The organism is Arthrobacter sp. AOP29-A2-19 (genome assembly GCF_058138025.1).
Genome location: NZ_CM176894.1, coordinates 3,165,865 through 3,277,843, shown reverse-complemented (window position 1 = coordinate 3,277,843; position 111,979 = coordinate 3,165,865). Strand labels below are relative to the sequence as shown.

Annotated in this window: 105 protein-coding genes, 3 tRNA genes and 5 riboswitches (1 of these 113 cut by a window edge); of the genes, 62 read left to right on the top strand and 46 right to left on the bottom strand. The window is 69.4% G+C overall.

Annotated features, from left to right (window positions below; all coding sequences use genetic code 11):
• The 6 genes from AC3ZJJ_RS15105 to AC3ZJJ_RS15080 form a co-directional block, all read right to left on the bottom strand.
• On the bottom strand, positions 1-467 hold the 5' end (the start) of the coding sequence (locus tag AC3ZJJ_RS15105) for an ABC transporter permease (protein WP_489892639.1). Its footprint begins 499 nt before the window's first position; only the first 467 of its 966 coding nucleotides appear in the window; its start codon is at positions 465-467; the stop codon falls past the left edge of the window.
• The gene (locus AC3ZJJ_RS15100) at positions 464-1,468 is read right to left on the bottom strand and encodes an ABC transporter permease (protein ID WP_489892638.1); all 1,005 of its coding nucleotides are present in this window, start codon (positions 1,466-1,468) and stop codon (positions 464-466) included. The genes AC3ZJJ_RS15105 and AC3ZJJ_RS15100 overlap by 4 nt, the downstream gene beginning before the upstream one ends.
• A 71-nt stretch (positions 1,469-1,539) precedes the next feature.
• Positions 1,540-3,231 carry an ABC transporter substrate-binding protein gene (locus AC3ZJJ_RS15095; protein ID WP_489892637.1) on the bottom strand — a complete coding sequence of 564 codons (1,692 nt, stop codon included), beginning with the start codon at positions 3,229-3,231 and terminating at the stop codon, positions 1,540-1,542.
• Between the two features lie 207 nt (positions 3,232-3,438).
• A complete protein-coding gene (locus AC3ZJJ_RS15090; RefSeq protein WP_489892636.1) occupies positions 3,439-3,750 on the bottom strand; it encodes an AzlD domain-containing protein in 312 nt (103 codons plus the stop codon).
• Positions 3,747-4,481, bottom strand: a complete 735-nt coding sequence (locus AC3ZJJ_RS15085) for an AzlC family ABC transporter permease (RefSeq protein ID WP_489892635.1) — start codon at positions 4,479-4,481, stop codon at positions 3,747-3,749. Before AC3ZJJ_RS15085 ends, AC3ZJJ_RS15090 begins: the two co-directional genes overlap by 4 nt.
• Before the next feature lie 9 nt (positions 4,482-4,490).
• Complete coding sequence (locus AC3ZJJ_RS15080) at positions 4,491-5,372, bottom strand: glycerophosphodiester phosphodiesterase (RefSeq protein WP_489892634.1); 882 nt, start codon at positions 5,370-5,372, stop codon at positions 4,491-4,493.
• 107 nt (positions 5,373-5,479) lie between these two features.
• On the opposite strand from AC3ZJJ_RS15080, the gene AC3ZJJ_RS15075 reads away from it, so the two are divergent.
• Positions 5,480-6,736: a DUF445 domain-containing protein gene (locus AC3ZJJ_RS15075; protein ID WP_489892633.1), complete on the top strand. Its 1,257-nt coding sequence runs from the start codon at positions 5,480-5,482 to the stop codon at positions 6,734-6,736.
• A 16-nt stretch (positions 6,737-6,752) separates the two neighbouring features.
• Here AC3ZJJ_RS15075 and AC3ZJJ_RS15070 read toward each other — a convergent pair whose 3' ends face one another.
• Entirely contained in the window at positions 6,753-7,433 is a 681-nt protein-coding gene (locus tag AC3ZJJ_RS15070) for an AfsR/SARP family transcriptional regulator (protein WP_489892632.1), read from the bottom strand.
• Between the two features lie 424 nt (positions 7,434-7,857).
• Between AC3ZJJ_RS15070 and sbnA the strand changes: the two genes are divergently transcribed.
• The 6 genes from sbnA to AC3ZJJ_RS15040 are packed head-to-tail and all read left to right on the top strand — an operon-like array spanning position 7,858 to position 17,639.
• Positions 7,858-8,925, top strand: coding sequence for a 2,3-diaminopropionate biosynthesis protein SbnA (sbnA, locus tag AC3ZJJ_RS15065; RefSeq protein WP_489892631.1), 1,068 nt, complete (start codon positions 7,858-7,860; stop codon positions 8,923-8,925).
• A complete protein-coding gene (locus tag AC3ZJJ_RS15060; protein ID WP_489892630.1) occupies positions 8,922-11,768 on the top strand; it encodes a Pls/PosA family non-ribosomal peptide synthetase in 2,847 nt (948 codons plus the stop codon). Before sbnA ends, AC3ZJJ_RS15060 begins: the two co-directional genes overlap by 4 nt.
• On the top strand, positions 11,765-14,254 hold the full coding sequence (locus AC3ZJJ_RS15055) for a non-ribosomal peptide synthetase (RefSeq protein WP_489892629.1): 2,490 nt from the start codon (positions 11,765-11,767) through the stop codon (positions 14,252-14,254). Before AC3ZJJ_RS15060 ends, AC3ZJJ_RS15055 begins: the two co-directional genes overlap by 4 nt.
• A gap of 41 nt (positions 14,255-14,295) precedes the next feature.
• Positions 14,296-15,300: a TauD/TfdA family dioxygenase gene (locus tag AC3ZJJ_RS15050; protein ID WP_489892628.1), complete on the top strand. Its 1,005-nt coding sequence runs from the start codon at positions 14,296-14,298 to the stop codon at positions 15,298-15,300.
• Entirely contained in the window at positions 15,297-16,370 is a 1,074-nt protein-coding gene (sbnB, locus tag AC3ZJJ_RS15045) for a 2,3-diaminopropionate biosynthesis protein SbnB (protein WP_489892627.1), read from the top strand. The genes AC3ZJJ_RS15050 and sbnB overlap by 4 nt, the downstream gene beginning before the upstream one ends.
• 30 nt (positions 16,371-16,400) lie before the next feature.
• Positions 16,401-17,639, top strand: coding sequence for a LuxE/PaaK family acyltransferase (locus AC3ZJJ_RS15040; protein WP_489892626.1), 1,239 nt, complete (start codon positions 16,401-16,403; stop codon positions 17,637-17,639).
• Positions 17,640-17,653: 14 nt separating this feature from the next.
• Here AC3ZJJ_RS15040 and AC3ZJJ_RS15035 read toward each other — a convergent pair whose 3' ends face one another.
• A complete protein-coding gene (locus AC3ZJJ_RS15035; protein ID WP_489892625.1) occupies positions 17,654-19,069 on the bottom strand; it encodes an amino acid permease in 1,416 nt (471 codons plus the stop codon).
• 131 nt (positions 19,070-19,200) lie between these two features.
• On the opposite strand from AC3ZJJ_RS15035, the gene AC3ZJJ_RS15030 reads away from it, so the two are divergent.
• Genes AC3ZJJ_RS15030 through AC3ZJJ_RS15015 form a run of 4 tightly spaced genes read left to right on the top strand, consistent with a single transcriptional unit; the run spans position 19,201 to position 21,637 of the window.
• A complete protein-coding gene (locus AC3ZJJ_RS15030; protein WP_489892624.1) occupies positions 19,201-19,524 on the top strand; it encodes a thiamine-binding protein in 324 nt (107 codons plus the stop codon).
• A 1-nt stretch (position 19,525) separates the two neighbouring features.
• Entirely contained in the window at positions 19,526-20,227 is a 702-nt protein-coding gene (locus tag AC3ZJJ_RS15025) for an O-methyltransferase (RefSeq protein WP_489895861.1), read from the top strand.
• Positions 20,228-20,274: 47 nt separating this feature from the next.
• Positions 20,275-20,784, top strand: a complete 510-nt coding sequence (locus tag AC3ZJJ_RS15020) for a GNAT family N-acetyltransferase (RefSeq protein WP_489892623.1) — start codon at positions 20,275-20,277, stop codon at positions 20,782-20,784.
• The gene (locus AC3ZJJ_RS15015; RefSeq protein WP_489892622.1) at positions 20,777-21,637 is read left to right on the top strand and encodes a spermidine synthase; all 861 of its coding nucleotides are present in this window, start codon (positions 20,777-20,779) and stop codon (positions 21,635-21,637) included. The genes AC3ZJJ_RS15020 and AC3ZJJ_RS15015 overlap by 8 nt, the downstream gene beginning before the upstream one ends.
• A gap of 10 nt (positions 21,638-21,647) precedes the next feature.
• On the opposite strand, the gene AC3ZJJ_RS15010 is transcribed toward AC3ZJJ_RS15015, so the two are convergent.
• Entirely contained in the window at positions 21,648-22,577 is a 930-nt protein-coding gene (locus AC3ZJJ_RS15010) for a LysR family transcriptional regulator (protein WP_489892621.1), read from the bottom strand.
• Between the two features lie 149 nt (positions 22,578-22,726).
• Here AC3ZJJ_RS15010 and AC3ZJJ_RS15005 point away from each other — a divergent pair, with 149 nt between their 5' ends.
• Positions 22,727-24,088, top strand: a complete 1,362-nt coding sequence (locus AC3ZJJ_RS15005) for an MFS transporter (protein WP_489892620.1) — start codon at positions 22,727-22,729, stop codon at positions 24,086-24,088.
• A 64-nt stretch (positions 24,089-24,152) separates the two neighbouring features.
• Here the strand turns inward: AC3ZJJ_RS15005 and AC3ZJJ_RS15000 are convergent, their stop codons facing one another.
• Positions 24,153-25,586 carry an NCS2 family permease gene (locus tag AC3ZJJ_RS15000; RefSeq protein ID WP_489892619.1) on the bottom strand — a complete coding sequence of 478 codons (1,434 nt, stop codon included), beginning with the start codon at positions 25,584-25,586 and terminating at the stop codon, positions 24,153-24,155.
• A 102-nt stretch (positions 25,587-25,688) separates the two neighbouring features.
• On the opposite strand from AC3ZJJ_RS15000, the gene AC3ZJJ_RS14995 reads away from it, so the two are divergent.
• Positions 25,689-26,654: a universal stress protein gene (locus AC3ZJJ_RS14995; RefSeq protein ID WP_489892618.1), complete on the top strand. Its 966-nt coding sequence runs from the start codon at positions 25,689-25,691 to the stop codon at positions 26,652-26,654.
• On the opposite strand, the gene AC3ZJJ_RS14990 is transcribed toward AC3ZJJ_RS14995, so the two are convergent.
• From AC3ZJJ_RS14990 to AC3ZJJ_RS14980, 3 genes are all read right to left on the bottom strand, one after another.
• The gene (locus AC3ZJJ_RS14990; protein ID WP_489892617.1) at positions 26,655-28,208 is read right to left on the bottom strand and encodes a C40 family peptidase; all 1,554 of its coding nucleotides are present in this window, start codon (positions 28,206-28,208) and stop codon (positions 26,655-26,657) included.
• 181 nt (positions 28,209-28,389) lie between these two features.
• Positions 28,390-29,349 (bottom strand): cation diffusion facilitator family transporter, encoded by a 960-nt coding sequence (locus AC3ZJJ_RS14985; RefSeq protein WP_489892616.1) that lies wholly within the window; start codon positions 29,347-29,349, stop codon positions 28,390-28,392.
• On the bottom strand, positions 29,349-29,720 hold the full coding sequence (locus AC3ZJJ_RS14980; RefSeq protein ID WP_489892615.1) for a metallopeptidase family protein: 372 nt from the start codon (positions 29,718-29,720) through the stop codon (positions 29,349-29,351). The genes AC3ZJJ_RS14985 and AC3ZJJ_RS14980 overlap by 1 nt, the downstream gene beginning before the upstream one ends.
• Positions 29,721-29,840: 120 nt before the next feature.
• Here AC3ZJJ_RS14980 and AC3ZJJ_RS14975 point away from each other — a divergent pair.
• From AC3ZJJ_RS14975 to AC3ZJJ_RS14940, 8 genes are all read left to right on the top strand, one after another.
• A tRNA-Glu gene (locus tag AC3ZJJ_RS14975) sits at positions 29,841-29,913 on the top strand.
• A 103-nt stretch (positions 29,914-30,016) separates the two neighbouring features.
• Positions 30,017-30,090: transfer RNA gene (locus AC3ZJJ_RS14970), tRNA-Asp, on the top strand.
• A gap of 52 nt (positions 30,091-30,142) precedes the next feature.
• Positions 30,143-30,218 (top strand) — tRNA-Phe (locus tag AC3ZJJ_RS14965).
• Positions 30,219-30,337: 119 nt separating this feature from the next.
• Positions 30,338-30,811: an Asp23/Gls24 family envelope stress response protein gene (locus AC3ZJJ_RS14960; protein WP_489892614.1), complete on the top strand. Its 474-nt coding sequence runs from the start codon at positions 30,338-30,340 to the stop codon at positions 30,809-30,811.
• Positions 30,808-30,999: a hypothetical protein gene (locus AC3ZJJ_RS14955; protein ID WP_489892613.1), complete on the top strand. Its 192-nt coding sequence runs from the start codon at positions 30,808-30,810 to the stop codon at positions 30,997-30,999. The genes AC3ZJJ_RS14960 and AC3ZJJ_RS14955 overlap by 4 nt, the downstream gene beginning before the upstream one ends.
• Entirely contained in the window at positions 30,996-31,370 is a 375-nt protein-coding gene (locus AC3ZJJ_RS14950) for a hypothetical protein (protein ID WP_489892612.1), read from the top strand. The genes AC3ZJJ_RS14955 and AC3ZJJ_RS14950 overlap by 4 nt, the downstream gene beginning before the upstream one ends.
• Entirely contained in the window at positions 31,367-31,945 is a 579-nt protein-coding gene (locus AC3ZJJ_RS14945; protein WP_489892611.1) for a hypothetical protein, read from the top strand. The genes AC3ZJJ_RS14950 and AC3ZJJ_RS14945 overlap by 4 nt, the downstream gene beginning before the upstream one ends.
• A complete protein-coding gene (locus AC3ZJJ_RS14940) occupies positions 31,942-32,553 on the top strand; it encodes a hypothetical protein (RefSeq protein ID WP_489892610.1) in 612 nt (203 codons plus the stop codon). The genes AC3ZJJ_RS14945 and AC3ZJJ_RS14940 overlap by 4 nt, the downstream gene beginning before the upstream one ends.
• Positions 32,554-32,563: 10 nt before the next feature.
• Here AC3ZJJ_RS14940 and AC3ZJJ_RS14935 read toward each other — a convergent pair whose 3' ends face one another.
• From AC3ZJJ_RS14935 to AC3ZJJ_RS14925, 3 genes are all read right to left on the bottom strand, one after another.
• Positions 32,564-34,321, bottom strand: a complete 1,758-nt coding sequence (locus AC3ZJJ_RS14935) for a glycoside hydrolase family 13 protein (RefSeq protein WP_489892609.1) — start codon at positions 34,319-34,321, stop codon at positions 32,564-32,566.
• Positions 34,322-34,406: 85 nt separating this feature from the next.
• Entirely contained in the window at positions 34,407-35,261 is an 855-nt protein-coding gene (locus tag AC3ZJJ_RS14930) for a DUF8083 family protein (RefSeq protein ID WP_489892608.1), read from the bottom strand.
• Positions 35,262-35,263: 2 nt separating this feature from the next.
• Positions 35,264-36,067, bottom strand: a complete 804-nt coding sequence (locus tag AC3ZJJ_RS14925) for an exodeoxyribonuclease III (RefSeq protein ID WP_489892607.1) — start codon at positions 36,065-36,067, stop codon at positions 35,264-35,266.
• 141 nt (positions 36,068-36,208) lie between these two features.
• Between AC3ZJJ_RS14925 and AC3ZJJ_RS14920 the strand changes: the two genes are divergently transcribed.
• The 3 genes from AC3ZJJ_RS14920 to mmsB are packed head-to-tail and all read left to right on the top strand — an operon-like array spanning position 36,209 to position 39,713.
• Entirely contained in the window at positions 36,209-37,708 is a 1,500-nt protein-coding gene (locus tag AC3ZJJ_RS14920) for a CoA-acylating methylmalonate-semialdehyde dehydrogenase (protein ID WP_489892606.1), read from the top strand.
• The gene (locus tag AC3ZJJ_RS14915; protein ID WP_489892605.1) at positions 37,708-38,796 is read left to right on the top strand and encodes an enoyl-CoA hydratase/isomerase family protein; all 1,089 of its coding nucleotides are present in this window, start codon (positions 37,708-37,710) and stop codon (positions 38,794-38,796) included. The genes AC3ZJJ_RS14920 and AC3ZJJ_RS14915 overlap by 1 nt, the downstream gene beginning before the upstream one ends.
• The gene (gene mmsB / locus AC3ZJJ_RS14910) at positions 38,793-39,713 is read left to right on the top strand and encodes a 3-hydroxyisobutyrate dehydrogenase (protein WP_489892604.1); all 921 of its coding nucleotides are present in this window, start codon (positions 38,793-38,795) and stop codon (positions 39,711-39,713) included. The genes AC3ZJJ_RS14915 and mmsB overlap by 4 nt, the downstream gene beginning before the upstream one ends.
• Positions 39,714-39,715: 2 nt before the next feature.
• On the opposite strand, the gene nadE is transcribed toward mmsB, so the two are convergent.
• The gene (gene nadE, locus AC3ZJJ_RS14905; RefSeq protein WP_489892603.1) at positions 39,716-40,537 is read right to left on the bottom strand and encodes an NAD(+) synthase; all 822 of its coding nucleotides are present in this window, start codon (positions 40,535-40,537) and stop codon (positions 39,716-39,718) included.
• A 198-nt stretch (positions 40,538-40,735) separates the two neighbouring features.
• On the opposite strand from nadE, the gene AC3ZJJ_RS14900 reads away from it, so the two are divergent.
• Complete coding sequence (locus AC3ZJJ_RS14900) at positions 40,736-41,716, top strand: phosphodiesterase (protein ID WP_489892602.1); 981 nt, start codon at positions 40,736-40,738, stop codon at positions 41,714-41,716.
• Positions 41,717-41,743: 27 nt separating this feature from the next.
• Here the strand turns inward: AC3ZJJ_RS14900 and AC3ZJJ_RS14895 are convergent, their stop codons facing one another.
• Entirely contained in the window at positions 41,744-43,378 is a 1,635-nt protein-coding gene (locus AC3ZJJ_RS14895) for a stealth family protein (protein ID WP_489892601.1), read from the bottom strand.
• The gene (locus AC3ZJJ_RS14890) at positions 43,379-43,828 is read right to left on the bottom strand and encodes a MarR family winged helix-turn-helix transcriptional regulator (RefSeq protein ID WP_489892600.1); all 450 of its coding nucleotides are present in this window, start codon (positions 43,826-43,828) and stop codon (positions 43,379-43,381) included.
• Between the two features lie 368 nt (positions 43,829-44,196).
• Between AC3ZJJ_RS14890 and AC3ZJJ_RS14885 the strand changes: the two genes are divergently transcribed.
• The 3 genes from AC3ZJJ_RS14885 to AC3ZJJ_RS14875 are packed head-to-tail and all read left to right on the top strand — an operon-like array spanning position 44,197 to position 46,680.
• The gene (locus AC3ZJJ_RS14885) at positions 44,197-45,744 is read left to right on the top strand and encodes an HNH endonuclease (protein ID WP_489892599.1); all 1,548 of its coding nucleotides are present in this window, start codon (positions 44,197-44,199) and stop codon (positions 45,742-45,744) included.
• A gap of 43 nt (positions 45,745-45,787) precedes the next feature.
• Positions 45,788-46,354 carry an orotate phosphoribosyltransferase gene (gene pyrE, locus AC3ZJJ_RS14880; RefSeq protein WP_489892598.1) on the top strand — a complete coding sequence of 189 codons (567 nt, stop codon included), beginning with the start codon at positions 45,788-45,790 and terminating at the stop codon, positions 46,352-46,354.
• A gap of 17 nt (positions 46,355-46,371) precedes the next feature.
• Positions 46,372-46,680 (top strand): LacI family DNA-binding transcriptional regulator, encoded by a 309-nt coding sequence (locus AC3ZJJ_RS14875; protein WP_489892597.1) that lies wholly within the window; start codon positions 46,372-46,374, stop codon positions 46,678-46,680.
• Here AC3ZJJ_RS14875 and AC3ZJJ_RS14870 read toward each other — a convergent pair.
• The 3 genes from AC3ZJJ_RS14870 to AC3ZJJ_RS14860 all read right to left on the bottom strand — a co-directional run bounded on the left by AC3ZJJ_RS14870 (position 46,644) and on the right by AC3ZJJ_RS14860 (position 49,268).
• Positions 46,644-47,384, bottom strand: coding sequence for an HAD-IIA family hydrolase (locus tag AC3ZJJ_RS14870; RefSeq protein ID WP_489895859.1), 741 nt, complete (start codon positions 47,382-47,384; stop codon positions 46,644-46,646). The two genes, AC3ZJJ_RS14875 and AC3ZJJ_RS14870, sit on opposite strands and share 37 nt — an antisense overlap.
• A gap of 100 nt (positions 47,385-47,484) precedes the next feature.
• Positions 47,485-48,222, bottom strand: a complete 738-nt coding sequence (locus tag AC3ZJJ_RS14865; RefSeq protein WP_489892596.1) for a tyrosine-protein phosphatase — start codon at positions 48,220-48,222, stop codon at positions 47,485-47,487.
• The gene (locus AC3ZJJ_RS14860) at positions 48,219-49,268 is read right to left on the bottom strand and encodes a magnesium and cobalt transport protein CorA (protein WP_489892595.1); all 1,050 of its coding nucleotides are present in this window, start codon (positions 49,266-49,268) and stop codon (positions 48,219-48,221) included. The genes AC3ZJJ_RS14865 and AC3ZJJ_RS14860 overlap by 4 nt, the downstream gene beginning before the upstream one ends.
• Positions 49,269-49,326: 58 nt before the next feature.
• On the opposite strand from AC3ZJJ_RS14860, the gene AC3ZJJ_RS14855 reads away from it, so the two are divergent.
• A complete protein-coding gene (locus AC3ZJJ_RS14855; RefSeq protein WP_489892594.1) occupies positions 49,327-50,004 on the top strand; it encodes a TrmH family RNA methyltransferase in 678 nt (225 codons plus the stop codon).
• 10 nt (positions 50,005-50,014) lie between these two features.
• Here the strand turns inward: AC3ZJJ_RS14855 and AC3ZJJ_RS14850 are convergent, their stop codons facing one another.
• Positions 50,015-51,208, bottom strand: a complete 1,194-nt coding sequence (locus AC3ZJJ_RS14850; RefSeq protein WP_489892593.1) for a TerC family protein — start codon at positions 51,206-51,208, stop codon at positions 50,015-50,017.
• Positions 51,209-51,476: 268 nt separating this feature from the next.
• Between AC3ZJJ_RS14850 and fbaA the strand changes: the two genes are divergently transcribed.
• Both fbaA and AC3ZJJ_RS14840 read left to right on the top strand, forming a co-directional pair.
• Positions 51,477-52,499 (top strand): class II fructose-bisphosphate aldolase, encoded by a 1,023-nt coding sequence (fbaA, locus tag AC3ZJJ_RS14845; RefSeq protein WP_489892592.1) that lies wholly within the window; start codon positions 51,477-51,479, stop codon positions 52,497-52,499.
• Between the two features lie 5 nt (positions 52,500-52,504).
• Entirely contained in the window at positions 52,505-52,933 is a 429-nt protein-coding gene (locus AC3ZJJ_RS14840) for a DUF3151 domain-containing protein (RefSeq protein WP_489892591.1), read from the top strand.
• Here the strand turns inward: AC3ZJJ_RS14840 and AC3ZJJ_RS14835 are convergent, their stop codons facing one another.
• A complete protein-coding gene (locus tag AC3ZJJ_RS14835; RefSeq protein ID WP_489892590.1) occupies positions 52,934-53,560 on the bottom strand; it encodes a hypothetical protein in 627 nt (208 codons plus the stop codon).
• A gap of 131 nt (positions 53,561-53,691) precedes the next feature.
• Between AC3ZJJ_RS14835 and AC3ZJJ_RS14830 the strand changes: the two genes are divergently transcribed.
• From AC3ZJJ_RS14830 to AC3ZJJ_RS14805, 6 genes are all read left to right on the top strand, one after another.
• A complete protein-coding gene (locus AC3ZJJ_RS14830; RefSeq protein WP_489892589.1) occupies positions 53,692-54,045 on the top strand; it encodes a DUF6507 family protein in 354 nt (117 codons plus the stop codon).
• Positions 54,045-55,430 carry a hypothetical protein gene (locus AC3ZJJ_RS14825; protein WP_489892588.1) on the top strand — a complete coding sequence of 462 codons (1,386 nt, stop codon included), beginning with the start codon at positions 54,045-54,047 and terminating at the stop codon, positions 55,428-55,430. The genes AC3ZJJ_RS14830 and AC3ZJJ_RS14825 overlap by 1 nt, the downstream gene beginning before the upstream one ends.
• A gap of 22 nt (positions 55,431-55,452) precedes the next feature.
• The gene (locus AC3ZJJ_RS14820) at positions 55,453-55,881 is read left to right on the top strand and encodes a hypothetical protein (RefSeq protein ID WP_489892587.1); all 429 of its coding nucleotides are present in this window, start codon (positions 55,453-55,455) and stop codon (positions 55,879-55,881) included.
• Positions 55,878-57,293, top strand: a complete 1,416-nt coding sequence (locus tag AC3ZJJ_RS14815) for a hypothetical protein (RefSeq protein WP_489892586.1) — start codon at positions 55,878-55,880, stop codon at positions 57,291-57,293. Before AC3ZJJ_RS14820 ends, AC3ZJJ_RS14815 begins: the two co-directional genes overlap by 4 nt.
• A gap of 79 nt (positions 57,294-57,372) precedes the next feature.
• The gene (locus tag AC3ZJJ_RS14810) at positions 57,373-57,999 is read left to right on the top strand and encodes a thymidine kinase (RefSeq protein ID WP_489892585.1); all 627 of its coding nucleotides are present in this window, start codon (positions 57,373-57,375) and stop codon (positions 57,997-57,999) included.
• A 64-nt stretch (positions 58,000-58,063) separates the two neighbouring features.
• Positions 58,064-58,492, top strand: a complete 429-nt coding sequence (locus tag AC3ZJJ_RS14805) for an SRPBCC family protein (RefSeq protein ID WP_489892584.1) — start codon at positions 58,064-58,066, stop codon at positions 58,490-58,492.
• Here the strand turns inward: AC3ZJJ_RS14805 and AC3ZJJ_RS14800 are convergent.
• A complete protein-coding gene (locus AC3ZJJ_RS14800; RefSeq protein WP_489892583.1) occupies positions 58,471-59,049 on the bottom strand; it encodes a TetR/AcrR family transcriptional regulator in 579 nt (192 codons plus the stop codon). The genes AC3ZJJ_RS14805 and AC3ZJJ_RS14800 overlap by 22 nt on opposite strands.
• Before the next feature lie 25 nt (positions 59,050-59,074).
• On the bottom strand, positions 59,075-59,920 hold the full coding sequence (locus AC3ZJJ_RS14795) for a DUF72 domain-containing protein (protein WP_489892582.1): 846 nt from the start codon (positions 59,918-59,920) through the stop codon (positions 59,075-59,077).
• A gap of 232 nt (positions 59,921-60,152) precedes the next feature.
• On the opposite strand from AC3ZJJ_RS14795, the gene AC3ZJJ_RS14790 reads away from it, so the two are divergent.
• Together AC3ZJJ_RS14790 and AC3ZJJ_RS14785 are read left to right on the top strand one after the other, a co-directional pair.
• A complete protein-coding gene (locus tag AC3ZJJ_RS14790; RefSeq protein WP_489892581.1) occupies positions 60,153-61,442 on the top strand; it encodes an adenylosuccinate synthase in 1,290 nt (429 codons plus the stop codon).
• 26 nt (positions 61,443-61,468) lie between these two features.
• A complete protein-coding gene (locus tag AC3ZJJ_RS14785; protein WP_489892580.1) occupies positions 61,469-63,973 on the top strand; it encodes an excinuclease ABC subunit UvrA in 2,505 nt (834 codons plus the stop codon).
• Here the strand turns inward: AC3ZJJ_RS14785 and AC3ZJJ_RS14780 are convergent.
• Positions 63,970-65,559, bottom strand: a complete 1,590-nt coding sequence (locus AC3ZJJ_RS14780; protein ID WP_489892579.1) for an FAD-dependent monooxygenase — start codon at positions 65,557-65,559, stop codon at positions 63,970-63,972. The genes AC3ZJJ_RS14785 and AC3ZJJ_RS14780 overlap by 4 nt on opposite strands.
• 70 nt (positions 65,560-65,629) lie before the next feature.
• Here AC3ZJJ_RS14780 and AC3ZJJ_RS14775 point away from each other — a divergent pair, with 70 nt between their 5' ends.
• From AC3ZJJ_RS14775 to AC3ZJJ_RS14765, 3 genes are all read left to right on the top strand, one after another.
• On the top strand, positions 65,630-66,415 hold the full coding sequence (locus AC3ZJJ_RS14775; RefSeq protein WP_489892578.1) for a carbon-nitrogen hydrolase family protein: 786 nt from the start codon (positions 65,630-65,632) through the stop codon (positions 66,413-66,415).
• Positions 66,416-66,626: 211 nt separating this feature from the next.
• Entirely contained in the window at positions 66,627-67,178 is a 552-nt protein-coding gene (locus AC3ZJJ_RS14770; RefSeq protein ID WP_489892577.1) for an RNA polymerase sigma factor, read from the top strand.
• Positions 67,171-68,034, top strand: a complete 864-nt coding sequence (locus tag AC3ZJJ_RS14765) for a hypothetical protein (RefSeq protein WP_489892576.1) — start codon at positions 67,171-67,173, stop codon at positions 68,032-68,034. The genes AC3ZJJ_RS14770 and AC3ZJJ_RS14765 overlap by 8 nt, the downstream gene beginning before the upstream one ends.
• Positions 68,035-68,071: 37 nt before the next feature.
• Here the strand turns inward: AC3ZJJ_RS14765 and AC3ZJJ_RS14760 are convergent, their stop codons facing one another.
• The gene (locus AC3ZJJ_RS14760) at positions 68,072-69,418 is read right to left on the bottom strand and encodes an MFS transporter (RefSeq protein ID WP_489892575.1); all 1,347 of its coding nucleotides are present in this window, start codon (positions 69,416-69,418) and stop codon (positions 68,072-68,074) included.
• 76 nt (positions 69,419-69,494) lie between these two features.
• Between AC3ZJJ_RS14760 and AC3ZJJ_RS14755 the strand changes: the two genes are divergently transcribed.
• A complete protein-coding gene (locus AC3ZJJ_RS14755; RefSeq protein ID WP_489892574.1) occupies positions 69,495-70,097 on the top strand; it encodes an ArsR/SmtB family transcription factor in 603 nt (200 codons plus the stop codon).
• Here AC3ZJJ_RS14755 and AC3ZJJ_RS14750 read toward each other — a convergent pair.
• From AC3ZJJ_RS14750 to sfnG, 3 genes are read right to left on the bottom strand one after another with little or no spacing between them, the layout of a single operon-like run.
• Positions 70,094-70,594, bottom strand: coding sequence for a CoA-binding protein (locus AC3ZJJ_RS14750; protein WP_489892573.1), 501 nt, complete (start codon positions 70,592-70,594; stop codon positions 70,094-70,096). The genes AC3ZJJ_RS14755 and AC3ZJJ_RS14750 overlap by 4 nt on opposite strands.
• Positions 70,591-71,964, bottom strand: coding sequence for an O-acetylhomoserine aminocarboxypropyltransferase/cysteine synthase family protein (locus tag AC3ZJJ_RS14745; RefSeq protein ID WP_489892572.1), 1,374 nt, complete (start codon positions 71,962-71,964; stop codon positions 70,591-70,593). The genes AC3ZJJ_RS14750 and AC3ZJJ_RS14745 overlap by 4 nt, the downstream gene beginning before the upstream one ends.
• A complete protein-coding gene (sfnG, locus tag AC3ZJJ_RS14740; protein WP_489892571.1) occupies positions 71,964-73,160 on the bottom strand; it encodes a dimethylsulfone monooxygenase SfnG in 1,197 nt (398 codons plus the stop codon). The genes AC3ZJJ_RS14745 and sfnG overlap by 1 nt, the downstream gene beginning before the upstream one ends.
• 69 nt (positions 73,161-73,229) lie before the next feature.
• Positions 73,230-73,322, bottom strand: a riboswitch (SAM riboswitch).
• 113 nt (positions 73,323-73,435) lie between these two features.
• Here sfnG and AC3ZJJ_RS14735 point away from each other — a divergent pair.
• A complete protein-coding gene (locus AC3ZJJ_RS14735; protein ID WP_489892570.1) occupies positions 73,436-73,984 on the top strand; it encodes a histidine phosphatase family protein in 549 nt (182 codons plus the stop codon).
• Here AC3ZJJ_RS14735 and AC3ZJJ_RS14730 read toward each other — a convergent pair.
• Both AC3ZJJ_RS14730 and AC3ZJJ_RS14725 read right to left on the bottom strand, forming a co-directional pair.
• Entirely contained in the window at positions 73,981-74,436 is a 456-nt protein-coding gene (locus AC3ZJJ_RS14730; RefSeq protein ID WP_489892569.1) for a lipopolysaccharide assembly protein LapA domain-containing protein, read from the bottom strand. The two genes, AC3ZJJ_RS14735 and AC3ZJJ_RS14730, sit on opposite strands and share 4 nt — an antisense overlap.
• Before the next feature lie 75 nt (positions 74,437-74,511).
• A complete protein-coding gene (locus AC3ZJJ_RS14725; RefSeq protein ID WP_489892568.1) occupies positions 74,512-75,582 on the bottom strand; it encodes a YihY/virulence factor BrkB family protein in 1,071 nt (356 codons plus the stop codon).
• A 129-nt stretch (positions 75,583-75,711) separates the two neighbouring features.
• Between AC3ZJJ_RS14725 and opgC the strand changes: the two genes are divergently transcribed.
• A complete protein-coding gene (gene opgC, locus AC3ZJJ_RS14720) occupies positions 75,712-78,204 on the top strand; it encodes an OpgC domain-containing protein (protein ID WP_489895857.1) in 2,493 nt (830 codons plus the stop codon).
• Here the strand turns inward: opgC and AC3ZJJ_RS14715 are convergent.
• On the bottom strand, positions 78,201-79,463 hold the full coding sequence (locus tag AC3ZJJ_RS14715; protein WP_489892567.1) for a glycoside hydrolase family 26 protein: 1,263 nt from the start codon (positions 79,461-79,463) through the stop codon (positions 78,201-78,203). The genes opgC and AC3ZJJ_RS14715 overlap by 4 nt on opposite strands.
• A 69-nt stretch (positions 79,464-79,532) precedes the next feature.
• Complete coding sequence (locus AC3ZJJ_RS14710; RefSeq protein ID WP_489892566.1) at positions 79,533-80,522, bottom strand: ArsR/SmtB family transcription factor; 990 nt, start codon at positions 80,520-80,522, stop codon at positions 79,533-79,535.
• Positions 80,523-80,731: 209 nt separating this feature from the next.
• On the opposite strand from AC3ZJJ_RS14710, the gene AC3ZJJ_RS14705 reads away from it, so the two are divergent.
• Positions 80,732-80,953, top strand: a complete 222-nt coding sequence (locus AC3ZJJ_RS14705; RefSeq protein WP_489892565.1) for a hypothetical protein — start codon at positions 80,732-80,734, stop codon at positions 80,951-80,953.
• A gap of 8 nt (positions 80,954-80,961) precedes the next feature.
• On the opposite strand, the gene acs is transcribed toward AC3ZJJ_RS14705, so the two are convergent.
• The 7 genes from acs to AC3ZJJ_RS14670 all read right to left on the bottom strand — a co-directional run bounded on the left by acs (position 80,962) and on the right by AC3ZJJ_RS14670 (position 88,556).
• Positions 80,962-82,983 (bottom strand): acetate--CoA ligase, encoded by a 2,022-nt coding sequence (gene acs / locus AC3ZJJ_RS14700; RefSeq protein WP_489892564.1) that lies wholly within the window; start codon positions 82,981-82,983, stop codon positions 80,962-80,964.
• Positions 82,984-82,988: 5 nt separating this feature from the next.
• Positions 82,989-83,090, bottom strand: a riboswitch (SAM riboswitch).
• Positions 83,091-83,173: 83 nt separating this feature from the next.
• The gene (locus tag AC3ZJJ_RS14695) at positions 83,174-84,028 is read right to left on the bottom strand and encodes an ABC transporter permease (RefSeq protein ID WP_489892563.1); all 855 of its coding nucleotides are present in this window, start codon (positions 84,026-84,028) and stop codon (positions 83,174-83,176) included.
• Positions 84,025-85,065 (bottom strand): aliphatic sulfonate ABC transporter substrate-binding protein, encoded by a 1,041-nt coding sequence (locus AC3ZJJ_RS14690; protein WP_489892562.1) that lies wholly within the window; start codon positions 85,063-85,065, stop codon positions 84,025-84,027. The genes AC3ZJJ_RS14695 and AC3ZJJ_RS14690 overlap by 4 nt, the downstream gene beginning before the upstream one ends.
• A gap of 76 nt (positions 85,066-85,141) precedes the next feature.
• Positions 85,142-85,972 (bottom strand): ABC transporter ATP-binding protein, encoded by an 831-nt coding sequence (locus AC3ZJJ_RS14685; RefSeq protein WP_489892561.1) that lies wholly within the window; start codon positions 85,970-85,972, stop codon positions 85,142-85,144.
• Positions 85,973-85,977: 5 nt separating this feature from the next.
• A riboswitch (SAM riboswitch) is annotated at positions 85,978-86,067 on the bottom strand.
• A 209-nt stretch (positions 86,068-86,276) separates the two neighbouring features.
• Complete coding sequence (fmdA, locus tag AC3ZJJ_RS14680; RefSeq protein WP_489892560.1) at positions 86,277-87,533, bottom strand: formamidase; 1,257 nt, start codon at positions 87,531-87,533, stop codon at positions 86,277-86,279.
• Between the two features lie 78 nt (positions 87,534-87,611).
• Positions 87,612-87,899: an FmdB family zinc ribbon protein gene (locus AC3ZJJ_RS14675; protein ID WP_489892559.1), complete on the bottom strand. Its 288-nt coding sequence runs from the start codon at positions 87,897-87,899 to the stop codon at positions 87,612-87,614.
• Between the two features lie 33 nt (positions 87,900-87,932).
• On the bottom strand, positions 87,933-88,556 hold the full coding sequence (locus AC3ZJJ_RS14670; protein ID WP_489892558.1) for an AmiS/UreI family transporter: 624 nt from the start codon (positions 88,554-88,556) through the stop codon (positions 87,933-87,935).
• A gap of 195 nt (positions 88,557-88,751) precedes the next feature.
• A riboswitch (SAM riboswitch) is annotated at positions 88,752-88,849 on the top strand.
• A gap of 7 nt (positions 88,850-88,856) precedes the next feature.
• On the opposite strand from AC3ZJJ_RS14670, the gene AC3ZJJ_RS14665 reads away from it, so the two are divergent.
• From AC3ZJJ_RS14665 to AC3ZJJ_RS14620, 10 genes are all read left to right on the top strand, one after another.
• Positions 88,857-90,113, top strand: coding sequence for an acyl-CoA dehydrogenase family protein (locus AC3ZJJ_RS14665; RefSeq protein ID WP_489892557.1), 1,257 nt, complete (start codon positions 88,857-88,859; stop codon positions 90,111-90,113).
• 44 nt (positions 90,114-90,157) lie between these two features.
• The gene (locus AC3ZJJ_RS14660; protein ID WP_489892556.1) at positions 90,158-91,564 is read left to right on the top strand and encodes an LLM class flavin-dependent oxidoreductase; all 1,407 of its coding nucleotides are present in this window, start codon (positions 90,158-90,160) and stop codon (positions 91,562-91,564) included.
• A 273-nt stretch (positions 91,565-91,837) separates the two neighbouring features.
• A riboswitch (SAM riboswitch) is annotated at positions 91,838-91,928 on the top strand.
• A 94-nt stretch (positions 91,929-92,022) separates the two neighbouring features.
• On the top strand, positions 92,023-93,678 hold the full coding sequence (locus tag AC3ZJJ_RS14655; protein ID WP_489892555.1) for an ABC transporter substrate-binding protein: 1,656 nt from the start codon (positions 92,023-92,025) through the stop codon (positions 93,676-93,678).
• A gap of 6 nt (positions 93,679-93,684) precedes the next feature.
• Positions 93,685-94,644 carry an ABC transporter permease gene (locus AC3ZJJ_RS14650; protein ID WP_489892554.1) on the top strand — a complete coding sequence of 320 codons (960 nt, stop codon included), beginning with the start codon at positions 93,685-93,687 and terminating at the stop codon, positions 94,642-94,644.
• 32 nt (positions 94,645-94,676) lie between these two features.
• On the top strand, positions 94,677-95,588 hold the full coding sequence (locus AC3ZJJ_RS14645; protein WP_489892553.1) for an ABC transporter permease: 912 nt from the start codon (positions 94,677-94,679) through the stop codon (positions 95,586-95,588).
• Positions 95,589-95,603: 15 nt separating this feature from the next.
• Positions 95,604-97,238 carry a nickel ABC transporter ATP-binding protein NikE gene (gene nikE, locus AC3ZJJ_RS14640; protein ID WP_489892552.1) on the top strand — a complete coding sequence of 545 codons (1,635 nt, stop codon included), beginning with the start codon at positions 95,604-95,606 and terminating at the stop codon, positions 97,236-97,238.
• Between the two features lie 28 nt (positions 97,239-97,266).
• Positions 97,267-98,508: an acyl-CoA dehydrogenase family protein gene (locus AC3ZJJ_RS14635; protein ID WP_489892551.1), complete on the top strand. Its 1,242-nt coding sequence runs from the start codon at positions 97,267-97,269 to the stop codon at positions 98,506-98,508.
• 2 nt (positions 98,509-98,510) lie between these two features.
• Entirely contained in the window at positions 98,511-99,944 is a 1,434-nt protein-coding gene (locus AC3ZJJ_RS14630; RefSeq protein WP_489892550.1) for an NtaA/DmoA family FMN-dependent monooxygenase, read from the top strand.
• Between the two features lie 100 nt (positions 99,945-100,044).
• Entirely contained in the window at positions 100,045-101,529 is a 1,485-nt protein-coding gene (locus AC3ZJJ_RS14625) for a mannitol dehydrogenase family protein (protein WP_489892549.1), read from the top strand.
• Between the two features lie 61 nt (positions 101,530-101,590).
• Complete coding sequence (locus AC3ZJJ_RS14620; RefSeq protein ID WP_489892548.1) at positions 101,591-102,904, top strand: MFS transporter; 1,314 nt, start codon at positions 101,591-101,593, stop codon at positions 102,902-102,904.
• Here the strand turns inward: AC3ZJJ_RS14620 and xylB are convergent.
• Together xylB and AC3ZJJ_RS14610 are read right to left on the bottom strand one after the other, a co-directional pair.
• The gene (gene xylB, locus AC3ZJJ_RS14615; RefSeq protein WP_489892547.1) at positions 102,901-104,304 is read right to left on the bottom strand and encodes a xylulokinase; all 1,404 of its coding nucleotides are present in this window, start codon (positions 104,302-104,304) and stop codon (positions 102,901-102,903) included. The two genes, AC3ZJJ_RS14620 and xylB, sit on opposite strands and share 4 nt — an antisense overlap.
• Positions 104,301-105,248 (bottom strand): sugar-binding transcriptional regulator, encoded by a 948-nt coding sequence (locus AC3ZJJ_RS14610; protein ID WP_489892546.1) that lies wholly within the window; start codon positions 105,246-105,248, stop codon positions 104,301-104,303. Before AC3ZJJ_RS14610 ends, xylB begins: the two co-directional genes overlap by 4 nt.
• A 148-nt stretch (positions 105,249-105,396) precedes the next feature.
• Here AC3ZJJ_RS14610 and AC3ZJJ_RS14605 point away from each other — a divergent pair, with 148 nt between their 5' ends.
• The 4 genes from AC3ZJJ_RS14605 to AC3ZJJ_RS14590 all read left to right on the top strand — a co-directional run bounded on the left by AC3ZJJ_RS14605 (position 105,397) and on the right by AC3ZJJ_RS14590 (position 109,259).
• Positions 105,397-106,767, top strand: coding sequence for an ABC transporter substrate-binding protein (locus tag AC3ZJJ_RS14605; RefSeq protein ID WP_489892545.1), 1,371 nt, complete (start codon positions 105,397-105,399; stop codon positions 106,765-106,767).
• Positions 106,764-107,705, top strand: coding sequence for a carbohydrate ABC transporter permease (locus AC3ZJJ_RS14600; protein ID WP_489892544.1), 942 nt, complete (start codon positions 106,764-106,766; stop codon positions 107,703-107,705). Before AC3ZJJ_RS14605 ends, AC3ZJJ_RS14600 begins: the two co-directional genes overlap by 4 nt.
• Positions 107,706-107,707: 2 nt before the next feature.
• On the top strand, positions 107,708-108,595 hold the full coding sequence (locus AC3ZJJ_RS14595; RefSeq protein ID WP_489892543.1) for a carbohydrate ABC transporter permease: 888 nt from the start codon (positions 107,708-107,710) through the stop codon (positions 108,593-108,595).
• Between the two features lie 232 nt (positions 108,596-108,827).
• Positions 108,828-109,259, top strand: coding sequence for a CoA-binding protein (locus AC3ZJJ_RS14590; protein ID WP_489892542.1), 432 nt, complete (start codon positions 108,828-108,830; stop codon positions 109,257-109,259).
• A 22-nt stretch (positions 109,260-109,281) separates the two neighbouring features.
• Here AC3ZJJ_RS14590 and AC3ZJJ_RS14585 read toward each other — a convergent pair whose 3' ends face one another.
• Positions 109,282-110,085, bottom strand: coding sequence for a DUF1206 domain-containing protein (locus tag AC3ZJJ_RS14585; protein WP_489892541.1), 804 nt, complete (start codon positions 110,083-110,085; stop codon positions 109,282-109,284).
• A 23-nt stretch (positions 110,086-110,108) separates the two neighbouring features.
• Between AC3ZJJ_RS14585 and AC3ZJJ_RS14580 the strand changes: the two genes are divergently transcribed.
• Both AC3ZJJ_RS14580 and AC3ZJJ_RS14575 read left to right on the top strand, forming a co-directional pair.
• Complete coding sequence (locus AC3ZJJ_RS14580; RefSeq protein WP_489892540.1) at positions 110,109-110,501, top strand: MmcQ/YjbR family DNA-binding protein; 393 nt, start codon at positions 110,109-110,111, stop codon at positions 110,499-110,501.
• A gap of 42 nt (positions 110,502-110,543) precedes the next feature.
• The gene (locus AC3ZJJ_RS14575) at positions 110,544-110,876 is read left to right on the top strand and encodes a putative quinol monooxygenase (protein ID WP_489892539.1); all 333 of its coding nucleotides are present in this window, start codon (positions 110,544-110,546) and stop codon (positions 110,874-110,876) included.
• Between the two features lie 3 nt (positions 110,877-110,879).
• Here AC3ZJJ_RS14575 and AC3ZJJ_RS14570 read toward each other — a convergent pair whose 3' ends face one another.
• The gene (locus tag AC3ZJJ_RS14570; protein ID WP_489892538.1) at positions 110,880-111,932 is read right to left on the bottom strand and encodes a hypothetical protein; all 1,053 of its coding nucleotides are present in this window, start codon (positions 111,930-111,932) and stop codon (positions 110,880-110,882) included.
• Positions 111,933-111,979: the final 47 nt, after the last annotated feature.

Below are 111,979 nucleotides of genomic sequence, written 5' to 3'. Positions count from 1 at the left end.
AAGCGCATGATGACGTTGTCGACCCACCCCCCGAAGCCGCCGGCCAGCAGCCCAAGGATCATGCCGCCCACAAGACCCATGGCCGTGGACACAAGACCGATGGTCAGGGACGCCTGCGCGCCCCAGATGAGCTTCGAGAAGACGTCGCCGCCGAAGCGGTCCAGGCCCAGAATGAACCCGTCGATCTCCCCGGGCCCCGGGATGTGCGTCGGTGTGATCTCCGTGCGCCCGGGCAGGTCGTTGCCGCCGTAGGGCGCCAGGACCGGGGCCAACAGCGCCACCAGCAGGAACAGGAACACGATCACGGCGCCGGCGATGGCCGCCGGGTTGCGGCGCATGCGGATGAAGGCGTCGCGCCAGATGCTGGTGCCCTTGGACTGCGGGGCGCCGGGCGCCGGCGGCACCACGGGCTCGCCGGCCGGGGACAGTTCGGGCCCGCCGGGTGCGGGAGGAAGAGTCATGCTCATTGCACACGCACCCTCGGGTCGATGAGGCCGTAGGAAACGTCCACCAGCAGGTTGATCAGCGAGTAGATGATCGCGATGAAGATGATGAACCCCTGCAGCACGGGATAGTCGAGCGTAAAGATGGCATCGCGCAGGAATCTGCCGATGCCGTTGAAGGCGAACACCGTCTCCGTCAGCACGGCGCCCGAGATCAGCAGCCCCAGCTGGAGGCCGATCGTGGTGGTCACCGGCAGCATGGCGTTGCGCAGGATAAAGCGCTTCCTGATGAGGCTCCGCGTGAGGCCCTTCGCCCGCGCGGTGCGCACGTAGTCGGCGTTCATGACCTCAAGGACCGAGGCCCGGGTGATGCGCACGATGATCGCGAGCGGGATGGTTCCCAGGGCGATCCCCGGCAGGACCAGGTGCATAAACGCGTCCCAGGCGGCGTCCCACTCCTGCGTCATCAACCCGTCCAGGACGTAGAAGTCCGTGATGTGCGTCGCGTCGATGCGGGCGCTCTGCCTGCCGTCGGTCGGGAACCACGGAAGCTTGATGGCGAAGACCCACTTCAGGATGAACGCGAGAAAGAACACGGGGACCACGATGCCGAGCAGCGACAGCACCACGGACGAGTGGTCCTGCCACCTGCCGACGTTCCGCGCGGCCCAGTAGCCCATGGGGATGCCGATGCCGATCGCGAAGATCAGGGCCACGACCGTGAGCTCCAGCGTGGCGGGGAAGCGTGTGGCGAACTCCTCCAGCACGGGGCGCTGCGTCTGCAGGCTGGACCCGAAGTCGCCGGTCAGCAGCTTGCCCATGTACTGGAAGTACTGCTCGATGAGCGGACGGTCGAAGCCGTACGCGGCGTTGACGCGGGCGACGGCCTCGGGTGTGGCCTTGTCGCCGAGCAGTGCGGTTGCGGGGCCGCCGGGGAGATTGCGGACCCACAGGAACAGCAGGATGGAAAGTCCGATAAGGGTGGGGATCAGCAGCGAAATGCGCTTGCCGATGACTCTGAGCACGGTGGCCTCTCGAGAGTGGTGGAAAAGGGTACGACGGCGGGTCGGAACCCGCCGTCGTACCCTACGCGGCCTTACTTGTTCAGCTTGATGTCGTTGAAGACCTCGTCGTTGACCGGGCTGGTCGGGAACGAGTCGACCCGCTCGTTGAAGGCCAGGGACGGCGCCGGGTGGGCCAGCGGGACGGCCGGCACGAACTCGGCGATGTCCGCGTTGATCTCCTCGTAGAGCGGCGTCTGCTCCTCGAGGACCGGGACGCCGCGGGCGTCGGCGATCTTCTTGAACAGCTCCGGGTTGTCGAAGCCGTACTCGGGCTTCTCGCTGCCGAAGAACACGCCCACGAAGTTGTCGGTGTCGTTGTAGTCGCCGGTCCAACCCAGCAGGTGGATGCCGTGGTCCTCGCCGCCCTGGATCCGGTCAAGGTAGTCCGGGCTCCACTTGTTGGGCTGCGGGTCGACCTTGATGCCGACCTCCTCGAGTTGCGCGGAGATGTTCGTGAAGATCTGCTCCGGGGTCGGCATGTACGGCCGGGAGACGCCGGTCGGGTAGTTGAACTGCAGGGTAAAGCCGTCCTCGTAGCCGGCTTCCTTCAGCAGTTCCTTGGCCTTCTCCGGGTCGTAGTCGTAGGCCTCGACGTCCGGGTTGTAGCCGTTGACCGAGTCCGGGATGAACTCGATGGCCTTTTTGGTACCCTCGGGCAGGGTCTGCTTGATCAAGGCGTCCTTGTCGATCGCGTAGGAGATCGCCTGGCGGACCTTGACGTCCTTGAGTTCCTCGACGCTCTGGTTCAGGCCGAGGTACAGGATGGTGAAGGGGTCGCGGGCCATGATCTTGTAGCCGGCGGTCTCGAGGGCGGCGGTGTCCGCGGGGGCCACAAGGTCGTAGCCGTCGATCTCGCCGGCCTCGAGGGACTGGCGGCGGGCCACGGGATCGTCGATGACGCGGAAGATGATCTTGTCGATCTGTCCCTTCTCGCCCCAGTAGTCCTCGTTGTAGGAGAGCTCGACCTGCTGGCCGGTCTCCCACTTGTCGAACTTGAAGGGGCCCGTTCCCACGGGGTTGCCGGTCGCGTACTCGGAGAGGACGGGCGCCTCCTCCGAGCCGCTGATCTCGTCGGCCTTGAACTTCTCCAGGGCCTCGGGCGACTGCATGGCGAAGGCGGGCAGCGAGAGCGCGGCGACGAACCCTGCGAACGGCTTGGCCAGGGTGATCTTCGCCTCCGTCGCGGACACCGCCTCGCAGGACTCGTAGACGGCGTTCTCTGGTTTGTCGGCGAAGCCCTTGAAGAGGTTGCCGTAGTAGTACGCCACGGTCTCTGCCTGCTGGATGCCCTTGAAGTTGTACCAGCGGTCGAAGTTGAAGCAGACGGCTTCCGCGTTGAACTCGGTGCCGTCGTGGAACTTGACGCCCTCTTTAAGCTTGAAGTCGTAGGTGAGCCCGTCCTCGGAGTTCTCCCACGATTCGGCCAGCAGTGGCGCCGGATTGGCGGTGCCCGGCTCCGTGCCCACGAGGCCCTCGAAGACCTGGCGGCTGACCCGGAAGGACTCGCCGTCGGAGGCGTAGGCGGGATCGAGGGACTTGGGGTCCGAGGAGGCGGCGAAGATGAAGGTCGAGTTGACCTCGCCCTCGGCTCCCTCGCTGGCGTCCCCGCCGTCGCGCTGGCTCTGGGCGCATCCGCTCAGGACGAGCGCCCCGATCGCGAACGACGTGGTGATGGCGGCGAAGCGGCGGCGTGCCGCCCGCTTCGGCTGGCCATTGTGGTTCATGGCTTCTCCTGGGTTCGAGTCCTTGCGCCGGCAGCCGCGGGAATCGCCTCCCCCATGGCCTCCGGGTTCGGAGCACCGGCACATGGTGTGAGCCTAGTCTCATTCAAGGCTCGTTTCACGCATTTGCCCGGAGGGATCACATTCGCCGCCGGTCACGATTCGGTCACGACGCCGTTCGCCGGCCCAGTCCGCTCGGAGGCGCCGTGGCTAGGGGAAGCCCGCGAGCCGCAGCAACGCGGCGGCCGCCGCGCCGGCGAGCACCACCACCAGAAACGGGGCGCGGAGCCAGAGCGCGACGGCGGCCGCGGCCAGCGCACCGACCCGGGCGTCGAGCGCCAGCGCCTGCCCCGATGCGACGGCGTTCACCGCGGTGAGGGAGGCAAGCAGGCCGATCGTCAGGGCGCCGGCGACGCGCGTCACGTGCGGGTTGTCCAGCACCCTGGCGGGCACCAGGTAGCCCAGCAGCTTGGTGGCGTAGGCCACCGCGCAGGCCACCAGGACCCACCCCCAGAGGCTCACGGCGCGGCCCCGCCGGCCGCGCGCCCGCCGCCGTAGGGTTCGACGTCCGGTTCCATGCCCTCGCCGGACGGCCCGCGGCCGAACCAGCCCCAGACCCCGGCGACGAGGGCGGCAACGAGGATCGGCAGGCCGGGCGGCGCCACGGGCACCGCCAAGACCGTCACCAGGGCGGCCACGACCGCGAGCGCCACCGGCTGGCGGGAGCGCAGCCGGGGCCAGAGCAGGGCCAGGAATGCGGCCACCGCGGCGCCGTCCAGACCCCAGGCCTTGGGATCCCCCAGGGCGTCGCCGAGCAGCGCGCCGGCCACGGTAAAGAGGTTCCACAGGAGGAACACCCCCAGGCCGGCAACCCAGAAGCCCCGCCGTCGCTCGGTCGGGTCGGTCTGCCCGGACGCCGTCGCGGCGGACTCGTCGATGGTCACGTGCGCCGCGACGGCCTTGAGCCACCCGGCGGGCCTCACGATCGCATTCATCTGCATGCCGTAGACCACGTTGCGCACGCCCAGCAGCGCGGCCGCTCCGAAGGCGGCGGAACCTCCGCCTCCGCCTGCCACCACACCGATGAACGCGAACTGCGAGCCGCCCGTGAACATCAGCGCGCTGAGGGCGATGGTCTGCCAGAGGCTGAGCCCCGAGGCGATGGAGAGGGCCCCGAAGGAGACGCCGTACAGCCCCGTCGCCACGGCGATGGCTGCCCCGACCTTGACGGCGGGCGACTGGGCGAATTTCACCGGCCCAGTCTAGTGGTGGGATGTGGCGCGGGGCTCCGCTTTCCGCGTGGCCGCAAGGTAGCGCTTCACGTATGCGGGCCGGTTGCTGGTCAGTTCCCGCACGCCGAGCGCGGTCAGGAAATCGATGTCGGCGTCGTCGTCGACCGTCCACACCCGAAGGGTCAGGCCCGCCTCGATCCACCGCCGCACCAGCCCGGGGTTGTCCCGGGCGAACGCCACGCCGGGACCCGCGATTCCCACGGCCCCGGCGTTGAGCCGTCCGATGCCGCCCACAAGCGTCCGGCGGATGACCTGCTCGACGGCGGCCCGGCCGAACAAACCGAAGTCGTCCACGAAGTCCTCGTCGATGCCCGTCACCAGCTGGCAGAGGTACTGCCCGGACACGCTCTGCAGGAGATAGTCGATGGACCCCGGGTCGAAGCTCATCAACGTCACCGCCACATTGCCGATCCGCGACGTTTCCGGGTCCCAGCCGGCCCGCATCAGTTCCGCCAGCACCCGCTCCTCCAGCCGACGCCCGAAGGGACTGGGCTGCTTCAGTTCGATCGCCAGGCCCATGTCCCGGCCGGAAAGCCGCATCATGTCCAGCAACTGGGGCAGCGTCACCAGCTGCTCCGACCGGGCGCCAAAGGCCTCGGGGATGCGCACGCCCTTCCAGGAGGAGAAGTCCAGCCGTCGCAGCTCGGACAGCGTGTACGCGCCGACCGACCCCGTCCCGTCCGAGGTCCTGTCCACGGTTGGATCGTGGTGGCACACCACCCGAAGGTCCTGGGTCAGGTGGACGTCGCACTCGACGCCGTCGGCGCCCTCGTCGATCGCCTGCTGGTAGGCGGCACGCGTGTTCTCCGCGTAGGCCAGACTGGACCCTCGATGCGCATAGACGGTGTGCATGCATTAAAGCTACGTGACGGCGGGGTCCCGCCGCCGCCGTCCGAGCGCAGCGGCGGGTGAACTATCGTGGAAGCCTTGGCACGCCGCCTGATCCGGAGGAGCCGACGATGACCACCACTACGCTGACCGACGCCGACCGCGGAGCGGCCCTGCTCCGCATGAAACGGATCGCGACCGGGCTGCTTGTGGCGCTCGCAGTTGTGTTCGCCGTGTCCTTTGCGCTGCAGGAGCGGTACCCGTGGCTGGAGTACGTCCGGGCCGCGGCGGAGGGAGGGATGGTTGGTGCGCTGGCCGACTGGTTCGCCGTGACGGCGCTGTTCCGGCGCCCCCTCGGCCTCAATATCCCGCACACGGCAATCATTCCGCGCAAGAAGGACCAGATCGGCGAGAGTCTTGGCGGGTTTGTGCAGGAGAACTTCCTGTCCGACGAGGTCGTGTCACAGAAGCTGGACAACCTGCGCTTCGCCGCCACCGCCGGAGCGTGGCTGGCCCGTCCCGAGGGCGCCGAACGCGTCGCCAAGGAGGGATCGACGGCGATCCGCGGCCTGCTGGGCGTGCTCGACGACGAGGACGTGTTGCGCTTGCTCGAGGCGCTGGCGCGCAAGCACATGCTCGCCCCCGAGTGGTCCTCGACCCTGGGGCGCATCCTCGAGAGCGTCCTGCGCGACGGCCACCACCGCCAGCTGGTGGACCTCCTGGCCGAGCGCGCCGCCGCATGGGTGAAGGCGAACAGGACAACCGTCGTCGGCCTGGTCTCCGAGCGCTCCCCCTCGTGGCTCCCCGATGTCCTGGACCAGCTCGTCGGCGAGAAGATGCACCGCGAGCTGGTGAAGTTCATCGACGCGGTGCGCGCCGATCCGAACCACAGCCTGCGCCGCAGCGTCGACGCCTGGCTGGCGGACTTCGCCGCGGACATGCAGTCCAATCCGGAGACCGTGGCCAAGGTGGAGCGCCTGAAGCACTCCGTGCTGGGCGATCCCCAGTTGCGCGAGCTGGCGGCCACGGGATGGTCGAGCGTCAAGGCGGCGCTGATGGACGCGGTGGAGAACCCCGAGTCCGAGCTGCGTCGCTCGTTCGTGAGGGCCGTCGGCGACTTCGGGCAGCGACTGACCGAGGACGCGCGGCTGGCCGGCAAGGTCGACGCGTGGATCGCCGGGGCCGCCGGCTACGTCGTGCGCACCTACCGCGGTCAGATCGCCGACGTCATCCGCGAGACAGTGGCTCGCTGGGACGGCGAGGAGACCAGCCGGAAGATCGAGCTCCAGGTGGGCAGGGACCTCCAGTTCATCCGCATCAACGGAACCGTGGTCGGCTCGTTGGCGGGGCTGGGGATCTTCGTCGTGGCGGACCTGCTGCTCCGCTAGGACACGCGGGAGGCCGTCAGGAGACCACGGGCAGCGAGCCGGTGGAGCGGCCGCCGCCGTACCGCCCCGCGGTCAGGAGGCCGGTCACCAGCGACGTGATGCGGTCCGACGGAGCGACACCGAATTCCCCCCGCAGCCGGTCGGCGAACGACTCGTAGAGCTGCAGTGTCCGCGCGTAGTCGCCTTCCGCCAGGTGGGCGTCCAGGAGCAGCGCAATGGAACTCTCGCGCCACGGATCGATGTCCACGGCGCACTGGGCCGCATCGGTCGCGTAGGCGGTTTCCCCGTTCTTGAGGAACTCTTGCGCGATGCGCTCCAGAACCGTCAGGCGCAGTCGCGTCCATCGGTCCTGCTCCGTCAACACCCAATCCTCGTACCACCCGGGCAACAGGTCGGCGTGCCGCATCTTCTGCAGAAGCTCAACCCGTTGCCGGGCGCGCCGGCCCGGCTCGGCGGCCGCCACACGCTTGCGCACCTCGTCCAGGTCGATCACCACCGTGTCGGCCAACGAGAGGGTTTGCCCGTCGGATTCGAGCAGCCCCGGCAGCTGGTGGTTGACCGTCCAGATGCTCTCGCGGAGGCTGCCCGTGGCCTGCCTCTCCGAGCTCTCCGGCCATAGCGTGCCGGCCAGCAGCGCGCGCGGCTGCGTCCCCTTGAGCGCCAAGATGGCGATCAACCGCTGCTGTCGCAACGTCACTCTGACTTGCTGTCCGCCATCGCGCAGGCGCCAAGCCCCCAACAGATCCAGTTGCCACAAGTGCTTTTCAATCATGATCGCCCCAAACAGACCATTTCGTTAGCCGGAGGGGTTTCTGTGCACCGATGGCTTTCGGCGACGGGACCGTTCTCCGACTCTGATGTTGTTCCCACATTCAGAATGGCCGGACGGCTGTCGAAGTCAACCCGTAGAGCGCGTGGATTCCCGGCTGACGTGACCCAATAACGGGCGAATAACGGCGTTGTAACAGAGTGCCCTATTTACTCAATGAACACATGACTTGGCCGTTTCGTCATCCTAGGAGCAATCCATGCCGTACGTTCCATCGGCTAACACCCAGTCAACAAATTTAATCCGAAAGGCCCCCAAGGGCCGAGATGATGGCGAGAGAACGAGGGAGACCATGCCCATTATCAAAGATCCGCACCTGTTCAACGAGCAGAGCCTGTTCGTGGATCTGGAGGGCGTGCTGGGTCGCCGCCTGTACCTGAAGATCGAGGGCTTCAACTTCGCCGGCTCGATCAAGCTCAAGCCGGCCAGGGAAATGGTCGAGCGCGCCGAGCGGGAGGGCCTGATCGGCCCCGGCTCCGTGCTTGTGGAATCCTCCTCCGGGAACCTCGGCGTCGCGCTGAGCATGATCGCCGCCAGCAAGGGCTACCGCTTCGTGTGCGTGATCGACCCCCGCTGCAACCCCGCGACCCGCCAACTGATGGAGTCCCTCGGCGCGCAGGTGGACCTGGTCACCGAGCCGGACCCCGTCGACGGTTTCCTCGGCGCCCGGCTCAACCACGTCCGGGACCTGTGCGGGTCCGACAAGCGGTACGTCTGGCTCAACCAGTACGCCAACCCCGGCAACTGGGGTGCGCACTACCGCTGGACCGCCCCGGAGATCGCCAACCAGTTCCCGGACCTGGACGTGCTGTTCGTGGGCGCCGGGACCACGGGCACCCTCATGGGGTGCGCCCGGTACTTCCGCGAGCACCGGCCCGGCGTCCGGATCGTCGCCGTCGACGCCGCCGGCTCGGTCACGTTCGGCGGGCAGCCCGGCACCCGCCTGATCCCGGGCCTGGGCATGGGCATGCGCCCGCCCCAGCTCGACGAGTCCTTCATCGACGACGTCGTGATGGTCGAGGAGCTGGACACGGTGCGCGCCTGCCACCGCCTGGCCGCGCGCGGATTCCTGTTCGGCGGCTCCACCGGGACCGTGGTCCACGGCGCCATGACCTGGCTCGCGGACCACCACGCGCAGGACCTCACCGCGGTGGCCATCTCTCCGGACCTGGGCCGCCCGTACCTGGACACCATCTACCAGCCCGACTGGGTGCTCGACAACTTCGGGGCCGACGCGCTCGCCAGCGACGACGCGCCCACCGCACCCGGCCGAGCAACCAACCAGGTCTCGGAGCCAAGCCACCCCGCCGCCGCTCCGGTTACGGAATCCGCTGCCTCAGTAGGGAGTTTCTCGCAGTGAAAAAGCTCGTCGACACCCTGCCGACGCCTCCAGAATCCACGATCTCCACGAGGAGGGAACTCCCAGCAGTACCGGCAACCGGGGGCGCCGGAGCGGACATCCCACTTGAGCGCCGGCTGGCGGACATTCTCGCCGCGGTGGTGAAGAAGGACGACGTCCCGGTGGACGCCCACTTCTTCCATGAACTGGGTGCGGACTCGTTGGTGATGGCGCAGTTCTGCGCGCGCGTGCGCAAGCAGCCGGACCTGCCGACCATCTCGATCAAGGACATCTACCAGCACCCGACGATCGCGGCCCTGTCCGCGGCCCTGGCGCCCGCTGAACCGGTGTCCCTTCAGGCCCGGCTGACCGAGGTGCTGGCCGGCTTGCTGGGCGTCGAGCAGGTTCCGGCGGACGCGGATTTCTTCCATGAGCTGGGTGCGGACTCGTTGGTGATGGCGCAGTTCTGCGCGCGGGTGCGCAAGCAGCCGGACCTGCCGACCGTGTCCATGAAGGACATCTACGGCAACCCGAATGTCTTCGCGCTCGCCGCGGCCCTGCACGAGCGCTCGCAACAAGACCGTCCGGAGGAGTCCTCGCCGATACTGGCCTCCGTGCCGGAAACGCCGGCTCCCATGGATGCGCGGACGTGGGAGTACGTTCTCTGCGGCGCCCTGCAGGTCCTCGTCTACGTCGGCTACTGCCTGCTCGCCGGTGCGCTCGCGGTTCTGGGCTACTACTGGATGTTCCCCGAGGCGGGCCCGGACAACCACCACTGGCTGGCCCACGGGACGAGCTTCGCCGTGATCTACCTGCGTTCGATCGCCTTCGCCGCGGCCACGTTCGTGCTGATGTGCATCCTTCCGGTGGCCGGGAAGTGGATCATCATCGGGCGCTTCCGGCCCCGGGAGATCCGCATCTGGAGCCTGGACTACTTCCGGTTCTGGCTGGTCAAGACCCTGATGCGGACTTCGCCCCTCTCGCTGATGACGGGGTCCCCGCTGACGACCTTCTACCTGCGCGCCATGGGCGCGACGGTGGGCCGCAACGTGACGATCCTGACCAACCGCCTCCCGGTCTGCACCGACCTGCTCACCATCGGGGAGGGGACTGTCATCCGCAAGGACGTGGTGGTCAACGGCTACCGCGCCCACGGCGGCGTCCTGCAACTCGGGCCCGTGACGCTGGGCCGGGACGTGATCATCGGCGAGGGCAGCGTCCTAGACATCAACACGGAGATGGGTGACGGCTCGCAGTTGGCCCACCGATCCACGCTCTACACGGGACAGGCCGTCCCCGGGGGCGAGCGCTGGCACGGCTCGCCGGGCCGGCGCACGGAGTCGGACTTCGGCACGATCGACCCCATGCCGTACCGGCCGATGCGCCGCGGATGGTTCGCCACCTCCCAGCTGGTGGGCACGCTGGGCCTGGGCCGCACCATGGTGGGGCTGGTGATCACGCTGGTCGTCCTGGCCTACCCGCCCGTGGCGGCCCTCCTGGAGGCGCAGCCGTTGGCGTTCGCGAACTGGACGTTCTACGCCGACGCCGTCGCGTTCGCCGGGCTGGGCGTCATCGGGGGAACGGTGGTGGCGCTGGTCTTCATCACGACCGTGCCGCGGGTGTTCCAACTCGCCGTAAAGCCCGACACGGTGTATCCGATGTTCGGGCTGCGGGACGCGGCGGCGCGGACGGTGGCGAGGATGACCAACAGCCCCATGCTCGGTACGTTGTTCGGGGACAGCTCGTACGTGGTGAACTACGTGCGGTCGATCGGCTACAAGCAGCCGCAGCTCCAGCAGACAGGCTCGAACTTCGGCACGGGGTTCAAGCACGACAACCCGTACCTGTCGACGGTGGGCACCGGCACGATGATCGCCGACGGGGTGTCGTTTATGAACACCGACTACTCGGCGACGTCGTTCAAGGTCAGCCCGGTGGAGATCGGGGCGCGCAACTTCCTGGGCAACCACGTTCTCTACCCGGCCGGAGCCAGGACCGGGGACAACTGCCTGCTCGCGACCAAGGTGATGGTCCCCGTCGACGGGCCGGTGCGCCACAACGTCGGCCTGCTCGGATCGCCGGCATTCGAGATTCCGCGCTCGGTCCTGCGGGACGCGCTTCCCGAGGAGCATACGAGCCGTTCCCGCCTCCGCCGGGACCTCGCGGCCAAGAACCGGCACAACCTGCGCACCATGGTTCTGTTGATGCTTGCGCGCTGGTTCAACGCGTCGCTGGCCATGCTGGTCATGTTCGCCGCGCTCGAGCTCTCCGACCAATTCGGCTTCCTGGCACTCAGCGCCTCGTTCGTCGTCATGCTGGTCCTCGGCGTGCTGGTGCCGGTCGGCATCCAGCATCTCGCGACGGGGTTCCGGCGGCTGCAACCCCAGCTGTGCTCCATCTACAACCCGTACTTCTGGTGGCACGAGCGGTACTGGAAGCTGCAGGCCCAGAGTCGATACGTCGCCCTCTTCAACGGGACGCCGTTCAAGCCGATGATCTGGCGCCTGCTGGGCGTGCGGATGGGGACCCGGGTCTTCGACGACGGTCTGGGGATCGTCGAGCGGAGCCTTGTCACAATCGGGTCGCGCTGCACCTTCAACGCAGGCACCACTATCCAATCCCATTCCCAAGAGGACGGGATGTTCAAGTCCGACCGCGACACCGTGGGGGACGACGTCACGCTCGGCGTCGCCGCCTTCATCCACTACGGCGTCACCATCGAAGACGGCGTCGTCGTCGCCGCAGACTCCTTCGTGATGAAGGGGACAACCCTCACCCGGGGATCCCTGTGGGGCGGCAACCCGGCCAACGAATCCCGCGCCGCCACCACTTCCCCCGCAGCCCTGGAAAGGTCCGTGTCATGACGATCACCCAAGCGCTCACCTGCCGGACCGCCGCCGACAACACGGCCGCCCCGTCCGGCAACCTGCCCTCCCGTCCGGAGGTCGCGCCGCTGATTCCCCGGTGGACACAGGACCGCCGGGCGGGCCAGGACCTGGTCGAGGCGCCGGTGCCGGAGGACCTTCGCGCGGAGGTGGGGGCGCTGGCCCGCGCCATGGACGTGACGCCCGGCTCGATCTGGCTGGCGGCCCACGCGAGGGTGCTTCAGGCCCTGTCCGGCGAGGCGGAGGTCTCCACCGGCCGCCTGGACACGGCGGGTACCTGGCAGTGCAACCTCGATCTGGACCGCCGGTCCTGGCGTGCACTGGTCCAAGAGTCGCGCGACCGCGAAGCCCTTCACGAGGCTGGCCCCGGCGGGTACGAGGTGGTGTTCGGAGCGGGGCGGGAGGAGTCCGAGCTGCCCGAGGGCATCGTTCTCGGTGTTTTCCTCCTGGGAACATCCGGGGGCGAGGTGCTCCGCCTGCGTTACCGACGGGACGTCCTCGACGCCGGGGCCGCCCACAGGATCGCCGGTTACCACCTGACGGCGCTGCGCCATCTGATCGCAGACCCCGAGGCCGAGCCCATCGAGGCCGACCTGGTCGAGGCCGACGAGCGGCGCCTCCAGCTCGAGCAGCTGGCCGGACCCGAGCGCGCCCGTCCCCAGCGACGCTTCCACGAGCTATTCGAGGAGCGGGTTCGGGAGCATCCCGAGCGCATCGCGGCCATCCAGGACACGCGCGAGTGGACGTACGCGGAACTGAACGCCCGCGCCAACCGGCTCGCCCGGGCCCTGCTCCAGCGCGGACTGAAGGCCGAGGAGATCGTGGCGGTCGTCGCCGAGCGTGACCTGGAGTGGATGGCCGCCGTCATCGGCGTCCTCAAGGCCGGAGGCGCGTACCTCCCGATAGAACCGCATTTCCCCGCCGACCGGATCGCCAGGACCCTGACCCGGGCGGGCGCCCGGATGGCGCTGTCGGAGGAGGGCAGCACCACGACCCTCGACGAAGCACTCGCCGGGATGCCCGCGGTGACGAAGATCCTCTTCGGGGACGTCGAGGCCGAGGGGCACGCAGCCCACGACCTTGGGGTCGAGGTGCGCCCGGACCAGCTCGCGTACGTCTATTTCACCTCCGGCTCGACGGGCGAGCCGAAGGGCGCGATGTGCGAGCACGACGGGATGGTGAACCATCTGTTCGCCAAGATCGAAGACCTGGGCATCGGCCCAGGCGACGTCGTCGCGCAGAGCGCGCCGCAGTGCTTCGACATCTCGCTGTGGCAGCTGGTGTCGGCCCTACTCGTCGGCGGCAGCACGCTCATCGTCGCCCAGGACCGGATCCTCGACGTCGAGCGGTTCGTCGACACGGTGGAACAGGGCGGGGTGGCGGTCTTCCAGGTCGTCCCGTCGTACCTTGACGCGGTGGTGGCCTACCTGGACGGCAAACCCCGCGCCCTGCCGCGACTTCGGTGCGTCTCGGCGACCGGAGAAGCCCTGAAGCGGGAGCTGGTCCGCCGCTGGTTCGAGGTGATGCCCGACGTCAAGCTGGTCAACGCCTACGGACTGACGGAGACGTCGGACGACACCAACCACGAGGTGATGAGCGAGGCGCCAGCAAGCGACCACGTGCCACTGGGCCGGGCGATTCCGAATGTCAGGATCCACATCCTCGACGAGCGGCAGCGTCTCGTCCCGCTCGGAGCGCCGGGCGAGATCGCCTTCTCCGGGGTGTGCGTGGGGCGTGGGTACATCAACGATCCCGAGCGCACGGCGCAGGCATACTCCACAGACCCGTATGTGGACGGCGCACGCCTCTACCGAGCCGGCGACTTCGGGCGCTGGTCTGCGGACGGCAAGCTGGAGTACCTCGGCCGGCACGACAACCAGGTCAAGATCTCCGGGTTCCGCATCGAGATCGGCGACATCGAGAACGCCCTGTTGCGGGTCGACGGCGTCCGCGACGGCGCGGTCGTGGTCGGCGAGGGCGCCGGGCAGTCCAAGTTCCTCGTGGCGTTCTACTCCGGCGACCGGCCGCTCGAGGTCGACGACATCCGCAACCAGATGTCGTCGCGGGTCCCGGGCTACATGGTCCCGTCGACGTACCGGTGGCAGGAGAGCCTGCCCCTGACCGGCAACGGCAAGATCGATCGGAAGGCCCTGGGCCGCATGGCGCGCGAGGTCGTTCCCGAGACCGACGCCGCGACGGAGGCGCTGACGGGGACCGAGCAGCGACTTGCCGAGGCGTGGGCATCGGTCCTCGGCCTCCCTGCGGGGCGGATCGGCAGGCAGGACTCGTTCTTCGCGCTGGGCGGCACCTCGCTGTCGGCCGTCAAACTGGCCGTCCTGCTCAAGCGCGCGGTGTCGATCAAGGACATCATGCAGACGCCCGTCCTCGCGGACTTGGCGATCCTGCTCGACCCGTCGCCCGCCGGCGGCGCCACCCCGCCGGACACCGGCGGGAAGACCAGTTGACCCTCCAACCCAGCACCTGTTCAGAAACGAAAGGACCCGTAATGTCGTCGCCTTCACCCAGGACCCAGCTCGACGTGGAACGCCAGGCCGGCCGGTTGCCGATGCTCGCCGTCGAGGACGGCCACGACCCCGTGCAGTGGGCCGAGCAGCACGGTGAGGCCCTGCGTGTGGCCGTGGCCGAGCATGGCGCGGTCCTGGTCCGCGGGCTCGGCCTCCGCGACCCGGCCGAGGTGGCCAACGTGTTCGGACGGCTCGTTCCGGACGGCCTGATGCCGGACCGGGAGGCCTTTGCCGCCAGGCAGCCCTACTTCGACGGCGTGTATTCGTCCCTGAAGTGGCCCGCGAACCAGCCCATGTGCATGCACCACGAGCTGAGCTACGCGCTCGAGTTTCCCGGCCTGATGCTCTTCGCCTGCCTTCAGGCGCCAAGCGTCGGCGGGCTGACCGGAGTGGCGGACGCCCGCACGATGCTCGACGCCTTGCCCGCGGACATCGTCCGGCGGTTCGAAAGCGAGGGGTGGTTGCTCACCCGCAGCTACAACGAGGACATCGGTGCCACCTACGAGGAGGCGTTCGGCGTCTCCGACCGCGCCGCCGTCGAGGATTACTGCCGATCGCACGCGATCGAGTTCGAGTGGCAGCCCGACGGGGAACTGCGCACCCGGCAGCGCCGCCCGGCCGTTGTCCGGCACCCGGTGACCGGTCAGCGCTGTTGGTTCAACCAGGTCGCGTTCCTCAGCGAGTGGACGATCGCGCCCGAGATTCGGGAGTACCTGGTGGACGTCTACGGCCCCGACGGGCTGCCGTTCAACACCCGCTTCGGCAACGGCGAGCCGATCGGCGAGGACATCGTGGCACTCCTGAACGAGGTCTACGAGGCAAACACCCTTCGAACGCCGTGGGAGACCGGGGACCTCATGCTCGTGGACAACGTGCGCATGGCCCACAGCCGCGAGGCGTACGAGGGGCCACGCGAAGTACTGGTCGGCATGGCCGAGCCGCTGAATGTTTTTGATCTCGCTACCAATCAGGACGGTGTCCGATGACTGATTTCGCCACTTCGCCAGCCCCCGCCGACGCGGAGCCGAAGACGGTTCCACCGTTCGCGGTCATTCCCGGGGCCCAGGTGCAGCAGGTGCTTCAGGGACGGGAGAAGCAGGTCGTCGAGCTGGTCGAGCAGACCTACCGCGTGCACGCGGCCGGCGACTCCGTGAACCCCCCGTCCTACTTCCTGCGCTTCCCGGACCGGCCCACCTCGCGGATCATCGCCCTGCCCGCATCGGTCGGGGGAGACGTGGGAGTCGACGGCATCAAGTGGGTATCCAGCTTCCCGGACAACGTCGCGTCGGGCATACCGCGCGCCTCCGCGGTTCTCATCCTCAACGACCGGGCGACGGGGTACCCCTTCGCCTGCATGGAGAGCTCCATCATCAGCGCCTCCAGGACGGCGGCCTCGGCGGCCGCCGCCGCGGACTGGCTCAGCCGGGGACGGAGCAGCGGACGTCCCAGGCGCATCGGATTCTTCGGAGTGGGCCTCATCGCCCGGTACATCCACACCTTCCTCGACGCGACCGATTGGTCCTTCGACGAGATCGGGGTGTTCGATCTGTCGGTCGAGAGCGCCGAGGGATTCAAGGGCTATCTGGAGCGGAGCGGCACCGGCGCGCGGGTTACCGTGCACGATGGCCCGGAGCAGCTGATCCGCAACAGCGACCTGGTGGTGTTCGCCACCATCGCGTCCCAGCCCCATGTGCACGACGTGGCGTGGTTCGACCACAACCCGCTGGTGCTCCACGTGTCCCTGCGCGACCTGGCCCCCGAGATCCTGATGGCTTCGACCAACATCCTGGACGACGTCGAGCACTGCCTGAAGGCCGGAACGTCCGCGCACCTCGTGGAGCAGACGCTCGGCCACCGGGACTTCGTCGACGGCACCCTGGCTGACGTTATGGAGGGCAGGGTCTCGTTGCCGGAGGACCGGCCGGTGGTGTTCTCGCCGTTCGGGCTGGGAGTGCTCGACCTGGCGGTGGGCAAGTACGTGTACGACGAGGTGGCCGGCAGCGGCCAGCTCGGGGTCATCGACGACTTCTTCTCGGAGCTGCGGCGGTATGGCTGACCGGGCTGCATGGAGGAAAGAGACAGAGAGATGAAAAGCAGTCTTATGCCGGCAACCGGCCAGACCAGCTACTACCACGCCGATAGCGCGCCCCTGCTGCCTGTCCAGTCCGAACAGTTCGTGCCGATCCGCGCGACGGCCGGGGAGCCGGTGCCCGACCCGGGACTCTCCCTGGCGCAGATGCTGGGAGACGTGTCGAAGGCGCACGCCCAATCGCCGGACGATTGGGCGCGGTCGGTCACGAACGTCCTGCGGGACGCCGCAACGGACCACAGGGCCAGGAACGGCTTCTACGCGGCGCAATGTGATGCGTTGGGGGTCGACCCCGGCGCGATCCACGGCGTGGGCGCCCTCCAAAAACTGCCCTTGTTGCCGATTGCCATGTTCAAGCGTCCCGACGCCCAAGTCCTGCTTACCTGCTCCCTGTCCGCCGTCGAGACCGAGACCAGCTCCAGCGGGACCAGCGGCGTTCCCTCCCTGGCCCGCCGCAACACCGAGACGGTAACCCGCGCGCTGGTTGGCCTGACCGGGACCTACCGGGAGTTCTTCAGCCTGTCCGGCGGCGCGGGGCTTTTCCTGAACCCGTCGGACGCCGGAGCCTCGGAAATGGGGCTGCTCAAGGACTTCAACATCCTGAACAGCGTCTTCGACCACCACACGTTCCTCGACGGCGACCAGACGTTCGACCCCCGGGAGGCGTTGGCGGAGCTGCAGAAATGGAAGGGCCGCATGACCCGGCACATCGTCGGGCCCCCGTTCCTCATCCGCCGGTTCCTGAAGTTCCTGGAGCACGAGAAAATCAACCTGCGCCTGGACCCGTACAGCATGGTCATCACCCTGGGCGGCTGGAAGAAGTACGCGGCCGAGGCCATCCCTGCCCAAGACTTCCGCGAACGATGCCGCGACCTGCTCGCGGTCCGCCCGGCGAACGTGCGCGACATGTACGGGATGGTCGAGTCCAACATGCTCGCGGTCGAATGCCACCTGCACCGCAAGCACGTCCCCCCGTGGAGCTACGTGTCCATCCGGGACTCCGGCGACGTCGGCAGGGAACTCGCCCCGGGGAACGCCGGCACCATCGCGATACTGGACGCACTCAACACCAGCTACCCCGGCTTCCTCCTCACCGACGATGTGGGCGACGTCGAGACCGGCACATGCGGCTGCGGGAGAACCGGCCAGGTCCTCAATTTCCACCGTCGCGGCAAGGGCGGCGGCTTCGGCCACTGCCCCGTCGACGTCGAGAGTTACCGGGGGCGGGACGCCTAGTCCCGCACGTCGAGCTAGTCCCGCACCTCGAGCACCGTGCGGTGGCGACCCTCGCTGCCCACCAGGAAGTGGTAGGCCACCAGGAGCAGCGCGATCCAGACGAAGCCGACAACCAGGGCCGTGCGTCCCGCCGGGGTGAAGGCGAGGATGACCACCACAAGCGCCATAAAGGCGATCGCCACGTAGGTCAGCCCCGGCCAGCCGGGCAGCGAGAAGGCGCCGCGCTCGTGGCCGTCCCGCCGCATCTCCCGCCGCATGCGGTGGTGCGACAACAGGATCGAACTCCATGTGAAGACCGTCGCGAAGGTAGCGATCGAGGCGACGAGCAGGAACAGCTGGTCCGGGATCCAGAAGTAGAGGGCCAGCCCCACCAGCAGGCAGGCGCAGATGATGGCGACCGGCCAGATGGGGATGCCGTTGCGCGAGACATGGGTGAAGGACTTCGGCGCGTGGCCCTGTTCCGCCAGCCCGTACATGGTGCGGGTGGCGGCATAGAAGATGGAGTTCATCGCGGAGAGGGCGGCCGTGAGCACCACGGCGTTGATGATGTGCTCGGCGGCCGGGATGCCCAGACCGGCGAAGACCTGCACGAACGGGCTGCCCTCGGAGCCGATCTCGTTCCACGGGAAGAGGCACAGCATCACGCCGATGGACAGGACGTAGAAGACCAGGATGCGCACGGGAACGGTGTTCACGGCCTTGGGGATGGCCACGTGGGGGTTGTCCGATTCCCCGGCCGTCATGCCCAGCGTCTCGATCCCGCCGAAGGAGAACACCACTATGCCCAGGCTCATAACGATGCCCCACACGCCGAACGGGGCGAACCCGCCGTGGTCGAACAGGTTGTGGAATCCGGGCTGGTAGCCGCCGACGCTGACGTTGAAGAGGATCAGGTAGAGCCCGCCGCCGATCATGGCGATGATCGTGGCGATCTTGATCAGCGTGAACCAGAACTCGAGCTCCCCGAACACGCTCACGCGCAGCAGGTTCAGCCCGCCGATCAACAGCATCGCGGCCAACATCCAGATCCATCCCGGGGCGTCCGGATACCACATGCCCATGTACTGGCCGACGGCGGTCATGTCCGCAATGGCGACGATGATCATCTCGAACGCGAACGTCCACCCGGTCAGGAACCCCGTGCGAGGGCCGATGTAGCGGTCCGCGTACTGGGCGAAGGACCCGGCCACGGGGTGCCGGACGGCCATCTCGCCAAGCGCCCGCATCACCACGAAGACCGCGCAGCCGGCCACGATGTAGGCGATCAGCACGGCCGGTCCTGCGGCCTGGATGGTCTCCGAAGACCCGTAGAACAGCCCGGTTCCGATGGCGGAGCCCAAGGCGATGAACCGGATGTGGCGCAGGGAGAGCTTCCGGTTCAGCGTGGTCCGGGAGCCCGGCGCCTGGGCGTTGTCGGTGGTGGTGTGCATGGTCCTGCCTGGATCGTGGCGTGGGAAACCGCGTCCGATCGGGCGGCGGCCGCATCAAGTTTTCCATAGATCGTGGCGTGGGACACCATGGGCGCCGTGACATGGGCGGGAGTCGGTGGCACGCTGGAACCATGATCGTTGCCTTCTCCGTAGCCCCGTCCACGTCCAGCGAGGACGGCTCCGTGCACGACGCCGTGGCGGCCGCCGTCCGCGTCGTCCGGGAGTCCGGGCTGCCCAACCGCACCTCGTCCATGTTCACGGAGCTGGAGGGCGACTGGGACGAAGTGATGGACGTCGTCAAGCGCGCCACGGAGGCCGTCGCGGCCCACGGTTCGCGCGTCTCCCTGGTGCTCAAGGCGGACATCCGCCCCGGGCGGACGGGCGAACTGGACGGTAAGGTCGAGCGCCTGGAGTCGGCCTTGGGCCGCCTGGGGCGGGGCGGCCACGGTGGCTGACCTGGATGCTCCCGGGGCCGACGGCGGCAACGCGGCCACCCCGGGGAAGGTCGACGCCTTCCTGTCCGCCACGGTGGTGGGCGAGGATCCGGTGCTCCTGCGGGGCAAGGCCAGGGCCGAGGCTGCAGGCCTGCCCGCCATCGAGGTCACCGCAGGCGCCGGCAAGCTCCTGGCCCTCCTCGTCCGACTGACCGGAGCGCGGCGGGTGCTGGAGGTCGGCACCTTGGGCGGCTACAGCACCACATGGATGGCGCGCGCCCTGCCCGACGACGGGAGTGTCACCACCTGCGAGTACGAGCGGCTTCATGCGGAGGTGGCGCGGGCAAACCTGGACGACGCCGGCGTCGGCCACAAGGTCGAGATCCGCGTGGGAGCGGCGCTGGACACGCTGTCCGGGCTGGAGGCCGACGGCGTGGAACCGTTCGACCTGGTCTTCATCGACGCCGACAAGGAGAACAACCCAAACTACCTCGACCGCGCCCTGCGCCTGACGAGGCCCGGCTCGGTGATTGTGCTGGACAACGTGGTCCGCGGCGGCAGCGTGCTCGATCCCGGCGACCCGGACACCGTGGAGGGCCGGGCCACCCTGGGCACCAGGGCCGCGCTGGAGCTTCTCGGACAGGACCCGCGCGTGGACGCCACGGCCATCCAAACCACGGGGGCCAAGGGCTGGGACGGCTTCGCGCTCGCCGTCGTCCTCTAGCGTCCAACCGCCGCCACGGGCCCGGCGCCCCGACTAACCTTGTCAGCATGACTGTCTCCGAATACACCGTCCGCCGTGCCACCGCGGCCGATGTCCCCGCCGTCCTCGACATGAAGCTGGCCGCGTGGCGCGAGGCCTACTCCACCCAGCGGCCCGAGTCTTTCTTCGCGGAGACGGCCGCGGCCCGCGAGGGGCAGATCGACTGGTGGACACGCGGGCTGGCTGCCGGCGCGGAGCTGTGGATGGCCGAAGACAACGACGGGCGGGTCGTCGGCTGCTCGGGCGGCGCCCCCGTCCTGGACGACGACGCCGACGCGGGCGTCGGCGTCGAACTGCAGCTCCTCTATGTTCTCGCCGAGGCCTACGGCACGGGGCTCGGCCTCAGCCTGATGCGCGCGGCCATCGGAGACCTGCCGGCGGCGCTCTGGGTCCTGGAGCACAACCCTCGCGCCCAGGCCTTCTACCGGAAGCACGGGTTCGAGGCCGACGGCCGCAGCGAGGCCCTCGAGGGCCGGTGGGAGGGCCTCAGCGAGATCCGCATGGTCCGTCGTGGCTAGGGGCAAGGCCAAGGCCGCCGCCAAGGCCACCGCCGAGGAGGCACCCTCCGGCCCCGCACCCGGCGACTATCCGATCGACACCGGCACCGCCACCCTGGAGCGCGACGCCTACAGCGACACCGGGTGGATCCTGAAGGTCAACGGCGTGCCGTCCTCCCACGTCGACCTGGCCGATCCGGCGCGCCTGGACTTCGAGTACATGCGCTGGATCGCAGCGCTGGTCCGCGCCCGCTTCGCTCCGGCCGAGTACGACGGCGGCGAGCACGACGGCGCGGCGCGGCGCCTGCGCGCCCTCCACCTCGGGGGTGGCGCCTGCTCCATGGCCCGCTGGGTTTCGTCCGAGTACAGCGACGCGCGGCAAGTGGTCGTCGAGCTGGACGGGAAGCTCGCCGCGCTGGTCCGCCTGTGGTTCGACCTCCCGCGCGCGCCCCTGCTCCGCCTGCGTGTGGGCGAGGCCGGCGCCGTCCTCGCCTCGCTGACCTCCGCCACCCGCGAGCTGGTCATCCGGGACGTTTTCGCCGGGGACAAGACGCCGGCCGCCCTGACGACGCCGGCCTTCACCCGCGAGGCCCAGCGGGTGCTCGACGCGGGCGGCCTCTACGTCGTGAACTGCGGCGACACCCCCGGCCTGGACAACGCCCGCTCCGAGGCGGCGGTCATAGCCGGGGTGTTCGAACACACCGCGATCGTCGCGGATCCGGCGATGCTCAAGGGGCGGCGGCACGGGAACATGATTATCGCGGGATCGGACAGCCCCATACCGGCGACGCCGGCCATGCTGCGCGAGCTGCTCGGCGGCGGTGTTCCCGCCCACCACTGGGACGACGCCAAGGTGCGGGCCTTCGCCCGCTGACCGGGTCCGCCTAGGGCCTCGGAGGCGCCGGGTCCTCGCCAAGCAGGAACCCCCGGGCCTCACCGACCGCGCCGCGCACCGCGGCGACCACCGCGGCGACCGCCGGCTGGCGAAGTGACTCCTCGCGGGAGACCAGCCAGTAGGACAACTGCTCGGCAACCTGGGGCAGGATCCTGACCAGGTCGGCGTGTTGCGCCGCCATAAAGCAGGGCAGGAGGCCGATCCCACCGCCGGCGCGCGTGGCGTGCACGTGGACGAAGACGTTGGTGGAGGTGATCGAGTCCCGCATGCCCGGGAGCAGCCGTCGCGGGGTGTCCAGATCGTCCACCTGCAGCATCGAGTCGATGAAGTAGACCAGCGGGTGGCGCACCACGTCCTCGAGGCTTCCGGGGGTGCCGTGCTCGTCGAGCCAACCGCGGGACGCGTACAGCCCCAGGCGGTAGTCGCCCAGGTGGAACATCCGGGCGCGGTGCGCCTGCGGCTTCCCGACCACCACCTCCACGTCCATGCCCGAGCGGATCTGCGAGGCCCTGCGCGTTGCCGCGACGATCTCCACCCGGAGCTCCGGGTTGGCCCGCCGGAGCCGCGCAACGGCGGGGGCGATCACATAGGCGCTGATTCCGTCCGTGGCGCTGAGGCGCACAACGCCGGAGATTCCGGACGCCGCCTCGGGAACCTGGGCGACCGCCGCCAGGGCGGCGGCCACGGAGTCGCCCGCCGCCACGGCCCGCCGGCCGATCTCGGTCACGTCCCACCCGCCCGCCACGCGCACCAGCACCTTGGCGCCCAGAGCGGCCTCGAGCATGGCGATCCGCCGGGAGACCGTGGTGTGGTTCAGCCCCAACTCCTCCGCTGCCGTGGTGAAGCGGCCGGTGCGGGCCACGGAGCGCAGCACCAGGAGGTCGTCCGCGCTGGGCGGGGCCGGCTCGGCTTGTGGCAACGCCCATCCTCCTGGTGTGCGACGGCGAGATGTCTGCGGAAATGCAGGTTGCTCCTGCAGTCTTCGTCATTGACCTGCATTTTTCAGTAGACCATACTCGAGGGGATTCCATGTGACGAGCGTCACCCCACCTCCCCGAGGAGAACCCCATGAGCGCACGCGACACCGCGCCAACCTCTCAGGCCAACGGCGGCCTCAAGAAGATCGTCAGCGCGTCGATGGCCGGCACGGTCGTCGAGTGGTACGACTTTTTCCTGTTCGCCTCCGCGGCTGCGCTGGTGTTCGGCACCCAGTTCTTCCCCAAGACCGGCAACCCGCTCGACGGCGTCATCGCCGCGTTCCTGACCTACGCGGTCGGCTTTATCGCCCGCCCGCTCGGCGGAATCGTGTTCGGCCACCTGGGCGACAAGCTGGGCCGCAAGTACACGCTGCAGCTGACCATCATCCTGATCGGCATCGCGACGGTATTGATGGGCTGCCTGCCGACGTTCGGCCAAATCGGCTACTGGGCCCCCGCGCTGCTGGTCCTGCTCCGCTTCGTGCAGGGCCTGGCCCTCGGCGGCGAGTGGGGCGGTGCCGTCCTGCTGGTCGCCGAGCACTCGCCCAACGAATCGCGCGGCTTCTGGGCCTCGTGGCCGCAGGCGGCCGTGCCGATCGGCAACCTGCTGGCGACCGTTGTGCTTCTGGTGATGTCCACCGTCCTCAGCGACGACGCCTTCCTCTCCTGGGGCTGGCGCGTGGCGTTCTGGCTGTCCGCCGTCGTTGTGGTGGTCGGCTACTTCATCCGGACCCGCATCTCCGAGGCCCCCATCTTCGAGGAGGCCAAGCGCGAGGTCGAGGAGACCAAGGCCGTCTCCTACGGGCTCGGCGAGGTTGTGCGCAAGTACCCCAAGGGCATCCTGACCGCCATGGGCCTGCGCGTCGCCGAGAACATCCTCTACTACATCGTGGTGAGCTTCTCGATCGTCTACTTGGGCAGCCTCAAGGTGGAGACCGCCTCGATCCTCGGGCTGCTGGCGATCGCGCACGTCGCCCACTTCATCTTCGTGCCGCTGGCGGGCCGCCTCACGGACAGGGTCGGTCGCCGCCCGGTCTATCTGGCCGGTGCCATCCTCGGCGCCACCTGGGGCTTCTTCGCGTTCCCGATGTTCGGCACCAAGGACAACTTCATCATCGTGCTGGCGATCGTGATCGGCCTGGGCTTCCACGCGCTGATGTACGCGGGCCAACCGGCCATCATGGCCGAGATGTTCCCGACGCGCATGCGCTACTCGGGCGTCTCCCTCGGCTACCAGGTGACGTCGATCTTCGCCGGATCCCTGGCCCCGATCATCGCCACGGCGATCCTTCGGGAAACGGGCGGATACATGGGCGTCAACCTGTACCTGCTGGCGGCCAGCCTCATCACGATCGTCGCGGCCTTGGCCATGCGCGAGACGCGCGGCGTCAGCCTGCACGACATCGACGAGGCGGACCGCGTCCGCCGCGGAACCTCGAAGGCCACCGTCTAGCGGGGACCGCAACACGTAAAAGGCGGCCGCACCCAATCGGGTGCGGCCGCCTGTCCGTGGGTCGCTACATGCCCACGGCCTGCTCGATCACTCCGATCCCGAAGTAGAGCACAAACGCCGCGGCGACGGCCCACATCAGCGGGTGGACGTCTCGCGCCCGCCCCTGGACCGCGCGGATGAAGACGAAGGAAACGAACCCGGCCCCGATGCCGTTGGCGATCGAGTACGTGAACGGCATCAGCGTAAAGGTCAGGAACGCGGGCAGGGCCACGCCGACGTCGGTCCAGTCGATCTTGGTGACCTGGGAGATCATCAGGTAGCCGACGGCGACAAGCGCGGGCGCCACGGCCTCGAACGGCACCAGGCTGACCAGTGGGGTCAGGAACATCGCGGCAATCAGCAGCGCGCCGGTGACCACGGACGCCAGGCCGGTCCGCGCGCCCTCCCCGATGCCCGCCCCGGACTCGACGAAGATCTGGTTCGAGGAGACGGACGCCCCACCGCCCGCGACGGCGCCGAGCGAGTCGACCAGCAGGACCTTGTCCACGTCCTCGATGTTGCCCTTCTTGTCGATGGTCCCGGCCTCGGTGGCGAGCCCCACCATGGTGCCCATGGCGTCGAAGAAGATGGACAGCAGGATGGCGAACGTAAGCAGCAGCGCCGCCGTGGCGCCGATGCTGCCGAACGCGCCGAAGACGTCTGCCGAGCCGATCAGGCCGAGGTCGGGCGCGTTCCACTCGGAGATGCCGGGAACCACCAGCGACCAGCCCTGCGGGTTGTCCGCCGAGGACTGGCCCACGTGGAAGACGGATTCCAGGATGTTGGCGAAGATCGCGGCGACCAGTATTCCGATCAGGATGGCGCCTTTCACGCGCCGCACCATGAGGGCAATGGTCAGCAGCAGGCCCACCACGAAAACGAGCGTCGGCCAGCCGAGGAGTTCGCCGTCGACGCCGAGCCCCACGGGAACGGTGGTGTGCGCCGCGTCGGGCACGCGCCGCACGAAGCCAGCGTTCACCAGACCGATCAGCGCTATGAACATGCCGATGCCAACGACGATCGCCGTCTTCAGGCTGGCCGGGACCGCGTTGAAGACGGCCGTCCGGAAGCCGGTCAGCACCAGGACGAACATGGTCAGGCCGGCCAGCACCACCAGGCCCATCATGTCCGCCCATTCGAGGCCCGGATTGGTGGCCACGGTGACCGCCGCGAACGCGTTCACGCCGAGTCCGGTGGCGATGGCGAACGGCTGCCGGGCCCAGAAGCCCATCAGGATGGTCATCACGCCGGCCACCAGCGCCGTGGCCGCCGCGACCCGTTCTATCCCCAGAGACGTTCCGCCCGAGTCCGCCCCCGACAGGATCAGCGGGTTCAACACCACGATGTAGCTCATGGCGAAGAAGGTGGCGAAGCCACCCCTGATCTCACGGGAATAGTTGGAACCACGCTCCGAGATCCGGAAGTAGCGGTCGATGACGGACGAGGCCTGTTTTTGCATGTGAAAATCCTATGTGCTTCCTTCCGCTGACGTGGACGGTTGTCTGGGTAGGGTGAACAATGGTGGCAAAGGTGCCCCGCGAATCACCAAGGAGCGAAGACCATGAGTGAACAAACTCACGATGGATCGACCGTCCCGGTCCAGGGAATCGTCGTTGGCGTGGACGGCTCCGATCCCGCGCTCTGCGCCCTGGAGTGGTCCGCGGCCGAGGCCAAGCGCCGCGGCGTCCCCCTGAACATCGTCACGGCCTACACCATCCCCGTCTTTGCGGCCTCCAGCATGGATGCCGGCTACGCCACGCTGGACGACCAGGTCATCCGCGACGGCGCCGAGGAGGTCCTCCGGCAGGCCCGTGCCACCGTGACCGACCCCGACGTCGAGGTGCGCACGCGCGTGGAGTCCGGGGACCCCGCCGGAGTGTTGCTGGACCTCAGCGCGCAGGCGGACCTTGTGGTCGTCGGCACGCGCGGCCGGGGTGGTTTTGTGGGCCGCCTCTTGGGATCGGTGAGCAGCGCGCTGCCCGCCCATGCCAAGTGCCCCACGGTGGTGGTTCCACTGTGCGTTTCCGAGCGCGCCGAGGGCGTCTCGGGCATGCGCGACATTGTGGTGGTCGGCGTCGACGGTTCCGAACGCGCGCGCCTTGCAGTGCTGGTCGCCGCGGAGCAGGCCGTGAACCGCGGCGTGCCGTTGCGGATCGTGTGCGCGCTGCCGCCGATCAGCGGATCGCTCGCGTGGATGCCGGCGACGGTAGACCAGGAGGCGCTCACCCTGGACGTGCGGCGCCAACTGCGGGCCGGAACGCGGTGGCTCAAGAGCCACTTCCCCGACCTGACGGTCGAGTCGGACGTGATCGAGGGCCCGCCGATCGAGGTCCTGATCCACGAGTCCTCCGTCGCGACCCTGTTGGTCACGGGTTCCAGGGGACGCGGCGGTTTCGCCGGAATGCTGCTGGGGTCCACAAGCCAGGGCGTCCTGCACCACTCCCGCGGCCCCGTGATGGTGGTTCCCGACCGCGAGGACCCGCGGCTGGCGGACCGCCCCAAGTTCGACGATCCGCTCGACGTCTAGCTAGTAGCGCCCGCCGTAGGCGTAGAGGTTGTTGACGTAGCTCAGCGGGGTGACGGAGATGCCCATGCTCGGGTTCCGCGCGTGGACCACCTGGCCGTTTCCGAGGTAGATCGCCACGTGGTAGAACGACGCCCCGCCGTTGCTTGTGGAGAACACCAGGTCTCCGCGCTTGAGCTGGCTCAGCGGCACCTTGGTGGGGGCGTTGAAATACTGGGTGGTGGACGTGCGGCTCAGCGGCAGGCCGCCCTTGCCGAAGGCGCGCTGCGTGAACGACGAGCAGTCGAAGAAGTCCGGGCCGTTGCCGCCGTACAGGTACTTGATGCCGTCGTCCGCCGCGGTCTTGAGCGCCCAGGAAATGGCGGGTTCCACGATCGAGGAGCTGGTTCCAGCCGAGGGAGCCGGTTCGGGCTCGGGCGTCGGCGTCGGCGTGGGCTTCGGCGTCGCGGTCTTGGTCGGCGCCGGCGCCGGCTTGGGTGTCGCCGCCTTGGTGGGGGCCGGGGTTGGTTTGGCTGTGGTCGGTTTGCTCGCCACCGGCTTCGGTGCCGCGGGCCGGGGCGCCTGCGTGGGTTGGGTCGCCGACGGGGCGGGGGTGCCGGGCCGCGCGGCCACGGCCGCGGGCCCGGCGTCGCCCGCCGGAGCAGCGGGCGCGACGGGGGTCAGAGAGCTCGCCACGGGGGCAACGTCCGGCACCGCGTCTGGCGCAGTCGGCGCGGAGGCCGCGACGGGAGCCGTGGCCGCGGGAGCTTCCGGGCGTGCCGCCAGGGCGGCCTCCAGTGCCTCGTCGCGCTGGGCGTTCTCCGCGGCTTCAATCCGCTTCGATTCCTCGGCGACGGAGGTGTCCCTGAGGAACGCCAACTGCGCGACGAGTTCGGCACGCAGCTTTTCCTGGGCGGAAGCGCGTTCCTCGTAGATTCCGCGGGTGCGCTCCGCCGCCTCCAGGGCGTCCGCACTGGCGCCCGCCGCGTCGGCGGCTGCGTCTTCGGAGGCCGCGGCGTAGTTCTGCCAGTCGGCCCACAGCGCCGCGGCCTGCTGCGCGGTCGTCAGGGTGCGGGAGCGGTTCGCCGCGAGGGTGTTCATCGTCGCCGCCTTGTAGAGGACGTCGCTGCCCTCGCCCTCTTCGAGCAGCGAGGTGACGCCCGGGTTGATGCCTCCGTTGCGGTAAAGGTCGCCGGCCAATTGGCCGACCTGCTCCTGCACGGTGTCGTAGTAGACGGAGGCCTTGGCGGCTTGGCTCCGCGCGTCCTTCGCGGCGTCGTTGCGTTCCCGGAGGACCTCCGCCGCGGCGGTTGACGCATCCAGGCCCTCAAGCGCCAATGTCTCGGCGCCGAGCAGTTGGGTGTTGGAGTCCTTGATGGCGGACTCGATCCGGCCCACCATGGACGCCAGGCGGGAGGGATTGTCCTTGGCCGCCTCGACGTCCGCGCTGCTGAACTCGACCGGGACGGTGCGGGAGGAGTCGCCGGGGGAAGCGCTGGCCGCGGTTCCCGCGAGGGCGGCGCCTCCCACGAGGGCGATGGTGCACAGGGCGACGCCCAAGGTGTGCCGCTTGGCCATGCTGATCCTCACTGCGGAGACTCCCGTGCCGGGGCGGGTGCGAGGACGCCCAAGGTCACGGTTCGGATAACGAATTGTCTCGAGCGTAAGTCACTTCAAGCGACAGTGGCAACATAAGTAACAACAACATCACTAATCACATGAGTGTCATTCAGTCCCGTCGTTGCGGGGCTGACTGGGCCTAGGCGTGACCCGCGGACTCGTGGCCGACGTGCCCCGCGGGCTCCAGTTGGAAGGTGCAGTGCTCGGTGTCGAAGTGCTCCCCGAGGCATTCCAACAATTGATCCAGGACGCGGTGGGCGCCCTCCGGCGTGAAGGATTCGGCCTGCAGCACCACGTGCGCCGAGCAGACGGGTACGCCCGAGGTGATGGTCCATGCGTGTAGATCGTGGACCTCGGCGACGCCGTCGACGGAGAGGATGTGCTCGCGCACCTCGTCCAGGTCCACCCCCCGCGGCGTGGCCTCGAGCAGCACGTCGACCACCTCGCGCATCAGCGACCAGGCGCGGGGGAGGATCATCAGCGCGATGGCGATCGACGCGATGGGGTCGGCGGCGCCGAGGCCCGTCAGCATGATGACGACGGCGGCGGCCACCACGGCGGCCGATCCCAGCAGGTCGCCCAGGACCTCCAGGTAGGCGCCACGGACATTCAGGCTGTCGCGCCGACCGCCATGCAGGATCAGCAGGCAGGCCAGGTTGGCGACGCCGCCGCCGACGGCCGCGAACAGCATCGTGGGGGTATCGATGTCCGGCGACTCCCCGAAGCGGCGGATGGCCTCGATGAAGATGACGACGGCGATCGCCACCAGCGCCGCGGCGTTCGCCAGGGCCGCGAGGACTTCGGCGCGCTGCCATCCGAAGCTTCGCTTCGATGTCGCGGGCCGGCCGCCGACCCAGACCGCGAACAGTGCGATCGTCACCCCCGCGGCGTCCGAGAGCATGTGTCCCGCGTCCGCGAGTAGCGCCAGCGAGCCGGACAGCACGGCGCCCACGAACTGGGCGGCGACGCCGAGGAGGGTGATGAGAACAACGAGCGCCAGCTTCCGCCGGTGGCGTCCCGTGGCGGTTCCGCCCGAGAGGCCGTGGCCGTGCCCCGCGTGGTCCTTGTGCCGCGCCGAGTCGCCGGTTCCGGCGCCCATCATCCCCATCCCAGGGAATGAAGGGTTTCGTCGTCGATGCCGAAGTGGTGCGCTATCTCGTGGACCACCGTGATGCCCACTTCCTCCACCACGTCCTTCTCCGTATCGCAGATCTCCAGGATGGCGTCCTTGTAGACGATGATCCGGTCCGGCATGGAGGCGGCTCCCCAGCCGAGGTCCCGCTCGGTGAGCGGGACGCCGTCGTACAGCCCCAGCAGCGTGGTGTCGGGGTCCTCGTGCGGCAGGGGTTCGTAGCGGTCTTCGATGAAGATCGCGACGTTGTCCATCATGTCGCGCAGCGGCTTGGGGACCTCGTCGAGGGCTTGCACCACCGCCTCCTCGAAATCGTCCGCGGACATGCTGTAGGCCATGCCCCGACTCTACCCAGCCGCGCGCCCCGGACGCCCGCGCGTGGCGGTTTTGCGGATCACGGCGCTTCACCTATAGTTTATGAGGTCCACTGCGCGGGAGAGATTCCACGTGGAGTTCCGGCCCCCATCGTCTAGAGGCCTAGGACACCGCCCTTTCACGGCGGCGACACGGGTTCGAATCCCGTTGGGGGTACAAGCAAGGCCTGATTTCACAAGCGGGGATTTCCTCTGCTAAAGTTTAGGTCTTGTGAGCGAGGGTAAAACCTCGCGAACAGTGGGGGCATCCCCACAAGCAAGGCCCTGTAGCGCAGCTGGTTAGCGCGCCGCCCTGTCACGGCGGAGGTCGCGGGTTCAAGTCCCGTCAGGGTCGCTTTGGTTTTCCGGCGACGGAGGATCACGGTGATCATCGTCAGATGATGCCAGGCTCTGTAGCTCAGTTGGTAGAGCGTTCGACTGAAAATCGAAAGGTCACCGGATCGACGCCGGTCGGAGCCACCAGCTAAAACCCCTCGGGATCTCCCGGGGGGTTTTCTGCTGCCCGGACGCGTCGCATCCGGGGATTTTTCCGCCTCCCACAAGGGCGGCGCCGCATCCGCGCCGGGCGGTAGTCTGGTCGTATGGACCGCCAAGACACAACGCCGGACCCTCTTCCCCCGGAGCCCAGCATGCCGCCCAGGCTAGACCGGACCGCGGGCGCGATCGGCGCCACGGGCACCACCGCCATCTCCGAAGCCGCCGTTGCCAAGGTCGCGGCCGCCGCCGCGAGGGCGGTCGACGGCGTCCACTCGCTCGGCGTCGGCACCGGCAGGGCCCTGGGTGCGCTGCGCGGGGCGGTCGGCGCCGGTCCGGAACCGGCCCACGGCGTGACCGCGGAGGTCGGCACCTCCGAGGCCGCCGTCGACATCGTGCTGACCGCCGCCTACGGCCGCCCGCTCTATGCCATCGCCGCGGACGTTCGGGAAGCCGTGTACCGCGCCGTCGAGGCCCTTACCGGCTTGCGCGTGATCGAAGTCAACGTCGAAATCGGCGACGTCCACCTGCCCGGCCTGCAACCTCCCGCCACAACCCACACCGCCTCGGAGCCACGATGAACCCCACCCTGCTTGGACTCGCAGTCGCCGCCGTGCTCGGTTGGGCCGCGCTGGCCTACGGTTTCGGCGGCTTTGTGCTGATGGCGATCTTCCTCGCGGTCGGCGCGCTCGTCGGCCGTGTGCTCGAGGGGCGCATCGACCTGCGCGGTGTCAAGGATGCCCTGACCGGACGGCGCTCGTCCTCGTGAGCCACTTCGAGCCCCACCCCGCCGAGCCCCGCCCCGCCGGGCCCCACCGCGGGGGGCACACACGGATCAGCACGCAGGCACTCAGCAGCGCGGCGCGCGCCGTGGCGGCCGACGTCTTCTCCGTCCCGCCGGGCCAGGTGCGCGTGGGGCTCAACGACGAGTTCGGATCGCTCGCCCTGGGATTGAGCCTTCCCCTGCCGATCGGCCCACACGGAATCGACGCGGCCGGCCGCCCGACCGTCTGGGAGCGCGCGCGGCAGGCGCGTGCCGCAATCCGCGACCGGTTTGTCGAACTGACCGGCACGCACGTGAGCCGGGTGGACGTGCGCGTCACCGGCATCCTGCTCCAACCGGAGAGGAGGGTCCAGTGACCGCCGAAGAGAAGTCCCGCCTCGAGCGCCGCGAACTGCACTCGCCACGCTCCGGGGCGTCCATCGTCGCCGCGCTCGCGGTGACCGCCGTCTGCCTCTACCTGATGTTCGAAGCCGCCATGAAGTCGCTCGGACAGGACGTGTGGATCCGTTCCCCCGAGCAATGGTGGAACTGGTTGGCGGGCCTGCCCGGTACCGCCGAGCCGATCGTCCTTGCCGGGGGCAGCATGTTGTTGCTGGGGCTCGGGCTGTACTTCCTGCTCCAGGGGATCCTGCCCGGGCGCCGCGCCAGGCACGCGCTCCCTGATCCGCGCGCCGTGGTGGTCGTGGACAACGAGGTCATCGCCGCCACGCTGGCACGGCGGGCCCGCACGGAGGCCGCCATCGCCCCCGAGCAGGTCCTGGTGGTCGTTTCGCGCTCGCTGGTGGAGGTGCAGGTCCGCCCGACGTCCGGCATCCCGGTTGACCCGGATCGTGTGCGGGCGGCGGTCGAGGACGAGCTTCGGCAGAACCGGATCGATCCCGTCCCGGACGTCCGGGTCCGCGTTGCCGAGAGCGGGGTGTTGGGCCAGTGAACCAGACACCACGCGCCGTCAACCGGGTGGTTCTCACCATCCTTGGCCTGTTGCTCACCGCCGCGGGCGCCCACGGCTTGCTGCTCTCCGCCTTACCGGGTTACGCCACCGGCTGGCGGGGCCTGGCCACGCGCGCCGGGGAGGCGGGGGGCGCCGTCCTCACGGCCACAACCCTGTCCGGTCAGCGGGATTCCTGGCTGTGGATCCTGGTGGTGGTGGCCATGATCGCCCTGATGCTGCTGATGGTCTGGTGGGTGGCGGTGCAGGGCAAGGGAAAAACGGGCATCTTTGCCCGCGACTACCACGACGACGACGCCCGCGGGATCGTGGAAATCGCGTCTTCGGTGCCCGAGGAGGCGATCCGGGCCGCGCTGGCGGACCGCCCCGACGTCGTGTCCGTGCACGTCACCACGTGGGAGGCGCCGCACGACGCCGGGCTGCGGGTGAAGGTGCAGCCGCGCCAGGGCGCGGCCCCCAGCCGGATCGCGGACGATGTCTCGGCCGTTGTTTCCGGCATGGAGGCGGCGCTGGGCCGCGGCGGCCCCGTGGTGATCCACGTGGCCGCCGGCGCCCGGACCCGCATGTCGCGGGCCGAGCGGGTCCGTTAGGGCCCCTCCGTTAGAGCGGCAGCATCCACACGGCGGCATCCGCGGACAGCGCGCCGTCCAAGACCGCCTCGATGTGGCTGAACGCCACGACGCGGTGCGTGGCGGGCAGCTCCACGGGCGCGTCGCCCATGTTCGCGAGGACCAGCAGATCGCCGTTGGTGTAGGCGAGGAGCCCGTGCTCGGCGTTGTGGGCCGCGGCCCACTCCAGCGAGCCGCGGCCCAGGCCCCGCTCCTGCCGAACCGCCAGCAGCGAACGGTACAGCTCGAAGGTGGAACCCTCGACGCCCACCTGGCGGTCCGCCGCGTAGGCGGAATAGCTGTCCGGCTGCGGCAGCCACGGCGCGGCGGGGGAGCCGCCGTCGTTGGCGAATCCGTAGCCGGGCAGCTCCGCGGCCCACGGCATCGGCACCCGGCAGCCGTCGCGGCCGCGCTCCTTGCCGCCTGTGCGGAAGAAGCTCGGATCCTGGCGTGCCTCCGCGGCGAGCGTCGTGTGCTCGGGCAGCGAGAGCTCGTCGCCCTGATACACGTAGGAGGAGCCGGGCAGGCCCAGCATCACCATCGCGGCCGCGCGGCCGCGGGCCCAGCCGAGCCGCTCGTCGGGCTGCTCGTCCTCGGCCGAGATGCCCTTGGGGAACGTGGTCGGGTCGCTGAGTCCGTACCGCGTCGAGTGGCGTACGGTGTCGTGGTTGGACAGGACCCAGGTGGGCGGGGCGCCGACCACGGCCGCTTCGGCCAGGGTCTCCGCGACGTTGTCGGCGACGCGCTCCGCGTCCCAGCCCGCGAGCAGGAAGCCGAAGTTGAAGGCCTGCTGCATCTCGCCCTGGCGCACGTAGCGGAAGATGCGGGACATGGGCTCCACCCAGGCCTCCGCAACCATCATGCGGTCGCCGTCGTATTCGGCCAGGACCTTATGCCACGACTCGTAGATGGCGTGGACGCCCTCCTGGTCGAAGTACGGCGGAGTCTGCTCGCCCGACGGCGCCATGTTCGTGGGCGCGGTTTCCTCCGGAGGAAGATCGAGCGAGGGCTCGATGATGGAGACGTTGCCGGTGTCGGTGGTGGGCTTTTCCGAGCCCGCGACCATGGCCACCTTCTCCGACCAGTCCGGGAGGCCCTGGGCCTTGACCATGCCGTGGGCCACGTCGACCCGGAAGCCGTCGACCCCGCGGTCCAGCCAGAAGCGCAGGACGTCCTTCATCTCCTCGTGGACCTCGGGGTTCTCCCAGTCGAGGTCCGGCTGCTTCGTGTCGAACAGGTGCAGGTACCACTGCCCGGGCGTCCCGTCGCGCTCCGTGATCCGCGTCCAGGCCGGGCCGCCGAAGATGGACTGCCAGTTGTTGGGCGCCTGCGATCCGTCGGGGCCGGCGCCGTCGCGGAAGATGTAGCGGGCGCGTTCCGCGGACTCGGGCGGGGAGGCGAGGGCCTCCTTGAACCAGACGTGCTCGTCCGACGTGTGGTTGGGCACGAGGTCGACGATCACCTTGATGCCGCGGCCGTGCGCCGACTCCAGCATGGTGTCGAAGTCCTCGAGCGAACCGAACAGCGGGTCGACGGCGCGGTAGTCGGCCACGTCGTAGCCCGCGTCGGCCTGTGGAGAGAGGTAGAACGGGGAGAGCCAGACGGCGTCCACGCCAAGCCGCTCAAGATAGGGAAGCTTGCCTGCGATCCCGCGCAGATCGCCCATGCCGTCACCGTTCGCGTCAGCGAAGGAGCGGGGGTAGATCTGGTAGATGACGGCGTCCTGCCACCACGGTGCTTGCTGGGACATGGGGCTCCTAGGGATGTCGAGGGTGCTTTCACCAGCCAGTGTAAACGGTTTCACCCGGGTTTCGGGGACTGCTGCCGGCCCGCGATCAACTGGCCCGGGCCAGCTGGCGGATCCTTAGCCACCGGGAGGCCAGCCTTCGGTATGACGCGGCGGCCCCGAGCATGTCGCCCTCGGCGAGCGACTCGATCCCCAGCCGTATGTCGTGCGGGGAGTCGTCGGGCCACACGAGCTCGGCGATGCGCCCGTAGTCCAGCTCCACGATCGAGTCCGGGTGGAACAGGCGGAGCCACTCGCTGAGGGCAGTGAGCTCGTCGAGCATGTCCAGCTCCGGTGCGTTGACCGCCAGCGACGCCGCCGCATAGCGGGCGCGCTCCAGGACCTGGACCGCCGGCGCGGACAGCCTGACGCTGTTCACGGTGCCGCCGTCGTCGTCGATCTCGCAGTGGTCGTCCTCGCGGAGCGCCACGAACCAGCCGAACGGGACGCCCCACGTGGCGCTGCGCGTGTGCAGGGCGGCGATGCCCTCGGCGAAATCCTCGTGCACGATCCGTCCGGCGTTCGCCTGGCGCGCGGCGTCGGGGACCAGCAGCTCCAGGAGCTGGGGGCGCATGCTTCCGTCGAGCTGTTCCGCGGCCAAGGTGGCGCGCACCGGCAGCTGATCGGGGCAGAAGTAGGCGGTTGTTGTGCCGTTCGCGGACGGGTAGTGGAGCACGCGGAACAGCTCGCCCGTCTCGTGCGGGAAAGGATCGGAGACGCGCCGGGTGATGCGTCGGATGGATTCCGCGGCGGCGCGCTCCTCGAAGACGGTGCGCGGGAGCGCCCGTTGCGCGGAGATCAGCAACTGGTCGGCGTCCGAGTAGGCGCGGAGGGGCTCGTAGACGCGGAGATACGACGTCGGCGGCACGTTACGCCGCGCCGCGCCCCCCACGCCGGAACCCACGGTTAGCCAAGCTCCACGACGACGGGGGCATGGTCGGAGGCGCCCTTGCCCTTGCGTTCCTCGCGGTCGATCGACGCGCCGGTGACGCGGGCGGCCAGCGCGGGGGAGCCGAGCACGAAGTCGATCCGCATGCCCTCCTTCTTGGGGAAGCGCAGTTGCGTGTAGTCCCAATAGGTGTACACGCCGGGCCCCGGCGTGTGTGGGCGCACGACGTCGACGAATCCGGCCTCGAGGAAGGCGTTGAAGGCGGCGCGCTCGGGTTCGCTGACGTGGGTCATCGCGTTGGCGCGGAAGAAGTCGATGTCCCAGACGTCGTCGTCCTCCGGGGCGATGTTCCAGTCGCCCATCAGGGCCACCTCCGCGGCGGCGTCATCGGCGATCCAGGCGGCGGCATGGTTCTTCAGGGTGTCGAGCCACGCGAGCTTGTACGGCATGTGCTCGTCGTCGAGCGCACGGCCGTTGGGGACGTAGAGGCTCCAGACGCGGACGCCGCCACAGGTTGCGGCGATGGCGCGGGCCTCCTGCACGGGGTCCTTGCCTCCCTTGCCGAACGCGGGCTGGTCCATAAACGTGCGCTCGACGTCGTCCAGGCCGACCCGGGACGCGATCGCGACGCCGTTCCACTGGCTCAGCCCGAAGTGGGCCACCTCGTAGTCGTTGCTCTCGAAAAGCTCCCACGGGAAGTTTTCGTCCTTGCACTTGGTCTCCTGGATGGCCAGCACGTCGACGTCGGAACGGCGCAGCCAATCCTCCACGCGGTCGGCGCGGGCACGGAGGGAGTTCACATTCCAGGTAGCGATCTTCACGTCTCCAACCTATCAATTGTGGAGCGGCCGCCAAGGGGAAGCCCTGCGGTGGCCCGTGTCCTGAACTGGGGGTAGCTTGGTGGTGGTGGCGTGGGTCACACTCGGCCCCCCAGCATTCCGCCAACTTGAGGAGCAGCATCCATGGTCCGCACGCTTCACCACTACAGCGGCGGGCGCCGCGTGGAGGGCACTTCAGGACGCCACAGCGACGTCTTCGATCCCAGCACCGGCGAGGTCCAGGCGGTCCTGCCGCTGGCTGGCCGGGACGAGGTGCGCGCGGTCGTGGACAACGCGGCCGCCGCCCAGCCGGGCTGGGCCGCCACGAATCCGCAGCGCCGGGGCCGCATCCTGCTGCGCTTTGTGGACCTCGTCAACGCGAACATCGATGAACTCGCCGCCCTGCTCACCTCGGAGCACGGCAAGACCCTGGCGGACGCGAAGGGCGACATCCAGCGCGGAATCGAAGTGGTGGAATTCTGCGCGGGCGCGCCGCACCTGCTTAAGGGCGAATTCGCCGACAGTGCGGGGGAGGGCATCGACGTCCACTCCCTGCGCCAGCCGCTCGGAGTGGTGGCCGGAATCACGCCGTTCAACTTCCCCGCCATGATCCCGCTGTGGAAGGCCGGCCCCGCGATCGCCGCCGGCAACGCCTTTGTCCTCAAACCCTCCGAACGCGACCCCTCCGTCCCGCTGCGGCTCGCCGAGCTCTTCACGGAGGCGGGGCTGCCCGACGGCATCTTCAGCGTGGTGAACGGCGACAAGGAGGCGGTGGACGCCCTGTTGGAGGATCCACGGGTGGAGGCGGTCGGCTTCGTGGGATCCACCCCGATCGCCCGCTACATCTACGCGACGGCGGCCGCCAACGGCAAACGCGCGCAGTGCTTCGGGGGCGCGAAAAACCACCTGATCGTGATGCCCGACGCCGACCTGGACATGGCGGCGGACGCGTTGATCGGCGCCGGGTTCGGCTCCGCGGGGGAGCGGTGCATGGCCATCTCCGTCGCCGTGCCTGTCGGCCAGGAGACCGCCGACGCGCTCGTCTCCAAGCTGAAGGAGCGCATCGCGGGCCTGCGGGTCGGCCCCGGCACAGACCCGGAAATCGACTTCGGACCGGTCGTGGCGGCCTCGGCCAAGGAGAGGATCGAGGACTACATCCGCGTCGGCGTGGACGAGGGCGCGTCGCTGCTGGTGGACGGCCGGGGCACCGCCGTCGAGGGCCACGACGGCGGCTTCTGGGTTGGCCCCACCCTTTTCGACCACGTCACGGCGGACATGCGGATCCACCGGGAGGAGATCTTCGGCCCGGTACTGTGCGTGGTGCGCGCGGCGGACTACGAGGAGGCGCTGCGGCTGCCCAGCGAGCACGAGTTCGGCAACGGTGTGGCCATCTTCACCCGCGACGGCGACGCCGCCCGGAACTTCGCCAGCCGTGTCAACGTCGGCATGGTGGGCATCAACGTCCCGATTCCCGTCCCGATCGCGTACTTCACGTTCGGCGGCTGGAAGGCTTCCGGGTTCGGGGACCTGAACCAGCACGGAACGGACGCGTTCCGCTTCTACACCAAGACCAAGACCGTCACCACACGCTGGCCCTCCGGCGTCCGGGAGGGCGCCAGCTTCATCATGCCCGAGGGCAGCTGATGGATCCCGTCCTCTTCGAGCGGCGCGGCCGGCTCGGCGTGGCGGTCCTCAACCGGCCCCGGGCCGTGAACGCACTGAACGCGGACATGGTCGCCACACTGCTGGAGGGCCTCGCCCGCTGGGCCGTCGACGAATCCGTCGCCACCGTGCTGCTGCGGGGGGCCGGCGACCGGGGCCTGTGCGCGGGCGGCGACATTGTGGCCATCCACGGGGACCTCGCGTCGGGCGGCCACGCGACGGCCGCCTTCTGGAGGGCAGAGTACAAGCTGGACTCCCTCGTCGCCCACTATCCGAAGCCCTTTGTGGCACTGATGGACGGCCTGGTGCTCGGTGGTGGAGTGGGAGTCTCCGCCCACGCCCGGCTTAGGGTGGTCACCGAGCGCACCCGCACGGGGATGCCGGAGACGTCGATCGGATTTGTGCCCGACGTCGGCGGCTTGTTCCTGCTTTCGCGCTCGCCGGGCCAGTCCGGCACGCACGCCGCGCTGACCGGCGCGCACCTGGGGGCCGGAGACGCGGTGTTCCTGGGACTCGCCGACCACTATGTGGAGTCCTCGAGCCTGGGCGATCTCGAGCTGGCGTTGGAGACGGAGCCCGCCGAGACTGCCGTCCGTCGCTATGCCGCCGCCCCGCCGTCGTCGCCCCTCGCGGCGGCGCGGGACTGGATCGACACCGCGTACGCCGGGGACGACGCCGAGGCGATCGTCGGCAGGCTGCGGGAGTCCGGGGGCGAGGCGTCGAAGGCGGCCGACACCATCGAATCCAAGTCGCCGACGGCCGTGAAAACGACTCTTGAGGCGCTGCGCCGGGCCGCCGGGCTCGCAACGTTGGAGGAGTGCCTGGACCAGGACTTCCGGGTCGGCGTGCGGATGCTGTCGACCCCAGACTTCGCCGAGGGCATCCGCGCCCAAGTCATTGACAAGGACCGGACTCCCCGGTGGCGGCCCGCTACGCTCGCCGACGTGAGCCGCTCCGACGTCGTGGCGCGCTTCGCGCCGCTGGCGGCCCACGAGCAGGGCGGCGAGTTGGGGCTGTCCGACCGGGTCCACGCCGCGCGCGACCACACAGCGAAGGAGAATGCCGTATGAGCAGCACCCTGGGAAAGATCGCCTTCCTCGGCCTCGGCCACATGGGCGGACCTATGGCTGGAAATCTGGTGCGGGCCGGCTACGAGGTCGCCGGGTTCGACGTGGTGCCCGCGGCCATGGAGGCGGCGGCGGCCAACGGGGTGCCGACCGTAGATTCGGCGGCCGCGGCGGCGCAGGGGGCCGCCGTCGTGCTGACCATGTTTCCGAGCGGCCGGCACCTGCTGGACGCCTACCGGGGGAACGGCGGGCCCGGCCTGCTGGAGGGCGCACCCGCCGGCACCATGTTCCTGGACTGCTCCACGATCAACGTCGACGAGGCGCGGGAGGCGGCGGAGTTGGCGGTCTCGGCGGGACACCGGTCGGTCGACGCTCCCGTCTCCGGCGGCGTGGTGGGGGCCGAGGCCGGGACGCTGACGTTTATGGTCGGCGCCCTGCCCGATGACTTCGCCGCGGTCGAGCCGTTGCTCGGGGTTATGGGCCGGCGCATCGTCCACTGCGGCGGCCACGGGGCGGGGCAGGCCGCGAAGGTCTGCAACAACCTGATCCTCGGCGTCACCATGATCGCCGCGTCGGAGGCCTTTGTCCTGGGGGAAAAGCTTGGACTCAGCCACCAGGCGCTCTTCGACGTCGTGTCGACGGCCTCGGGGCAATGCTGGGCCGTCACGACCAACTGCCCCGTCCCCGGGCCGGTCCCCACAAGCCCGGCGAACCGCGACTACCAGCCGGGATTCGCCGGCGCGCTCATGGCGAAGGACCTCCGGCTGGCCCTGAATGCGCTCCAGGGCACGGGCGTGGCGGCCGAGCTGGGGCCCCTGGCCTCGCGCATCTACGACCGCTTCGCCGAAGAGGGCGGCGCCGGCCGCGACTTCTCCGGCATCGTCACGGACATCCGCGACCGCTCGGAGGGCGCGGACTAGCCCTATTTCCACCAGTCGTCGAGCAGGGTCACCGGCACGGTCCGCTTGTGGCGCGTGCGCAGGTACTTGGCCTCGATGGACTCGGCGGCCTCGGTCGCGACGTCGCGCCCCTCCAGGTAATCGTCGATGTCGTCGTAGCGCAAACCCAACTCGTCCTCGTCGGTGCGTCCGGGCCGGCCGTCCAGCAGGTCGGCCGTGGGCACCTTCCGCCACAGCCGCTCCGGCGCCCCCAGATGCTGGAGCAGCTGCCGGTTCTGGCGCTTGTTCAGTCCGAACAGCGGGAGGATGTCGGCCCCGCCGTCGCCGAATTTGGTGAAGAAGCCGGTGACGGACTCCGCGCCGTGGTCCGTGCCGAGGACCAGGAAATTTCCCTCGCCGGCCAGCGCGTACTGCGCCACCATCCGCAGGCGTGCCTTGATGTTTCCCTTGCTGAAGTCGGAGATCGGTTCTCCGGTCGACTCCTCGTACTCTGCCTCGAACCCGTCCACCCCGAGCTTGATGTTGAACGTGCGCTCCGTCTTGGCGGCGATGAACTCCACGGCCGCGCGGGCGTCGTCCTCGTCGTGCTGGACACCGTAGGGCAGGCGGACGGCCACAAAGTCCGCCTCGACGCCCTCCGCCGACAGCTCCTCCACGGCGAGCTGGGCCAGGCGGCCGGCCAGTGTCGAGTCCAGTCCGCCGGAGATGCCCAGCACAAATCCCCGCGTGCCGGTGGACTTCAGATAGTCCTTCAGGAACGCCACCCGGCGGGCAACCTCCTCGGCGGAGTCGATGGTCGGCTTGACGCCCATTTCTTCGATGATCTTGACCTGTAGATCGCGCATGGGACTCAGCCTAGCGGGCGGCTGTTTCCGCCGCGTTGCCTGCCCAGCGACCGCCGCGGGGACACCGGCTAACCACAGAGATGCAACTTGCCCGGCAATTTCGTTCCGGGTTGGGGTTTCGTCTGCTTGGATGGGGTTACGTGGAGGTAATCCACCAGGCGGCCAGGCAAACGCCGTCGGCAACCGAAAGAGCTGGTCATGGCAACCATCCGCCCCGAGCATCCCCGCCCGGCGCACTTCCTCGTACACCTCAGCGATACGCACTTGGTCGGGGGCGATATTCCGCTGATGGGAATCCTGGACAGCGAAGCCCACCTGCGTGAGGTCTTCGAAGCACTGGAGGCCAGCGGAGCGCGGCCGGAGGCCCTGATTTTCACCGGAGACCTTGCGGACAAGGGGGAGCCGGCGGCCTACGCGCGGCTACGCGCCCTCGTCGAACCCGCTGCGGACCGCCTCGGCGCCCAGGTCATTTGGGCGATGGGCAACCATGACGACCGCGAGAACCTCCGCGAGGGACTTCTCGACGAGGGCCGCAGCACGGAGCCGCTCGACCGCGTGTACCGGCTGGGCGGTCTGCGGATCATCACGCTGGACACCACGGTTCCTGGCTCCCACTACGGTGAACTCGTCCAGCACCAGCTGGACTGGTTGCGCGCGGAGCTTCGCGAGCCGGCACCCGAGGGTACGATCCTGGCGCTGCACCATCCGCCGGTCCCGAGCATCCAGCCGCTGGCCATTCTGGTGGAACTCCGTGGGCAGGCCGCCCTGGCGGACGTCGTCCGCGGAACCGACGTGCGCAGCATCATCGGCGGTCACCTGCACTACTCCACCAACGCCATGTTCGCCGGCATTCCCGTGTCCGTCGCATCGGCGACCTGCTACACGCAGGACCTGGCCTCCGCCGTCGACCCCGTCAACGGGATCCGCGGGACGCGGGGGCGCGACGCCGCGCAGTCCTACAATCTGGTCCACGTGTACGAGGACACGATCGTGCACTCCGTCGTGCCGGCCCCGGGCGGCACGTCTGTTGGCACGGTGTACGACCCGGTCCAAGTCACGGAGTCGCTTGCAAGCCACGGGCTCGACTACGTCGCGGCGCCCGACGCGGAGGCGGGCGACCGGGCGGTGCCGGACCCCGCGGGGAAACAGCCGGCGGAACGACGCCGGCAGATCGCCTGAGGACGGGAGCGACGGCGGTGCCGCAGGCTACGAACCGGTGTCCGGCTTCTCCCACGGTCCCGGCACGGGGAAGTACCGGCGGAGGAACGACGTGACCACCTGCTGGCGTTCCTGCGCGGGGACCTCCGGGTAGCTGCCGTCGTTGAGGCAGAAGAAGTCTTGGTTCCGCTTGGCCAACAGCTTTGCGAGCTGGTCCAGCCCCGAGTACATCGTGGTGTCCACGTACTTCACCTTGGCGCCAACCTTGGTCACGGCGCGTCCGGTGAGCAACGCGTAGTAGTGGTACAGCGAGTTGGTGACGGAGATGTTGTCCTTCGCGCGGAAACGGCTGGCCGCGGTCTCCCGGAACTCGTTTGAGAACAATTCCTCGAGCTCGAACATCACGCTCCTGCGCAATGGCGCAGCGGTGTGTTCGAGGTGCCGGGTTGTGATCCGTCCGAAGCGGTCGTGCAACAACCTGCGGTTCACGCGGGCGGAATTCTCGAAGCCGGAACGGTCCAGATGGTTGTCGCCCAGCCCGATCCGCGTGGGGGCCTCGATGAACTTGGTGATGCCTCCGGGGGAGAAGAACATGTCTGGCCCGACCGGACGGCCAAAGAACATGTCGTCGTTGGAATACAGGAAGTGCTCGGACAGTCCTTCGATGTGCTGCAACTGGGACTCCACGGCCTGCGAATTGAACGTCGGCAGGCTGGAGGGGTCCTTGAAGTGGTCGGCGGCCCGGACGATCGTCAGGTCGGGATGCTCCTCGTTCAGCCACTCGGGCAGGTCGGAGTCGGTGCAGATGAAAATGTGGCGAATCCATGGCGCGAACATGTGGATGCTCCGGAGGGCATACTTCAGTTCGTCGATCTGCCGGAACCGGGCCTCGGCGTCGTCCCCCTCGCCCACGACGACGTTGTCCATAAACGAGACGCGGTAGCGCTGGTACTCGGGATTGTTGCCGTCGACCCAAGAAAAAACGATGTCGATCGGGAAGTCGATGTCCGCGGCGTGGTCGGCGAACATGTTCTCGATCGTCGGCCATTCCAAGCCGAAGCGGCTGACCGTTCCACGGACGGCCTCGGCGGCGGGCAGCGTGGCCCTGGTGAGGGAGTTCTCGATCGGCAGGTGCAGCGTGCCGTCGTTGTTCCATTTCCAGAGCTCGATCTGGACGCCGGTGCCCTGCCCGTAGTGCAGGCCGCCCTCGGGCTCGACGCGCGGGCGGTACAGGCGGTACATGCGGGCCTTTGCGCTGGTCCCGAGGCGCCCGTCGGCGACGAGGAGGGCCTTGTCCTTGCGGGTGTCGACCGTCATGGAGTAGAACGGCTCGTCCTGGCACGCCGCCACGAGGGCCGCGCGCAGCTTCTTGCGCAACTCCCAGTTGACGGCGATGACGGGGCGCGCATCGTTGCCGCGCACCAAGAGATAGGAGAGCCCCGCGTCCTCGAGCACGCCACGGACGAACAGCAGGTCGGCGACCATGGCCTGGTGCGGCGTCATCGTGTTGTTGAGTAGGGCGTAGCGGCCCTTGACGCGAACGATGTCCGGGCGGTCCAGGAAGCGGGCCATCGCTTCGGGGGAGGTGACCTCCCGAACCTCGAACAGCGGCGATTCCGGCTCGGGCGCGCCGTGGTAGACCTCTCCGGGCGTAACGTCGGCCGGGGTGGTGCTGTTGGGCATCTAGTTGTCCTTCGCGGCGGGATCTTCCCAGCCGAGGTTGAGCGCCATACGGCGAAGCGAGGCGACCGTGGTCGCGTAGTCCTCGGGGGACACGCCGGCGCTGGATTCCTCGCGCATCGTGTCCACCAGGGCGGTCAGGCGGTCCAAGCTGGTGGCCCCGCGTTCCGTCAGCGTGAAGGTGTGCCCCTCCTCGCTGATCCACCCGGACTCGACAAGCTCGGCAAGATGCTCGGAAGGGCTGGTGGGTTCGCCTTCCGCGGCGGGTTCGCCGAAGAAGGGCGCAAGCGCCGAGGTCAGTTCGCCGCCGGTCGCAGGTCCCTTCGACAACACATTCAGCAGTTGCCATTGCCGGCGCGTAACGCCATGTTCCTCCAGCACAACCGTGAACTGCTCGGAAATGAGCGAGTCCACCAGTTTGAGCCAGTATCCAAGCGGTCTCTGAGCATCCATGGCCCCAGCCTAACGCCGACGGCCCCGCATGTCGCCCGGTGAGGGGTTCGCGGCGCTCGCCGGGCGTGGCCCGGATGTGCTCCCTGACGCGTGGCATGCGCGGGACTCGCCGTCAACAATCGTCGCGAGTCGATGATTGTGCACATTCGAAAATGTGTTCCCATAGTGTCGGTGGGGGTCGGTACGTTGGGGTTATGAGTGACGAACCAGCTGCGGGTCGGGGCACGGCCGCCAGACCGCGCAGGGATACCGCGGATTACGGGGCCAAAACGCGTGTGGGTCACCTCGCGCCCACCCGCACCGTCCGGCCGGATGGCGGTGGTCCTCCGACGACAATGGGATTGGCTGGCCCTGATTCGGGGCGTCGCGTGGGACCACCAACGCTCGGGGCGGAAGAACTACTGTTGCTGGCCAAGAGTCTCGCCGAAGTCGGAACATGCGCCCCGCCACCGCCGGCCGAAGAGGCGTGGACGGGCGGCCAGACGCAGGCGCTGGACGAGGCGCGCGTGCCCGACCGAGCGCAAGCCCCCGACCGAGCGCAAACGCCCGACCAGGTGCGTGCGGTCGATCAACTGCGTGCGCTGGAGATCCTCAAGTCCGCCGCCTGTGCCGCCCAGGCGAGGCTGGCCGTGAGCCTGGACGAATCCGTGCGAAGCGACGAGGTCCGCGCGGGCATTCACGCAAAAAAACGGGGACTCGCTGTGGCATCGCAGATCGCGTTGGCCAGGCGAGAGTCGCCTCACCGCGGGAGGATTCAACTGGGGCTCGCAAAGATGCTGGTCAGGGAGATGCCCTGCACGCTGAAAGCCCTGGGGGATGGAGCCCTGAGCGAGTGGCGGGCCACCGTGATCGTCCGGGAAACCGCCTGCCTGTCCTTGGACGATCGCATGAGGATCGACGAGCAGCTCTGCGGCGACCCTTCCCTGCTGGAAGGCAAGGGCGACAGGCAACTCGCCGGCGAAGCCAAGGCCGCCGCCCTAGCCCTCGACTCGCGGGCCGTGGTGAACCGCTCACGGAAGGCCGTGTCGGAGCGGACCGTGACTTGCAGGCCGGCCCCGGACACCATGGTCTACCTCTCCGGGCTGTCGCCCGTCGCGCAGGGAATCGCAACGTACAAGGCGCTGAGCCTGGAGGCCGACCGGTGCCGTGCCGCCGGCGACCCCCGAAGCCGCGGGCAGGTGATGGCGGACACCCTGGTCGAGCGCGTCACGGGACATGCGGGGGCCGGGGCTGCGAAGGTCGAGCTACAGGTTGTGGTGACGGACCGGGTCCTGTTCCAGGGCGACGCGGAACCGGCGTACCTGAACGGATATGGGATCGTCCCGGCACAGTGGGTCAGGGACCTGGCCAGGCTCGCGCCGGCGGTCCCCCAAGCCTCCACGGGACTACCCGGCCCGGACTCTGGGATCGAGCCGGATCCACCGCCGGACGCCAGTGTCGAAGTCTGGCTTCGGAGGCTCTACACGGCGCCAACGTCCGGTCAGTTGGTGGCTATGGACTCCAGGGCGCGCTCCTTACCCGAAAACATGCGCCGATTTATTGTTGCCCGGGACCGCACCTGCCGCCGCCCGTGGTGCGATGCCCCGATCCGTCACCACGACCATGTGGTCCCCGTCGCCGCGGGTGGAGAAACGAACGTTGCCAACGCCGAGGGACTGTGCGAGGCCTGCAACTACTCGAAGGACGCGGAAGGATGGTCCACGCACGTGACGGACGGCGTCCGCGGCACGATCGTCACCACCACGCCGACCGGCCACAGCTACACATCAACCGCCGCGGCCCCGCCGGGAACGCCGGTGCCCGGCGATTGTTCGGGTGAGCTGGTTGTCGGCGCAGTCAACCCGCGCGCCCTGCTGTTGAGACACCTTCGACGGCCGGGGAGAAAGGAGCGCCATCGAAGCCGGGCCGACTCGTGACACGTACGTGGAACAAACCTTGCGCGCAACTAGAATCGACACCATGACCTCCCACAGCGACGACCGCGCCCGCCTGCTCGAACTCATCAAGGAACTGGCCATTGTTCGGGGAAGGGTAGTCCTGTCTTCGGGCAAGGAAGCCGACTACTACATCGACCTTCGCCGCGTCACGCTGCACCACGAGGCCTCCCGTCTTGTGGGGCGGGTCATGCTCGAGCTCCTGGACCAGGCGGGCATCGACTTCTCCGCCGCGGGTGGACTGACCATGGGCGCGGACCCGGTCGGCACCGCGCTGATGCATTCCGCCGGCGACGAGGGCCGTCCCATCGACGCTTTTGTTGTCCGCAAGGCGCAGAAGTCGTACGGCATGGGGCGCCAGGTGGAAGGCCCGTCCGTGGAGGGGCGGGACGTCGTCGTACTGGAGGACACGTCCACTACTGGCGGCAGTGCGCTGACCGCGGTCGAGGGGGTGCGCAAGGCAGGCGGAAACGTCAAGGCGGTTGCGGTCATCGTGGACCGCGACACCGGATCGAAGGAACGGATCGAAGCCGAGGCCGGCGTCCCCTACCTCTTCGCCTTCGGCAAGGATGAACTGGGGTTGTTCGACTAGCCTGCGCGACCCGCCACATGCCCTCCGCCGAGACGCCAGGCGCACTGGCGACGATCTACGACGTGGCGCGCGTCGCCGGGGTGTCCGCGTCCACGGTGTCGAGGGCCTTCGCGAGGCCCGGGCTGCGGGAAATCCACGATCGGGGCGCTGCTCGCGGACCACGTGGGCGGGACCTCTCTGGACGGAGACGCCCCGACTCTGGACGGAGACGCCCCGACGCGGCCGGTCGCGCGCTCGACATTGCCGCGGCGCCCGGAGAGCTGGCTCGGGCGGCCGCGGGCTGGCTGCATCAGACGTCGGGCAGAAGTTCCGCGACGGAATCGTAGACGGCGTCCGGCCGGAACGGGAACGCCGCGATGTCGGCGGGCTGGGTGATGCCGGTGTGCACCAGGACGGTGTACAGCCCGGCCTCCATGCCCGCGATGATGTCCGTGTCCATGCGGTCGCCGATCATCGCCGTCGTCTCCGAATGCGCCTCGATCCGGTTCATCGCCGAGCGGAACATCATCGGGTTCGGCTTGCCGACGACGTAGGGCGTGCGGTTCGTGGCGGTGGTGATCAGCGCCGCCACGGCGCCGGTGGCGGGAAGCGCGCCCTCGGCGGACGGGCCGGTGGCGTCCGGGTTGGTCGAGATGAACCGGGCGCCGAGATCGATCAGCCGGATCGCCCTGGTGATCGCCTCGAACGAGTAGGTGCGGGTCTCGCCGAGGACCACGTAGTCGGGATCCTGGTCGGTGAGGATAAAGCCGGCCTCGTGCAGCGCCGTTGTGAGCCCGGCCTCGCCGATCACGAACACGCGGCCGCCGGGCATCTGCCTCTTGAGGAACTCCGCCGTGGCCAGCGCGGATGTCCAGATGTTCTCCTCCGGAATCTCCAACCCCGACGCCGACAACCGTGCCTGCAGGTCCCGCGGGGTGTAGATGGAGTTGTTGGTCAGCACCAGGAACCGCTTGGAGGTGTCCACCCAGCGGGCGATCAGCTCAGCGGCACCGGGGATCGGCTTGTTCTCGTGGACCAGCACGCCGTCCATGTCCGTCAGCCAGCATTCGATGTCCGTGGGGGTGCGGTGATGCGTCAAGGGCTCGCCTTTCCTCGGGTTGTGCTGCCGCCAGTCTGCCACCGGCCGGCGATCATTGCTGCAGGCGGTCGTGGAGTTCCTCGATGTCCCGGGACGGCATGCCGGCGTCGTGCAGGTAGGCCGCGATCGAGCCGTGCCGGGACAGGAAGCGCTCCACAAAGATCCGCATGGCCTCCGCCGGTGCGGTGAAAATCACCGGTGGCCGCTCCGCGGTGAACGCCGGCGGCTCCTCCCCCGGATGGGCGCGCAGGTGGAGGGCGTGCAGCGCGGACAGGATCTCCGGGAGGTCGGAGGCTGTCCGGGCGTAGTCCACCACAATCGACTCCTTGTCGGTTCCGGCGGCGAGGTGCACAACGGCGGACAGCACGCCAGTGCGGTCCTTGCCGGCCGCGCAGTGCAGCAGTGTGGTGCTGCCCGCGGCGATCGGGGAAAGGGCCCTGACCACCATGTCCGGGCGCGCTTCGGTCCACCAGAGGTAGAGGTCGGCGAGGTCGTCGGCGGTGTGGATGTCCCGGACGAGCGAAGGCTTGCCCTCCGTGGGATCCAGCGGCGCGGACACCAGATCGGGCAGCTGCTCGCCGTGCGCGCGGGCATCCAACAACCAAGGGACCAGGGCGCTCTCCCGGGGTGACCTGAGGTCCACCACGGTGCCGATCCCATGCTCCGCCAGGAAGCGCGATATCCGGTGGGCGTCCCAGCCGAACGGCGCGCTGGAGCGGTAGACCAGTCCCTCGACGACGGGCCGCAGGTTCAGCACCCCGGGCACCGCGCCCTCGATCCGGCCGGTCACAGCCAGCCGTTCCGCTTGAAGACCGCAAACAGCCCGGCGCTCAGGGCCGCCATCAGTGCCAATGCCGCCGGATAGCCCCAGGCCCACGACAGCTCCGGCATCATGTGGAAGTTCATGCCGTAGATGCTACCCACAAGGCTCGGCGCAAAGAGGATGGCCGCCCAGGAGGAGATCTTCTTCATCTGCTCGTTCTGCTCCACGCTGGCCTCGGCAGCCCGCTGGGAGATCAGGGTGGAGGATAGGGTGAGCGCGTTGGTGAGCACCTGGCGCATGGCGACGATCCGGTCCACCATGCGGATGACGTGGTCGTGGACGTCCGCCAGCAGGCGGTCCAGCTCCAGGGCCGCCGGTTCCGCCCCGGGGCGCGCGACGGCGCTGCCCTGGGAATCGAGCGCGTCGCCGCCCTCCTCCACCAGGCCGCGGCGCATCACGGCGACCATGCGCTCCAGCGGGGCGACCGCGCGCTGGAACTCCACCACCTCCCGCGAGAGCTCGTAGATGCGCCGGGCCACCCGGGTGTTGCCGACGAACAACTCCGACTCGATCTCCTCGATGTCGTTGTCCAGGCCCTCCGCGACGGGCACGTACTCGTCGACGACTTGGTCCAGGATCGCGTACAGGACGGCGTTCGGGCCCATGGACAGTAGCCGGGGATCCTCTTCGAGCCGCTGCCGCACGGGGGCCAGGTGCGGCGCCTCCACGCGGCGCACCGTGACCACGAAGTCCGGGCCGGTGTACACGTGGATTTCGCCGAACTCGACCTTTTCGACGTCGTCCAGGTAGCGGGCGGGACGCAGGACCACAAAAGTGTGGTCCCCGTAGTGGTCCATCTTGGCCCGCTGGTGTCCGGTGAGGGTGTCCTCGATCGCCAGCTCGTGCAGGTTCAGCTCGTCCGCCACCGCGCGGAGTTCGGCGTGGTCCGGGCGGTAGAGACCCAGCCAGGCCATCCCGCCGACCGCCTTCATCCGTTCGAACGTCTCCGAGAACTCGGCCGGCGCCTCGGTCCGCTTGCCGTCGACGTAGATGGCGTTGTCAACGATGGGCAAGTGGAGACTCCTTCGGTGGTGCGGTCAGGGCAAGTCTCCCACCAACTACCCTTGGATGGTGAAGAAAACTCCCGAAGCCGCCGTCGCGGACGCGCCGTCCACCCAACCGTGGCAGGAAGCAAACCCGCCCGTTGGCGTTGGGCCGTGGGAGGGCGCGCGGCCGGAGGGAACCCACTGGGACGAGGAACTGCTGAGCGGGGGCGACCGGCGCAACGTCGCCGACAAGTACCGCTACTGGCTCCACGAGGCGATCGTGGCAGACCTGGACACCCGACGCCACGACTTCCACATCGCCATCGAGAACTGGCAGCACGACATGAACATTGGAACGGTTGTGCGGACGGCCAACGCGTTCCTCGCCAAGGAAGTCCACATCATCGGACGACGCCGGTGGAACAAGCGCGGCGCGATGGTCACCGACCGCTACCAGCACGTGCGGCACCACGCCACGGTCGCCGAGTTCACCGCCTGGGCGGAGCGGGAGGGCCTGGCGGTCATCGGGATCGACATCTTCCCGGACTCCGAGAAGTTGGAGACCTACGCGTTGCCGCGAGACTGTGTCTTGGTGTTCGGGCAGGAGGGGCCCGGCCTGTCCGAGGAGGTGCATGCCGCCGCGGAGGCCACGCTGAGCATCGAGCAGTTCGGTTCGACCCGCTCCATCAACGCGGCTTCCGCCGCCGGCATTGCCATGCACGCCTGGATCCGGCAGCACGTGTTCGGACAGTTGCCCGGCTGACCGCCGGACCCTAGGAGGTTTCCGAGGCCACTTCCTGGTGCCGCTGGTGCGCCAGCTTGACCTTTTCCCGGATCGCCTCGACGTCCTTGGCCTTGTTGCGGTACTTCGGCTCCATGGTCAGGATGTTCTGCTCCTCCTGCACTAGCCGGGAGTAGACGCGTTCGCGTTCGGCCAGGTCCGCCGTGTAGCCGAGGTCCAGGTAGTCCTCCGCGTGGCGGCGGGCGTTGTTGATGGCCGTCTGCGCCTTCCCGGCCTTGGAAACCAGCGAGGCGACCACGGTGATCACCAGGATGCCGATGATGACGGAAAGCGAGAGGGCCGTGGTGATCTCGATGACGTCCACGTGTTCGCCGCCGTTGATGAACGGCAGGTTGTTCTCGTGGAGGGCGTGCAGGAACAGCTTGACGCCGATGAAGCCCAAGATGGCCGCGAGCCCGTAGGAGAGGTAGATGAGCCGGTCAAGCAGGCCGTCGAGCAGGAAGTAGAGCTGGCGCAGGCCCATGAGCGAGAACGCGGTGGCGGTGAAGACGATGAAGACGTTCTGCGTGAGGCCGTAGATGGCCGGGATCGAATCCAGCGCGAACAGGATGTCCGTGCCGCCGATCGCCACCATCACCAGGAGCATCGGGGTCAGCGCCTTCTTGCCGTTCACGACCGTGAACAGCTTGTCGCCGTCGTAGTGCTCCGACGTGTGCAGGAAACGTTTGGCGAGCCGAATGATGAAGTTGTTGGCCTGGTCGCCCTCGTGGGCATTCGGCTTCAGCAGGTTCCCCGCGGTCAGCAGCAGGATCAGGCCGAAGACGTAGAAGATCCAGGAGAACCTGTTGATCAGGGCCGCGCCGGCGAAGATGAAGGCCGTGCGCATGATCAGGGCAAACACGATGCCGAAGAGCAGCACCTTCTGCTGGTCCTCGCGGGGCACCTTGAAGCTGGCCATGATGACCAGGAAGACGAACAGGTTGTCCACCGAGAGCGCCTTCTCGGTGATGTATCCGGCGAAGTATTCGCCGCCCATGGTGCCGCCGCCGAAGATGAGGACGCCGATTCCGAAGAGGACGGCGATCCCCACGTAGATGGAGGACCAGATGGCCGCTTCCCTGAGTTGCGGAACGTGGGCCTTGCGGATGTGGAAGAAGTAATCGAAGGCCAGCAGGCCGAGGATGGCGGCGATGGTCGCCAGCCAGATCCAGGTGGGAACGGTCACGGTGTTTCCTTTCGCGGGTAGGCGGAATCGCCGCGAGTCTCTCCGCCGGCGCTTGCATGGTGCCGTCCGCCTCGACCGGCGGGGCAACCGTGCCCAACGTGTTGACGGTCTCGGCGCGGGGGGATACTCCCTCACGTTCCTTCCATCCTAGCGGGGGAGCGCCCGCGCCGCCGCTCCCCACCGTCATGGGGGCGTGGTGCCCGCCACGTTTGGCTAGGATGGAGGCAGCAAACGCCGTCTACTCCCAGCCGACCTCCAAGGAGTCAGTATGCCTATCGCAACCCCGGACAAGTACAACGCCATGATCGATGCCGCCAAGTCCGGCGGATACGCCTTCCCGGCCGTCAACGTGACGTCCTCGCAGACGCTCAACGCCGCGATCCGCGGGTTTGCCGAGGCCGAGTCGGACGGCATCATCCAGGTTTCCACGGGCGGGGCCGCCTACTGGTCGGGCGCCTCCGTCAAGGACATGGTGGTCGGCTCGCTCGGCTTCGCGGCCTTCGCCCGCCAGGTCGCGAAGTCATATGGCGTCAACATCGCCCTCCACACGGACCACTGCCCCAAGGACAAGCTGGACGGCTTTGTGCTGCCGCTCCTGGCCGCCTCGGAGGAGGAGGTCAAGGCCGGACGCGACCCGTTCTTCAACTCGCACATGTGGGACGGTTCCGCGGAGACGCTCGAGGACAACCTGCGCATCGCCGCCGAACTGCTGCCCCGCACCGCGGCCGCGAAGCAGATCCTAGAGGTCGAGATCGGCACGGTCGGCGGCGAGGAGGACGGCGTCGAGAACGCCATCAACGACAAGCTCTACACCACGGTCGAGGACGCGCTCGCGACTATCGAGGCACTCGGCTCGGGTGAGAACGGCCGCTACATCACCGCGCTGACGTTCGGCAACGTGCACGGCGTCTACAAGCCCGGCGGCGTGAAGCTGCGCCCGGAGATCCTGAAGGACATTCAGGCGCAGGTCGGGGCGAAGCTCGGCAAGGAAAACCCGTTCGACCTGGTCTTCCACGGCGGGTCGGGCTCCTCCGAACAGGAGATCGCCGACGCCGTCTCCTTCGGCGTGATCAAGATGAACATCGACACGGACACCCAGTACGCATTCACCCGGCCGGTGGCCGGGCACATGTTCGCCAACTACGACGGTGTGCTGAAGGTCGACGGCGAGGTCGGCAACAAGAAGTTGTACGACCCCCGCGTCTGGGGTGCCAAGGCCGAGGACTCGATGGCGGCACGCGTTGTCGAGGCCGCCCGCCAGCTCGGCTCCGCCGGCAAGTCCCTGAAGTAGGCGCCGTGAGCGACGAACTGGGCCGCAACCTGCTCGGCATCCCCGAAACGCTGCTTCCGTCCGAGTCGGAGGTCGACGCCCGTCTCGCGGCGGGCGACGAGCCCGCGGACGTGGCCGCAGACTATCCGACGTCGTCCCTCGCCTGGGCTCTGCTGGCCAACGACGCCCTCGCCGAGGGCCACCCCGTCGAGTCCTACGCCTATGCCCGGGTGGGCTACCACCGCGGGCTGGACTCGCTGCGCAAGTCGGGCTGGCGCGGGCAGGGACCGGTTCCGTGGCGCCACGCGCCGAATCGCGGCTTCCTGCGCTCGCTGTACGCGCTCGGCAAGGCGGCGGCGGCCATCGGGGAGACGGAAGAAGTGGACCGCATCGGCAAGTTCCTGGACGATTCGGACCCGACTGCCAAGGCCGCGATCGAACGGGGCGAGTCCTAGCTAGGACGGGGCGCCGGCCGCGGGAAGGATCGTCGTTGTGACGGCGACCGCCTGCGGCCGGCGGGGCACGGAGCTGAAGCCGAAGCGAACCGGCGGATCGACCGGCGCGAGCGGGCCGAGGTTGCGCCCCTCCCACCATGCCTCCACCCGCTCGATCGAGCGGATCGAGCGCACGCCATAAAACTCGCGGCGGCCGCCACCGGCGGAGCCGGCCGTCGCGACGCCGGGAACCAGCAGCGACGCCAGCGGGTTGATGGCGGTTAGCCAGCGCGGATGTACGGCGAGCCGGGTCGGAACCAGTTCCATCAGGCGGCCGAGGCCCGTCACCGGGCCCAGTTCGATCACCAGCCGGAGGGGGCCGCCCGCGAGCCGGAGCACGGGCGGGCCGCCGGTTCCGTCGACCAGCCGGGCAGCGATCGGGGCGGTGACGACATTGTCGAAGCCGTAGGTCGCCGAGACATACTCGGCGACGCCGGCGTTCGGCGCCAGGAGGGTGCGCTCTCCGCCGCCGTGCTCGACCATCACGTCCGTGAAGGCGCCCAGCGGGGAATCGAGCCAGTGTCCGACCACGCATCTGGTGCCCGCGGCAGTCCCGAAGCCGGCGATGTATCCCGTGAAGCGGTCCATTCCGGCCACGCTACACGCACGGTGCGGATGCGGAGCCGGCCACATGGGGAGTTCTCCCCATCGCGGGCCGGATGGCCGGCGCGCTATTCTCGCAGGGTTACACAAGCAACTCGAGAAAGAGGGGGAACACGGTGGCTCTGGACGGCTGGGACATCAACACCGGCGCGGCAGGTGGCGTAGTGGTGGCGGCGCAGGGCGACGTGGACAGGCTCACGGCCCAGGAGACGGCCCTGACCACCGCCTTCGAAGAGGCCGCCACGGCGTGCGACCACCTGGACATCGGGGACGCGTTGAACTCCCTGCTCGGGGACTTCGCGGGGCCGCTCCTGCAGTCCGCCAAGAACGCCGGCAACTCCATCTGCGGACACACGTCCGAAGCCATTAACGCCTACATCCAGGGAGACGAGTCCATGGCCGAGGACGCCGAGCACGCCATCCACTCCGTGCCCACGGTCGACGGCGGCGACCGGACGGAGCAGGACTGATGCCCGTATCCATCTCCGCGCTGCCGGATACGCTTCCTGACACCGCGGCCATCGATGCCGCGGCCAGCGCCGTCCGCAAGGTCGGGACGGACTCGTCCGGGATCTACGACGACGTCAAGGCGGGCTGGGACACCTTGCGTCCTCACTTCCAGTCCCCCCACACCGAGAAGGTCATGACGGCGGTCCCCACCGTCATGAAGCCTTTCATCACGGCGTCGGAGGACCTGACGAACCAGGTCGGGACGGCCCTTGAGGCGTACTCCGACGACATCGCCGGCCTGAAGACGCGGTACAACAACGTCAAGGAGCGGGCGTCGACGCACAACGGCATCGCCTTCGCCGACCGTGCCGACGACTACGCGACGGAGAACGCCGAGATCCAGACGGAGATCAACGCCGTGGCGGGCCTCTACGACGCGGCGGTCGAGAAGTGCTCCTCCGCGATCCGCGGCCTGAACCCCAGCACCGGCTGGTACGACGGGGTCAACAACGCCACCGACCTCACCGGCAAGGGTGTCGACATCCTGGAAGGGGCCGGCTTCGCCGCGTCCCAAATGACCTACCGGAACGGCAAGCTGTTCTTCGAGTTCAACTCCGCCTCCAACCCGTTCCAGGCGACGCCGCCATCCAGCCACCGCATCTCGACGGGCGTCCTGAACCGCTTGAACGTGCCGGACAGCTACATCCAGCGTCTGGTGGACAGCCAAGGACCCAATCCCACCCGGGTTTCCAACGGCGCCACCCGTCGGATGCTGGACGGCATCAATCCGCAGAGCGCCCTGGGTCTTCTTCTGGCCAAGTACCCGCACCTGAAGAACACCAAGTTCAACATCAATGGCCAGAACGTCAACCTGCGCGTCCAGCTCACGCGCGGGCCGGGCACGCCGCCCGGTGCCGCCGGGGTGCGCAACGGCCCGGTCCGCCTCCCCGGCGCCCTGGACAACATCAACCGTATTGCCAGCGGGCCCGCGGGCAAGCTGCTGACGGGTGCAGACTACGCGGCAACGGCGATGGGCGCCTACTCCGACGGCTACAACGAAAGCCTTCTGCGCGACCCGAGCCTCAGCGCGGCCGAGCACGCCCAGACGGCCGCCACGGACGCCGCCATCGTGACCGGTGGAAAGGCCGTCGGCGAGGTCGTCGGTACGGCCGTCGGACGCGGCGCGGGCGCCGTCGTCGGACAGGCCCTCATCCCCATTCCCGGCGTGGGTGCGGCGGTCGGCGGCTTCGTCGGGGGCATGGTGGGCGGCTGGGTTGGCGGTGAGATAGGCTCGGCCGTCGGCGGGGCCATCAACGACCTGCGCCACGGGGATGTCGGATCCCTGGGCGAGGCGGCCGTCGACGCCGGCAAGAAAGTCCTCTCCTCGCTCAACCCGTTCGACTAGCTCCCTGGAGAACAACGCCCCCATGAACGACTACCTCGTAATGGCACTCCTACTCGGCCTGCCCGGCCTGGGCGCGCTGGGCGCCGGCGTCGCCGCCTGGAGCGGCCGATGGCGCACCTGGGCACCCAAGCCCGTGGCCGCGTTCTTTTTCACCAAGCGGAACTACCTGCCGCTGCAGGTGGGCCTGGTGGGCATTGTCATCCTCTGCGCCGCGGTGCCCCTCACCGCGACCCTGGAGCACTGGGAGAACGCCAACACCCTCTGGACCGTCTTCGCCTTTGTCGGCGCGCCACTGGTCATCGCGACCCGCTGGTGGTGGCCCCACGGCGTGACGCCGCGGTGGCACAAGGAGTGGATCCGTCGCGGCGGCGACATCGGAGACGCCGGAACACCATTGTGGGGCCCACACGAGACAGTGCCGGAGAACGCGGCACGGCAGGGATGGAAATGAGCCGGCAACTGCAAAGCACGCTGACCGAAGGCACGCGCGGAGTCCTGTCCTTCGAGACCCTTCAGCCGTGGACGGCCGAGTCGCTCCGGCCGGAGGTCGAACTTTTCGCCGCCATGCCGCCCGTCGAGAACGACTTCACGCCCAACGTCGTCGTCACCGCGAATCCCTACTCCGGGACCCTGGCCGACTTCAGCCGGCGCGCGATGGCGGGCATCGAAAGGGACCTGCGCGAGGGACGAGTCGTTCACGCCGGCCGGTGGGCCTACCGCTTCGCCGAGCCGCTCGGGGACGGCTCGATCCCGACCGACGCGCTCGGTGTTCCGCTTGCCGCCCAGGAGGGCCGCGTTCTCGAGTACACCCACCGCGCGCCCAACGGGCTGACCGTCAGCGGCGCCGACTACCTTTTGGTGCTGGACGGCTGGGCCGTGCAGGTCAGCACCACGACCGCGATCCAGAGTCGCTTTATCTTCGACGAGCCCTTCCAGGCCATCGCCCGGTCCGTGCGGACGCTTCGGGCCGCGCGGCCGGATGACGGGGCGCAGGCAGGGGACGTGACCGCGACCGAGGGACGCGCGGCGGACACGGCCGTCGACGAGGCCGCCAGCGCGGACCAGGGAACCGAACTCGAGGCCCTCTTCGCCCATCTGGCAGCCGGCGCCACCATCGGCACGGGCGTTTGGATGACGGGCGGGGCGATCGCGCGGACGGCGGAAATCAAGGACACCGTGCTGGGCCGGCTCGGAGGTTCCGATCCTCTCGTCGACGAACTCAGGGACCTGGGCGTCCTCGACGGGGGCCGGCTGGGGGAACTGGGCGGCTTTATGGCGTCCGCGCTGACCGAAGCTCCCGTCCGGTTCCGCCTGACGGGCAGGTTCCTGGATGGGGAAACCACCCTCCAGGCCTTTGTTCTGGGCGGAAACGTGCTGATTGCGGCCGAACAGGGGTATGGGCCCAGGGTCCTGAACCAGCCGTGGCATCCCGACGATCCGGCCCGCTTCAACGTGCAGATCCTGCCCGTCACCGAACTGAGCTCCGCCCTGGCCCGATGGGCCGGCGTGGGGCCCGCGTGGAGCCTGCACCTGGCGCCGTTCCTCTTCGACTCCGACGTCGTCGACCGCCGGCTCGGCGGCGACGCTCCCGTGCCCGAGGGAGCCGGCGACCTGCTGCGGGAGGCTTGGTCACACCCTTGGTTCACTTGGGTGCTCGAGGCGGAGGGTCCGGGCGGCGCCGTCGAGCCGGTCACTTACGTGAACACCGGACCGCGCGGGCACTTCAGGATCGGGACGGCCGAGGACCCGGGGACTGGCGCGCCCAAGGTGGCCTTCTGGGCGACCGAAAGCTCGTACATCTTCCGTCAGCTCGAAGACACCCTGCAGGCGGTCCTCTACGGCAGGCCCGTGGTCCTCGGCTAGCCGCCACCGGCCGGCCGGTTGGGGCCAGGGGGGCGCGCGCGGCATAGAATCGATTGCCGCACCCGTCGAAAGGACCTCCTTGGCCAAGCTCTACTTCCGCTACGGCGCGATGAACTCCGGGAAGTCGACCGGCCTGCTGCAGGCGGCGTTCAACTACGAGGAACGCGGACAGCGCGTGCTGCTCGCCAAGCCCGACGTGGACACCAAGGGCGACACCGACATCGTGTCCCGGCTGGGCATGACGCGCTCGGTGGATTTTTTGATCCCCGCCGCCGCGCCCGTCCGCGACCTCTTCGCCGCGCACGCGGCCGGCGACGACCCCGACGCGCTGCTGGAGCACGTCGACCAGCCGCCGGTTGCCTGCCTGCTGGTGGACGAGGCGCAGTTCCTGGGCGCCGAACAGGTGGACGACCTCTTCCGCATCGCGGTGCAGGACAACGTGCCGGTGCTCGCCTACGGCATCAGGACGGACTTCCGGACGCGCGCCTTTCCCGGGTCGCACCGCCTGATGGAGATCGCCCACACCCTGGAGGAGCTCAAGACGATCTGCCGCTGCGGCCGGAAAGCCATCTTCAACACTCGGCGCGTCGGCGACTCCGTGGTGTTCGACGGCGACCAGGTGGCGATCGACGGCCAGGACGTCTGGTACGAATCGCTGTGCGGCTCCTGCTACCTCGAGGAGTCCGGCGGCCGCCTGGGCTCCTGAGCGAGTCGGCCCTCTGTCGCCGGGCGCACTTCCGCGAGCGCCGGACGGCGTGCATCATGCAGGTATGGAACCGGTGCCGGCATTCACCTCGACCGTGGTTGTGCACATCCCGCCCGCCCGGGCTTGGGCGCTCCTGACGGACTGGGTGGCGGCGCCGGCCTGGATGCCCGGCGTCACCGAGATGCACGCCGAGGGGCCCACGCAGACGGGCCTGGTGATCGACTTCCACGCGCGCGGACACGAGCGGACCGCGCAGGTCACAGCGCTGGACCCGGGCCGCAGCATCACCATCACCACGGGCGAGGGCGACGTCGGCGCGCACTACGCCTACGGGCTCGCGGCGGCCGGGCTGGACACGCGACTCACGCTCCAGGTCACCGTCCACGTCACCGACAGCCTCGCGGACATGGCGGGGGACGTCGCGGCGTCCCTGGTCGAGGCGGACCTGACCCAGCTGGAAAGCTTCAGGCGCTACGCGGAAGCGGCCCCGTAGCCCGCGAGGACGCCGCCGAGAATGGCATCCACCCCCCAGATGAACGCGGCCTCGCCGAGGTCCGGTCCGCCCGCCTCCGGAGAGACGGCACTCAGGGAGACCCGGTCCTGGTGCGCGGCCACGGAGCCCAGAATGTGGTTCAGCAGCAGGTGCTGAGCCCACGCCGACCGGTCGGCCGGCACCCCGGCCTCCTCCAACAGGTCCCGCAGGCGGGTGATGGGTGCCAGCGCCGCCGGTTGCATCGTCTGCGCCAGCTGCACCACTTCGGCGCTGTCCGGGACGGGCACCAGGGCCGCCCTGATGTCACCCGCGAGGCGGCCGGCGGCCGCCCGGGCGGCGGCTGCCCCAGGCTCTTTCCGCGGGGGGTCGGCGATGCCGCCGAGGAGCTGCGCGGCGACGTCGACGAGGAGTTCCTGCTTGTTCTTGACGTGCCAGTAGAGGGCGCCGACCTGAACGTCCAACTCGCGGGCCAAGCGCCGCATGGACAGGTCGCCGAGACCGAAGTCGCTGAGGATGCCGACGGCGGTCCCCACCACCTGTTCACGAGTCAGCGCCATGCCCACAGTCTAGGTGTCGACACACCTAGGAGGCGCCCGGGCGCCGCAGCCGCCCGGCGAGCGCCATGGCGTCGTGGGGCGCCCTGACCTTGGCATCGTCGTCGAAGTAGACAAACACGTCGCGGCCCCCGTCCTCCTCCATCCACCCGCGCACCCGACCCTCCCACGTGTCGAGGGCCTCCTCCGTGTAGCCTCCGGCGTAGAGCTCGCCGAGCCCGTGCAGGCGCACGTAGGAGAAGTCGGAGGTCTGCTCGAGGAACAGCGGCCACTTCCCGGCGCTGTCCGTGGTCGCCGCGGCAACGCCGTGGCGGCGGAGCTGGTCCCGGAAGCGCTCCGTCTCGAAGCTGCCGTGCCTCACCTCCATGGCGTGGCGAAGCCGGCCGTCGGCGGCGGCGGCCGTCCAGGACCGGTCCTCCATCCACTCGTCGCGGTCGGCGGCCATTCCCAGCGCCTCGCCGACGGTCTTCGGGAGCAGGCCGAGGAACTCCTCCACCACGTCCTCGTTGTAGTGCAGCCACTCCGGGGTCTGCCACAGGAAGGGACCCAGCTTCTCGCCAAGCGCAAGCACCCCGGAAGCGAAGAAGTTGCACAGCGGGCCGCGCACGTCGCGGAGCATCCTCACATGCGTGACGAACTTGCCTCCCTTGACGGAGAACACGAATCCCGGGGGCGCGGCGTCGTGCCAGGCGAGGAAGCTGGAGGGGCGCTGCATCGAATAGAACGTCCCGTTGATCTCCAGCGTGTCCAGACGAGCCGAGGCGTACTCCAGCTCGCTGCGCTGCGGCAGCCCCTTCGGGTAGAACGTGCCGCGCCACGGCGGATACCGCCAACCTGAAATCCCCACCCTTGCGCCCTGTCCCGAGTCCGCCATACGGGCACGGTACGCCCGGCGTGGCCCGCAGCCAAGGGCCGGCCGCCCAGGGCAACCTGTGGATAAGTCGCATGTTGACGCCCCCTCCGGTAAACTCGGTGCGTAAGAGCCCCTATCTCTTACGCGCGCCCCGGAGACGGGGTGCGGGCAAGTGGTTAGGGGCGTTCTTGTGTCCGGCACCGCCGGAACCCGGTGGAAGCCGGTCTAGCTGAACCAGCAAGGGGAGGATCCCATGCCAGCAATCGTGATCGTCGGAGCCCAGTGGGGCGACGAGGGCAAAGGCAAGGCCACCGATCTGCTCGGTGGCCGCGTCGACTACGTAGTCAAGCCCAACGGCGGCAACAACGCCGGGCACACCGTCGTCGTCGGCGGCGAGAAGTACGAGCTCAAGCTCCTTCCCGCGGGCATCCTCTCCCCGAACGCGGTGCCGATCATCGGCAACGGCTGCGTGGTGAACCTCGAGGCGCTGTTCGAGGAGATCGACGGGCTCGAGGCCCGCGGCGCCGACACATCAAAGCTTCGGGTGTCCGCCAACGCGCACCTTGTGGCCCCGTACCACCAGACCATGGACAAGGTCAGCGAGCGCTTCCTCGGAAAGCGCGCCATCGGGACCACCGGCCGCGGCATCGGGCCCGCGTACATGGACAAGATCGGCCGCCTGGGCATCCGGGTCCAGGACCTGTTCGACGAGTCCATCCTGCGCCAGAAGGTGGAGGGCGCGCTGCGCCAGAAGAACGAGCTGCTGGTGAAGATCTACAACCGCCGCTCGGTAGAGGTGGAGGAGATCGTCGAGTACTTCCTGGGCTTCGCCGAGCGGCTGCGCCCCCTGGTCATCGACGCCACGCTGGAGCTGAACAACGCGCTCGACGCCGGCAAGGTTGTGCTGATGGAAGGCGGCCAGGCCACCCTGCTCGACGTCGACCACGGCACCTACCCGTTCGTCACCTCCTCCAACCCGACGGCTGGCGGATCGTCCGTGGGATCGGGGATCGGCCCCACCCGCATTACCCGCTCGATCGGCATCATCAAGGCCTACACGACGCGCGTCGGCGCCGGGCCGTTCCCCACGGAGCTGTTCGACGAGATGGGCGAGTACCTGCAGAAGACCGGCGGCGAGTTCGGCGTCAACACGGGGCGCCCGCGCCGCTGCGGCTGGTACGACGCCGTGCTGGCCCGCTACTCCTCGCGGGTCAACGGGCTGACCGACTACTTCGTCACCAAGCTGGACGTGCTCACCGGCATCGAGAGCATCCCCGTCTGCGTGGCGTACGACGTCGACGGCGTGCGGCACAACGAGATGCCGATGACGCAGACCGACTTCCACCACGCGAAGCCGATCTTCGAGTACTTCGCCGGCTGGGACGAGGACATCACCGAGGCGCGGACCCTGGAGGACCTGCCGGAGAACGCCCGCCGCTACGTGCTGGCGCTCGAGGCGATGTCCGGAACGCGCTTCTCCGCCATCGGCGTCGGTCCGGACCGCGACCAGACGATCGTGCGCCACGACCTGATCGGCGACTGATCCGGCAGGGGGCTAGAGTCGGGGGAATGGTATCCAGTTCCCCCGAGTCCGGCTTCGTCGGCGTCCGCGGCGCCCGCGAGAACAATCTGCGCAACGTCGACGTCGACGTACCCCGCGACTCCGTGGTGGCCTTCACCGGCGTGTCCGGCTCCGGCAAGTCCTCGCTGGCGTTCGGCACCATCTACGCGGAGGCCCAGCGGCGGTACTTCGAGTCCGTCGCGCCGTACGCGCGCCGGCTCCTGCAGCAGGGCCACAACCCGCGGGTGGAGGAGATCACAGGGCTGCCGCCCGCCGTCGCCCTCCAGCAGCGCCGCGGCACGGCCAGTTCGCGCTCGACGGTGGGAACGATCACCACCCTGTCCAACTCGCTGCGCATGCTCTTCTCCCGGGCGGGGCGGTACCCGAAGGGCGCGGACCGGCTCGACTCCGATTCCTTTTCCCCCAACACGGCGGCCGGAGCCTGCCCGGTGTGCCACGGCCTCGGAGTCGCGCACACCGTCACGGAGGCCTCCTTGGTCCCCGATCCGTCGCTGAGCATCCGCGAGGGCGCCATCGCAGCCTGGCCCGGGGCCTGGCAGGGCAAAAACCTCCGGGACATCGTCACGGTGCTCGGCCACGACGTGGATGTCCCGTGGCGCAAGCTGCCGAAAAAGTCCCGCGACTGGATCCTCTTCACCGGGGAACAGCCCGTCGTCGAGGTGAACCCGGAGCGGGACCGCGTGGCGAAGCCCTACAAGGGGCGCTTCTGGAGCGCCAAGAGCTACGTGATGCACACGCTTGCGGACTCCAAGAGCCAGAGCATGCGCGATCGGGTGCTGCGCTACATGGAGTCTGGCCCCTGTGCAGAATGCGACGGCAGCGGACTGCGGGCCGAGGCGCTCGCCGTCACCTTCGACGGGGGGACGATCGCGGAGCTCAACGCGCTGCCGATGTCGGCGCTCGCCGACCGCCTGCGCTCCTGTGATCCCGCGACGGCCGGATCGCCCAACTCCGCGGACGTCGCCGCAGCCATCACCGAGGACCTGATCAGGCGCGTCGACGTGCTGCTGGGCCTGGGTCTCGGCTACCTCGCGCTCGGGCGCACCACACCGACCCTGTCCCCGGGGGAGACCCAGCGGTTGCGCATCGCCACGCAGCTGCGCTCCGGGCTGTTCGGCGTGGTCTACGTGCTGGACGAGCCTTCCGCGGGGCTCCATCCGGCCGATGCCGAGCCGCTGCTGGCCGTCCTCCAGCAGCTGAAGGAGGCCGGCAATTCGGTCTTTGTCGTCGAACACAACATGGACGTGGTGAGCAGGGCCGACTGGATCGTCGACGTGGGGCCGCATGCCGGCGAGGGCGGTGGCGAGGTGCTCTACAGCGGTCCGGTGCCGGGGCTCGCCGACGTCGAGGCCTCCGTCACGCGCGGCTACCTGTTCGACGTCGGCGCCGGCGGGCACGGGTCCTCGGCGACTGTCCCCGGCGGCCGCGCAGTGCGGGAGCCGGGTGAGTGGATCCGGCTGGAGGACATCGAGCTGCACAACCTGCGTTCGCTGACCGCCGAGTTCCCCCTGGGTGTGATGACGGCCGTGACCGGGGTGTCCGGCTCGGGCAAGTCCTCGCTCGTCAGCAGGGTCCTGGCGGACACCGTGGGTCGCCACGTCAGGCCCGACGCCGACGCGGGTGCGCCGGAGTCGGAGGACGACGACGGGGCGCGGGACGCCGCGGCCTCCGTGGGCCGCTCCTCGGGGCTGGAATCGATCGACCGCCTGGTCAGGGTGGACCAGAAGCCGATCGGGCGGACGCCGCGCTCCAACCTGGCCACGTACACCGGCCTGTTCGACTCCGTCCGCAAGGCGTTCGCGGGGACGGACGAGGCGCGGAGCAGGGGCTTCGGCGTCGGACGCTTCTCCTTCAACGTCCCCGACGGCCGGTGCCCCACGTGCCAGGGCGAGGGCTTCGTAGCAGTGGAGCTCCTCTTCCTGCCCGGCAGCTACGGGCCCTGCCCCGACTGCCACGGCGCGCGCTACAACGCCGAGACGCTCGAGGTCGCCTACCGCGGCAAGAACATCGCGGAGGTCCTCGCGCTGCCCGTCGACGCCGCGGCGGAATTCCTCGCGGACGTGCCGGCCGCGGCGCGGAGTCTGGCCACGCTTCAGGAGGTCGGCCTCGGATACCTGCGGCTGGGCCAGCCGGCCACGGAACTTTCCGGCGGGGAGGCCCAGCGGATCAAGCTGGCCACCGAGATGCAGAGGCTGCAGCGCGGCCACACGCTCTACGTGCTGGACGAGCCGACCACCGGGCTGCACCCCGCGGACGTGGTGCGGCTGATGCGCCAGCTGGACCGTCTGGTGGACGCCGGCAACACGGTGGTGGTGGTCGAACACAACATGGACGTGGTCGCCGCCGCCGACTGGGTGATCGACATGGGGCCGTCAGGCGGCGACAAGGGTGGCCGGCTGGTCGTGGCCGGAACCCCGGACCAGGTGGCGGCCGCCGCCGGAAGCGTCACGGCGCCCTATCTCGCCAAGAGGCTGCGCGGCCCCGTGGCCTAGATTAGGCCGCGTCCCTTGGCGGCCCTGGTCCCGACGGCGTCGCGGACCTCGGCGACGAATCCATCCGGACGCACCACCACAACGGTTCCGTCCGGAAGGTGCTTGTCCGGGGCCGCCCCGAACTCGTGCAGCACGAGGCCGTAGCGTCCCGCCACCACGCCACCGAGCGCGACGGCGGACGTCCCGTAGGCGTGGACCTGCCAGGTCGCGGACGCAAGGGCCGCGTGGTTGTCGTGCTCGGCTCCCGCCCCGGACACCCACGGCAGGCGCCGTCCCAAAAGCTTCCCCCGGCGTGTCCAGCGAGCCAGGCCGCGGGTCGCGTCGGCCGCCCGCCGGTCCGCGTCGGACATCCAGTAGTGGATCCGCGTCTGGGACAGATAGCCGAACATGCGCCCGCCGGCCGGGGACCGCGGCACCAGCCGGATCACGAAGGGCCACACGAGCGGCAGGACCACCGTCCGCAGGATGCGGGCGGGGCGGGTCATGGACGTCACCGCAGTGAAGACGCGGTCGGTCGTCGACACCAGCCGCAGCGCCACCGGGCGGCGCTCGGCCTCGTAGCGGTCCAGGTAGCCGGCCGGCATCCGCCCGTTCAGGACGTCGGCCAACTTGCACGCGAGATTGTGGGAGTCCTGGAGGCCGGTGTTCATGCCCTGCGCGCCGACCGGGGAATGGATGTGGGCGGCGTCCCCGGCGAGGAACACCCTGCCGCCGCGGAACGCGTCGGCGACCCGGTGGTGCACCCGGTACGTGGTGAACCACTCGGAGTCCGTGTAGCTGATGCCGAATTCGGTTTCGAGGGTGGCGCGTGCCCGGCGCTCGTCCACGGCGGAGGATCCCTCCCCGATCCCCTCCCCGGCGCCGTACTCCTGGCGCACGATGCCGAGCAGCCGCACGCGCTGGCCGCCGGCGCCGTCCGGACCCATGGGGAAGCCAAGCATAAAGTTCTCGCCGCTGACGCGGACATTGATGCTCGGGTCCGAACCGGTCACGCCGTTGGCGTCCACCACGTAGAACACCTGCGCGCTCGTGGCCCCCTTGAAGTCGATTCCCAGCGCGCGGCGCACGGGAGACGAGGCCCCGTCGGCACCCACCACGTAGCGGGCCAGGATGCGCACGCGGCCGGCCGGCCCCTCGGCCTCGACACTCACCCATCCGTCGTCGGACCGGTGGTCCAGCGAAACGAACGCGTGGTTCCACCACACCGGACAGCCGCGGTCGCGCAGGCGTTCGGCGAGGATCTCCTCGTTCGCGCTCTGTTCCAGGACGTGCAGCCCGGGGTACTTGGTCAGGCGGTGGCCCAACCTTCCCAGGGGAATGGCCTCCAGCGGGCGGGAGCCGATCCCCGGCCGGACCTCGGCGGCGAGGACGGCCCGTTCCAGCACCCTGTCGACGACGCCCAGCTGCCGGTAGATCTCCATGGTCCGGGAATGGATGCCCAGCGCGCGGGACTCCCGCGTCGGCCCCGACTTTCCGTCGATGACCATGGAATGGACACCCAGCTTCTCCAGCCAGTTCCCGGCCATCAGTCCGGTGGGTCCGGCCCCGACCACCAGCACCTCGGTGCGCAAGAGGGGAGTGCTCATGTGCACAGGCTACGCGCCGTGCCGAGGTCTGGGTACGCTGGGGAACAGACCCCCAGTGGAAGGCAACGAGATGAAGATCAGTGCTGGACAGTTCTCCCCGTCGGGATCCCTAGCGGAAAACCTGAAGGTCGTCCGCCGATTGGCGGAGCGTGCGGTCTCCGAAGGGGCGGAGCTGGTGCTGTTTCCCGAGGAGACCATGTTCACCGTGCGCAAGGTGGAGGGCGACCTGGCCGACGCGGTCGAGCGGGACTGGACCACGTTCGTCCAGCAGTTGTCCTTCATTGCCGCGGAGAACAAGGTGGCCATCGTGGCCGGCGGCTACGAGGCCAGCGGCGAGGCCCGCCCCTACAACACCCTGGTGGTTGTGGACGAGACCGGGCGCATCGCGGGCACCTACCGCAAGGTCCACCTCTACGACGCCTTTTCCTACCAGGAGTCCACGCGGATCAAGGCCGGGGATCCGGAGGCGCCGGGCGTCTTTGAGATCGGCGGCCTGAAGGTCGGCGTGATGACCTGCTACGACATCCGGTTCCCCGAGTTGGCGCGGAAGCTGGCCGTCCAGGGCGCCGACGTGCTCCTCGTCGCCGCCGCCTGGTTCAAGGGCGACCACAAGATCGACCACTGGGAAACGCTGCTGAAGGCGCGCGCCGTGGAGAACACGGTGTGGATCGCGGCGGCCGGAACCAGCTCCACGAACACGATCGGCCACTCGGCGATCCTGGATCCCATGGGCATACCTGTCGACTATCTGGACGACGAGAGGGAGGGCCTCGTGACCGTCGACGTGACACGCAGGCGCATCGACGAGGTGCGCGAGTTCCTGCCCGTCTTGAAGAACCGCAGGATCGGCGTCTAGGGGGCCGCCCGTCCCCGCGAAAGAATTCGTCCCGCCGCGTAACCTCGCCGGTGGTGCGCACGATTACGTCTATGAGGAAGCCGGGCCGAGGGTTCCCCCCAACGAGTCTCGGCCCGGCTTCTACACCACTTCCGACCGGACGTTTCGCCCCCTGACGCCTAGGACTATCCGGGCCGGCGTCCGATCCGTTCCCCGGAAATTCAGGAGCGCCTTGACCCCCGTCCTCACGGATGAGGTACTGCAGAGGGCCCGGCAAGACGATGCCGAGGCCCTTGCGGCGCTCTACGGGAGCCTCGCCGGTCAGGTCCACGGCTATCTGGAGGCCAGGGGCGTGGATGACGCGGAAGGCGTGACCCAGGATGTCTTCCTGACCGTCTTCACCCAGCTCGGCAGGATCGAGGGCGGGCTTGCCGGTTTCAGGCGCTTCACGTTTTCGGTCGCACACGCGCGCATGGTCGACGCGACCCGTGCCAGGGCCCGGTCGCCCCGCCTCGACGCGTACGAGCCGGACGCCGATCCGCGCACGGCGGCATCGCCGCAGGAAACGATCCTGGACCGGCTCGGATCGGGTCCATTGGGGGCCGTTGTGGACGGGCTGCTGGAGGATCAGCGGGAGTGCGTCCTGCTGAGGGTTGTGGCGGGCATGAGCATCGAGGAAACAGCCGGCATCATGGGCAAGACCCCGGGGGCCGTCAAGCAACTCCAACGGCGCGGGCTGTTGGCCATGAAGAAGATTCTGGAAGAGGTGGGCGCGGATGCCTAGTCGCCATTGGTCGGGGCACACGGAGCGCGGCGCCGGACCCGCCGCGTCCCGCCTGGTCGCCGAAAGCGGCCTCCCCGCGGATCCGGGATTGGAGCAGGCGCTTGTCTCGCTCCAGGCCTTCGCCCACCGGGAGGCTCCGGCGCCAAGCGGTCAGCTCAAGCTCCTGCTCGAGGGTGGGAAGGCGTCGGCGAACGTGGTGCCGCTCCGCCGCCGCGGGCCGGCCGTTGTGGGTACCGTGGTGGCCTTGGCGCTCGCCGCGGGCGTCGGCGGGATCGCGGCCGCCACATCGCGCCCGGAGTCCCCGTCCGTCGCGTCGGTTGGCGTGGAGGCCGGAGCCCTCGCCGAATATCCCCGTCCGCGGATCTCCTCGGCGCCGGCGCCGGTGATGGTGCCGAGCGCGACGGCGGCGAAGGCCTCCAACGGCGGCGGAACCGGTGGCGGTCGCGCCAACGGCGCTCAGGCCAACGGCGCTCGAGCCGGCGATGTCGCCAACGCCGGTATGCGCGTGGAAGCCGCGGACGGCCCGAAGGGCACTGCGGCAGCGCGCACCCCCGGCACGGAGAAGTCGGGCACCGCGGAGAGGCGCGCCGCCACCCAGAACGCCGGGGCCACGGAGGAGAACGCTGGCGCGAAGGGGGCCGGCAACGCGAAGAAGAACGCTGGCGCGAAGAACGCCGGCGACGCGAAGAAGAACGTCGCCGAGAAGAACATCGCGAAGAAGGATCAGGCGGCGAGGAAGGCTGCCCCGGCAAAGGCGGGGGCCACAGTCGGTGCGACGGGAGGGTCCAAGACGGCGGACAAGTCCAAGGCGGCGAAGAAGCCCAAGGGCACGGCCGCCAAGGGCGGCAAAGGCTAACTCGTCCGGCTCGCCCGGCCCCGCCGTCGCCGCGCGGCTAGATCCGGACCGTCGCCGCCGCCTCGGCCGACATCTCCGCGGCGTGGTCCTCCCAATCCCCGGGACCCGGCAGCGACCGCAGCCGACGGTTGGCGGCGGCCAGCAGCGCGGCCGCGGCGCAGAGTCCCGCGCAGACCAGCAGGACACCCGACCAGCCGAGTACGGCGTAGCCGAATCCGGCGATCAGCGGTGCCAGCGGCACCGCGCCGAGGGCGAGGAGGTCCATGGCGCTGCTCGCCCGGCCGAGCAGCGGGGAGGGGACCGCCGCCATAAAGTACCCCAGCAGCCCGGCGTTGATGGACGGCGCGGCGAACACCATCAGCGCCAATACCGCCAGCAGGCCGGGGAGCTCGGGTACAAACGGCAGGAACGCCACGCCGCCGGCCACCAGCAGCAGCCCGCAGACGGCCAGGGTTCCGGTACGCACCCGCTTGACCAGAAGCGGCGCGACGAGCGAACCCAGCAGAATGCCGGCGCCGAGGGCCGCGGACACCAGCCCGATTGCCGCGGGGGACTCCCCGCGCTGCTGCAGGCCGAAGACCACGGACGTGACGGCGGAGTTCACGCCCAGGTTCAGCACGGTGGAGATGAGCATCACCCCGCGCAGCTCGGGCCGCCGGAAGATCCACTTCAGCCCCTCCGTGGCCTCGCCGACGTAGCCGCGCACCATGGCGGCCGCGGAGGAGTGCCGGGGAGTTGCCGCGTCCCCCAAGGGCGCGGCGGTCGCCCCGTCCGGCCGGGGCCGCAGATCCGCCTTGATGGCGAGGGCCCCCACAAGGGCGACGGCGTGGGACGCCGCGACGGCGGCGAGGGGCAGGGCGTGGCCCAGCGCCATCAGCCCGCCGCCGGCGGGACCTCCGGCCAGGGAGACGGCGGCGTCTCGCCCCTGGTTGGCCGCCATGGCCGGAGCGATCTGCGGCGTCGAGACAACGTCCTTCAGGGCCGCGTTGGAAACGGAACCGAAGAGTCCGTTGCGGATGTTGAGGAGCAGGTTGAGTCCGGCCAGAAGCCACACGTCCAGCAGCCCGGCAACCTGCAGGCCGGCCATGGCGCCGGCCACGGCCAGGCCGAGCGCGCCACCGGCCAGCATCAGCATGCGCCGGTCGTGCCGGTCGGCCAGCACTCCTCCCGGCAGAATGGCGACCACTCGGCCCACCTGACCGATCGCGGCCACGATCCCGGCCTGTGCCGGGCTGCCCGTGACGTAGAGGGCCAGCAAGGGGATCGCGAACGACTGCAGGGCCGTGCCGAATGCCGTGCCCGTATCGCTCGCCAGCCACCAGAGGTAGTTGTGGTTCCGATGGAGTCGCGCCGGGTGGTTTCGGGCTGTGGCGGGTTCGCTCATGGAGCAAGGGTAGATGCGCAATTAAACTTGCGCAATAAAAATTGGCAATCGGTTGCGCGCTTCCTACACTGGTGGCATGGCAGACGCTCCCGACCCGCAGGAACCGGCCGCTACGGTCATGACCTCGCCGATGCTCAAGGCCATGTCCAATCCGCTACGACGCCGGATCGTGGCGGTCCTGGCCGCGCAGGACCACGCCCGCGCCGCCGACCTGGCCGAGCAGCTCCGCGTCCCCGCCAACAAGCTGAGCTTCCACCTGCGCGTCCTGGCCGACGCGGGGATGATCGTGGAGGCGCCTGAGCACGCGCGGGACCGGAGGGACAGGGTCTGGAAGGCCCTGCTGGAGTCCTACAGGATTGGATCCCCGGAGGAGCCCGTGGGCCCGGGCGACGAACTGCCGCTGGCCTCGTACTTGAGTCAGATGGTCCTCGACCAGCAGCGGATGGTCGCGAAGGTGCTCGAGTGGGCACCGAACTACGCCACGGGGCGGGACGCGGACGCCAAGGGTCAGATGAGCACGGGCACCCTGCGCCTGACGAACGACGAGGCCCGCCGCGTGTTCCGCGAGGTGGGGGAGGTCCTAGACCGCGCGCGCGACCTGCACCGGAGTGTGGACGACGGCGACGCCGCCGTCCACACGTGGGACTACACGGTGATGGCCGCGCGCGACGACCTCTAGGCGAGGACCTGGCGCTTGGAGCTCACCACCCCGGTGTTGAAGCCGGCCAGGTGCAGGCCGCCGTGGAAGCGCGCGTGCTCGATCTTCACGCAGCGGTCCATGACCACGTTGAGCCCCGCGGCCTCGGCGTCCGCGGCGACTCCCTCGTGCCACGACCCGAGCTGCAGCCAGAGGGTCTTGGCGCCCACCGCGATGGCCTCGTCGAGCACGCCCGGAAGGTCGTTGTGCTTGCGGAAGACCTCCACCAGGTCCGGAACCTCCGGCAGGTCCGCCAGCGACTTGTAGACGGGCTGGCCGAGGATCTCGTCCACCACCGGGTTCACGAAGTACACCTTGTACCTGGTGGAGGAAAGCAGGTACGTCGCCACGAAGTAGGAGGCGCGGCTCGGCTTGTTGGACGCGCCGACGATCGCGATGGACGTGGTGCTCCGCAGGATGTTGAGGCGTTCCGGGGCCGAGGGCCCCACCCACGTCCGCTCTTCGATGGCCGCGCTCACTGTGCCGCTCCAATCTGGGCCGGCGCCGGGATGGCGCACGCCTCGCCGTCGTACTCGGGGGCGGCGAACCCGGAGTCCGCCACCTCCCGCTGGGACGCCTCGAGCGCCTGGTCGAGGTCCCAGAGGATGTCCTCGAGATCCTCCAGCCCCACGCTCAGGCGAATGAGGTCGCCGGGGACGCCGGCAGCGACCAGCTGCTCGGCGGAGAGCTGCTGGTGCGTGGTCGACGCCGGGTGCAGCACGAGGGTCCGGGCGTCGCCGATGTTGGCCAGGTGGCTCGCCAGCTGGAGCGCCTCGATGAACCGCCCGCCCGCCTCCCGGCCGCCCCTGACGCCGAAGCTGAAGACGGAGCCGACGCCGAGCGGCAGCAGTTCTTGCGCCCGGGCATGCTGGGGGTGCGACGGAAGCGCCGCGAAGTTCACGTAGGTGACGCGCGGGTCCGCCTCCAGCCACCGGGCCACGGCGAGCGCGTTGGAGAGGTGGTTGTCCATGCGCTGGGGCAGCGTCTCGACGCCCTGCAGCAGCTGGAACGCGGACTGCGCGGACAGCGAGGGGCCGATGTCGCGCAACTGCTCCGAGCGCAGCTTGGTCAGGAAGCCGTACTCGCCGAAGTTGTCCCACCAGGAGACGTTGCCGTAGCTGGCCACGGGCTCGGTCATGGTGGGGAACTTGCCGTTGCCCCAGTCGAAGGTGCCGGACTCGACGACGACGCCGCCGAGCGTGGTTCCGTGGCCGCCGAGGAACTTCGTGGCGGAGTGGATAACGATGTCCGCGCCGTGCTCGATCGGGCGCAGGATGTACGGAGGGGTCAGCGTCGAGTCGACGATCAGCGGCACGTTCGCCGCGTGGGCGACTTCGGCCAGGCCCTTGAGGTCGGCAATGTCCCCGGAGGGGTTCGCCACGACCTCCGTGTAGACGGCCTTAGTGTTCTCCTGGATGGCGGCGGCGAAGTCGGCCGCGTCGTTGCTGTCCACGAAGGTGGTCTCGACGCCGAAGCGGCGCAGGGTGACGTCCAGCTGGGTGATGGTGCCGCCGTAGAGCTTGGACGAGGCGACGATGTGGTCGCCCGCCTGCGTCAGCGCCGCGAAGGTGATGAACTCCGCGGCCATGCCCGACGACGTGGCGACGGCGCCGATGCCGCCCTCGAGGGACGCGATGCGCTCCTCGAACGCCGCGACGGTCGGGTTGCCGATGCGCGAGTAGATGTTCCCATACTTCTGCAGCGCGAAGAGGTTGGCGGCGTCGTCCGTGTCCTTGAAGACGAACGACGTCGTCTGGTAGATCGGGACGGCGCGGGCGCCGTGCTCTGCGTCGGGCGTGCCGCCGGCGTGCAGGGCGCGCGTGCGGAATCCGAATTGGTGGTCGGCCATTAGGCGACGGCTCCTTCGAGGTTGGTGACTGGCAGAAGGTCGGTGTTCAGCTCTGTGCCGTTCTTGCGGGCCAGGTCGGCCTCGAGCTCGCGCACGATCGGCAGCACGTCGCGGCCGAAGGCGGCGACCTCCTCCTGGAAGTGCAGGTAGCAGGTCAGCAGCAGGTTCACGCCGATCTTCTTGAACTCGACGATACGCTCGGCGATCTGCTCGGGGGTGCCGATGAGCTCGGAGCGGAAGCCGTCGTTGTACTGGACCATGTCCTCGAACGTGGAGTCCTCCCACATGCCCTTGCCGTCCTTCGTGGACTGGCCCGCCTCCTTCACGGCGGCGGCGAAGCCCTCGACGGCGGGGCGGTGCGCCTTGGCGATGATCTCGCGGAGGGTTTCGGTGGCCTCCTTCTCCGAGTCGCGGGCGATCACGAAGCCGTTGAGCCCGAAGCGCGGCTTGGCGGCGGCGGTGCGGCCGCCGTCGTTCGCGGCCTTCACAACGCCGGCGATGTTCTCCTTGAAGCCCTCCAGCGAGCGGCCGTTGGAGAAGTACCAGTCCGCGGCGTGCCCGGCCGCTGCCTGCGCGGCGGTGGAGTTTCCGCCGAAGAAGACCTCCGGGTGCGCGCGGCCCGGGATGTCCAGGGGCGCCGGGTTCAGGGTGAAATCCTTGATGTTGTAGTACTTGCCGGACTGGCTGTAGTTCTCCTGCGTCCACAGGCCGCGGAGCACGTTGATGAACTCCTCCGTGCGCACGTAGCGCTCGTCGTGCTCCAGCCACTCGAGCCCGAAGTTCACGAATTCGTCCTTGAGCCAGCCGGAGACGATGTTCACGGCGGAGCGCCCGCCGGAGATGTGGTCGGCGGTGATGATGAACTTGGCCAGCACGCCGGGGTGCCACATGCCGGGGTGGACGGCGGAGATCACCTTCAGTCGCTCGGTGGCGCCGAGGAGGGCCAGGGAAAAGCTCGTGGCCTCGTGCTGCTTGTCGGCGCCGTAGCTCGCGGCGTAGCGCGTCTGGGTCAGCGCGTACTCGAAGCCCGAGTTCTCGGCGATGCGGGCGAGCTTCTTGTTGTAGTCGAAGTCCCACGACGTGCGCTGCTCGATGGTGGAGACCACGAGGCCGCCGGAAACGTTCGGTACCCAGTAGGCGAACTTGAGCGGGGTCTCGAGGTCGGCCACGGGGCTGACGGGGGTGCTGGTGCTCATGGCTGGCTCCTTGGTGACGGGCGCCGCGGGCGCATGGTCTGTCATCCCGTCAAAAGATTGCTTGCGCGCTCTCCATCGGTCCTGGCGGTAGCACCTTTCCGTAGGACCGGATGGTTGCTGCGGCGTCGTCAAGCCAGATCTCTCGGCCGCTCGGGATGGTTGCTCCCATTGTGTCAAGATGCGGACCCGCGATCAAAGAATGTTGAGCCGGATTGCGCCGGGGGAGCCCTCCGTCGAACATCCTGCGGTTTGGGGCCGTTCGATACGCTTGGGTGATGGGAGCAAAGCTTGCGCTGGTGCGCCACGGGGAGACGGACTGGAACGCCGAAGGGCGGCTTCAGGGCCGCATGGACATTCCGCTGAACGACGTCGGGCGCGGGCAGGCCCGCGCCGCCGGCCACGAACTGGGCGGGTCCGGGGCCTGGGACGTGCTGGTCTCGTCGCCGTTGGGCCGAGCCGCGGAGACCGCGTCGCTGATCGGCAACGTGGTCGGCCTGGAGCCCGGCGACGCGGTCGCCGGGCTGGTCGAGCGCGACTACGGCCGCGGCGAGGGGCGCGTGGTCGTCGGGTTGCCGCGCCACGACATCGACCGGCTCCTCGAGTCGGCCGAGCCGGAGAATGACGTGGCCGAGCGCGGCGTTCGGGCACTTGCGGCGCTCGTCGAGCGGCACCCCGGACGCAACATCATCGTCGTCGCGCACGGGACGCTGCTGCGGCTGACGCTCGGGAGCCTCCTGGGCACGCAGCACCCCCGGTTCCGCAACGGCCAGGTCGTCGAGCTGGACGCCGACTCGGTGCAGACGCCGGAACCGGCCCGCCGCTAGCGGTTCTGCTTGTTCCGGGCCCGCCGCTGCCGGCTGGCCTGGGCGCGCAGGGCGATGATGCGGGCGGCGCCCGCGCTCGCCACCAGGAATCCGCCGGCCACCGCCGCCGCCAGCAGGGCCAGTCCCAGCGAGACCGTGCCCTCGGCCGCGAAGTAGCGCAGCTGGACCGAAGACTGGTTCTGGGCGATGAAGATGATGAGCAGGACCAACAGGACCAACGCCACGATGGTGGCCGTCCAGACCATGCCGGTGCGCGTGGCGTGGCGGCGCTCCTCCGGCTCGGACACGGGACCCGGCGCGGGGCGGCCGGCGGACTCGGATACGGTCCCGGCCGGCTCCCGCGTCGCCAACCCGTCGGTCGCCAGCCCGTCGCCCGACGTTCCGCCCGCGGTGTGCGCTGGGTCCGGCCGATCCGTCGGCTCGTTTTTGGGTGTCAGGGATTCGCTGCTCATGGTGTGACCTCTTCCTGCCGGATACGTGGCTTGACCTACTGTTGCACGGATGCGCGCAACCCACGTGCCGACCCGCTACTTTCCGCCCTCCGACTCCCTCCGCAGGCTGCGCCCCGCCTCCACGTCCTGGCGTTCCTGTTCGGCCTTCTTGTCGCTGGCCTTGGTGTCCCGCGGCGGAAGCTGGATGCTTTCCTCGGCCTCTAGCCCGCCCTGGAGCTGGCGTCCGCGTTCCATCTCCGCGTCGAACTCCGCGCCGAACAGCAGCGAGAGGTTTGCGATCCAGATCCACAGCAGCATCACGATGACACCCGCGATCGCACCGTACGTCTTGTTGTAGTTGCCGAAGTTTGAGACGTAGAAGAAGAAGCCCAGCGTCGCGACCGCCAGCACCAGCAGCGCGATGAGCGATCCCAGGCTCATCCAGCGGAACTTCGGTTGCCTCACGTTGGGCGTGGCGTAGTAGAGCACCGCAATCATGGCCACGGCGAAGGCCACCATCACGGGCCACTTCGCGATGTTCCACACGGTCAGGGCGGTCCCGCCAAGCCCCACCGCGCCGCCGATCGCCTCGGCCACCGGTCCGGAGACGACGAGCAACAGCGCCATGACGACGGCGAGGACCAAGAGCACCACGGTGATGGCCAACTGCGTGGGGCGCAGCTTCCAGAACGGGCGGCCCTCGTCGATTTCGTAGATCCGGTTCATGGCCCGTCCGAATGCCCCGACGTAGCCGGAAGCGGACCAGATGGCGCCGAGGAGACCGGCGATCAGGGCGAATCCGGCGGCCGGGGAGCCGGTCAGTTGTTCGATGGTGGGCCGGATGGTGTCCACGACCGAAGGATCGGCGACCCCCTCGACGATCTGCAGGAGCGTTTGGGTCGTCTGCTCGGCTTGGCCAACCACCCCGAGGAGGGACACCAGGGCCAGCAATGCGGGGAACATCGAGAGGACGCCGTAGTAGGTGAGCGCGGCGGCCAGGTCGGTGCACTGGTCGCGAGAGAATTCCCGGACGGTGCGCTTGAGGATGTATTTCCAGGCGGGCTTGCCGACGTCCTGGGGGCTGTCCGGCTTGCGCGGGTCCTCGGGATCCGGCGCGGTGCGTTCCTTGGTGGAGCTCTTGCTTCGATCAACCGTGTTCTCTGCCAATGGCTTCTACCTTCCCTTGCGCGGTTTCTGCCGAGTGCTGAAGGACAGCCAAGCACGCCGTGCGTGGGCGGGCAAGGTAAGCGACGGCGGGCCAGGGCGCGCGCGGTCGCTACGATGGCGATTGTGAAGATGCGCCGGGTGTTGCCCTTGTTTCTGCTGGTCTTGATGATTTCGCCGTTCCTGGCCGTCTTTGGTGGGGCGGCCGAGGCAAGCGCACATACCCCGTTCCGCGGCGGGGCGGTCGGAGTCGCCACCGCATCGTCGGAAGACCGGGACACGCCGCTATGGGGCGTCCAGTTGGACTGGTCGGCCGATTCCGCGGCCCAATACGCCGGGCGGCTGGGACGGCCGGCCGCCCTGTATGCCCACGACATGTCGCTGCCCGTCCGCGAGCACGAGCGGACCGCCATTCCGCAGTTCCTGCGGCAGACGGGGGCCGAGGGCGCCGACGCGCTGATCACGGTCAATCCGGGAATTCCCCTGACGCAGGTCGACTCCGGCGCCGCAGCCTCGCTGGCACAAGACATCGACGCCATGGCCGAAGGGTTCGAGGGCCGGCTGTTCATCCGCTTCGCCCCGGACATGAATGCCAGCTGGGTGGCCTGGGGCCAGAACCCGGGGCCGTACGTCGCCGCGTTCCGTTCCGTGTCCGAGGCCATGCGGGCCGGGCTGGACGATCCGGTCATGGTGTGGTCGCCGGTGCAGGGGCGGGACTACCCCTTCGGGAGGGCACCCGGCGCCGCGGAGCCCGGGGCGCCGGAGTTCGGAGACCTGGACACGAATTCCGACGGCGCCTGGAACGGAGACGACGCGGCCTACGGTCCGTACTATCCCGGGGACGACGCGGTGGACTGGGTGGGGCTGTCTGCCGTCCACGACGACACCGCCGGCGGGCCGCCGGTGAACACGCTCCCGGGGCCGGACGGCCTCGCTACCCTGCTGGGGCCTGCGAGTGGCGGTGCGACGGTGGACTCGGACTTCTACGCCACATACGCCGAGGCGCGGGGCAAGCCGCTGCTGCTGGAGACGGGCGCGTTCTACAGCCCGGCGGCCGACGGCCCCTCCGAGGGCGACATCAAGGGAGCGTGGCTTCGCGAGACGCTCGCGGCGCCGGGCGCCGGCTACGCCGGGATCGGCGCCGTGCTGTGGAACGAGACGGTCGAGCAACGGGCGTCCGGCGAGGTCGCTATCGACTGGCGGCTCACCACGGCCGCCGGCACGGCCGCGACGCTGGCCGACGCGCTGGAGGAGGCCGGCTTCACGACCGGACCGCTGCGGGACGTGGCGGCCTCGGGCGTGGCCAGCGGCGTGGCCAGCGGCGTGGCCGGCGACGGCGTCGTCTCCGGGGGATGGGCCTGGCTGACCGCCGGGGCGGCACTGCTGGCGGCCGCGCTTCTGTGGGCGCTGCCCCTCCGATGGCCCGCCACGCGCTCCTGGGCCTACCGGGGGGAGGGTGCCAGGGACACCCGGGTCGACATGCTGAGGGGCATGGCGATCCTGTTTGTGGTGGTGAACCACGTGGGCCTCACGTCGCTATTCCAACTGCTGACGCAGGAGACCATCGGCGCCGTGTCCGGCGCGGAATTCTTCGTCCTGCTCTCCGGAGCGGTTCTCGGCATGGTGTACGGGCCAAGGATCAAGGACAGCCTCGGGGACGTCGTGGACAAGACGACGGGGCGTTCGGGGAAGCTCTATCTCACGGCCTTGGCCGTGGTGATGGTCGTCTTCGCCGTCAGCCTGCTGCCGGGGATCTACAGCTCGGTGCTCACGGCCTTCACGGACCAGGGCACGGGCGCGGACGGCCGGGCCGCCGCCGGGCGTACCTACGACATGTACTCCGAGATGGACGGCCTGCTGCAGTTCCCCGTTCCCGCGTGGCTGATCCCGAAGATCCTGCTGCTGCAGTTCGGGCCGTGGCAGTTCAACATCATGGGCCTGTACGTGGTGCTCCTGCTCGCGAGCCCTCTGATCCTTTGGGCGCTCTCGCGAGGCAAGACGTGGGTGGTGCTGCTGTCCAGCGGCGCCCTCTACGCGGCGGGTTCCCTGCTGCGCGTGCGGCTCCTGCCCTCACAGTTCGAGGACTCCTTCCCGCTGATGGTCTGGCAGGTACTCTTCGTCCTCGGCCTGACCGCCGGCTACCACCGCCGGGCCCTGGTGGCATGGTTCACGGGCCGGAAGGGCGTGCTGGCCCTGTGCGTGCTCCTGACCGTGCTCTTCGCGTTGTTCGCCTGGTCCAACCCCTACCTCTCCAACGCCTACGACCTCCGGCTCGCCCTGCTGCCGGATGCCGTACACCAGACGCTGTATGCCGACTACTTCGGCCGGACCTATTTGGGCGTGGGGCGGCTGGCCAACGTCCTGCTGGTCATCGTCACGGCCTATGCCCTGCTCACCGCGTACTGGAGCCTGTTGGAGAAGGCGCTCGGGTGGTTTCTCATTCCGCTGGGACAGGCCACCCTGTACGTCTTCATCGTGCACGTCTTCCTAATTCTGGCGCTGGCCAACATTCCCGCTCTGCAGCTGGGGAACATCTGGCTCAACACCGGCGCGTACGTCGTGGTGATGGCCCTGGTGTGGATCATGGTCAAGACCAGGTTCCTGTTCCGGTTCATCCCTCGCTAGGGCCTGCGGGCCGCCAAGGCCGCGGCGAGCGCGCCGGAGGAGGAGGCGCTGCTGTCGATACGCCAGTCCGTCTCCTTGTTGAGGTGGAACCACACCAGCCCGGTGACGTCCGGCTGCGCCGCCAGGTACGCGACCAGCCGGGTGTTCCAGTCGGCCTTGGAGCCGCCCTGCTCGGCGGAGGACGTCTCCGCGATCAGGATCTGCTTGCCCGGGGCAAGCCCCCGGAGCTGGGACAGGCCCTCGCCGAATAGGGCGGACGGCGCGGTCCACGTGCTCCAGCTGGCGGACGTCCCCCAGTTGTAGCCGTCGAGCGCCACCGCATCCACATAGTCGGCGCCGGGATAGAGGGATCCCAGGGGCGTGGATCCGTAGTACGGGATGTTGGGGTTCCAAACCCAGGAAACGTTGGTCGCGCCCGTGGAGGCCAAGACGTCGTGCACGTGCCGCCACGCGGTCGCGTAGTCCCCGGGTCCGTTGCCGTTCACGCCTTCCGCCCAGGGGTACCAGTTGCCGTTCATCTCGTGGCCGAAGCGCAGGAGCACGGGGCTTCCCCACCCGGCGAGGGCGGAGCCCCATTGCCTGAGGTAGGCATCGAAGTCGCCGGCCGCGATCCGGTCCAGCGCGTAGGCGGGCTGCGCTGTCCCGCCGCCCCACGCCCACGGCTCCCACGTGAGCAGCGTGACGGCGCCACGCGCCCGGACGGCGTCGAGTTCGGCCAGGGGTGGAGGCTGGTTGAAGTCCTTGTAGGAAAGGACGATCGAGGGCGCCTCGCCCACCATGGAGGCCACCGCGTCCAGCTCGGCGGAGGCGGCCGGGCCGCCCGGCGTTCCCACCCCGAACCGAAGGTTGGCGGAACTGATGGCGGGGACCGTAGCGGGAGGTGCGGGAGCCGGCGTGGGCAATTCCCCGTCGGCCGAGGGGGAGCTGTAGGTGAGGGTGAAGGGGAGGGCCGCTTCCGTGGCATTGACCTTGGCCCGAACGGACAGAACGGCGTCGGCTGTCTCTGGGACGACAACGGGCACGCTGAACCATCCGGAGCCGCTGGACGTGAAACCCACCGTGTTGCCACCCGCCGTGACCGTGCCCTTGGCCTTCTTGGGGAAGCCGGTTCCGGTCACCGTTACCGAGGTGCCCGCCGGACCTGAACTGGTGCTCAGCTTGATGCCCGCAGTCGCGGCGTTCGCCGCCGGAACCACTGCCGCGAGTAGAGCCATCATTGCCACGGCGGCAATGGCCATCAGTTGTAGTGCCTGTTTCACGCGGACCCCCCGGTCGCTCACTCAAAGGGCATGCCCCCGATGGGTGAAAGCGTACCCCGGCCGCAGGGCTCAGACGCGGGCGATCAGCGCCTCGCCGACCTCGGCCCGCCGGTAAAAGACTTCCCGCCCGGCGCGCAGGGACGAGGCGAGGCCGCCGGCGGCCATCACCTTCAGGTGGCCGTTGACCGTTCCGGCGGCCAGGTCCAGGGCGCAGGCCAGCTGGGTGGTGGTCATCGGAACGTCGAGCTGAGCGAGGATCTGGGCGCGCGTGCGCCCGAGCAGCTGCGCAACCGGACTGGCGGCGGCCTCGCGCGTCGATTCCCACAGTCGGCCCACGCCCCGCGGGGCGTAGGTGATGGTGGGAACGAACGGCCGGGCGTTCAGCACCCTGGTGTTGGGCCAGATGAACGCGTTCGGGATCAGGATCAGGCCCTGCCCGGGCTCCGGCGGGACCACCTGGTCGCAACCGCGGACGATCTCCAGCCCGGTCGGCGTCGGCAGGACGCTCGGATGCAGCGAACGGAACACCTCCACAATCCCGTTGCGGGCAATCTCGGCGAGGCGGCTGTCTATGTCCGCCAGCAGCACGGCGCGCAGGCGCGGCCACCAGGGTTCGACGGCGGTGCCCCAGTACCAGCGCAGTGCCTCGACGATGCGGGCGATGCCGCCCTCGATGTCCGCGGACAGCTCGTCGAGCGTCTCCCTGACGGGGCCCTCCGGGCGCTGTTGCTCGAGATAGACCAGGTCGCTGCGCCACACCTCGGCCGGCACGGCGGCCACCGCGGCGAGCATCTCCTCGAACGAATCCTGATGCCTCGGTGTTGGGGTCAATCCGTCGGCCATAAAGCCCGTCGGGCGGACCACCGTGGTCAGCAGTCGCAGGTGGGCCGCCTTGCGCGGATCGGTCGAGGCGGCGATGCCGCGCTTGGCGGATTCGATCCACGGGCGGTGGATCGGGGTGCCGACCTGAAGGGTGCGCAGGCTGGTCACGGTCTCCCACATCGGCGAGGCCTCGAAGCGAATCTTCGTGAGGTCCTCGCTGGTGAGCGTGATGTGCATGGAATCAGGGTAGGCCGCCACACGGGGATGCGCGAGGATTCGGCCAGACCCGAATCGTTGCGTTCGACGGGCAATCATCCCCGGCTCGCGCGGCCCCTCGACCCGGCGAAAATCGGCGCGATTCCGTCGACGGATCGGCGCGGTTTATTCCCGGATTCGGCCCACACCAAATCGTGGTGGGCCGGCGCCGCCGGGGCCACTCTGGATGCATGACAACCCACACCAGCACCCCAGCATTCACCCATTCCATTAACCAAAGCATCGGCCGTTCCGCCGCCGGCGTGGCCGCCGCGCTCCGGGCCTTCGGGCAGCCGCTGGTCCGCCGGATCCGCAACTCGTGGCGCGAAGGCGTCGCCATGGACGCGGAGTTCGACCGGCGCCGCGAGGAGGCCCGGCAGATGTTCTACGCGCAGTCCGGGGGGCGGGGCTAGCGCCCCGGCTACCGGGCGTCGCAGATCTCCTTGATCCGGGCGATGCACGGCTCGTTCTGCAGGCTCGTGGTGTCGCCGAGCGCGCTGCCCTCGAAGAGCTGCGTCAGCAGGCGGCGCATGATCTTGCCCGAGCGCGTCTTGGGCACGTCCGGCACGAACACCACGTCCCGCGGCTTGGCGATCGGCCCGATCTGCGTGGAGACGTGGGACCGGAGGGCGGCGACCATCGCCGCCCTCACGTCCTCGGGCGCGTCCGCCAGGGTGCCCCCGATGAGGGAGGCGTCATGCGGGACCACAAAGGCCGTCGCGGCGTGGCCGGTCTTGGCGTCGTACGTGGGGCAGACCCCCGCCTCGACGACGGCGGCGTGAGAGACCAGCGCGGACTCGATCTCGATGGTGGACAGCCGGTGGCCCGAGATGTTGATGACGTCGTCGGTGCGGCCCAGGATCCAGGTGTCGCCGTCGTCGTCGAACCGGGCGCCGTCCCCGGCCAGGAACCAGCCTTGCGCGGCGTACTTCTGCCAATACGACGTGAAGTAGCGCTCCGGGTTGCCCCACACCGTGCGGGCCATAGACGGCCCCGTTTTGGTGACCACGATGTTGCCCTGCGTGTTCGCCGGAACCCGGGCCCCGGCGTCGTCCACGATGTCCGTGGCCAACCCGGGGAGGGCGCGCGTCGCGCAACCCGGCTTGAACGCCGGGTCCCCCTGGCGCGGCGACAGCACGGTGGCGCCGGTCTCCGACTGCCACCAGGTGTCCACCATGGGCAGGCCAGCGCCGGGGTCCCCCGGCACCAGGGAGTCTCGGCCCACCTGCGCGCGCAGCCATCGCCAGGCCTCCGGGTTGACGGCCTCCCCGACCGTCCCGGCAAGGCGGATGGAGGAGAGGTCGTAGCCGGCGGGAACGCCTTCCGGGAACCAGCCCATCAGCGACCGCACCAGCGTGGGCGCCGTGTAGTAGCTGGTGACGCCGTACCGCTGGATGATCTCGAAGTGCCGGGCGGGGTGCGGGGCGTTGGGCACACCCTCGTAGATGACCTGGGTGACTCCGTTGGAGAGCGGCCCGTAGATCTCGTACGTGTGTGCGGTGACCCAGGCGAGGTCGGCCGTGCACCAGTGGACGTCGTTCCCGCGCTCCGCGGGGTCCGGGTGGGAGAACAGGAACTCGTGGCTCCACGACGCCTGCGTGAGGTACCCGCCCGTCGTGTGGACGAGGCCCTTCGGCTGCCCTGTGGTCCCGGAGGTGTACATGATGAACAGCGGGGTCTCGGCGTCGAATGACTCGGCCACGTGCTTGGTGGACTGCGTGTCGACGACGTCGTGCCACCACACGTCGCGCCCCTGGACCCAGTCGACATCCGTGTGGCCGGTGCGGTTGATGACCAACACGTGCTCGATCGCGTTGTCCCCGGACGCCGCCTCGTCGGCCTGCGCCTTCACGGGCACCGCGGTGCCGCGGCGGAACTGACCGTCCGTGGTGACCAGTAGCTTCGCGCGGGTGTCCTCGACGCGGAACTTCAGCGCCTCCGCGGAGAAGCCGCCGAAGACCAGCGAATGGATGGCGCCGATGCGCGCGCACGCCAGCGTGATCACGACGGTCTCCACCAGCACCGGCAGGTAGACGACGACGCGGTCGCCCTTGCCGACACCAAGCTCGGTCAGCGCGTTGGCCGCCTGCGAGACCAGGGCCGTGAGTTCGCGGTACGTGACGGTGCGCGTGTCTCCCGGCTCCCCCTCGAAGTGCAGCGCAACCTTGTCCCCGCGGCCGGCCGCCACGTGGCGGTCGGCGCAGTTGACGGCGGCGTTGAGCTTGCCGCCGTCGAACCAGCGCAGCTCGGGGCCGCGCCGGGCGGCGACGTCCACCGGGGTCGAGGAGTGGGTGGTGTGCCAAGGCGCGGCCCACTCGAGGCGGCCCGCGGCGACCTCCCAGAAGGCCAGGCGCTCGGCCTCGCTCCAGTCGTGCTCGGCGGCCTCGTCCGCTGTGCGGGAGGCGGCGTGGGCGGGGTGTGCGGCGTCGTTCAGGACGGTCATCATCAGCTCCATCGGTCCTGGCGGTAGCACCGTCCGCGGCAGCGTTGGCTGCCCGGTGGTTGCTGCGGCGTCGTCGAGCCAGATCTCTCGGCCGCTCGGGATGGTTTCACTACAACTAAAGGCCCCGGGGCGCACCGGCCGCAAACCGGGCGCGCGCAAAACGCAACATTCGCCCCCGGGCCGTGCGGGGCTAGGCCCAGCGGCGCACGGCCCAGCGCTCGACGATCCCCAGCAACGCGTCCGTGGTCTTGCCGATCACCGCGAGCAGGATGATCGCCAGCAGCAGGCGGTCGGTGCGGCCGTTGTTTTGCGAGTCGGTCAGCAAGAACCCCAGCCCCATGGAGGACGCGATCAGTTCGGCGGCGACCAGGAACAGCCACGCCTGGGCCAACGCCAGCCGGAGTCCGGAGAAGATCGCCGGCACCACGGCGGGCAGCTGGACGGTGGTCAACAGCCGCAGTCCGTTCACGCCGAAGGCCCGCGCGGCCTCCACCAGGTTCTTGTCCACGTGCCGTAGCGCCAGATAGACCGTGGTGAAGATCGGGAAGAACGCGCCGATGACGATCAGCGTCACCTTGGAGTCCTCGCCGATCTTCATCCACAGGATCAGCAGCGGGACCCACGCGAGGGAAGGAACGGCGCGAAACGCGCCGATGGTGGGCCCGAGCAGGGAGTCCGCCCACTTGGACAGGCCCACGAGCGAGCCGAGCGCAAGCCCGAGGACGGCGCCGACGGCGAAGCCCAACAGCACGCGCTGCAGTGAGATCCCGATGTGCCGGGTCAGTTCGCCGCGCTCGAAGAGCTCCGCGCCGGCGGCCAGGACCGAACCCGGCGGGGGAAGCGCCACCGCCGACACCCAGCCGAGAGTGCTGGCCGTCTGCCACAGCGCCAGCAGCGCGAGCGGCACAACGGCCCCGATCGCCACCCGGCGCGCGGTGGCCGCGCGGGGCCGCCGTCCGGCCGGCACCGACCGGGCCGGGCCCGGGGCGCCGCCGCGGGCGATCGCCTCCTCGGCGACCGTGCTGGTGTTGGGGCCGACCGTCACGCGGCGTCCTTGATGGTGGAGGCGTCGGCCTTCTTCGCGAACGTGTCGTCGACGATGCTGGCCACGGCCTCGTCGATCTTGCCCTGGTCCGTGACGTCTCCGGTCTCGACGAAGATCGGGCCGACGGTCGCCAGGACCTTCGTCTGTGCCGCGCCCGGCACGCCGTCGACGTCGAGGTTGGAGCGTTCGAGGATCACCTTGTCGGCGACCTCCTGGTCCAGGGACGCGACGCCGGCGAGGATCGTGGCGGTCTCCTCCGGGTTTTCCGCCGCCCAGGCGCGGGCCTTCTCATACGCGTCGACGACCGTCTGCGCCAGGTCGGGGGACTCCGCGATGAAGCTCTCCGTGGCGTTGAGGAAGCCGTAGGTGTTGAAGGCCAGGTTCCGGTAGAGCAGCGTGGCGCCGGCCTGCTCGGCGCCGGCCATGATCGGGTCCAGTCCGCTCCAGGCGTCCACGGATCCGTTTTCGAGGGCGGCGCGGCCGTCGGCGTGCTGGAGGTTTTGGACCGTGACGTCGTTGATGGACAGCCCGGCCTCCTCCAGTGACTGCACCAGGAAGAAGTATGGATCCGTGCCCTTGGTGGCGGCGACCTGCTTGCCCTTCAGGTCTGCGACGGACTTGATCGAAGAACCCTTGGGCACCACTAGCGCCGCCCACTCCGGCCGCGAGTAGAGGCTGATGACCTTGATCGGCGAACCGTTGGAGCGGGCCAGCAGCGCGGCCGAACCGGCGGTTGAACCCACCTGGATGGCGTCCGCCCGGAGCGCCTCGTTGGCCTTGTTGGACCCGGCCGACTGGACCCAGTTCACGGTGACGCCCCGGTCCTTGAGGGTCGCCTCGAGCCAGCCCTTCTCCTTGATGACCAGGCTGAGCGGGTTGTAGGTCGCGAAGTCGATGTTCAGGGTCTCGGCGGCTCCCCCCGCCTCGGAGCCGGAGCCCTCGCCGGCGCAGGCGGTCAGGAGGGCGGCGGCGGCGCCGGCCGCGCCGAGGCCCAGGAAGCGGCGGCGGGAGACGGGGGACAGGGTGGTGCGGATCATGGTGTGTCCAATCTGGTGGGGCCGCCGGGGGCGCGCGTCGGCGTCGGCGGGATGTTCGGGGACGAGGCGTGGGGCTCTAGCGGCGGTGGGAGTCGACGCCGAGGCTCTCCAGCAGTGAGGAGCGCAGGCGGGCCAGTTCGGCGGAGGCGCGGTCCCGGGGGCGCTCGCCGGGGACCTCGAGGACCTGCGTGATGCCCGCCCCCTGGATTCCGGGAACGCTGCCTAGGACGACGACCCGGTCCGCGAGCTGGAGCGCCTCGTCGACGTCGTGCGTCACCAACAGCACGGTGGAGGGGTGGGCGTGGTGGATGTCCAGCAGCAGGTCCTGCATCTTGAGCCTGGTCAGCGCGTCCAGGGCGCCGAACGGCTCGTCCAGCAGCAGGACGCCCGGCCGCCGGGCCAGGGCGCGGGCCAGCGACGCCCGCTGCGCCATGCCGCCGGAGATTTCGCGCGGCCGGTGGTCGGAGTAGTGCGAGAGCTCGACGAGGTCCAGCAGTTCCGCGACGCGTTCCGCGGCCTCCGCCTTGGGCGTCCCGCGGGGCAGGCCGAGGGCGACGTTCCGCCGGACCGATTGCCACGGGAGCAGCCGGGGCTCCTGGAAGGCGACGGCGGAACGGTCGTCGAGTCCGTCGACGGCACGTCCGCCGATGGAGACCTCGCCGCTGGTGGGCCGGTCGAGGCCGGCCACTGCCCGGAGCAACGTCGACTTGCCGCAACCGCTGGGGCCCAGAACGGCGAGGACCTCGCCGGCCGCGACGTCGAAGTCGATGGAATCCAAGATGGTGCGGCGCTCGGATCCCTCGCCGAAGGCGCGGCTGAGGCCCGTGAAGGAAACGGCAAACGCGGAGCCCGGTTCCCCGGCTGGCGCCGCGCCGGCGCGTGCGCCCGGCGCAATTGTGGTGGTCATGCTCATCTCCATCGGTACTGGCGGTAGCACCGGCCCCCGAGGGGTGGTTGCTGCGGCGTCGTCGAGCCAGATCTCTCGGCCGCTCGGGATGGTAATGAGTCAACTAAACGGCATGCGCGGGCCGTGGGCAAGTTTTCGAGCATGGGTGACATATTCGACGTAACACGGCGATGGGCCCAGGAATCGAAGAAGCTTCGACCGTGCGCTGGCATGCTGCCGGTTTTCGCGGCCGGCACCGCACGCGACAAGGTGCCGCCCGCCGTCGTTCACCGACCGCGGGCGGCACCTTGCCGCCGATGCCGGGTTAGGTGTTTGCCGAGCGCGGAGCGCCCATGCCCGGGTCGATCCGGTGTGGGCCCGCCGCGGAGGGCCGTACGTCGAAGTGGAACATCGCGGTGGGCAGGTAGACGGTCGAACAGGAGTTCGGGATGTCCACGACGCCGGAGAGCCGCCCCTCGATCGGGGCCGACCCGAGCAGGAGGTAGGCCTGCTCGCGGCTGTAGCCGAACTTCGTCAGGTAGTCGATCGCGTGCAGGCACGCCCTCTGGTAGGACAGGTGCGAGTCCAGGTACTTCTGCTCGCCGTCGAGGGTGACCGACGTCCCGGAGAAGGCCAGCCATTCGCTGTAACGGGGGTCCACGCGGCCGGGCATAAAGATGGCGTTCTCACTGACCCCGTAGGTCTCCATGCCGCCCTTGATCACGTCGACGCGCAGGTCCAGGAAGCCGCCCATCTCGATCGCGCCGCAGAAGGTGATCTCGCCGTCGCCCTGCGAGAAGTGCAGGTCGCCCATGGACAGGTTGGCCCCGTCGACGAACACCGGATAGAAGACCCGCGTTCCCTTGGAGAAGTTCTTGATGTCCTGGTTTCCGCCGTTCTCCCGGGGAGGCGCGGTGCGCGCGGCCTCGGCGCCGACCCGCTCCCACTCCCCGCGCGCCAGTCCGCCCAGGACCGCGTGCTCCCCCTCGGGCGGCAGGGCCAGGGGAGGGACCCGGTTCGGGTCGGTTGCGATGAGGTCGCCCTCCCGCTTGTTCCACTTGGCCAGCAGTTCCGCGGACGGTGCGGTGCCCATCAGCCCGGGGTGGATCAGTCCCTCGTAGGACACCTCGGGGACGTGCCGCGAGGTGGCCACCTGTCCGGTGAAGTCCCAGATGGCCTTGTACGCATCGGGGAACTGGTCCGTCAGGAAGCCGCCACCGTTGTTGCGGGAAAAGATCCCGGTGTAGCCCCAGCCTTGGCCGGCCAGCGGGCCCGAGTCCTCCTGGGGGATGGGTCCGACGTCGAGGATGTCCACCACCAGCAGGTCGCCCGGTTTCGCGCCCTCAACGGCGAAGGGGCCGCTGAGCTTGTGCACGGTCAGCAGCGGGGCATTGAGGATGTCGTCGGCGGAGTCGTCGTTGACGATCGCGCCGTCGAACCACTCGCGGCAGTCGACGCGGAACGAGTCGCCGGGTTTGACGGTGGCGACCGGAGGGATCTCCGGGTGCCACCGGTTGTGTCCGACCTTCTCCTGCTCCTCGAACTTCTTGCTGGAATCGAGGCGGAAAATGACTTCAGGCATGGCGCTTTTCTCCTTCACGATCGGGTGGAACTGGTGTCCGGGCCCCCCGTGGGGAAGGCCCGCTGGGGCATGCCGCCGTCAGTCACGCGGCAGCTTTCGGTGGAGCGGGTTGGTGGTGGTGCGCGTGGCGGGACGCCGGCCGCGCCCGGGCAGCGAGGACACAACCTCGGGCTCGTGGGCGCTGCACAGCGTGGATTCGACGAGTCCGAACGCGGAGCCGCCCGCGATGGACAGGCGGGCGGCGGAGATTCGCCGCCGCGCGGGCGCTCCGCATTCCGGGCAGGGGACGTCCTCGGGGACCGAGCCCATCGGATAGTTCCCCTCGAGTGTTGTTCCCTCGGGACAGCGGAACTCGTACAGGGGCATCGGCGCTCCTAACTCTTGTGGTGGGCGTGGGTGTCAGGCGTGCGCGGCCGCCGCCGACTCCCGTTGGACGGACGCGCGCCGGCCCAGGAACCAGGCGATGGCGAGCGCGGCGATGCCCCCAACGGCCATCACCACGGCGTTGGCGGGAGTGGACACGAAGGTGCCGGACAGCAGCAGGAGGGCCGGAATGGTCGCGGTCAGGTGCGCCACGATGATCGTGAACCAGCCCGTGGTCTCCGTCAGCGAGTCCTTGCCCAGCGCCAGCAGCAGGAAGAAGAGGAACCACAGGACGGCCCAAATGATCCAGACGACCCCAAACACCGGGTCGTTGGAGACGGTGAAACTGATGGCCCCGTAGGTCACCGCGCATGCCGCGACGAAGAGCGAAAACCAGCCCAACCCCTCGCCCGGCAGGCCGAACATCTGGTTCAGCGCCACATAGAGGTAGGTGAAGCCGAAGAGGTACAGCCCGGAGGCGCCGAGGATGGTCGCCGGGTCCCCGCCCGACTGGGCGATGATGATGGTCGGAAAGACCACCTGCATGGTTCCGACGAAGAAGTTGATGATGGCCGCGGACTTGCCGGGCACCTTGCCGATGAGCATCAGGCCGTTGATGAACAACACGGCTCCGACATACAAAAGACCTACGTTACTCACGTGGATACCCTCCGAAACACAGTCATGGGTTACGGGATAGTGGGGTGGATCTCGCGCGCGGTAGTGCGGTTTTTACCGGTTCGAGCAAGCTATCCCCGGGCCCGGGCAAGGTCAATGGATGGACGCCGATTTACCGAGTCGCCGCATGAGCCCGCGTTTGGCAGGGATCGAAAAGGCGGGTACAAATGGAGTCAACAACCATCCAGAGCGGCCGAGAGTCCTGGCTCAACGACGCCGCAGCAACCCCTTCCCGTCCCGCGGGAGGTAGGTGCTCACGCCAGGTTCGATGGAGTGATTAACGTGGAGCAGTTCCCTGTCCCGGCGCGGCACCTGATCAAGCTGACTCCCGGAGTGCCCGTCGACGGGCACTATGACGAGCTGGCCTCCGTGTTCCGCCCCGTCTTCGAGCGCATCGCGGAGGGGGCCGCCATCCGCGACGCCGAGCGGGTGCTTCCCTACGAGCAGGTGGGCTGGCTCAACCAGCTGCGCTTCGGCGCGCTGCGCGTCCCAGAGGCCGACGGCGGGTACGGCGCCACGCTGGCGGACACGTTCCGGCTCCTCGTCGAGCTGGCGGAGGCCGACTCCCAGGTGGCGCACCTGCTGCGCTCGCACATCGGCTTCGTGGAATCGGTCCTGACCTTGGAGGATCCCGAGATCAGGGAACGCTGGTTCGCGCGCTTCGTCGGGGGGCAGCTCGTGGGCAACGCCTACACGGAGCGGGGCGGCAACGAGCTGGGAACCCTGAACACGCGGCTCGCCGAGCACGACGGCGGGCAGCGGCTGTCGGGCGAGAAGTACTACTGCACGGGAACCATTTTCGCCGACTGGGTGGCCGTCGCCGCCACCCTGCCGGGCGTCGCGCACCGGCACATCGCCGTCGTCTCCACCCAGCATTCGGGCGTGCGGATCTTCGACGACTGGGACGGCTTCGGCCAGCAACTCACCGGCACCGGCTCGACGACGTTCGACGACGTTCCCGTGGACACGCTGTTGCGCCCAGCGGACCTGGAGGCGCACTCCGAGTCGGCGGTCTTCCAGCTGGTGCTCCTCGCCGTCCAGGCGGGCATCTGCCGGGCCGTGCTCGCCGACGCGCGCTCGGCCGTGCAGGCGCGCACGCGCTCCTTCAGCACCGGCACGGGCGTGCCGGTCCGCGAGGAGCCGCAGGTCCTCCAGGTGGTGGGCGAGATCTCTTCCACCGCCTTCGCCGTCGACGCGGTGGTCCTGGCCGCCGTCGCGGAGCTCGAATCCGTGGCCGGCCAGACAACGCTGAGCGAGGCGGAGCGCTGGGCGGTCTGCGAACTCGCGGCGAACCGCGCGCAGACCGTGGTCCAGCCGTTGGTGCTCGCCACCGCCTCCAAGCTGTTCGACGGCCTGGGCGCCTCGTCCACCGCCCGCGGATGCAACCTGGACCGCCACTGGCGCAACGCGCGGACCGTCGCCACGCACAACCCGGCCATCTACAAGGCGCGCATCGTGGGGGACTACGAGGTCAACGGCACCCCGCCACGGAAGTTCGACGCTGTCGGCGACGTCGCCCAGGTGGGGTTCGTCGGCTGACCCGCCCCCCAGTCCACGCCGGCACCACCAACGCTAGGAGAACCATGCCCGCCGTCCCGTCACGACGCCAGATCCGCTTCAACGCATTCGACATGAACTGCGTGGGGCACCAGTCGCCCGGACTATGGCGCCACCCTGCCGACCAGTCGGCGCGGTACAAGGAGCTGACCTACTGGACCGAGCTGGCCAAGACGCTGGAGAGGGGCCTGTTCGACGGCATCTTCATCGCCGACGTCCTCGGCACCTACGACGTCTTCGGGGGCTCCAACGAGACCACGCTGAGGGCCGGAACCCAGGTCCCGGTGAACGATCCCATGATGCTGGTCTCCGCCATGGCGCTGGTCACCGAGAACCTCGGATTCGGCGTCACCGCGAGCACGGCCTACGAGCACCCCTACCCGTTCGCCCGCCGGCTGGCGACCCTGGACCACCTGACCCGCGGGCGGATCGGCTGGAATGTCGTCACCGGCTACCTGCCCTCCGCCGTGCGGAACATGGGCCAGGAGGACCAGCTTCCGCACTCCGAGCGGTACGACCACGCCGACGAGTACCTCGAGGTTGTCTACAAGCTGCTCGAGGGCTCGTGGGAGGACGACGCGGTGGTCGCCGACGTCGACAGCGGTGTCTTCACCGACCCGGCGAAGGTCCACGAAATCGGCCACGAGGGGAAGTACTTCAAGGTCCCCGGCATCGCCATCACCGAGCCGAGCCCGCAGCGCACGCCCGTCGTCTTCCGGGCCGGAACGTCGCCGCGCGGCCTGCGCTTCGGCTCGGAGAACGCCGAGGCCATCTTCGTCACGTGCCCTACCCGCGAGCAGCTGAAGGAGACCGTCGCCAGGATCCGCGACGCCGTCGAGGCCGCCGGGAGGGACCGGTACGACGTGCGCATCTACGCCATGCAGACCATCGTCACGGCCGAGGACACGGCGGCGGCCGAGGCGAAGTTCGCGGAGTACAAGTCCTACGCGGACATCGACGGCGCGCTGGCGCTGATCTCCGGCTGGATGGGCGTGGACCTGTCCACCTACGGGCCGGACGACGTCATCGGAGAGAACGTCCAGTCCAACGCCATCAAGTCCTCGGTGGAGACGTTCAAGCGGGCCTCAGGCGACACGGGCAGGCCCTGGACCATCCGCCAGCTCGCCGAGTGGGTCGGCGTCGGCGGGTTCGGGCCGATCACGGTCGGCTCGGGTGAGGACGTCGCCGCAAAGCTCGTCGAATGGGTGGACGAGACCGACGTGGACGGTTTCAACCTGGCCTACGCCATCACCCCCGGAACGTTCGAGGACGTGGTGGAGCACGTGGTGCCGGAGCTCCAGAAGCTCGGCGCGTATCCCACCGGCTACGCGCCTGGGACGCTACGCAACAAGCTTTTCGGCCGCGGCGACAGGGTCGCCGACACGCACCGCGCGGCCGGCTATCGGGTCTCCGCGTCCGCCGTAGTCCGCTAGCGCCCGTCACAAACCGGCCCGGATCCGCCGTCGGATCCGGGCCGGAGGCGTGTCAGGCCCGCGGCGGGTCAGGATGCGGCACTGCCGAGCGTATGGCAAGGCGCGACGGCGCGGCGTGCGTAACGTTGTGTCATATGACGCCGTGGCGAACGAATATGACCCCTGTGACGCCCAGTGTGTCCATTTGTTTCATCCACACGGCGTAATGCTTGGTCGCATCGAAGATCCTGCAACACACTTGAATCAAGCCCGCGGTACCCCCCCGCGGTCGACTCACCATCCAGAGCGGCTAAGAGACCTGGCTCGTTGACGCCGCAGCAACCACCCCGCACGGGGCCGGTGCTCATGCCAGGACCGATGGAGATTGCCAAGCTCCCCAGGTTCGCGACCGCCGGCGACAGCCGACGGCGATGCCCTGTGGACCCAGCGTTCCTCGGTACCGACCGGGAGGATCCACGATGGAACCCACACCTCGCAAGACCCAGTCCGGGCGCCGCACCGTTCGCCGCGCCTCCGCCCTCGCCGCCCTCCTGACCGCCGCCTCCCTGGGCCTCGCGGCCTGCGGCTCCGGCGCGGCCACCACGCCGTCGTCGGCCCCCGCGGGGGAACCGGTGCAGGGCGGGACCTTCACCTACGCGGAGGTGACCCCGATCAACAACTGGCAGACCCAGGCGGCCCGCTTCTACGAGAAGGCCAACGTGCTCAACAGCGTCCTGGACCGGCTGACGTACTTCGACGCCGAGCAGGGCAAGCTCGTGGGCTGGATCGCCAGCGAATTCGAGGCCAACGAGGCGCAGACCGAGTTCACGTTCACCATCCGGGACGGCGTCACCTTCTCCGACGGGACGCCGCTGGACGCGAAGGCCGTCAAGGCCAACCTGGACGCGCTCGGCCTGGGCATCGAATCCGCCCAGGTCCAGCCGAACGTCGACTTCTCGGCCTACAAGTCGGCCGAGGTCGTCGGCGACAACCAGGTCAAGGTCACGCTGAAGACTCCCGACGCGAACTTCCTCCGGGCCACCTCCTCGGTCACCGCCGGCCTGGTCTCCCCGGCCACGCTGGAGCTCGACAACGCCGGGCAGTCCGCCATCGCGAAGATCGTGGGCTCCGGCCCGTTCGTATTCGAGTCGGAGAAGACCGACGAGGAAGTGGTCTTCGCCAAGCGCGCCGACTACGCCTGGGCGCCGGAGACGGCCGAGAACCAGGGTGCCGCGTACCTGGACAAACTGGTCGTGAAGTACCTGCCCGAGGTCGCCCACCGCGCCGGCGCCGTGCAGTCCGGCCAGGTCGACCTGGTCCGCGGCCTGCAGCCCGCGGACGAGGCGGCACTGTCCGCCGGCGGCGCCCAGGTGCTGCCCGCCAAGGGCATCGACCTGACCGCCAACATGGCCGCCGTGCGCATCGGCAGCGGCAAGCTCGAGGACGTGCGGGTCAGGCAGGCCCTGCAGACGGGCATCGACCGCCAGTCGATCAAGGACACCGTGCTCTCCGACAGCTACGAGATCGCCGGGTCCGTCCTCAACCACGCCGCCCCCGGGTTCGTCGACCTGTCCGCGGACCTGGCCTACGACCCAGAGAACTCCAAGAAGCTGCTCGACGAGGCCGGGTGGACCGTGGGCGCCGACGGCATCCGCGAGAAGGACGGGGAGAAGCTACAGGTCACCATCACGTCGTCCAACAACTCGGTCGTCATCAAGCCGGCGTTCGAGCTGATCGAGCAGCAGTGGCGGCAGATCGGTGTCAAGCTGGTCAACCGGGCGGCCGACAACACGTTCCTGACGACCGCGATGATCGACCCCAACATCGAGTTCTTCGGCACCCGGCAGTTCGCCTACGGCGGCCTGGGACCCGTCTTCGGTCCGGAGACGAACACGCAGACGCTCAATGCGGACAAGGAGCTCAACGCGCTCTTCGCCGAGGAGCGCGCCGCCACGACCGAGGCCGGGCACCTGGAGCTGGTCGGCGAGGAACAGCGCGAGCTGGTCGTCGACAAGGCGCTCTCACTGGTCCTGTGGGACGAGGTGCAGGTCTACGGCGGCGCGACCAATGCGAACGTCGAGTTCACGTCCGGGACCGCGCCGATCTTCCAGGGCGCCTGGAAGACCGGAGAGTAGTCCGCCGTGGCCGCCTACATCGCGCGACGGGTCGGACAGGCACTGTTGGTCGTCTGGCTCGCCTATACGCTGGTCTTCCTGGCGGTGCAGCTGCTGCCCAACGACCCGGTGACGATCTTCCTGTCCGCCGATGCGGCGGCCGATCCGGCGACCATCGCCGCCATGAAGGCCCAGTACGGTTACGACCAGCCACTCCTGGTGCAGTATGTCGGCCAGCTGGCCGACATACTGCGCGGGAACGTCGGCTACTCGCTGGCCTCCGGGCAACCGGTCTCCGAGCGCATCGGCTCGGTCATCGGCTCCACCCTGGCCCTCGCCGGCAGCGCCTTCGTGGTGGCCGTGGTGCTGGCGGTCGCGCTGGCCGCGGCCGCCACGCTGGCGCGGGCAACGTGGCTCAAACGGGCGATCCTGAACCTGCCTCCGCTGTTCGCGGCGGTCCCGGTGTTCTGGCTCGGCCTGGTGCTGCTGCAGGTCCTTGCCATCCAACTGGGCGTGATGTCGCTGTTCCCGGACGGCTCCTTCGCCTCGCTCGCCGTGCCCGTGCTTGTGCTCGCGGTGCACGTGTCCGCGCCGATTGCGCAGGTCCTGCTCAAGAGCCTCGACGCCGTCTACGCGCAGCCGTTCATCGACGTGCTGCGGGCCAAGGGCGCCTCGCCCGCGTGGATCTTCTACCGGCATGCGCTGAAAAACGCGGCGGCCCCCGCCATGACGATCAGCGGCATCACCGTGGGAACGCTGCTTGCCGGTTCCGTGATCACGGAGACCGTGTTCGCGCGGGCGGGCCTAGGCCAGGTGGTGCTCCAGGCCGTCACGGCGCAGGACGTGCCCCTTGTCCAGGGGCTGGTGCTGCTGACCGCCTCCGCCTTCGTCGGCGTGAACCTCGTCGTCGACCTCCTGTACCCGCTCCTGGATCCACGGATCCTGAAGAGCAGTGCCCACGGTGCGCCCCGCGCGCTGGCCGCCTGAGAAGCAGCGCCCAAAAGCAACGGAGCGAATCCATGAGCATCAAGCCAGACACCATAGCCCCGGTCGCCGCCCTGGCGGTCCAGCCCGACGTCCCGGCGTCCGGAGTCGGCCAGACGGTGGCACCGCCCACCCGGCGGCGAAGCGGTCCCCTGCGTTCGCCCGCCCTGTGGCTGACCGCCGCGCCGCTGGTGCTGGTGCTCGGGTGGGCCCTCTTCCCGGGAATCTTCACCGGACTCGATCCCGTCACGGGCGTCCCGGCGGACAAGTTCCAGGCACCGGGTGCCGCGCACTGGTTCGGCACGGACCACCTTGGGCGCGACGTGTACTCGCGCGTGGTGCACGGCACCTCGCAGACGCTGCTGACGGCCGGGCTGGCCGTGCTGATCGGCCTGGTCGTGGGGACCGGGATCGGCCTGCTGGCCGCCACCGCGGGACGCTTCGCCGACGCCGCCACCATGCGGCTGGTCGACGTGCTGTTGGCGGTCCCGGGGTTCCTCATCTCGCTGATCATCGTCACGGCGTTCGCGCCCGGACCGATCTCGCTCGGCATCGGCGTGGGGATCGCCTCGATCGCGTCGTTCGCGCGCGTGGTCCGTTCGGAGGTGTTGCGCGTGCGCAATCTGGACTACGTCGAGGCGGCGTTCCTCAACGGGGGCTCGTACGCGTCGGTCGTGTTCAAGCACATCCTGCCCAACGCCTGCGGACCCGTGCTGGCGCTCCTGGCGGTGGACCTGGGAGCCGCGATCCTGGCCATCTCCGGCCTCGGCTTCCTCGGCTTCGGCTCGCCCCCTCCCACCCCCGAGTGGGGCCTGCTGATCGCCGAGGGCAGGCAGTACCTGGCCACGGCCTGGTGGCTGACCAGCCTCCCGGGCCTGGTGATCGTCGTGGCCGTCATCCTGCTGGCGGGACTGGGCCGCCAGCTGCAAAAAATCTTCCGCTTCTAGGGACGTAGGCACACCATGAGCACCACACCAACGACCGGCGCGCTGCTGAGCGTGCGCGGGCTGAGCATCCGCTACGGATCCGGCGAGGACTCCGTGCTGGCCGGGGACGGCCTGGACCTGACGCTCCTGCCGGGGGAAATCGTCGCGCTTGTCGGCGAGTCGGGTTCCGGCAAGAGCACCCTGTCCAAGGCGATCATCGGCCTTCTGCCCGCCACCGCCCACCTCGACGGATCCATCGACTTCGCCGGGACCGATCTGCTCTCCCTGTCGGAGAAGCAACTGGAACGCGTCCGCGGCAAGCGCATCGGCATGGTCCCGCAGGACCCCGGCGCGTCCCTGGACCCGGTGCAGACCATCGGCTCGCAGGTGGCCGAGGTGTTCCGCCTCCACCCCGAGGGACGCAAGCGTTCGCGCGCCGAACTGCGCGAGGAGGTGGTTCGGCTGTTCGAGACCGTCGGGATCGACCGCCCCGCCGAGAGGCTGGGCCAGTACCCGCACGAGCTCTCCGGGGGACTCAAGCAGCGCGTGCTGATTGCGATCGCCTTCAGCCTCAATCCCAAGCTCCTGATCGCAGACGAGCCGACGTCGGCGCTGGACGTCACGGTGCAGCGCACCGTGCTGGACGTCTTCACGCGGCTTGCCCGCGAGCGCGGCACCGCGGTCATCTTTGTCACGCACGATCTCGCCGTCGCCACCGATCTGGCGGACCGGATTGTGGTCATGCGGCACGGGAAGATCCGCGAGGACCGCCCGGTATTGGACATCCTCACCCGGCCGGAGGACGAATACACCGTCCGCCTGCTCGCCGAGGCCGCCCCGACCGAGCCGGCCGAGAGGTCGGCGCCCTCCGCGGAGGACGCGCCCGCACCGGCGATCGAGGTTTCCGGGCTGGCCAAGGTGTTCGGCCGCGGCGGCTCCGAACACCGGGCCGTCGACGACGTCTCGTTCGCCGTGCGGCCGGGAACCACCTTCGCGCTGGTCGGCGAGTCCGGATCCGGCAAGTCCACCACCGCACGGATGATCATGCGCCTGCTTGATCCGACCGAGGGCACGGTGCACATCGGAGGCCGCGACGCCACCGGGCTCCGCGGCGCAGGCAAGCGCGAGCTCTGGCGCGGCCTGCAGCTGGTCTACCAGAACCCCGACTCCGCGCTGGACCCGCGCCTGTCGGTCGCCGACCTGGTCGCCGAACCGCTGAACAGCTACCGGGTGGGCACGAGGTCCGAACGCCGGGCGAAGGTGGCGGAGCTGCTCGACCAGGTCGGACTGCCCACCCGGCTGGCGCCCCTGCGCGCCAGGGAGCTCTCGGGCGGGCAGCGCCAGCGCGTCGCCATCGCCAGGGCGCTCGCGCTGGGCGCGCGCACCCTGGTCCTGGACGAGGCGCTGTCCGCCCTCGACGTGCTCACGCAGGCGCAGATCCTCGCCCTGCTCGAGGACCTCCAGACCCGCCTGGGCCTGTCCTACCTGTTCATCTCCCACGACCTCCACGTCGTTGAGCGCATCTCCCACGACGTCGGGGTCATGCGCCGCGGCAAGCTGCTCGAAACCGGCCCGACGGCACGGGTGTTCGCCGATCCGCAGAGCGACTACACGTCGCTGCTGCTCGACGCCAACCCCGGCCACCGGCTGCGCGAACTCGCCGCCCTCTAGCCACCGCCCCCGAAGCGAAGGAACCCCCATGGCCACCAGCCTCCAGCAACGCCAGTCCACCGAAGCCAGCTACGCGCGGCTCTCCGCGCGCTTCCGTCCCGTGTTCCAGCGGATCGCCGCGGGCACCTTGGAGCGGGAGGCAACGCGGACGCTTCCCCACGAGCAGGTCCGCTGGCTGAAGGACGCCGGTTTCACCAGCCTGCGCGTCCCGGCCGCCCACGGAGGCGAGGAAATCAGCCACGAGCACCTCTTCCGCCTGCTGATCGAGCTCGCCGAGGCCGACTCCAACGTGTCGCACCTGCTGCGGAGCCACTTCTCCTTCGGCGAGACCATCGCCCTGCAGCCGCAGCGGTTCCAGGACCGGTGGTTCCCCCGCGTGCTCGCCGGGGAGATCTTCGGCAACGCGGCCACGGAACGCTCAGGAAACGCGCTGGGCACAACGGCCACCAAGCTGCGGCAGTCGGCCGGGCGCTGGCTCCTGGCGGGGGAGAAGTACTACACAACGGGCAGCATCTTCGCCGACTGGGTGGTTGTTATGGCGAGCACGGACGGGGTGGAGGGCCGCCAGTACGCGCTGGTCCGCGTAGACGATCCGAAGGTGACCATCCTGGACGACTGGGACGGCTTCGGCCAGCCGCTGACGGGGACCGGCACCGCGATCTTCGACGACGTGGAGGTGGCGCAGGAGGACATCATCCTTCGCAAGGTGACCAGCACCCTGGAACCCGCGTTCTTCCAGCTGGCACTGCTGTCCGTGCTCGCCGGGATCGGGCGGGCGGCACTGCGGGACGCCTCCGCGATCGTCCGCACCCGCACCCGCACGTTCAACACGGGCTCCGGGGAACTGTTCCGCAACGATCCGCTCATCCAGGAGCGGGTGGGCGAGATCGCCGCCGGCGTCTACGCGGCGGAGGCCATCGTCGTCGCCGCCGCCCGGGATCTGGACGCCGCCGTCGACCCCGACCTGTGCCTGGACGCCGAAGCCTCCTTCCTGCGGGCGGAGCTCGGCGTCCAGTCGGCCCACGTCTCCGTCCCGAAGCTGGTCCTGGACGCGTCCAGCGCTCTGTTCGACGTCACCGGCGCCTCCGCCACGTCGCGCGGAAAGGCGCTGGACCGCCACTGGCGCAACGCCCGCACCGTGTCCACGCACAATCCGGTGGTGTTCAAGGCGCGGTCCGTCGGCGACTTCCACATCAACGGGACCATTCCCACCGGCCTGAACAGCATCGGCGAGGCAAACGCCGCCACCGGCGCCGGGGAGGCGAAGTAACCATGGGCACCCACAACACGCGGCCGCGGCTCCTGCTGAGCGCCTTCCTGATGAACACGCCCAGCCACATCCTCGGCGGGCAATGGCGCCACCCCGAGGCCCAGCAGCACCGCTTCCACGAACTGTCGCTGTGGGCGGACCTTGCCCGACAGCTGGAGGACGCGAAATTCGACAACCTGTTCTTCGCGGATGTCGTGGGTCTCTACGGCAACCACGAGGGAGGTTGGGCCTCCCACGTGCGCAAGGGGCTGCAGGTCCCGTCCCACGATCCGCTGGTGCTCCTGTCCGCCCTGTCCGCCACCACGCGGGACATCGGTTTGGCGATGACCAGCTCGGTCATCCAGTCCGAGCCGTACCAGCTGGCCCGGCAGCTTTCCACGCTGGACCACCTCTCCGGCGGACGCGTGGCGTGGAACGTGGTCACCAGCGTCCTGGAGAACTCGCACCGCAACTTCGGCGCCGACGGGCTGACGGCCCACGACGACCGCTACGACTGGGCGGACGAGTACATGGAGGCCGTCTACAAGCTGTGGGAGGGATCCTGGGAGGACGGCGCCGTTTTGGCGGACAAGGAGAACGGCGTCTTCGCCGACCCGTCCAAGGTCAACAAGATCCACCACCGCGGCGCCCGCTACTCGATCGAGGGGCCACACCTGGCGATCCCTAGCCCGCAGCGCACCCCGTTCCTGTTCCAGGCCGGCAGCTCCACGCGCGGCAAGGCGTTCGCGGCCGCCAACGCCGAGGCCACTTTCCTCTTCGCCCCGCACACCGACTACGTGCGCAAGCAGGTTGGACAGATCCGCGCGCTCGAGGCGGAGGCAGGGCGCTCGCCGGGCGACGTGAAGGTGTTCGCCGGGCTCTCCTTTGTGGTGGGCAGCACCGAGGAAGAGGCGCGCCGCAAGGAGGCCGAGTACGACGAGTACCTGGATCCGCACGCGATCATCGCCCACATCGGCGGCGGCATCGGCGTGGACCTGGGCGGACTCGACCTGGACACCCCGCTCGGGGAGCTCCAGACCGAGGGCGCGCGCGGTGTGCTCGAGGCGGCGATCGCAGCGGTCCCCGGCGGCAAGCCGACCATCGGCGACCTGGCGCGCTACCGCGCCAAGGCCCAGCAGATCGCCGGAACACCTGAGCGGATCGTCGACGAACTCGAGCGCTGGCAGGACGCCGGCATGGACGGGGTCAACGTGATGAACCAGATCCTGCCGGGCTCCTACACCGACTTCATCGAGGGAATCCTTCCGGAGCTGCGCCGGCGAGGGCTCGCGCAGACGGAGTACGCCCCCGGCACGCTCCGCGAGAAGGTCTTCGGGCGCGGTCCGCTGCTGGAGGCAACACATCCGGCGGCACGGTTCCGCGGGGCCTTCGGGCAGCACTCCGCCTCGGCGACGCAGGCGCCGGACCCCGCGGGCGCCGCGCCGGCATCGGGCTAGGCATTCTCCCGGCGGAAAGTTCCCGCTCACCTGAGCAACTCCTCCGGCTCAAATGTTATGCTCGTCTCACTTTCGCCTCTCCGACCGACGGGAACGTGTGATGAGCCAGCTCAATGCCCAGACGCTCGACCAACTGGACGCCGGTGTGGCGGTCCCGGCCTACGCCCTCGCGGAGCGGCGGGTCGGGATCGTCCACTTCGGGGTGGGCGGCTTCCACCGCGCGCACCAGGCCTTGTACCTCGACAGGCTGATGGACGCCGGGCGGGACGCGGACTGGGCCATCTGCGGGGTGGGCCTGATGCCGCACGACGCCGCGATGCGGGATGCGCTCGCAGTCCAAGACCACCTGTACACGCTCGTTGAGAAGGCGCCGGACGGATCGCGCCAGGCCCGCGTGGTCGGCTCGATCGCCCGCTACCTCTTCGCCCCGGACGATCCGGAGGCGGTCCTGGCGCAGCTGGTGGACCCGAACGTGCGGATCGTCTCCCTCACCGTCACGGAGGGGGGGTACAACTACAACCAGTCCACCGGGGAATTCAACGCGGCCAACCCCGCCGTCGCGGCCGACCTCCTGCCCGACGCGGTCCCGACCACAACGTTCGGGTTCGTCGTGGAGGCCCTCCGGCGGCGCCGCGACGCCGGTACGGCGCCGTTCACCGTGATGAGCTGCGACAACATCCAGGGCAACGGCCACCTTGCGGCGCGCGTGTTCACCGCCTTCGCCGATCTTAAGGACGCGGAGCTGGCCGCATGGATCCGGGCCAACGTGGCCTTCCCGAGCTCGATGGTGGACCGCATCACGCCGGTCACCACGGACGCGGACCGCGAGATGGTCGCCGCCGAGTACGGCATCGAGGACCGCTGGCCCGTGGTCTGCGAGGACTTCCTGCAGTGGGTCCTGGAGGACAACTTCCCGTCGGGCCGCCCGGCGTGGGAGGAGGCGGGCGTCCAGATGGTCGACGACGTCGAACCCTACGAACTCATGAAGCTGCGCCTCCTGAACGCCAGCCACCAGGCCATGGCGTACCTCGGCTATCTGGCCGGCTACCGTTACGCGCACGAGGTCTGCAGCGACCCGGACTTCGTCGGCTTCCTCACGGCCTACATGGACCGGGAGGCGACGCCCACGCTCCGTCCGGTCCCCGGGATCGACCTGGAGGCCTACAAACGGCAACTGATCGAGCGCTTCGCCAACGAACAGGTCAAGGACACCTTGGCCCGCCTGTGCGCGGAGTCCTCGGACCGAATCCCCACGTGGCTGGTCCCGGTCATCCGGCAGAACCTGGACGACGGCGGTGCGGTGCGCCTGAGCGCCGCGATCGTCGCCGCCTGGGCGCGCTACGCCGAGGGGACGGACGAGCAGGGCCGCCCCATAGAGGTGGTGGACCGGCTCCGCGAGCGCGTGATGGCGGCGGCGGCCCGGCAGGGCGAGGACCCGCTGGCCTTTGTGCGCGACCGCGACCTCTTCGGCGACCTCGCCGAACGGCCCGGGTTCACGCAGCCGTATACCGAGGCCCTGGACGTGCTCCACGCGGACGGCGCGGCCGCCCTGGTGGCCCGGCTGCGCGAAGCCGGCTGGAGCTGACGCCCGCGCCGCCGGGCCCCCGGCCGGCCGCTACACTCGGTGGGAACGACAGGGGGCACCGGTGCTACTTCGCCACCATCCGGCGTTTGTGCGGTTCTGGCTGGCCTCGACAGTGTCCGATTTCGGCACGTACATCACGACGGTGGCACTGTCGGTACTGATCCTGGTGACCCTGGGCGGCACTGCGCTGGACCAGGGTCTGACGAGCGCCGCGCGCTGGGCCCCCTACCTGCTCTTCGGGCTCCTTGCCGGGGTCCTGATCGACAAATTCCCTCGCCGGAAGGTCCTGATTGCGGGAGACCTGGGCAGGGGCCTGGTCCTCGCCGCGGTTTGCGGGGCGACCCTGGCGGGGACGCTCGGCCTGCCGGGCCTGACGGCCCTGATGTTCGTGTTCGGAGCCCTTGCCCTGGCCAGCGACGCCGCGCAGCAGAGCCTCCTGCCGCAGCTGGTCCCCAGATCCTTGCTGACCCGGGCGAACGCCCGCCTCCAGCAGAGCGGCACGGTGGCGCAAACGACCGGCGGCGCCGTCGCCGGCGGGCTGGTGGCGCTGGTGACCGCACCGCTCGCCCTGCTGCTGGACGCCCTCTCCTACTTCTTCTCGGCGGCAACGCTCGTCTCGCTGGGGCGGCGGTCCGCGGACCGCAAGCCCGTACCCGGCGAACTTCGGCTGCACAGGAGCGTCGCCGAGGGGTTGGGTTGGCTCTATGGCCGCGGCCCCCTGGGACCCCTGGCCCGCAGCACCCACATCTGGTTCATTGGATCGGCGATCCTCGGAACGGTCCTGCCGTCACTGGTGATCAACGACCTTGGCCTGGGGCCCTTGGGCCTGGGCCTTGTGATGGGATGCGCCGGCCTGGGCGCCGTCACCGGAACCCTGCTGTCCACCCGGGCGGGATCCCGCTGGGGCACGGGGCCGACGATGATCGCGGCTCGCCTGGCACAGCCGGCGGCCGTGGCGCTGGTGGCGTTGGCGCCGCTCGCCGCCGGCCCGCTGGGCGCGGGAGGGACCCACGCTTCGCCCGCCCAATGGCCCGCGGGGCTGTGGGGTGCGTTCCTGCTGGCCGGGGCGGGGCAGCTGCTGTTCGGCATGGCCATGGGTATCGAGGGGCCGCTCGAGATGGGGTACTGCCAGGCCGTCACCCCCGATCGTATGCTTGCCCGCATGAGCGGAACCATGCGCTCGGTGAACCGCGGAATGATCGTGGTCGGGGCCCCGCTCGGCGGACTCGTGGCGGCGGCCGCGGGCACGGCGGCCGCGCTGTGGGCGGCCGTGGGATTCCTGCTGCTGGCGGCCTTGGCGCTCCTCTTCTCCAACTTCCGGTCGGCCCGGACCGAGGACCATCAGCTGCCGGACGAGGACGCGCTGATTCCCTAGACGCCGTAGAGCCGCCGCCGCTCCGCGGCGTACCGCCCGCGAACCGCCGGGCCCCATTCGGCGCCCGTCGGCGTGTGGGTCGCATCCAGGCGGCGGTCCCAGTGGGGGAGGGCGCCGGTGGCGGCCCAGAGCGCCTGCCGCGCGGCGCCGAGGGCCACGTACTCGCCCGCCGCGGGAACGTCGACGGTGCGCCCGAAAAGTTCCGGCGCCGCGGCGCGGAGCGCCCGCGACTTGGACCCGCCGCCGATCAACAGGATGCGTTCGGCGGGGGCGGTCAGCGCCTCCAGCGACTCCGCGGCATCCGCGAGCGAGTTGAGCACCGCCAGCACGGACGCCCGGGCGACGTTGGGGCGCGTGAGTCCGGCTCGGCTGATGCCCGTCACGGCGCCCCGGGCGTCGGGGAGGTTGGGCGTCCGCTCCCCGTCGAAGTAGGGCATCATCAGCGGGGCGTCCGCCGCCGGGTCGGCCGAGCACGCGAGGTCGTCGAACTCGGGCAGGCCGACACCGAGCAGGTCGGCGGTTGCGGCCATCACCCGTGCGGAGTTGATGACGGCGAGCAGCGGCAGGTATCCGCCGGCGGCGTCGGCGAAGCCCGCCACCTCGCCCCGCGGGTCCGGCGCGGGCGCGTCCGGCACGGACGCGAAGACGGTGCCAGAGGTGCCGATGGACACGGCCACCTCCCCGGCGACCATGCCCAGTCCGAGCGCGGCGGCAGCGTTGTCCCCGGCGCCCGCGGAGACGGGCGCCGGGCCCGCGTTCCACTCCGGCAGCAGGGTGCCCCCGGTGGCGTCCGGGCCGATGACAGGCGGCAGCTCGGGGACCCGCCCGAAGTACGCCTCGAGCAGGTCCTCGCGGTACCCGTCCCTGGCGCTGAAGTAGGCCGTGCCGCTCGCGTCGGAGCGGTCCGTGAAGTGGTTTCCGGTCAGTGCGTGGTTCAGGTAGTCGTGCGGGAGCACCACGCGCGCCGTGCGGGCCGCCGCGTCCGGGCGGTTGGCCGCGAGCCAAGCCAGTTTGGTCAGGGTGAAGGAGGCGACCGGCACGCAGCCCACGGCCTCCGCCCAGAAGGCGGGGCCGCGCTCGGAGACCATGTCCCGCGCCGCGTCCGCGCTGCGCACGTCGTTCCACAGCAGCGCGTCGTGCACCGGTTCGCCGGCCGCGTCGAGGGCCACCATGCCGTGCTGCTGGGCGGCGAGCCCGACGCCGAGGATCCGTTCCGCGCTGCCCGGCGCCGCCTCGGCCCACGCCGCGCGAAGCGCCGCGACCCAGACGCGGGGGTCGACGGCGCTGCCGTCGGGGTGGGGGGCGCTCGCCGAGCGCAGAACCGCGCCGGTGGCCGCGTCGACGACGAGGACCTTGCAGGACTGGGTGGACGAGTCCACTCCGACGACGGCTTCCCTCATGCGGTTCCTTCCGTGGTGCCCAGTTTCTCCAGCAGCGCGGCCGCCAGGGGTTCGTCGACGACCAGATGGTTCACGAGCCCGCCGTGCACGGCGGCCATGACGGCGGCCAGGCCGTCCCTGCCTCGCGCGACGGCGATGACTGACGGGGTCTTGCGCAGCTGGTCCAGCTCCACCGCGATGACGCGGTCGTCGAGTTCGCCCCCGACGGCGGAGCCGTCCGCTGCGATCAGCCGTCCCGAGCATTCGCCCACGGCGCCGGCGCGTGCGGCGGCCAGGCGCTCGGAGGGGGCGACGCGCTCCCATACGGTCGAGTGCCCGTCCGCCCACGTGCCGAGGGCGACGACGGCGATGTCCAGGGAGTCGGCCCGTTCCAGCGCCGCCGAGATCTCCGGCTGCCTTCGCAGGCTGGCCGCCGTGGCGGCCGATTCGACCAGAAGCGGGGCCGGCAGCGGCCAGGTGCGGCCGCCCGCCGCCATGCCCAGTCGGTGCAGGAGCTGGCCGGAGCCGCCGTCGTTCCCGATGCTGAGGTCCCCGGCCAACTGGACCACGTCGCAGCCGGGCAGGTCCGGCAGGTGGGAGGCCATGAGGTTCAACGTGCGGGACCAGGAGACGCCAATCGTGCAGCCGGGCCGCGCCAGGTCCGCGAGGACCCCGGCGGCCGCGCGCGCCAAGGTTTCGCGGGCGTCGCCCCCAGGCTGCGGCTGCCGGGAAACCGTCACGGAGAGGACGCCGAGCGCGTCCGCGAGTCCCTCGACGCCGGCCGCGGCCAGATGCGGACGGTGGATGGTGATGCTGACGATGCCCTCGCGCTTGGCCTCGTCCAGATAGCGGGCGACCTGGAAGCGCGAGATGCCGCGGGCGCGGGCGATCTCCACCTTCGAGGCGTTGTCCAGGTAGTACAGGGCGGCGATATCGGCCAGCATCTCCTGGTGTCGTGCGTGCATCCAGCGCTCCCTTACCCACCGGCCGCCCACTACTGAGCGCCAAACCTTGCTCATTTGATCCTATATGACTAGAGTCACAATTCAAATGAGCGACGTTCGATGATCAGATGAGCGCCGGCCGCGGCCGGGCGAGGCGAGGAGCCGTTCCATGCAGATTCCCAACCTGACCATGAACCGCCGCAGGCTGTTGGGCCTCGGCGCGGGCGCGGTCGCTGCGGCGGGCCTGAGCGCCTGCGGCGCACAGCCGGGGGCCTCGTCGTCCACCATCGTCGTGGCGATCGTCTCCAACCCGCAGATGACGGACGCCGTCAGCCTGCTGGACGACTTCAAAGCCCGCCATCCCGGGATCAACGTCCGCTTCGTCTCGCTTCCGGAGAACGAAGCCCGCGCCAAGATCACGGCGTCGGTGGCGACGGGGGGCGGCGAGTTCGATGTTGTGATGATCTCCAACTACGAGACGCCCATGTGGGCCGAGAACGGGTGGATCAGCGACCTCACGCCCTTGATGGACAACACCCCGGGCTATGACGCCGCCGACTTCATCCCCACGATCCGCGAGGCGGTCACCCACAACGGTGCCCAGTATTCCGTGCCCTTCTACGGGGAATCCTCTTTTGTGGTCTATCGGCAGGACCTCTTCGACGAGGCCGGGCTCAGCATGCCGGAACAGCCGACGTGGCGGGACATCCGCTCCTTCGCGGAGGAGCTGCACGCCCCGGACCGCGACTTTTCCGGCGTCTGCCTCCGCGGGCTGGCCGGCTGGGGCGAGGTCATGGCACCCCTGAACACCGTCATCAACACCTACGGCGGGCGCTGGTTCGACGAGGAATGGGCCCCCCAGCTGCAGAGCCCGGAGGTCCGGGAGGCCGTGGGAGACTACGTCGACCTGGTGCGCTCCTTCGGCCAGCCCGGGGCCGCGACGTCGGGCTACGGCGACTGCCTCACCCGTTTTGCGCAGGGCAATGCGGCCATGTGGTACGACGCGACGGCCATGGTGTCCTCCATCGAGGACCCGGCGTCGTCCACGGTCGTCGGCAAAACGAACTACGCGCTCGCCCCGGTTCGCGACACCGAGGCCGCCGGCTGGTTGTACACGTGGTCGCTGGCCATCCCGGAGTCCAGCGCCAACAAGCAGGCCGCCTGGGACTTCGTGTCCTGGATGACGAACAAGGACTACATGCAACTCGTCGGCAACTCGCTGGGGTGGGAGCGCCTCCCGCCCGGAAGCCGCCAGTCCACGTACGAGATCCCCGAGTACGCGGAGATCGCCAGCGCCTACGCGGGGCCGACCCTCTCGGCCATGCGCAACGCGACGCAGGAGAAGTCCATCGTGGGGAAGGTTCCCTACGAGGGGCTCCAATTCGTCGGAATCCCCGAATTCCAGGACCTGGGCACCCGTGTGGCCCAACAGATCTCGGCCGCCATCGCAGGCGCCCAGAGCGTCGACGAGGCTCTGGCCCAGTCGCAGGGCTTCGCCTCGACAGTGGCGCGCACCTACCGCAAGGAAGGCCAGGCATGAGCACCTCCACACTGAGCAGGGACCGCACCGCGGACGCCGCGCGCCTCCGCGACCAGCGCCGGTCCGAGCGCAGGGACGGATGGAGCCGGCGGCTGCCGCTTCTTCCGGCCCTGATCTTCACCATCGTGGTGACACAGCTCCCGTTCGTGCTGACCCTCTGGTACTCGCTGAGGTCCTGGAACCTCCTGCGCCCGGACGGCAACACCTTCGTGGGGCTGCAGAACTTCGTCGACATCTTCGGCGACTCGACGTTCCGCGGCGCCGCGCTGAACTCGGTGATCATCACGCTGGGCTGCGTCGCGGTCGCGCTGGTGCTCGGGACCGTGTTCGCGATCCTGCTGGACCGGGAGTTCAAAGGCCGCGGACTGGTGCGCACCCTTCTGATCACGCCGTTCCTGATCATGCCGGTCGCCTCCTCGATGCTGTGGGGCGTGTCCATGCTCAACCCCAGCTACGGGCTGCTCAACTGGGTGATCGGCCTCTTCGGGGCCGAACCCATCGACTTCACCTCCCAGGCGCCGCTGCTCTCCGTGATCATGGCGCTCGTGTGGCAGTGGACGCCGTTTATGATGCTGTTGATCCTCGCCGGGCTGCAGGCGCAGCCCCGGGACGTGCTGGAGGCGGCCTCAATCGACGGGGCGGGATGGGGCAAGACGTTCCTCTTCGTCACCCTTCCCCAACTTCGCCGCTACATCGAACTGGCCGTCCTGCTGGGGGCCATCTACGTGGTCAACACGTTCGACCAGATCTACCTGATGACGGCGGGCGGGCCAGGGACGGCCAGCGCCAACCTCCCGTTCTACATCTACCAGCGTGCCTTCCTCGGCTTCGACATCGGGCAGGCGGCCGCGATGGGCGTGATCGTGGTCATCGCAACGATCGTGGTGGCGACGCTCGCACTGCGGTTGATCTTCCGTAGCTTCGACACGAAGGACTAGCCATGGCAGCCCAGACCACCGCAACGACGGAAAACCGCGTCCCCGCCGGCACCGGACCGGAGGCGCCCGCGCGCAAGCGCCGGCATCCGGGGGGACCCCTCCTCACCGCCATCACTTGGATCCTGACACTGGTGTTCTTCGCCCCGGTCATGTGGCTGGTGGCCACATCGTTCAAGCAGGAGAACGCGGCGGCATCCAACCCGCCGACCTTCTTCTTCGAGCCGACGCTGGACCAGTACCGCGCCGTCCTGTCCTCCGACGCCGCTCCGTTCTTCCTCAACTCGCTGATCGCCACGGGCGTCTCGACGCTGCTGGTGATCCTGCTGGCGATACCCGCGTCCTACGCGCTGAGCATCCGTCCGGTGAAAAAGACCTCCGACGTGCTGTTCTTCTTCATCTCCACCAAGATGTTGCCGGTGGTGGCCGTCATCATGCCCATCTACGTGATCTCCGGGCAGCTGCGCGCGCTGGACAACATCTGGACGCTCGTGGTGCTCTACACGGCCATGAACCTGCCGATCGCGGTCTGGATGATGCGCTCGTTCTTCTCCGAGGTCCCCCTCGAGGTCCTTGAGGCCGCATCCATGGACGGGGCCGGCCTGCTCAAGACGCTGCGCTCGGTCCTGATCCCCATGGTCACCCCGGGCATCGCGGCCACGGCGCTGATCTGCGTGATCTTCTCGTGGAACGAGTTCTTCTTCGCGCTCAACCTGACCGCCGCGCAGGCCGCGACCGTCCCGGTTTTCCTGATGTCCACCATGACCAGCGAGGGGCTGTTCCTGGCGAAGCTGTCCGCGGCCTCGGTCCTCGCGTCGCTTCCCGTGGTTCTCGCGGGCTGGCTGGCGCAGAAGCAGCTGGTCCGTGGCCTGTCCATGGGCGCCGTGAAGTAGGCCGGCGGGCTGCCGGTCCATGCCCCGGCGGAATGTCCAGTTGTTTTACGGGACAACGGTGGGGCAGGATCGTCGGGTGCCGGGGGAGTCCCCCAACGCCCCGGCGCCGAGTCACGGACGGTTCGCCCGTCCAATGCGACCAGAGCGTCCCTGCCGGTTCCCCCGAGCGGCAGGGGCGCTTTCGCGTTTGGCGCCGTCGCACCCGCTCTGTTCGGCGGGTAGCGTGTGTCCCATGACGGACTCAGAGCGCGCGCACCACGTCAACGATCCGGCGGTGATTGTCCGGCTGATGACGACTCCTGGCCGATGGGCGATCGTCGGACTCTCGGACAATCCGCTCCGGGCGGCGCGCGGGGTCTCGCTGTTCATCCGCGACGGGCTGGGGATGGAAATCGTCCCCGTGTCGCTCAAGGGCGACGACGTCCACGGCGAGCGGGGATACCGGCGCCTGGCCGATGTTCCGGGACCGATCGACGTGGTCGACTGCTTCGTGAACTCGACCAGGGTCGGCGCGGTGGTCGACCAGGCCATCGCCGTCGGCGCCAAGGCCGTGTGGCTCCAGCTCGGCGTGGTGGAGGAGGCGGCGGCCGCGCGAGCCAAGGCCGCCGGCCTCGACGTCGTGATGGACACGTGCCCCAAGATCGAGGCCGCCAGGCTGCCCTAGCCGCCGCCGGCCGGGGGCGGGGTCAGTCCATCTTGTCGTAGCGGGCGCGGAACGCCAGGTAAACGCCGTAGGCGATGAGGCCCAAGCCGATCAGGACCAGCGCGGGCATTCCGAACGGCTGGTCGCGCACGGCCTTGAGGGCGCCGTCGATGCCCGTGGAGTCCTCAGGGTCGTGCTGGATCGTGGCGACGACGAACAGCAGACCCAGCGCGGCCAGCACCAGGCCCTTGGCGACGTAGCCCAGCGTCCCGGTGACGGTGATGGCCCGCGCCAGTGCCCGCTTGGACGGCATGCCGAGGTCCCGCCGGAAGCGCTGCGACGCGCCCTTGTAGACGTAGTAGGCCGCCACGGCGATCAGCGCGGCGCCCGCGACCACCAGCGCCACGGTCCCGGCCGGGTTGGACATCAACTCCGCGCTGATGGTGCTGGTCTTCTCGCCGGAATCCTCGCTGCCGCCCATGGCGTAGCGTCCGAACGTCGCCCCGACGGCGATGAAGACGATGCCGGTGCCCGCGTCCTTCAGGCGTCGGCCCACCTTGTCCTGGGACTCGAAGGCGGCCTGCGCCAGGTGCCACAGGCCGAGGACGATGCAGCCCACGAAACAGGCCCACAGCAGGACGCTGCCCAGGGGCTGCCGGGCAATGGTGTCCAAGGCACCGCCCTGGTCCGCCTCGCCCGAGCGGCCGAAGGCGACGTTGAGCGCCAACACCCCGATCAGGCCGTGCATGATGCCGTTGGCGACGTAGCCCACGCGTGCGACGCGTTCGAACCAGGGGTGACCGGTGGCGTTCTTCGCCGCATCTACGGCATCGTGGGAATTGCTCATGGGCTAAGCATAGGATCATCCGCGTGGACTACCAGTGGATTCGCCGAACCTGCCTGTCGCTGCCCGGGGCGTTCGAGGACTTCCCCTTCGGACCCGACACCTCGGTGTTCAAGGTGCGCGGCCGGGCCGACTCGCCCGCGCGCGTTTTCGCCCTCGCGTGGCCCGACGACGCGGGCGGCCGCATCAACCTCAAGTGCGACCCGGCGTTGGCGGAACAGCTCAGGGCGGCCCACCCGGAGATCACGCCGGGCTACCACATGAACAAGCGGCACTGGAACACCGTCGACTGCGGCGGAAACCTGGGCCGGAAGACCGTTCGGGACCTGGTCGAGGACTCCTACGACCTGGTGCTGGAGGGGATGCCGCGGGCGGACCGGGAGGCCCTCGGCTGGCGGCGCCTGACACGGGGAGACTGAGCGGTGCCCGCGCGCGGCGCCGACGATGGCTAGGCTGGTCCCATGATTTTCATCGTCGTCAAGTTCAGGACCAAACCCGAGTACGCCGACCGCTTTATGGACATCGTGGGACCCTTCACCCGAGCCACGCGGGTGGAGGCGGGCAACCTGTGGTTCGACTGGTCGCGCAGCGTGGAGGACACCAACGAGTTCGTCCTGACCGAGGCGTTCCGGGACGACGCGGCCGAGGCGCACGTCTCCAGCGACCACTTCGCGGCGGGCTTGGACGCCATGCGCCCGGCGCTCGCCGAGACGCCGCGCATCATCAGCCGACAGATCGACGGCGAAGGCTGGGACCGCATGGGCGAGCTGAACATCGACGGGGCCGAGGACTAGGTCTCAGGACTTCCAGGTCGCCGTGAAGGAGCCGTAGCCGCCGTCGACCCTGCAGGTCCCGTCGACGCCCTCGCCCTTGCGCACGCCGTCCAGCTTCGCGCCGAGTTCCTTCAGCGAGCAAAGGTAGTCGCCCATCACACGCACCGTGGAGCCGGACCGCGAATCGTACCGCTCCGCGATCCGTGCGGTGTGGTAGACGCCGAGGACGGTCCCGCAGTCGACGTTCACGCTGGTGTACGTAAAGGCGGATCCGTCGCAGCGCGTCCCGGTGGCCCGCTCCGGGTGGTGGTCGAGCGAGAGGAACATGGCCGTCAGATCGGCGTACTCCTGGCCCATCAGGTAGGCCTTGGCAGCTTCCAAGGCCTTGTCCTGCTGGCTGGGGGTGCGCTCGTTCGGTCCGAGGGCCAGCAGCCCCTGGAAGACCAGTGGGCCGGCCAGCTTCGGGGTTCCCTGCACGCCGCCGCCCAGCGGAACCTGTCCACCCGGCGCGGTCGCGGCGGAGACCGGGACACCGGAGGTCAGGCCGTAGGAGGCCTCGCTGTCGCCGTTCGGGTGGGTGGTGAGGTCGAACCGGACCTGGGACCTGGACGCGTCCACCAGCAGGTCCGCGCCGGGAGCCGGGACGGAGTCGAGCTGCGTGAACGTCGATCCCGGGAGCGCCGCCGAGGTCGTCGCCCCCGGGTTCTGCTGCAGCACGGCGATTTCGGTTCCGTCGGCGTTGAAGACCCGGTAGGCGGGAATGCCCGTGCTGGAGGTGCCCTCCCTGGCGGGCGCCGGTTCCACCGACCAGTCGTCGCGGATGCGGAAGGACATGTCCCCGGCCCGCGTGGTGACCGTCTTCCAAGCGCCGTCCGGGGCCGCCGTCGCGCGGACCGCGGGCGTGGGGGTCGTTGAATCGCTCGGGAATGCCTTGGGAAAAACGCCGCGGGCCGCCTCGCAACCCGTCAGGGCCGCGACGGCCAGCAACCCGCAGGCCAGCGCGGCCAGTCCGCGTCCCGTGGTGGTCGGCGATTCCCTGCCCGTGCCGCCGCGTATGGCGCCCCCGCTGCTCCTCATGAGGACAGCGTAGCCACCGGCTCCCCTGTCGGCCGGTACTTTTCCCA

Bases quoted from the DNA above. Each gene is read 5' to 3' on its own strand.
- AC3ZJJ_RS15095 (WP_489892637.1), bottom strand. From the start codon at position 3,231: ATGAACCACAATGGCCAGCCGAAGCGGGCGGCACGCCGCCGCTTCGCC.
- AC3ZJJ_RS15080 (WP_489892634.1), bottom strand. From the start codon at position 5,372: ATGCACACCGTCTATGCGCATCGAGGGTCCAGTCTGGCCTACGCGGAG.
- AC3ZJJ_RS15075 (WP_489892633.1), top strand. From the start codon at position 5,480: ATGACCACCACTACGCTGACCGACGCCGACCGCGGAGCGGCCCTGCTC.
- sbnA (WP_489892631.1), top strand. From the start codon at position 7,858: ATGCCCATTATCAAAGATCCGCACCTGTTCAACGAGCAGAGCCTGTTC.
- AC3ZJJ_RS15055 (WP_489892629.1), top strand. From the start codon at position 11,765: ATGACGATCACCCAAGCGCTCACCTGCCGGACCGCCGCCGACAACACG.
- AC3ZJJ_RS15050 (WP_489892628.1), top strand. From the start codon at position 14,296: ATGTCGTCGCCTTCACCCAGGACCCAGCTCGACGTGGAACGCCAGGCC.
- sbnB (WP_489892627.1), top strand. From the start codon at position 15,297: ATGACTGATTTCGCCACTTCGCCAGCCCCCGCCGACGCGGAGCCGAAG.
- AC3ZJJ_RS15040 (WP_489892626.1), top strand. From the start codon at position 16,401: ATGAAAAGCAGTCTTATGCCGGCAACCGGCCAGACCAGCTACTACCAC.
- AC3ZJJ_RS15035 (WP_489892625.1), bottom strand. From the start codon at position 19,069: ATGCACACCACCACCGACAACGCCCAGGCGCCGGGCTCCCGGACCACG.
- AC3ZJJ_RS15030 (WP_489892624.1), top strand. From the start codon at position 19,201: ATGATCGTTGCCTTCTCCGTAGCCCCGTCCACGTCCAGCGAGGACGGC.
- AC3ZJJ_RS15020 (WP_489892623.1), top strand. From the start codon at position 20,275: ATGACTGTCTCCGAATACACCGTCCGCCGTGCCACCGCGGCCGATGTC.
- AC3ZJJ_RS15005 (WP_489892620.1), top strand. From the start codon at position 22,727: ATGAGCGCACGCGACACCGCGCCAACCTCTCAGGCCAACGGCGGCCTC.
- AC3ZJJ_RS15000 (WP_489892619.1), bottom strand. From the start codon at position 25,586: ATGCAAAAACAGGCCTCGTCCGTCATCGACCGCTACTTCCGGATCTCG.
- AC3ZJJ_RS14995 (WP_489892618.1), top strand. From the start codon at position 25,689: ATGAGTGAACAAACTCACGATGGATCGACCGTCCCGGTCCAGGGAATC.
- AC3ZJJ_RS14990 (WP_489892617.1), bottom strand. From the start codon at position 28,208: ATGGCCAAGCGGCACACCTTGGGCGTCGCCCTGTGCACCATCGCCCTC.
- AC3ZJJ_RS14985 (WP_489892616.1), bottom strand. From the start codon at position 29,349: ATGGGCGCCGGAACCGGCGACTCGGCGCGGCACAAGGACCACGCGGGG.
- AC3ZJJ_RS14980 (WP_489892615.1), bottom strand. From the start codon at position 29,720: ATGGCCTACAGCATGTCCGCGGACGATTTCGAGGAGGCGGTGGTGCAA.
- AC3ZJJ_RS14960 (WP_489892614.1), top strand. From the start codon at position 30,338: ATGGACCGCCAAGACACAACGCCGGACCCTCTTCCCCCGGAGCCCAGC.
- AC3ZJJ_RS14955 (WP_489892613.1), top strand. From the start codon at position 30,808: ATGAACCCCACCCTGCTTGGACTCGCAGTCGCCGCCGTGCTCGGTTGG.
- AC3ZJJ_RS14935 (WP_489892609.1), bottom strand. From the start codon at position 34,321: ATGTCCCAGCAAGCACCGTGGTGGCAGGACGCCGTCATCTACCAGATC.
- AC3ZJJ_RS14920 (WP_489892606.1), top strand. From the start codon at position 36,209: ATGGTCCGCACGCTTCACCACTACAGCGGCGGGCGCCGCGTGGAGGGC.
- AC3ZJJ_RS14915 (WP_489892605.1), top strand. From the start codon at position 37,708: ATGGATCCCGTCCTCTTCGAGCGGCGCGGCCGGCTCGGCGTGGCGGTC.
- mmsB (WP_489892604.1), top strand. From the start codon at position 38,793: ATGAGCAGCACCCTGGGAAAGATCGCCTTCCTCGGCCTCGGCCACATG.
- nadE (WP_489892603.1), bottom strand. From the start codon at position 40,537: ATGCGCGATCTACAGGTCAAGATCATCGAAGAAATGGGCGTCAAGCCG.
- AC3ZJJ_RS14900 (WP_489892602.1), top strand. From the start codon at position 40,736: ATGGCAACCATCCGCCCCGAGCATCCCCGCCCGGCGCACTTCCTCGTA.
- AC3ZJJ_RS14895 (WP_489892601.1), bottom strand. From the start codon at position 43,378: ATGCCCAACAGCACCACCCCGGCCGACGTTACGCCCGGAGAGGTCTAC.
- AC3ZJJ_RS14890 (WP_489892600.1), bottom strand. From the start codon at position 43,828: ATGGATGCTCAGAGACCGCTTGGATACTGGCTCAAACTGGTGGACTCG.
- pyrE (WP_489892598.1), top strand. From the start codon at position 45,788: ATGACCTCCCACAGCGACGACCGCGCCCGCCTGCTCGAACTCATCAAG.
- AC3ZJJ_RS14875 (WP_489892597.1), top strand. From the start codon at position 46,372: ATGCCCTCCGCCGAGACGCCAGGCGCACTGGCGACGATCTACGACGTG.
- AC3ZJJ_RS14870 (WP_489895859.1), bottom strand. From the start codon at position 47,384: ATGGACGGCGTGCTGGTCCACGAGAACAAGCCGATCCCCGGTGCCGCT.
- fbaA (WP_489892592.1), top strand. From the start codon at position 51,477: ATGCCTATCGCAACCCCGGACAAGTACAACGCCATGATCGATGCCGCC.
- AC3ZJJ_RS14835 (WP_489892590.1), bottom strand. From the start codon at position 53,560: ATGGACCGCTTCACGGGATACATCGCCGGCTTCGGGACTGCCGCGGGC.
- AC3ZJJ_RS14825 (WP_489892588.1), top strand. From the start codon at position 54,045: ATGCCCGTATCCATCTCCGCGCTGCCGGATACGCTTCCTGACACCGCG.
- AC3ZJJ_RS14820 (WP_489892587.1), top strand. From the start codon at position 55,453: ATGAACGACTACCTCGTAATGGCACTCCTACTCGGCCTGCCCGGCCTG.
- AC3ZJJ_RS14815 (WP_489892586.1), top strand. From the start codon at position 55,878: ATGAGCCGGCAACTGCAAAGCACGCTGACCGAAGGCACGCGCGGAGTC.
- AC3ZJJ_RS14805 (WP_489892584.1), top strand. From the start codon at position 58,064: ATGGAACCGGTGCCGGCATTCACCTCGACCGTGGTTGTGCACATCCCG.
- AC3ZJJ_RS14800 (WP_489892583.1), bottom strand. From the start codon at position 59,049: ATGGCGCTGACTCGTGAACAGGTGGTGGGGACCGCCGTCGGCATCCTC.
- AC3ZJJ_RS14795 (WP_489892582.1), bottom strand. From the start codon at position 59,920: ATGGCGGACTCGGGACAGGGCGCAAGGGTGGGGATTTCAGGTTGGCGG.
- AC3ZJJ_RS14790 (WP_489892581.1), top strand. From the start codon at position 60,153: ATGCCAGCAATCGTGATCGTCGGAGCCCAGTGGGGCGACGAGGGCAAA.
- AC3ZJJ_RS14785 (WP_489892580.1), top strand. From the start codon at position 61,469: ATGGTATCCAGTTCCCCCGAGTCCGGCTTCGTCGGCGTCCGCGGCGCC.
- AC3ZJJ_RS14780 (WP_489892579.1), bottom strand. From the start codon at position 65,559: ATGAGCACTCCCCTCTTGCGCACCGAGGTGCTGGTGGTCGGGGCCGGA.
- AC3ZJJ_RS14775 (WP_489892578.1), top strand. From the start codon at position 65,630: ATGAAGATCAGTGCTGGACAGTTCTCCCCGTCGGGATCCCTAGCGGAA.
- AC3ZJJ_RS14765 (WP_489892576.1), top strand. From the start codon at position 67,171: ATGCCTAGTCGCCATTGGTCGGGGCACACGGAGCGCGGCGCCGGACCC.
- AC3ZJJ_RS14760 (WP_489892575.1), bottom strand. From the start codon at position 69,418: ATGAGCGAACCCGCCACAGCCCGAAACCACCCGGCGCGACTCCATCGG.
- AC3ZJJ_RS14755 (WP_489892574.1), top strand. From the start codon at position 69,495: ATGGCAGACGCTCCCGACCCGCAGGAACCGGCCGCTACGGTCATGACC.
- AC3ZJJ_RS14745 (WP_489892572.1), bottom strand. From the start codon at position 71,964: ATGGCCGACCACCAATTCGGATTCCGCACGCGCGCCCTGCACGCCGGC.
- sfnG (WP_489892571.1), bottom strand. From the start codon at position 73,160: ATGAGCACCAGCACCCCCGTCAGCCCCGTGGCCGACCTCGAGACCCCG.
- AC3ZJJ_RS14735 (WP_489892570.1), top strand. From the start codon at position 73,436: ATGGGAGCAAAGCTTGCGCTGGTGCGCCACGGGGAGACGGACTGGAAC.
- AC3ZJJ_RS14730 (WP_489892569.1), bottom strand. From the start codon at position 74,436: ATGAGCAGCGAATCCCTGACACCCAAAAACGAGCCGACGGATCGGCCG.
- opgC (WP_489895857.1), top strand. From the start codon at position 75,712: ATGCGCCGGGTGTTGCCCTTGTTTCTGCTGGTCTTGATGATTTCGCCG.
- AC3ZJJ_RS14710 (WP_489892566.1), bottom strand. From the start codon at position 80,522: ATGCACATCACGCTCACCAGCGAGGACCTCACGAAGATTCGCTTCGAG.
- AC3ZJJ_RS14705 (WP_489892565.1), top strand. From the start codon at position 80,732: ATGACAACCCACACCAGCACCCCAGCATTCACCCATTCCATTAACCAA.
- acs (WP_489892564.1), bottom strand. From the start codon at position 82,983: ATGACCGTCCTGAACGACGCCGCACACCCCGCCCACGCCGCCTCCCGC.
- AC3ZJJ_RS14690 (WP_489892562.1), bottom strand. From the start codon at position 85,065: ATGATCCGCACCACCCTGTCCCCCGTCTCCCGCCGCCGCTTCCTGGGC.
- AC3ZJJ_RS14685 (WP_489892561.1), bottom strand. From the start codon at position 85,972: ATGACCACCACAATTGCGCCGGGCGCACGCGCCGGCGCGGCGCCAGCC.
- fmdA (WP_489892560.1), bottom strand. From the start codon at position 87,533: ATGCCTGAAGTCATTTTCCGCCTCGATTCCAGCAAGAAGTTCGAGGAG.
- AC3ZJJ_RS14675 (WP_489892559.1), bottom strand. From the start codon at position 87,899: ATGCCCCTGTACGAGTTCCGCTGTCCCGAGGGAACAACACTCGAGGGG.
- AC3ZJJ_RS14660 (WP_489892556.1), top strand. From the start codon at position 90,158: ATGCCCGCCGTCCCGTCACGACGCCAGATCCGCTTCAACGCATTCGAC.
- AC3ZJJ_RS14655 (WP_489892555.1), top strand. From the start codon at position 92,023: ATGGAACCCACACCTCGCAAGACCCAGTCCGGGCGCCGCACCGTTCGC.
- AC3ZJJ_RS14645 (WP_489892553.1), top strand. From the start codon at position 94,677: ATGAGCATCAAGCCAGACACCATAGCCCCGGTCGCCGCCCTGGCGGTC.
- nikE (WP_489892552.1), top strand. From the start codon at position 95,604: ATGAGCACCACACCAACGACCGGCGCGCTGCTGAGCGTGCGCGGGCTG.
- AC3ZJJ_RS14635 (WP_489892551.1), top strand. From the start codon at position 97,267: ATGGCCACCAGCCTCCAGCAACGCCAGTCCACCGAAGCCAGCTACGCG.
- AC3ZJJ_RS14630 (WP_489892550.1), top strand. From the start codon at position 98,511: ATGGGCACCCACAACACGCGGCCGCGGCTCCTGCTGAGCGCCTTCCTG.
- AC3ZJJ_RS14625 (WP_489892549.1), top strand. From the start codon at position 100,045: ATGAGCCAGCTCAATGCCCAGACGCTCGACCAACTGGACGCCGGTGTG.
- xylB (WP_489892547.1), bottom strand. From the start codon at position 104,304: ATGAGGGAAGCCGTCGTCGGAGTGGACTCGTCCACCCAGTCCTGCAAG.
- AC3ZJJ_RS14610 (WP_489892546.1), bottom strand. From the start codon at position 105,248: ATGCACGCACGACACCAGGAGATGCTGGCCGATATCGCCGCCCTGTAC.
- AC3ZJJ_RS14605 (WP_489892545.1), top strand. From the start codon at position 105,397: ATGCAGATTCCCAACCTGACCATGAACCGCCGCAGGCTGTTGGGCCTC.
- AC3ZJJ_RS14600 (WP_489892544.1), top strand. From the start codon at position 106,764: ATGAGCACCTCCACACTGAGCAGGGACCGCACCGCGGACGCCGCGCGC.
- AC3ZJJ_RS14595 (WP_489892543.1), top strand. From the start codon at position 107,708: ATGGCAGCCCAGACCACCGCAACGACGGAAAACCGCGTCCCCGCCGGC.
- AC3ZJJ_RS14590 (WP_489892542.1), top strand. From the start codon at position 108,828: ATGACGGACTCAGAGCGCGCGCACCACGTCAACGATCCGGCGGTGATT.
- AC3ZJJ_RS14585 (WP_489892541.1), bottom strand. From the start codon at position 110,085: ATGAGCAATTCCCACGATGCCGTAGATGCGGCGAAGAACGCCACCGGT.
- AC3ZJJ_RS14575 (WP_489892539.1), top strand. From the start codon at position 110,544: ATGATTTTCATCGTCGTCAAGTTCAGGACCAAACCCGAGTACGCCGAC.
- AC3ZJJ_RS14570 (WP_489892538.1), bottom strand. From the start codon at position 111,932: ATGAGGAGCAGCGGGGGCGCCATACGCGGCGGCACGGGCAGGGAATCG.